Origin of the sequence: Mycolicibacterium flavescens, from assembly GCF_001722335.1 — a bacterium.
GTDB classification, from domain to species: domain Bacteria; phylum Actinomycetota; class Actinomycetes; order Mycobacteriales; family Mycobacteriaceae; genus Mycobacterium; species Mycobacterium flavescens.
This window is the reverse complement of record NZ_MIHA01000011.1, coordinates 109,592-198,538: the sequence shown is the minus strand read 5'-3', so window position 1 is coordinate 198,538 and position 88,947 is coordinate 109,592. Positions and strand designations below refer to the sequence as shown.

Below are 88,947 nucleotides of genomic sequence, written 5' to 3'. Positions count from 1 at the left end.
TGTCCAGCCGCCGCCGTCGCGATACGAAGATCCATCGCCGCCACCTTCTGAGCCATGGATCATCTTGCCCAGGCCCCTACTCAGGTGTCAGCGATGTCCCGAGACATACACCTGTCAGCGATGTCCCTAAACACGACATGGCGCCCAGCGCAACCAACTGCACCGAAATCGCGGGTTGTTAGATGTCGGTGGAGAAGCGGATGCCGCCGTCGGGGATCGTCACCCCGGGCCACACCCGCGCGCCGCGCAGCAACTCGCAGCGGGCGCCGATGTCGGCCCCGTCGCCGATCACCCCGTCGCGGATCAGCGCCCGCGGCCCGATCCGCGCGCCGAAGCCGATGATCGAGCGTTCGATCACCGCGCCCGCCCCGACCTTCGCGCCGTCGAAGATCACCGCGCCGTCGAGCCTTGCGCCACCGGCGATCTCAGCGCCACGGCCCACGACGGTGCCGCCGATCAACAGCGCGCCGGGGGCGACGCTGGCGCCGTCGTGCACCAGCTCCTCGCCGCGGTGCCCGCCGAGCGCCGGTGACGGCGCGATACCGCGGACCAGATCCGCTGAGCCCCGCACGAAATCCTCCGGGGTGCCCATGTCGCGCCAGTACGTCGAGTCGACGTAACCGCACACCCGCAGCCCGTCGGTCAGCAGGCCCGGGAACACCTCACGCTCCACCGACAGCGCCCGGTCCTTCGGGATGCGCTCGATGACCTCGCGTTTGAACACGTAACAGCCGGCGTTGATCTGGTCGGTCGGCGGGTCCTGCGTCTTCTCCAGGAACGCGGTCACCATGCCCTCGGAGTCGGTGGGCACACACCCGAACGCGCGCGGGTCACCGACGCGCACCAGGTGCAGCGTGACGTCGGCGTCGTTGTCCTCGTGGCAGTTCAGCAGCGCTCGCAGATCCGCGCCCGAGAGCACGTCGCCGTTGAACACCAGCGCGGTGTCGTGGCGCAGCTTCGGGGCCACGTTGGCGATGCCGCCGCCGGTGCCCAGCGGCTCGTTCTCGACGACGTACTCGATCTGCAGCCCGAGTTTGGAGCCGTCGCCGAACTCGGCCTCGAACACGCCGGCCTTGTACGACGTCCCCAGGATCACGTGCTCGATGCCGGCATCGGCGATCCGCGACAGCAGATGCGTCAGGAACGGCAGACCGGCCGTCGGCAGCATCGGCTTGGGCGCCGACAGGGTGAGCGGCCGCAACCGGCTGCCCAGACCGCCGACCAGAATGACGGCGTCGACCTCTGCGGGATTCACGCTAGCGCCGTCCTTTCGCTCGGTTGCGCTTCGAGTTCCGGACCACCAGACGCGCACGCGCGGCCAGCGAGGCCCGGATCGTCGCGCGCAGCGGCCCCTGCCACCACTTCGGATACCGATCCGCGAGGAAAGTGTAGGTGCTGCGGTGATGGGCGGCCAAGTTGCGCGCCGGGTCGCGGCCCGTGGCGTGTCCCTTGTCGTGCAAAATCTCCGCCGCGGGCACGTAAATGTTCTGCCAGCCCGCCCGCGACAGGCGATCACCCAGGTCGACGTCTTCCATGTACATGAAATACCGCTCGTCGAAACCCGAGATCTCCTCGAACGCCGAGCGCCGCAGCAACAGACACGATCCGGACAGCCAGCCGACGGGGCGTTCGCTGGGCTGCTGTCGCTCCTGGCGGTACTCGACGGTCCAGGGGTTGGATTTCCACACCGGCCCGACCACGGCGTGCATCCCGCCGCGGACCAGGCTGGGCTGGTGCCGCGCCGACGGGTAGACCGAGCCGTCGGGGTCGCGGATCAGCGGCCCCAGCGCACCCGCGCGGGGCCAGCGCGCCGCGGCCTCCAGCATCAGGTCGATGCTGTGCGGGCCCCACTGCACGTCGGGGTTGGCGACGATGAAGAAGTCCGAGTAGTCGGCCGTCGACAGGTATTCCGCGGCCGCGCGGTTCACCGCGCGGCCGTAGCCGAGGTTGGCGCCGGTGCGCAGCAGGCGGGCGAACGGGTAACGCTCGAGGGCCTCCTCGGGCGCTCCGTCGGTCGACCCGTTGTCGGCCATGATCACCGTCACCGACCGGTCGGTGGCGTGCGACAGCGACGCGAGGAACCGGTCCAGGTGTGGCCCCGGTGAATACGTCACCGTGATCACGACCAGTTCGTCACTCACGGCGTAGAGGGTAACGGGCCGCCCGGTCGGCCCGCCGCGAGCGCGGCATGCAGCGCCTCGCGCCACGGGCGCAGCGGGGTCAACCCGGCGTCGGCCGAGCAGCGCCCGGACAGCGCCGAGTACGCCGGTCGAGGGGCCGGCCGGGGGTGCCGGTCGCTGCCGACGGGCCGCACCCGCTCCGGGTCGGCGCCGACGGCCTCGAACACCGCGCACGCCTGGTCGAACCGGCTGGCCTGGCCGGCGTTGGCGGCGTGCAGCAGCGGCGCGCGAACCTCGCCGTCGGCGATCTGCAGCAGCGCGGCCACCAGATCGCCGACGTAGGTCGGTGAACCGACCTGGTCGGCCACCACGTCGACGGTCTCGTCGCCGGCGGCCTTGCGGCGCATCGCGGCGGCGAAGTCGGCGCCGTCGGCGCCCTCGTACACCCACGCGGTGCGCACCACGTGTGCGGTGGGCAGCGCCGCGTGTACGGCCTGCTCGCCGGCCAGCTTGGTGCGGCCATAGACGTTCACCGGCCCGGTCGGGTCGTCGATCTCGTAGGGCCGGGACTGCGTGCCGGGGAACACGTAGTCGGTGGAGATGTGGATCAGCCGGGCCCCGACCGCAGCGCAGGCCCGCGCCAGATGGCCGGGTCCGTCGACGTTGACCGCGCGCGCACGGTCCGGCTCGGTCTCGGCGGCGTCGACCTGGGTAAACGCCGCGCAGTTGATCACGACGTCACCGGCGGCGACGAAACGCGCGACCGCCGACGCATCGGTGATGTCGAGTTCCGCCGAGGTCAGCGCGAGCACCTCGCGCCCCTGCCGACGGGCCTGAGCTGCCAGGACGCGGCCGACCATGCCTCCCGCGCCGGGGATAACGATTCGGCGGGACTCGGAAAAAGACATGGTCACGAGTCTGGCACGCCGACTCCGGCTACCGGGCCTGCGCCGTCCTCGCCAGTAACCTGGGCTGATGCCCGGTCGAATGCTGCGTGTCATCGCCGTGTCGGCGGCCCTGGCGGTCGTCATCGGAACGGGCGTGGCCTGGGGCAAGATCCGCTCGTTCGAATCGGGCATCAACCACATCTCGCCGATCGCGCTGGGCGAGGGCGGCGAGGACGGCGCGATCGACGTGCTGCTGGTCGGCATGGACAGCCGCACCGACGCGCACGGCAACCCGTTGTCGGCCGAGGAGCTGGCCACGCTGCGGGCCGGCGACGACGAGGCCACCAACACCGACACCATCATCCTGATCCGCATCCCCAACAACGGGCAGTCCGCGACGGCCATCTCGATCCCGCGCGACTCCTACGTCGACGCGCCCGGGGTCGCCAAGATGAAGATCAACGGCGTGTACGGATCGGTGCACGCCGAGAAGATGATCGAACTGGTCGAAGAGGACGGCGAGGATCCGGCCCAGGCGCAGCCGCAGGCCACCGAGGCCGGCCGCGAGGCGCTGATCAAGACGGTCGCCAACCTCACCGGCGTCACCGTCGACCACTACGCCGAGATCGGCCTGCTGGGCTTCGCGCTGATCACCGATGCGCTCGGCGGGGTCAATGTGTGCCTCAAAGAGCCTGTCTACGAACCGCTTTCGGGTGCCGACTTCCCGGCGGGCTGGCAGAAGCTCAACGGCCCGCAGGCGCTGAGCTTCGTGCGTCAGCGCCACGACCTTCCGCGCGGCGACCTCGACCGCGTCACCCGGCAGCAGTCGGTGATGGCCTCGCTGGCCCACGACGTGATCTCGGGTGAGACGTTGTCGAGTCCGGCCACCCTGAACCGGCTCGAGGAGGCCGTGCAGCGCTCGGTGGTGCTCTCCGACGGCTGGAACGTCATGGAGTTCGCCGAACAGCTGCAGAAGCTGGCGGCGGGCAACGTCGCGTTCGCCACCATCCCGGTGCTGCAGGAGAACGGCTGGAGCGACGACGGAATGCAGTCGGTGGTGCGGGTGGATCCGGACGCGGTCAAGAGCTGGGTCGACGGGCTGCTGCACGACCAGGACGAGGGCAAGACCGAGGAGCTCGCCTACACACCGGACAAGACCACCGCCGAGGTGGTCAACGCGACCGACATCAACGGCCTCGCCGCCGCGGTGTCCGCGGTGCTGACCGGTAAGGGGTTCACCCCCGGCCCGACCGGCAACCACGAGGGCGACCCCGTCGCTTCCAGCCAGGTCCGGGCCGCCAAGGGCGACGACCTTGGCGCGCAGGCGGTTTCGCGTGACCTCGGCGGCCTGCCGGTGGTCGAGGACCCGACGGTGCCGTCGGGCGCGGTGCGGGTCGTGCTGGCCGGCGACTACACCGGGCCGGGGTCGGGCCTCGACGGTTCGGACCCGACGCCGGTGAGCACCGACGCGCTGGCCGTCGGAGCCACCGAGACCGCGCCGCCGCCGTCGCCGATCCTGACCGCCGGCTCCGACGACCCGGCATGCGTCAACTAGCCGTGCAGACAATCACTTCGGCGATCCTCGACCCGCTGATGGCCTCGGATCCGGCCGGCCCGCGCATCACCTACTACGACGACGCCACCGGCGAGCGCATCGAGTTGTCGACGGCGACGCTGGCCAACTGGGCGGCCAAAACCGCCAACCTGCTGCGCGACGAACTCGGCGCCGGACCGTCGAGCCGCGTCGCGGTGCTGCTGCCCGCCCACTGGCAGACCGCGGCCGTGCTGCTCGGAACGTGGTGGGTGGGCGCGGAAGTCGTGCTCGCCGACCCGCAGGCGCAGGCCGACATCGCGCTGTGCACGGCGGACCGGCTCGCCGAGGCGGACGACGCGGTCGGTATGGGTGAGGTCGCGGTGCTGTCGCTGGATCCGTTCGGCAAGCCCGCGCCCGACCTACCGGTCGGGGTGACCGACTACGCGACCGCGGTGCGGGTGCACGGCGACCAGATCTCACCGGAGCGTCAGCCCGGGCCCGCGTTGGCCGGCCGCAGCGCCGAGGAGGTGCTGGCGGCGGCGCGCGAATCCGCTGCCGCGCAGGGTCTCACGGCCGCCGACCGGGTGCTGTCGAGCGCATCCTGGGAGACCGCCGAAGAACTGATCCAGAACCTGGTCGCCGTGTACGCCGCCGGGGCATCGCTGGTGCAGGTCGCCAACCCGGATCCCGCCGCGCTCGACCGGCGCAGGCAGATGGAGAAGGTGACCCGAGGCTGACCCCTCTCGTGTCAGCGGCGCAGCGCGAACACCAGCCGGTCCAGGTAGCCGTCGACGTCGGCGAGTACCGAGCTGGTGGTGTGCACGCTGAACGCCACGGTGTCGCCGATCCGGTGCACGCCGTGCGTGAGCCCCATCATCGGCATCAACGACGGGTACGAGGCGGTCAGGACCACCGGGCACCCGCCGAAAGACAGGTCGGCGGGCCCGCGCTCGACGCTGGAGACGACGGTGTGGCCACGCACCGAAGACCAATCGGCGTCGGGGTTCAGACGCCAGACGCCCGCCCGGCGCAGGGGCGCCGGAACACCGTCGAACGCGACATGCATGTCCGCGGGCAACTGCTGGTCTCGTCGGCGGATCGCGATCAGGTCCTCGACGATGCGCGCGGACCGCTCGGCCGGAGTGGCGACGTCTGGATACAGTCCGACGGCGTGCACGCTGAAATGGTTGCGCGCGCGCGGTTTTCCGCTTCTGGCGATGGCAACCTCCGCGGTGAGTGCCGAAACGTCCTCGCCCTGTTCCCGCAGGTGCGCGGCCAGCGCATCGGACACCGCGACCAGCGCCCCGACCAACACTGTGGGGCCGGGCAGTTGATCACGGTGGCAGGCGATGGTCCGTAACACGCTCGGTCCCTCGGGCCGACGGTTCGTGCTGAGCGCGGGCACCGGCGGTTTCGCCGCGGGGATCGCGCCCGATTCGGTGCCTCGCGCGAGCCGTCGGCGCGCCCGGTGGGCGGCGGCGATGTCGCGAAGTCGGCGGTCCGGCTCGGCCGGCTCGACGGGCACCGGTGGCGTCGACCGCCCGAACAGCAGACCGGCGAGTGCCGCGGTGCGAGTGCCGTCGCCGAGCGCATGAGTCATCTGCAGCACAACGACCGTCGCTGCACCGGCATGCGAGGGCACGTCGCGCACGTCAGCGAAGACGTGCAGGCGCCACGTCTGTCGGCGAGGGTCGAGTTGTCGGCGCATGAGGGCGGAGAGCTGGTCGAGGACCTGCTGCCACCCCAGGCCTGCTGCCGGTCGCACTGCGACGTTGTGCGCGCCGATCGGTGTGCCCGAAATCCAGTCCGGGAAGTGCAGGTTCAGGGCGCGGGGTCGGACGCGCAGGCCAAAGTCGACGCACTCGCGCGCCCGGTCGAGTACGTCCTCGACCGCCCGCTCGATGGATTCGGGCGTGCCCGCGAACGCGTAGACCAGGAATTGGTCGGTGGCAAACTTGGTGGCCAGCCAGTACCACAGGGCGTCGACCGGCCGCATGGGCTCGGCCGCCGCAGTCGGCGGAGGACTCACCGTCGTCTCCATGTCGCTCAGTCAACCAGTTCGCGTCACTCTCGGCCGAACCACACGCCCGGACGCGAAGCGCCGGTGGGCAGGACTCCAGCTAACATGCGGTTGGCCGGGACAACGGCGGATCCGTGCGGTCACCCGTCCCCGCGACGGGCCGAGCCGGGAACGAGGAGAAGAGTTGACCCCTTCGACGGTCAGCCATGCGCATCCGGATACCCACCGGACCCTCGAACACTACGTGCGGGCGTATCAGGGCGGGGGATCGATCGCGGTCGCGTCCGCGGCCCGGTTCGACGCGTTGCGCAAACGGCTCGCGGGATGGTCGCTGACCGACTGCACCAGCCGGTTCGAAACCGTCGCGGGCCCAGACGCTGCCGGGCTGCTGGTCATGGAGACCTCCGGCACGACCGGCGACCCGAAGCTGGTCCGCTACCGCAAGGACACCGTCGGCCGCTGCGCGCGGGCGATCGCCGAGCATCTGCCGGTCACGCCGGACCGCGAGTACATCGCGCTGGTCAATCCGCGCTTCGCCTACGGGATGTCGATCATCCACAGCCACCTGGCCGCCGGTGTCCCGGTCCGGTTCTGCACGCCGCCGGTCTCGGCGGACGCGTGGACCGGCTTCCGCGACCACCTCACACCCGAGACGTCGGTGTATCTCCTGCCGCACCAGTCGTTTCTGCTCGCCCGCGACCACGATTGGTCGTTCGACGGCGCCGTCGAACTGATCTTCGCCGGCGGCATGCTGACCGAGTCGATGGCCGCCCGGCTGCGGCCGTCGTTTCCGGCGGCGACGGTGGTCAACATGTACGGGCAGGCCGAATTGGGGCCGCGCATCGCGATCGGCCGTTCACCGCTGGCGACCTTCGTCGAGGGCGATGTCGGTGCTCCGCTTCCCGGCGTCCGGGTCCGGATCACCGACGACGGGCACATCGAGGTGGACAGCGACTACCGGATGCTGTCCTACCTGGACGCCGGTGAGGTGCCGCGGTGGTGGCCCACCGGCGACACCGGCCGCATCGCAGCCGACGGTCACCTGCACGTCAGCGGCCGCACCGCCGGCGACATCAATTTCCTGGGCAGCCGGATCGAGCTGTCGGCGCTGCGGCGCCTGACCCGCGCGGTGCCCGGCGTGCTCGACTGCCGCGTCTGGGCGGTCGAGCATTCGGTGTACGGTCAACAGCCGTCGTTGCGGGTACTCGTCGAAGCACCCGATACGACCGCCGAGCGCCGGATCCGCAGGGCGCTGGCCGACGAGATCGGCAGCAGCGCATCCGCCATCGTCATCGACGTCGTCGACATGGCAGCGCTGCCCGACTCCGGCAAGCTCTGAGCAGGAAGGAACCACGTGCCCGCGGACTGGGACGAAGTCAGGCAACGGCTTTTCGACCGCGTCTTCTACGCGTTCGACGAACGCGACGTCGAGGCGTCACAGGATCTGCACGCCGACGGCTTCCTGGACTCGCTGGCGGTGCTGGTCACACTCGGGGTCCTCGACGAGGAACTCGGTGAGGGCGTCGCGGTGGAGCAGGCGCGGGTGTCGGACACCGCGTCGATGGCGACGCTGCGGGAGCTGTATCTGCGGTTGCGTGACCGCGGCGAATCAGCGCAGTAGCGCGCGCGACATCACCACACGCTGAATCTGGTTGGTGCCCTCGTAGATCTGGGTGATCTTGGCGTCGCGCATCATCCGCTCGACCGGGAAGTCGGTGGTGTAGCCGTAACCGCCGAACAACTGCACCGCGTCGGTGGTCACCTCCATCGCCACGTCGGAGGCAAAGCACTTCGACGCCGAGGAGATGAAGCCGAGGTTGGGTTCGCCGCGCTCGGCGCGCGCGGCGGCCGTGTAGACCATCAGCCGGGCCGCCTCGATCTTCATCGCCATGTCGGCGAGCATGAACTGCACGGCCTGGAAATCGGCGATCGCCTTGCCGAACTGCTTGCGCTCCTTGACATACGCCACCGACGCCTCCAGCGCGCCCTGGGCGATGCCCACCGCCTGCGCGCCGATCGTCGGGCGGGTGTGGTCAAGGGTCGCCAGCGCGGTCTTGAACCCGGTACCGGGCTCGCCGATGATGCGGTCGCCCGGGATGCGGCAGTCCTCGAAGTACAGCTCGGTGGTCGGCGACCCCTTGATGCCCATCTTCTTCTCCTTGGCCCCCACCGAGAAGCCGGGATCGTCCTTGTGCACCACGAACGCCGAGATGCCGTTGGCGCCCTTGTCCGGGTCGGTCACCGCCATCACCGTGTACCAGGTCGAGTGTCCGCCGTTGGAGATCCAGCACTTGGCGCCGTTGAGCACCCACTCGTCGCCCACCGACTGCGCACGCGTGCGCATCGAGGCGGCGTCGCTGCCGGCCTCGCGCTCGGACAGCGCGTACGACGCGACCGCCTCACCGGCGGCGATCGACGGCAGCACCTGCTTCTTGAGGTCCTCGGAACCGCGCATCAGCAGCCCCATCGTGCCCAGCTTGTTGCAGATCGGGATCAGTGACGACGACGCGCACACCCGCGCGACCTCTTCGATCACGATGCACGCCGCGACCGAGTCGCCGCCCTGGCCGCCGTACTCCTCGGGAATGTGGATGGCGGCCATCCCCGACGCGGTCAGCGCCGCCAGAGCTTCGTCGGTGTAGCGGGCCTTCTCGTCGACATCGGCCGCGTGCGGGGCGATCTCCTTGTCGCACAGGTCACGCATCACCGCGCGCAGTTCGGTGTGCTCGTCGGACAGCTGAAAAGCATCGAACGACGGGTTACTGATCGACATGCGTACTCCTCGTTACTCGCCAGTAACTTTACTCTGGCCGGCGACCGCCGGTCACGCTACCCGCCGAGCAGGCGCTCCCGTAACGCCGCGTCCTTGTCCAACACGGTGTCGTGCAGGTCGGCCTGGAACTGCGCCATGCGGGACCGCAGCGCGGTGTCGGCGGCACCGAGAATGCGCACCGCGAGCAGGCCGGCGTTGCGGGCACCGCCGATCGACACCGTGGCCACCGGCACGCCCGCGGGCATCTGCACGATCGACAGCAGCGAGTCCAGGCCGTCGAGCCGGGCCAGCGGGACCGGCACGCCGATGACCGGAAGCGGGGTCGCCGAGGCCACCATGCCGGGCAGGTGCGCCGCGCCGCCCGCGCCGGCGATGATCACCTCGATGCCCCGGTCGGCCGCGTTCTGGGCGTACTCGAGCATCCGGGCCGGGGTGCGGTGCGCGGAGACCACGCCGACCTCGAACGGCACGTCGAACTCGGCCAGCGCGTGGGCGGCGTCCTCCATCACCGGCCAGTCGCTGTCGCTGCCCATGATCAGGCCGACCCGCGGCGCAGGAGCACTACTCATGTGGGTTCCATCCGTCCGTCCATTCCGCGTGCGACAGCCAGTGCGCCGCCCTGGTGGCCCGCTCACGCACCTCGGCGAGGTAACCCTCGTCGTCCGCCGAGCCGTTCGCGGCGCCGGTTATGTTGACATGCCCGATCTTTCGGCCGGGTCGTTCGCCCTTGCCGTACAAGTGCACCTTGGCCTCCGGCATCCTGGCGAACAGGTGGTGCAGCCGTTCATCCATGGTTATCGTCGGAACCTGTTGTGCACCCAGAACATTCGCCATGACGGTGACCGGCGCGAGCGGCGCGGTGTCACCGAGCGGGTAGTCCAGCACCGCGCGCAGATGCTGTTCGAACTGGCTGGTGCGGGCGCCGTCCATGGTCCAGTGGCCGGAGTTGTGCGGCCGCATCGCCAGTTCGTTGACCAGCAGGCGCCCGTCGACGGTCTCGAACAGCTCGACGGCCAGCACCCCCACCACCCCCAGCTCGGCGGCCAGCTTCAGACCCAATTCCCCTGCGGCGAGCCGTAATTCGTCGTCGAGCCGGGGAGCCGGAGCGATCACCTCGACGCAGATCCCGTCGCGTTGCACGGTCTGCACGACCGGCCACGCCGCACCCTGACCGAAAGGCGAACGCGCCACCAGCGCGGCCAGCTCCCGGCGCATCGCGACCCTCTCCTCGATCAGCACCTCGGCCCCGCCCGCCAGGTAGCGCTGCGCGGCGTCGCGGGCATCGGCGACGTCGCGGGCCAACGTCACGCCGCGCCCGTCGTAACCGCCGCGGGCGGTCTTGACCACGACCGCTCCCCCGACCTCGGCGGCGAACGCGTCCACATCCGCGAGGTCGCGGACCTCGGCGAACCGCGGCACCGGCGCCCCCAGCTCCGACAGCCGGCGACGCATCACGATCTTGTCCTGGGCGTGCAGCAGCGCCGACGGCGGCGGCGCGACGGTGACGCCCGCGGCGACCAGCTCGTCGAGCAGCGCGGTCGGCACGTGCTCGTGGTCGAAGGTCAACACCGACGCACCGTCGGCGACGCGGCGCAGCGCGTCCAGATCGGTGTGCTCACCGAGCACGACGTCGGGGCTGACCTGCGCGGCCGGATCGGACTCGGTCACCGCGAGCACCCGCAGCGTCTGACCGAGCGCGATCGCGGCCTGATGGGTCATCCGGGCCAGCTGACCGCCGCCGACCATGGCCACCACCGGGGGCCCACCGGGCTTGTTCGACACGCCTCAATGTTGTCATGACCGGCCACCGCGGCACCCGCCCGCGTACCACTCGCGACCTGCGCAGGTACGCGTAGGCTGCCAGATTTCCGTACACTGCCCTGTTGTGTCCTTTACCGATGCGACGATCGCACGGCTGCCGAGCCCGGTCCGGCCGTACTTCGAACGGCATCACGAACTGATCAAGTTCGCGATCGTCGGCGCGACCACGTTCATCATCGACACGTCGGTCTTCTACACGCTCAAGCTCACGGTGCTGGAACCCAAGCCGGTGACCGCCAAGATCATCGCCGGCATCGTCGCGGTGATCGCGTCCTACATCCTCAACCGCGAATGGAGCTTCCGCGACCGCGGCGGCCGCGAACGCCACCACGAGGCGCTGCTGTTCTTCGGGTTCAGCGGTGTCGGCGTGCTGCTGAGCATGGCTCCGCTGTGGTTCTCCAGCTATGTGCTGATGCTGCGGGTGCCCGAGGTCAGCCTGACGGTCGAGAACATCGCGGACTTCATCGCGGCCTACATCATCGGCAACCTGATGCAGATGGCGTTCCGGTTCTGGGCGTTCCGGCGCTGGGTGTTCCCCGACGAGTTCGGCCGCAACCCGGACAAGGCGATCGAATCGCTGACCGCCGGCGGCCTGGCCGAGGCGATGGAGGATCACCACGTCGAGCACGAGGCCGCCCGCGACGGGAGCGCCGACAAGAGCGCCGTCACCGGGAACGTCACCCCGCTGCGCACCCGCCGCGCCCGGCGGCTGGCTCAGCTCGGCGACTCCTCCGACCCCAGGGTGTCGAAGACCTCGTGATACAGCAGCGAGTGGACCCGTTCCACCCGCGGGATGTCGTAGAACTCGAGCGGGTCCTGCGCGGCTGACTCGATGATCAGCGTGCCGGTGCGCAGCATCCGGTCGAGCAGGCCGTGCCGGAACTCGACGCTGTTGATCCGCGCCAGCGGGATGTCGATCCCCGACCGGGTCAGCACCCCGTGACGGAACATCACCCGCCGGTCGGTGATCACGAAATGCGTCGTCCACCAGCTCAGGAACGGCCAGAGCGTGAGCCAGCCGACGATCACCAGCCAGATGACGCCGATCACGATCAGCACGACGTTGCGGGCGGTGCGTTCCCAGTCGGTCTGGTTGACGTATCCGGCGCCGAACGCCGCCAGCGCGGTCACCACCAGCAGGATCAGGATCGGCCCGAGCAGCCGCTTCCAGTGCGGGTGGCGGTGCAGCACCACCTGCTCGTCGGCGGCCAGCACGTTGTCCGGATAGCCCATGGTCGCTCCTCCCGTCCTGCCGCCAGCAAAGCGTAGACGAGCGCACGTCGAGTGACGGCGCAACACCGATCTCGATGGGATCAGGTCGCGCAGGTGTTGCGCACCGGTTCGTCGGCGAACCGGTCGGCCAACCAGGTCAACGCGGCGGCGAAGTCGACGTTGTGGTGGTCGCTGTCCGGTTGGTGCTGGGACTCCACCGGGCCGCTGATCGAGCAGGCCCGTGCGACGGCGTCGCGGGTCCACTGTTCGTCGATCGAGGCATCACGGCCGCCGTAGGCCACGAACAGCGGGGCGCTCAGCGGTCCCTGCGGCACCGACCAGGCCTGGAGGTAGGCGCGCAGCCGGTCGGCGGCTTCCGGGTCGGCCGGGGCGAGGTCACCGGGCCGCACGGCGGATTCGGCCGCCGGGCGGCGGTCCTCGACGTCGCCGCGGCACGCGGTCAGCACGTCCCAGTACTGCGCGACGGCGCCGCGCCGGTAGTCGTCACGGTGCAGGTCGGGGTGGATACGGGCCAGCGCCTCGACGGTGGTGGCCAGCGAGCGGGTCTGGTCGACGGTCATCGTCCCGGCGGCCGCCTTGTCGACCAGACCCGACATGTCCGCGGCGGGCGCGATGGCGGCGGCGCCGACCAGGTCGAGTTCGGGGGCGTACCCGCCGGCCTGCTCGTCGGCCGCCCATACGGCCGCACCGCCCTGCGAGGCGCCGAACGCCGCCCACCGCGGCGATGCGCTCGGGTAGACGTGGCGCAGCGCCCGGACCGAGTCGATGACGTTGAACGCGGCCGTGCGGTGGTCGAAGTACCGGTGCGGCCCGGGTGTGCCGAGCCCGGCGTAGTCGGTCACCGCGACGGCCCAGCCGCGGTCGATGAGCCCGCCGACGAAGCCGAGCATGCCGCGCAGGGTCGGTGACCGCGACGGTGCGCACTCTTCGTCGATGCCGGTGGTCGGATGGCCGACGCCGACGACCGGCCATCCGCCCTCCGGTGGCGGTCCGGCGGGGATGAAGACCATCCCGGTGACATCGGTGGGGCCGCCGTCGCCCGAAGTGGACCGGTAGGTGACCGATGCGCGCTGCATCCGGCGTTTGCCCGAAGCGGTTGCGGCGGTGGGCAGTTCGGTCACCGCGACCAGCGAGCCGGGCCCGTTGTCAGCGGGCTGATCGTCGTCACCGCGCACCCCGACAACCACCACGACCACTGCGGCGACGGCGGCCACTGCAACCACCGCGGCAGCCGACCACAGGCTCCGTCGCACGCCCGGCCTACTCCCCCGGTCGCAGGTGCACGATATCGCCCGCCGAGACCGTCGCGGTCCGCTCGCCCGTTTCGATGACAAGCCGCCCCTCGTCGTCGACGTCGCGGGCCACTCCGACGATCTCGGTGTCGCCGGGCAGGATCGCCCGGACCCGGCGGCCGAAGGTGGCGCTGTGGGCGCGGTAGTCGCGGCGCAGCGCGGGGTCGGCGCCGCCGGCCGCGCGCCACGCGGTCAGGCGCGCGCCGAGCGCGTGCAGCAGGTCGACGACGATGCGGTGCCGGTCCGGGTTGGCGACGCCGAGCGCGGCCAGCGACGCGACTTCGTCGAGCGGCACCTCGTCGGCGCGCAGGGAGACGTTGAGCCCCACCCCGATCACCACCGCCTGCTGTCCGGGGGCGACCTCGGCCAGGATGCCCGCCAGTTTCGCGCCGCCGACCAGCACGTCGTTCGGCCATTTCAACCCGACCCCGACGCCCAGCGCGGCGACGGTGTCGGTCACCGCCACCCCGGTCGCCAGCGGCAGCCAGCCCCACGCGTGAGGCGGCACGCCGGACACGTCGACGCCGACCGACATGAGGATCTGCGCGTGCGGTACGGCCGACCAGTTGCGGCCCCGGCGGCCGCGGCCGGCGGTCTGGTGTTCGGCGATCAGCACGGCGCCGCCGATGCTGTCGTGTTCGGCGCGGGCGAGCAGGTCGGCGTTGGTGGAGCGGGTCTCGGCGAGCACGTCGAGGCGCCGCCAGACCGGCCCGAGCGCCTCGGCGCGCAGCGCGGCCTCGTCGAGTTCGACGCGCTCAGCAGTCATTGGGCGCGGGCTTGCCTGCGAAGCGGTCGGCCATCCAGTCCAGCATGGTGAGCGCGTTGGCGGGGTTGTGTCCGGCGGAGGGGTCGAAGCGCACGGTGATGACACCGCCGAGCGTGCAGGCCCGTTCGACCGCCTGGGCCGTCCATGCCGCGTCGATGTAGGGATCCTTACCGCCGTACCACACGTAAAGCGGTGCGCTGAGCGGTTTCTGGGGCAGCGCCCAGTCGCGCAGGTAGCCGCGCAGCCGGTCGGCGGCTTGCGCGTCGCGCGGCGTGAAGTCCCCGCCGCCGAGCTGTTTGACCGCGGTGCCGCGCCGGTACGCGCCGGCCTCCGTGCAGTCGTTGAGCACGTTCCAGTAGTGCGCCGCCGCGCCGCGCCGGTAGTCGTCGCGGTCGAGGTCGGGATGCAGGCGGGCCAGTGATTCGATCACCATCTGCATGACCGGCCGCTGCTCCTCGGTCAACGTGCCGCGCTCGGCCTTGTCCACCAGCCCGGTGATGTCGGCGGCCGGTGAGGAGGCCAGCGCGCCGACCAGCTGCAGATCCGGTGCGTAGGTCGCGGCGAGTTCGTCGGCCGCCCACGCGGCGCCGCCGCCCTGCGAATCGCCCATCGCCGCCCAGCGTGGGGAGACGTCGGGGAAGGTGCGGCGCAGCGCGCGCACCGCGTCGATCATGTTGCGCCCGGCGGTCGCCGAGTCCGAGTACGGGTGCACACCTTTGACGCCGAGGCCCTCGAAGTCGGGCAGCGCGACCGCGTACCCGCGCCCAGCCAGCACCCGCACCACGTTGACGAGGTTGAGCAGCGACGGCGACAGCGACGGCGCGCACGTCCCTTCGATGCCCAGCGTGCCGTGCCCGAACGCCACCACCGGCCACCCGCCGTCGGGCGCCTGCCCGCGCGGGGTGAACACCGAACCCGACACGACGGTCGGTGCGCCGTCGTCGCCGGACGTCGAGCGGTAGACGACGCGGGCCGCCTCGAAGCCGCGCCCCTCGATGGTGCGCGTCACTCCCGGCATGGTGGTCGCGGTGATCAGCGACCCCGGCCCGTCGTCGTTCAGATCCGCCGTCGACACCGGCACCGGCGGGCCGCCGGAGGACGGGAACTGGTTGAGAAAGCGGGACGCCACGATCGAGGCGATCGGCTGGAGGTTGGCCGCCGCGACGATCCCCAGCACCACGAGGACGGCGACTCCGGCCCACAACGCTGTCGCGCGCAGCCCGCGGCCGCGTGGGTTACTCATGACCTCCGTAGTATGGCCGACCGCGCGCGGTCAGTACGCGCCGGAGCCGACGGCCACCGTGCGGATGGTCTTGGCCGCGATCAGCAGGTCGTTGGTGATCGACCAGTTCTCGACGTACGAAAGGTCAAGGCGCACCGAATCTTCCCACGACAGGTCGGAGCGTCCGCTGACCTGCCACAGCCCGGTGATGCCGGGCAGCACCAGCAGCCGGCGCCGGACCTGGTCGGTGTAGGTGTCGACCTCGCGGCGCAGCGGGGGCCGCGGGCCGACCACGCTCATGTCGCGGCGCAGCACGTTGATGAACTGGGGCAGTTCGTCGATGCTGTAGCGGCGCAGCAGCCGGCCGACCGGCGTGACGCGGGGATCCTCGCGGATCTTGAACAGCACGCCGCCCGCGCTCTCGTTGATGTGGATCAGGCTGTCGATCTGCTTGTCCGCGCCGTCGACCATGGTGCGGAACTTGATCATCTGGAACGGCTCGCCGTCGAGGCCGATGCGTTCGGAACGGTAGAACACCGGGCCCTTGCTGGTCAGCTTGATCGCGATGGCCGCGAGCAGCATCACCGGCAGCGCACCGAGCAGGACCGTGATCGACACGCAGACGTCGAACGCGCGCTTCTGCAGCTTCTTGGTTCCGCTGTACTGCGGCTTCTCCACGTGGATGAGCGGCAGCCCGGCGACGGGGCGCAGCGTCAGCCGCGGCCCGGCCACGTCCACCACGCCCGGTGACACGACCAGGTCGACGCCCAGCTTGTCCAGGTCCCAGGACAGCTCGCGCATGCCCTCGGGGCCCAGGTGGTCGGTGGTGGTCAGCGCGACGGTGTCGGCGCCGATCGCCATGATCGCTTCATGTACCTGGTGCTCGTCGCCGAAGACCGGAATCGAGCCGACGCCCGGCACGTCGAAGGTGCCGCCGCTGGGCCGGCCGGTCAGGCACACCCCGACCACCGAGTAGCCGTACCACCAGCCGCGCGACAGGGACTGCACGAGGCTGCGCACCGCGCGGGCGTCGCCGACGGCCAGGACGTTCTGTACGCACTTGCCCTTGAGCCGTTGCCGGGCCAGCACGCGGCGGCACAGGCTGCGGCTGAGCAGCAGGCCGAGCAGCCCGAGCGGCAGTGCGACGGCGAGATAGCCACGCGCATACTCCGGGCGCAGGATCATCAGCCCGACCGCGATCACCCCGACCGTTGCCAATGTGGCGGAGAACACCCGCCGGTATTCCTCGACACCTGCGCCGATGATGCGCGGCGATCGTGTCCGGTAGGCGGCGAGCAGGCCGAGCCAGATCGCGGCGACGATCACCGAGAGCATCGAGTAATACGAGAACACCGCGTAATAGGCGGTCGGGGCGTTCAAAACGCTTTCGGGGCGGCCCAGTCGCACCACCTGGGCGACGATCATGGCCACGACCACGACGATGGCGTCGGTGGCGATGAGCGTTCGGCGGTATCGCTGTTGCCAGGCCTGCGCGGTCGCCGTACGCACCTCGGTCAAGCGGGTATTCGCGGGTGCGAAGACGTCTTCTGCCACCGACACGGCTTGACCTACCTCCTGTTTGCTGGCGGTTCTGCAGCGAATCGCGATGGCTGCGGCTCGTTCACTATGTCAAAGTTTGCCCGACTACGCTACTTATTTGGCAAAGTAGCTGGTCAAGAGCAATCCCCCTGTATTGCCGCCTTCGCGAACCCAGCAAATTGATATGCGTACGTCAGCTCCCACTCCGGCACCGAGAAGTCATAAGACCTGGGCACCGCTGTCATCACCGTATCGTCACCTCGCGCCGAATAGCACTGACGGAAAATGAACCGCGCGCGGGGCATGTGATAACGCCACGTCACGACGATGATTTTCCGCCAGGACCGCTCGTCGGCCAGTGCGCGCATCGCGATCGCCTCACCTCTGGTCGTCAGGAGATCCGGCCGCACGCAGATCACCTCGACGCCCGGTTCACCGTCACACACCCGGTCCATGACCTCGTCGTCGCTCGGGTACGGGTTCGACAAGACTACGGTCGGAGCCCAACCGGCGCGCGCCAACGCGACCCCGTGGTCCTCCCGGCCGTCGTGCTCACCTGCGAGAACCAGTATCGCGTCGGCCTTTTCGAGCTCGTCGGGCGCCGCGTTGGTGAACAGCACGAAACCGGCGGCGGTCAGGTCGACCAGCACCACCACGACCACCACCGCGACCGCCTCGAACACCGCGCGGGCGGGGTCAGTCGATCGCATACTCCGCGAGCCTGTCGCCGCACATCCGCTGGTAGGCGGCCCACATGTCGTGGCCCATCTGCCGCTGCCCGGCGGCGTTGTAGTGGCGGTCGGCGCCCCCGTTGACGCAATTGCGGCTGCCGGGAATAAACGCTGTCCGAGCAAGGCGATTCGGGGTGTCTGCGTGCACCGCATTGACCGCCGAATAATCCTTGTGACTCAGCTCCATCTCTTCGGGCACCATTTGCCCGAGCAATACAGGCAACTTGTCCCCGTAACGGGACCGCAGGTCGTTGATCATGAAATCGAGCTTTGCTTGGTAGACCGAGCCGGCCATCAGCGGTACGTCGGTCTCACCCTGGTGCCACAAGATCACCGGAACCTCGCTGCCCGGGTACCGCGCCAGCACCGCGTCGATCTCGGAGACCGCGCGCCGGTAGAGGTTCACCCGGGTGCGGGTGTCGGCGGGATCCCAGGTGTAGCCGTTTTTCGGGGTGAACGACGTGTCCCCGCGCGCGCCCGGGATCAACAGCACGCTGCGGCCGGTCGCGTCGGCCAGGTGTTTGGCGAACGTCGTCCCGAAACCGACCCCCTTGCTCGGGATCTCGTGCAGCAGCGGGTCGACCGCCAGCACCGCGGTGCCTTTCGATGGTCCGCACATGGCCCACTGGTGCACCCGCGGGTGCGGTTTGTCGGGGCCGTCGAGGTCGAGCCCGAGGCCCATCCCGAACGCGTTCGACTGCCCGAGCACCGGAACCACCAGATACGGCGAGGCCGGCGGGTCGACCGGCGTCCCGCGCGGGGCGATCAACCGCTTGACGACGCATTTGGCCTCCACCACCAGCTGGCGCCACAGCGCGCTGTCGCCGTCAGGGTTGCGCCGGGCACTCATCGGTCACCGGTTTGTTCGCGAACCGGTCGAGCAGCCAGCCGAAGTGATCCGACAGGTCCACGCCACCGTGCCCTTTGGTTGGGTCGAGCCGCCATGACACCTTCCCGCCCAGCGCGCATGCGCGGGCTAACGCCTCGGTGGTCCATTGTTCGTCGATGAACTCGTCCTGTCCGGCATAGACCACCGCCAGCGGCGCCGACAGCGGCCGGTGCGGCAGCGCCCACTGCGCGAGCAGCGAGCGCAACCGGTCCGCGGCGGCCGGGGAGGCCGGGGTCAGATCGGCGGGGGTGAGTTCGCCGGCGGCGGCGTCGCGGTCGGCGACCATCGGGCCCGAGCACGCGTTGAGGATGTCCCAGTACTTCGCGGCGGCGCCGCGGCGGTAGTCGTCGCGGTTGAGGTCCGGATGCAGGCGGGCCATCGACTCGACGATCGCGACGTACACCAACTGCTGATCGGGGGTCATGGTGCCGTCCTGCGCCTTGTCGACGAGGCCCGTCACGTCTGCCGACGGGACGTAGGCCACGGCGCCGACCAGATCGAGTTCGGGCGCGTAATCCGCGGCCTGTTCGTCGGCCGCCCACACCGCGCCGCCGCCCTGCGAGCCGCCGAGCGCGGCCCACCGGTCGGAGACGTCGGGGAACGTGTGGCGCAGCGCGCGCACCGCGTCGATGACGTTGAGCCCGGCCGTGCGCGGGTCGGGGTACGGGTGGACGCCTGGGTGGCCGAGGCCCTGGTAGTCGGCGAACGCCACGGCGTAGCCACCGGAGGTGAGGGCCGCGACCGCTTCGCCCGTACCGAGCAGTGTGCCCGACAGCGACGGCGCACACGGCTCGTTGATGCCGGTGGTGCCGTGCCCGAAGGCGATCACCGGCCACCCGCCGGGCGGGGGTGTGCCGAGCGGGGTGAAGACGCTGCCCGACACCTCGGTTTCGGCGCCGGTGTCCCCGGAGGTCGACCGGTACACCACGCGCGCCGAGTTCATCGTCTTGCCGAAATTCGTGCGGGAGAACGCCGGCATCGTCATCGCGCTGACCAGCGATCCCGGACCGGTGCCGGACAGGTCGGCGGTCGCGATCGGCGTCGGCTCGTCCGGCGCGGGCCGCAACCAGCCTCCGGCCAGATTCCAGGCCACCGGGACCAGCGCGACGACAAGCACCACCACCGCCGCCACGCTGCCCCAGATGACGACGTTGCGGCGCATCACGCCCACCGGGCTCGGTACCGTTTGGCCCAGTTCATCGCGGGTTGCTCGACGAGGTAGTAGGTCACCGTCGACACCGCCAGCGTCACCGCGAGAACGACGGCGACGTTCTGCAGCATGCCCGGCACCGAGTCGCCGGCCATCAGCCCCCACCGGCCGAGCACGATCATCAGCGGGAAGTGCAGCAGGTAGGCCGACAGCGACACCTTGCCGACGAACCGCAACGGCGCGGTGTCGAGGAAACGCGCGATGCCCGAGGCCTCACCGCGGGCCAGCGGCGCGACGATGATCAGGATCGCCAACCCGCACGCGACCGCGATGCCCGATGTCGCATACGGGTTCGCGGTGGCGATCAGGAACAGGAACACCGCCGTCGTCGGGAACAGCGCCAGCACGCTGATCATCCGCACCCGGCGGCTGAACTGCTCGCGCAGCGACTTCTCCTCCATCGCGACCACGACGACCGCCGCGATCATGCCGAACGCGAAGGTGTCGGCGTTGGTCAGGAAGCACTTGGTGAACACGGCGACCCAGTTGGGCCCCCACTGGATCACGGTCGGGTCGGTGAGCCCGGAGACCTTGATCGCCAGCGGGATGAAGGCCCGGCCGACGAAGCCGATGACGATCAGGATCAGCGGGGCCAGCAGGGCCAGCCGCAGCGGGCGGATGTTCGTGCGCTTGCGCAGCGCGAACAACAGCACCCCGAGGATCGGCAGCGAGGCGTAGAACGCGTACTCCAGGGTCAGCGACCACGACGGGTTCAGCCCGGTCTGGAAGTACTGCGGGAAGTAGGACTGCATCAGCGTCAGGTTGGCCAGCAGCTGCCACGGGTCGGTGATCATCCCGGTGCCGTCTTCGGTGCCCAGCGGCTGCATCGAGGCGTTGCCGATGTAAGAGGCCTGCAGCACGAAGTTCACCAGCAGGAAGATCGCCAGATAGCCGGGCAGGATGCGGGCGATGCGGTGCAGCGTGAAGTTGCGGGTGCTGGGCAGCTGCGCGGCGGACCGCTCCTTGCACAGGTTGCGGGCGTAGGGCAGGAACAGCAGGAATCCGCTGAGCGCGTAGAAGAAGATCAGCGACAGCCCGAGCAGGTTGGTCTTCCACGCTGCCGCGCTGTCCGGCGAATAGTGGACGGTGACGTGCATGATCGCGACGCCCAGACAGGACAGCCCGCGGGCGCCGTCGAGTCCGATGATCCGGCTGCGGGTGCCCGCGACGCCCAGTTGCGCCGGGGTGTTCGCGGTGCGCGGTTCGGTGGTCACTGTCCTTCTCCGGTGTTGTCGGCGTCCACGGTCGACTCCTGTCCGATCGCTTCGGTCGACTGGGCTTCGGTCCCATTCTCGACCACCGGCTCCGCGGGGGGCGGCGGAGTGATGAACGTCGCGCAGGTGTCGGTCGCGGGCACCCCGGCAAAACGGTCGGCCAGCCATGGGTACGCCATCGACACGTCGAGGTCGTGGTGACCTCTGTCGGGTTGGAACTGGATGTCGATGACGTCGCCCATCCCGCACGCGGCGGTCAGGGCGCCGCGGGTCCACGCTTCCGGGAGCACTTCGTCTCTACCGCCGAACACGACGAGCATCGGCGCGGACGCGGGCTGGCGCGGCAGGCTGCGCTCCCGCAGGTAGGCCTCGAGCACCGCCTGCGCCTCCGGGCCGGCCGGTCGCAGGTCGTCGGCGGTGATGGCGTCGATCGCGGCGACCCGCTCGGCGACGGCGCCGGCCTCGCATGAGGACAACACGTCCCACTTGTCGGCGACCACGCCGCGGCGGTAGTCGTCGAGGTTGAAGTGGGGGTGCTCGCGGTGCAGCGAGTAGAGCAGCAGTTGCAGCGCGCCCTGCTGCTGTTTGGTCAGCGCGCCGGCGCCGGCCTGGACCGCCAGCCCGGTCAGGTCGGTCGGCGGGGCCAGGCTGACGGTGCCCAGCAGGGCGAGCCCGGCGCCGTAGGGGCCGGCGAGTTCGTTGGCCGCCCACATCGCCTGCCCGCCCTGGGAGATTCCGACGCCGGCCCAGCGGTCGGAGACCTCCGGTACGAGTCGGCGGATGGCCCGGACCGCGTCGATGACGTTGTGACCGGCGGTGGTCGGTTCCAGGTAGGGGTGCCCGCCGTCGTCGATGCCGAGGCCCTGGTAGTCGGGGACGGCGACGACGTAGCCGCCGGCGACCAACGCCTCGACGGTGGCCGAGGCGCCCGACAGGTTCGGTGACCGCGACGGCGCGCAGTCGGTGTCGACGCCGGTGGTGGGGTGGCCGTAGACGATGACCGGCCAGCCGCCGGGTGGCGCCTGCCGACCGGAGGGGACGAACACCGTCGCGCTGACCCGGGTGAGGTCGCCGCGCAGGCCGGTCGACGTGTACTCGATGCGGGCGGCCAGCGAGCTGACCGATTTGAGCCGGCGGTCGATGTTGGGCAGCGTGCGCGCCGCGTACAGCGCGCCGGGTTGCGCGCCGGCGCCGCTCGTGTCGGGACGCAGATCCATACCGGCGGCGGCGTCGGGTGCGGAACGGACCGGCTCGCTGCTCTGGCAGCCGGTCATCAGCAGGCAGACCGTCAGCAGTCCGCACAGCGACGCGACCACTGGTCGGATCATTCGCGTTCCGCCGCAATGGTTTCGCGGATGACCGAGTCGACCTGGCGCCGGTCCAGCAGCCTGTCGCGGACCAAGCCGTACGCGATCACCAGCAGCGAACTCAACCCCAACCCCACCGCCGCGGCGCCGACGACCAGGGTCCGCATCGACTGTGTCCGTGACACGGTCGCGCCGTCGTTGACGGGCACGACTTCGGTGTCGGCGCTCTCCACGGTGGCGAGCTGCTTGGTCAGCGCGACCATGTTGTCGGCGACCGCTTCGGCGGTCTCCCCGGCGCGGTCGGGATCCGCGCCGAGCACCGAGACGTCGAGAAGCACCGGTGTTTCCGGGACGACGGTGATCCGGGCGGCCAGTTCATCCGGCGTCTCGGTCAGGCCCAGTTGTTCGATGGTGCGGGTGGTGATCTGGCCGCTGCGCGCCAGTTCCTGGTAGGTGGGGGCGCGCAGCGCCGCGTTGAGCTGGCCGTAGTAGGCGTCGATCGTCGTGGCGTTGCCGGGGGTGACGACGAACAGTTTGACCGTCGCCTGGTAGACCGCCGGACCCGCATACCAGTGCAGCCAGCCGGCGAACCCGGAAAGCACTGTGGCGGCCAGGATTATCCACCAACCCGCGGCGAGCATGCGCAGGTAGTCGCGGACGCTGGGGACGAACGCCGGCGGTTTCACGCGAGCCCCTGACAGGAGTCGGCGGGCTGCTGGCCGTCGAACCGCCCGGTCATCCAGCTCAACGCACTGTTGATCACCTGGTCGTTGACGGGTTTGGTGTCGCCGATGCGCCGCATCGCCTCGATCGTGTCGCCCTGCTCGCACGCCGCGAGCACCGCGTTGTCGATGCCGGTGCCCGGCACCACGGTGTCCCCGGTCCCCCAGATCACCAGCACCGGCGCCGAATTCGGCTCCGGGATCGGCGACGGCAACGCCGCCTCGCGCAGCCGCCCGCGCAGCTCGTCGGTGGCGGCGAGGTCGGCGGGGCGCAGATCGTCGGCGCTGACGCGCTCGAGCGCGCGCACCGCCTCGGTCGGGTTGGCCGGCGCGCAGTCGAGGATCTCGTTCCAGCGGTCACGCGCCAGCCCGCGCCGGTACGCGTCGAGTTCGAAGCCGGGCGCCGCGGCCAGGCTCTCCAGCACCATCATGTACAGCCGAGCCTGTTCACCTTCGGTCAAGGTGCCCGCCGTCGCCGCATCCGCGAGCGGGGACAGGTCGGCGTACGGGGACACCGCGACCGCGCCGACCATCTCCATCCCGGCGCCGTACCCGCCGGCCCGCTCGGCCGCCGCCCACGCCGCCAGCCCGCCTTCGCCGACGCCGAACGCGGCCCAGCGGGAGCTGACGTCCGGGGACACCCGGCGCACCGCGCGCGCCGCGTCGATCATGTTGTGGCCCAACGACGCCGCGTCGATCACCGAATGTTCGGGCCCCTCCACGCCGAGACCCTGGAAGTCCGGCAGCGCCACCGCGAAGCCGCGGGACAAAAACGTCACCATCTGCGTCGCGTAGCCCCAGAAGTCGGGGGCGCGCGAGGGCGCACACTTGTTCATCGTCCCGGTCATCTCGTGACCGAACGACACCACCGGCCAGCCGCCCGGCGGCGGCGTGCCCGGCGGAACGGCGATCACCCCGGACACCACGGTCGGCGTCCCGGCACCCGAGGTCGACCGGAACACCACCTTGACCGCCGCGGCGTCGGCGCTGTCGAAGGACGCGTCGCCGACGACCGGTTCCACCCGCACCAGCGATCCGGGTCCGTCGTCGGTCAGGTCGGGCGGGGGAAGCGTTGGCGCCCCGGCGAACTGGGGGGTCAGCTCACGCGTCGGCCGCTCATAGCCGGGCGGCTCGGGAGCGGTGCCCGCGCCGCAGCCCGACAGCAGCGTCACCGCCACCGCGGCGAGCGCTGCGCTGGCGCGCCACCGCACGTTCAGGAGGACCCGTGACGAGACCGCGACTGCTGCTGCGGTCCGGTGCTGCCGACGAGCCGCCCCTCCCCGATCACCTCGGTGTCCCCCTCACCCGACCCGGACGCCGGGCCGTCGCGGCGGGTCTCGGCGCTGCGGGTGGTGGCGGTGTCGCGGGCGGCGCGATCGCGCCCGGCGCGGCCGCGCAGGTGATCGAACGTCACCACGGTGCCCAGCACCGCGGCGCCGGCCCCGCGCAGCGCCAGCAGCGCGCGGCGCAGCGCGGTGCTCGTCGTGTGCTGCAGGCGAGCCAACATCAGCGCGCCGTCGGACAGCGCGGCCACCACCGCACCGTCGTTGCAGTCGTCGAGGGCGGGCGTGTCGACGACGACGTAGTCGTAGGCCTCGGCCAGTTCGGTGAGCAAATCCTCGCTGTGGTCGGTGGCCCACAGTTCGCCCGGTCGCGGTGCGGCCGGCCCGGCGGGCAGCAGCGCGATCGTGTGATTGCCGATCGGGATACCGCTAACGATGCCGTCGGCGACGGTGTGCTCACCGACCAGCACGGTGGACAGGCCCTTGCTCTGGGCGGCGTTGCGCATCGGAACCGTCAGCGGCAGCCGGGAGGCGAGTGTCGGGTTGCGAAGATCGCCGTCGACGAGCACGACCGACTTGCCGGTCTCGGCGAACGCGGCCGCCAGGTCGACGGCCACGGTGCTGCGGCCGTCGCCGCGCATCGGGCTGGTGATCGCGACGACCTTGGGTGCGCGCACCCCGTCGGCCGTCGTGCAGAACCGCAGATTGGTGCGCAGCTCGCGGACCGCTTCGGGATAGGCACCGTCGCTGCTCAGGTCGACCACCGCGGTCCTGGTCCGCACCCGGCTCGCCGGAAGCGCCGCGATCACCGACGAATCGGACTGGTGCTCAACGGATTCGCGGCCGCGCAGTCGCTTGTCGAGGACGCCGATCAAGATCGCGACGATGATGCCGAGCACGAGCCCGGCCAGTACCCCCAGCCCGATCCGCAACGGCAGGCCGATGCCGGCCGGTTCGGTCGGGTATCCGGCTTCGTCGACGACGATGGCGCCCGCTGCCGGGGTGCCGCCGCGCCGGGACGTCTCGAGTTCGCTCACGAGGTTCACCAGTTGGCCCGCGACGGCGTTGGCGTAGGACTGCGCCTGGGCGGGGTCGGGGTCGGTGACGCTGACCGACAGCAGCACCGTCTTCGGATCCGCCGCCGCGGAGATCTTCGACCGCAGTTCACCGGCGGAGATCGGCGCCTTGAGTTGATCGACCGCGCGCGCAGCGACCTGTTCGCTGGTTGCCAGCGAAGCATACGAATTGACCCGCTCAGTGGAGAACAGATTGTTTTGATAAGCCTCGGTTGCGGTGTTGCCATTCTGCGTCGCTACGAAAAGCGTCGCGGTCGACTGGTATTGAGGGGTAATGAATAGCGAGGTCGCGAACCCGACGAGACCGCCGAGAACGGTGAGGCCCACGATGACCCACCAGTACCTGGCGAATATCCGCAGGTATTCCCTGATCTCCAATGCCGTTCCCCTCATCACTCTCGTCGCGACGTTTGACAGGCTAGCGCTCGGGCACCCGAAATCTTCAGCGGACACGGACGGCGGGCGGTTTGAGCTTAGCTGGCGAAGCTGAGAACATAGCAACCGTGAACCCTCGCGGCGATCTGCCACGCACAATTCTGATCGGCCTGGCGATCGTTGCTGTGGTGCCCCCGATCGCCTGGGCGTCGATGACGATGGGCCGGTTCGCGTTGCTCGGTGTGGTCGGCCTGGCGGGCGTGGCGATCGCCATCTATGTGGGGCTGCGTCATCCGCTCTGGCTGTTCTGGGCGCTGGCGTTTCTCACCGGAGCGCTGCCGTTCGGCCAGTTCCCCGGCGTCAACCTGCCGTTCTTCCTGCCCCTGGCCTTCGGCGTCATCCTCGCCGTGTACGTGCATCCGCGCCTGGCCCGGTCGATGCATCCGCTCGAGGTCGCGACCTGGGCGCTGGTCGTGCTGTCCGTGATTTCGATGCTGGTCACCAGCGTGACCATCACCAGCATCATCATGGTCGTCCGCTGGGCGCTGGTCACGCTGGTGGCGGTGGCGCTGATGCGGTTGTCGAACGAACATCTCGCGAAGTTCGGCAGACTCTTCGTCTACGGTTCTTTGCTCAACGCGCTCTTCGGCCTCTACATCGTCGTTCTCGACCGCGACCAGAGCGCATTCCGGTATCTGCAGATCTTCGGTTACGCGCCCGAGTACACCGCCCCGCGGTTCGCCTACTCCGAGGGCGGCGCCGTCGCGCTCATCCGCCTGGGCGGCACGTCGGTGGACCCGAACGGTGAAGGCATCGCTCTGGTCGCGGCGCTGGCCGTGTCGTTCGTGGTGTTCCGCGGCTGGCAACGGGTTTGGCTGTCCGGGATCATCGGGCTGGCGCTGCTGCTGACATTGAGCCGCGCCAGCATCTTCAGCGTCGTGGTCGGGTTCGTGCTGGTGCTGGTGTTCCACAAGATGCGCAGCCGGGACCGCGCGCTGAGCCTGGCGGGTCTGGCCGCCGTGGTGATCGCCGCGGCGATGACACCGTCGATCCGGGAGCGGTTCCTGTCCGCATTCTCCAGCGATGACCGCGGCGCCACCGACCGCATCGACTCGCTGCGGGAGTTCCCGCACACGATGTCCGGGCACTGGTGGTTCGGACTCGGCTGGGACCGGCCCGAGTACACCGACGGGAACCTGGCCTTCCTGCTCAACCACGTGTCCAACGCACCGCTGATGACCATCTACCGCGGCGGCATCTTCACCGGAATCGCGTTCGTGGCCGTGGCGGTGATCGGCTGCGTCTACGGGTACCGCGCGATTCGCTCGAATTCCATGCCCGCGGCGATTTTCGGCGGCATCTTCATCGGGTTCTGTCTGGTGGCACTGCAACTCGACCACCCGGTCGCGGGTAGCCCACCGTCACAGCTGAAGTTCGCCATCATGCTCGCATTCCTGGTCTACCTGGACCGGGAACGCAACAAGCCGCCGCGACACGACGTTGATCTTGAACGGGATAGGACGCTGCTTCCGGCACACTGAGTGCGCATTCGCGTCATAGACAACGCGATCCGGTACCCGGAGGTCCCATGCGCGCCCACCGCATTCGTCGGCCGAGTCGCTTGTCCACCACGATCGTCGCTCTGCTCAGCGGCGTCGTCACCGTCACCGCGATCGCCGTTGGCCTGCCGTCGGATTCGCCGCGGCGGGTGGTGGTGGCGCCGAGCGCCAACATCGAGGCCCGGCCCACCACGATCGGGATCGCCGACGCCGACGTGTACGGCATGACCCAGGCCGACGTCGAGCGCACCCTGCGCGCGATGGGCAGCACCAACGTGCGCACCGTGCGGTTGATGATCCCGTGGGCCGGTGTGGAACCCCTACAGGGCCAACTGAACTGGTCGATGGTCGACAAGACCGTCAATGCCGCCGCCGCGCGCGGTATGTCGATCCTCGGCTTCATCAACTCCACACCGGCCTGGGCGGTGGCGCCCGGCGGCTTCCCGATCAGCGGACGTCCGGCCTCACCGGCCGCCTACGGCGAATTCGCCGCCAAGGTCGCCGCGCGATACAAGGGCAAGATCGCCGCCTACGAGATCTGGAACGAACCGAACTCCGCGCAGTTCTACTCGCCCACCCCGGATCCGGCCGGCTACACCGACCTGCTGCGCGCCGCGTACCCGCGGATCAAGGCCGTCGACCCGGCGGTCACCGTCATCGGCGGCGTGGTCGGGTCGGTGATCGACTGGGGCAACTTCACCTGGAATCCCGTACGTTTCGTGCAGGGCATGTACGACGCCGGGGCCGGCGACTACCTCGACGCGCTGTCGTTTCACCCCTACCACTACCAATTGAAGTTCTCCGACGGTGTGCCCGTTGCCAATTCGGCCGCCCAGCAGCTGATGGACATGCGCCAGATCATGGTCGCCAACGGCGATTCGGGCAAGAAGATCTGGAACACCGAGTACGGACAGCCCACCTCGGCGGTCGACGAGGCCGGCCAGGCCGCGTTCCTGACCGACATGTGGACCAAGTGGCAGGAACTGCCCTACACCGGCCCGCTGTACCTCTACACCACCCGCGACCGCCGCACCGGCAGCACCAGCGACCAGGACACCTTCGGGCTGCTGCGCACCGACTGGACCCCCAAGCAGGCGCAGCAGGCGCTGCAGTTCGCCATCCCGGCCGGGCCCGCGAAGTCCGCCGAGTACAAGCGGTTCGCCGCGGTGACCGCCGCCTCGCACGGCACCGTGCTCAGCCCGGTCTTCCGCGCGTCGCCGACGGTGTGGGCGCAGATCCGCACCGTCAACGCGCTGTTCGAGATGCCCTCGGGCATGGTGGCCTCGCCCCGCGACGTCGCGCGGGTGGCGCTGGCCCGCAAGGGCGTGCCGAAAACGCCGTTCGCCAACGGCTTTCAGGATTTCGACGCACCGAACGCGTTCCGGGTCTGGTGGTCGCCGGCCACCGGCGCCCACTGGGCCAGCGCCGCGTTCGCCCAGGCGTGGGTTCCGCAGCTCGGGCTGGCCACCAGCGACGAGACCTACCTCAACGGACTCAACCGGGTCGACTTCCAGAACGGCTACATGACGTGGCAGCCGTGGATCGGCATCAAGGTCTATCTGAACTAGAGGTCGGCGGGCATGACGTTGGTGACGCCTGCCTGGAGCCTAGAGACTGACCGCGGATGCACGGCGCGCGGTGTCGCGGCTGTCGATGACTTGGCGCACTTCGGTGATCGCCGCTCGGATCATGTCCCCGTAACCATCGTCGTTCAGCGATGCGGTGTGCTGCTCGGCGTTTTCGATGTGCTCGGTGGCCGCGTCGAACGCGCCGAGGCGGCGCAGGTTGTCGGCGATATTGACGTAGAGACTCGGGTAGAAGCCCGCGACGTGAAGGCTTGTGTGGTGCCTCTGGGCTCGATCATCGGTGAGGATGTCGGCGGCATCAAGGGCGCGGACGTCCCAGATCAACGCGACCGCAGGGTCTTCGTACAGATCAGCCAGGTAGTGAGCAAGAGTGCAGCGGTGGAACGGGTCGCCGGTTACGCCAATCTGCTTCCACAGCGCGAGCAAGTCGTCTCGAGCAGACTCCTTGTCGCCGTCGCGGCCGAGGACCACTGCTGTGGCGATGGCTTCCATTGTCGAGTCGGACCGGGTGGCGTTTGTGGTCATGAGAGTCGTTGCGTCCGTTCGGTCAGGAGGGTTACGGGTTTTCGGGCCGTCGCGCCGAGCGAGATTCGGTCATGACGTTTCAAGGCATGGCATGGCGAGCGTGGTGAAGTCGCCGTCGTCGGCTGATCGGATGGTGGCCGGTTGGTCGGCGCCACGGAGGTCGAGCATCAAGTCGTTGCCCAGGGTGTGGCCGATTGCCGGGTACAACGTGGTCAGCTCGAACCAGACGGTCAGATCAGGGCCGAATGCGTTTCCGTCCAGTTCCAGGACTCGGTCACCCAGTAGCACGCTCGGCTGGCCAGAGGTTATTCGAAGGCCGATCCTCTCCCAAGCCTGTTGCTCCAGCGCCTTGAGCAGGCCCTTCTTCTCGACGGTGACGCGCTGTGTCACAGCGGGAAGTGAACTGACCATGAGCTTGTAGTCAGGAAAGGCCTCGGTCAGCAGACGACAGTGTGCGACGGTCCTGTCGACCATGCGCAGGCCCAGGGTCTGTTCGTTTGCTTCCAACGTCACGATGGGGCTTCGTCTGAGCCGCGAGGCAGCGGCGCGGAGATCGTCTGCGGCCAGCGTCCCGGCCCATGATGCGGCAGAGGGTTGGTTGGGCACCAGCGTCCGCGTGGCCAGGCGGTAGCGATCGGTCGAGGTCAGCGAGATGGCGTCGGGGTTCGATTCCAGGTGAACACCATTGAGGACGGGGATGTCGACGTTGTGCATCGTGGTGGCCGCGATCTGGTCGATGGCCGCCGCGAGGACCGGGCCCGACAGCGTGCACAGATCGAGGTGAGCCGCCTCGCCGAGGGAGGCCTTCAGCGTTGCGGCTGCCCGTTGTATTCCGGCTGCCTCGGCGGCCACCTCGGCGACGTGATGGTCGATCATCTGCGCCGCCTCCTGAGGGCCGGCGGAGAAGAATCTGCCGATGGCGGCTAGCGGCATCCCGATCTCGCGCAGCTGACGCAACTGCGAGGCCCGGGCGAGCTGCGCTTCGCTGTAGAGCCGGTATCCCGTCACTGGGTCGACCTGTTCGGGATGAAGCAAGCAGGCGTCGTCGTAGAACCGCAATGCGCTCGCGGAGAGTCCGGCGAGCTTGGCGAACGCACCGATCGGCATCAACTCCGGGTTGGTCACCCGAACATCGTCAGGCCTCAACCAACCTGAATGTCAACCGCGAGGCGAGCCGTCAACAACGTCTCGGCCCCCATACCGTCCAGACCGTCGGTAGATCGCGATCGAGTAGCAGATCAGCAGCAGCGCATCGGTGATCGAGGTGGCGATCGCCGCGCCGATCGCGCCGCTGAACGCCAGCGCCGCCACGAGCGCGAGTTTGACCGGCACCAGCCCGACCGCCGACGCCAACCGCAGCAGGTCGCGGCGCTGCGTGGTGAGCACCACCTGGAACACCGACACCACCACGCGCAGGCCCGCGAACACCGCCATGATCATCATCGCGATCGCGAGTTCCCGTGGGGCGGGCCAGAACCACATCACCACGCCGACGGTGAACACCGCGGACGCGCCGACGGTGGCCAGCACCAGCGTGTTGCGCAGCGGCGGCCCCGCGGTGACGTCGCCGTCGGCGTCGCGCAGCTTCTCGTGATAGCTCATACCGAACGACTGACCCGCGGCCGCGACCGCCGCGCACACCACCCACGTCAGCGTGTAGTAGCCGACGGTGGTGCTGTTGGTCAGCGCGCCCAGCAGCAGCACGTCGCCCTGCAGATACGATGCGGTGCCGAGCATCTCACCGGTCAGCGCCGCAATCAGCCGCGGATTGCCGGGCAGGCCGGGGCGGTGTCCGCGCACCAGCCGGGCGCCGAGCACGATGATCACCAGATACGGTGCGCTCCACAGCAGGCTGGCAACCATCAGCGACGGCTCCGGCGCGACGAACAGGTAGGTCGCGCCCAGCCCGACGGCGACCAGTTGCCGCGCGGTGTCCATCCGCCAGAACTTGTCGGGGTGCCCGTCGCGCGCGAGCCGGCTCTTGACGACGTTGAACGTGATCTCGCCGCCGGCGACGAGGATGCCGAAGCCGGCCACGTAGCTGACCGGAAGCAGCAGAAGGCCCGTCGTGATCAGCGTGATGCCCAGCAGGAAGCGGGTGGTGCGCTCGGCGAGGAACCGCTCCTCGGACTCGCGGATCGCCCGCACGGAGAACGAGTTGTCCAGCGACGGCCCGACGATCGAGTTGAGCGCCACCGCCATTCCGTACATGCCGTAGTCGCTGATGCCCAGGTGCCCGACGAGCGCGGTCACCCACAGCAGCCCGAGCCCGCGGGTGCCGTAGATCCAGAACATCGACACCAGCGTCTTGGCGATGTTGCCGAGGCTGCGCGGAACCTTGGTCACCACCGCGTCAGCCGACCCGACGGGCGTGGGCCGCCAGCAGGTGTTCCCACGCCGCGGCGAATGACTCGGCGATCCGTTTCGGCGACCGGGCGTGCCGGGTGCGGTCCGCGGACGCGCCGATCGCGGCGAGCCGCGACTCGTCGTCGACTAGGGCGGTGATGGCCTCGGCCAGCGCGGTGGCGACCTCGGCGGGTGTCGCGCCGGTCTCGGTGCGCGTGACCACAGCCCCGGTCTCCTCGCTCAGTTCGGTCAGCGCGCCGTAAGCGGTGCACACCACCGGTGTGCGGTAGGACATCGCGTGCGCCACCGCGCCGGAGGCCGGGTACGTCTCGGCGTACCAGTGCCGCTTGTTGTACGGGATCACGATCGCCCGCACGGATTCGAAGAACGCGTCCTCGTCGGGGCCGTCGACCGGACCGACGATCTCCACCCCCGGCGCGGGGGTCAGGTTCTCGGTGCCCCGGCCCGCCACCCGCACCGCGATGTCGTCGGGCAGCAGCCGCCGGATCCGCTCGATCTGCTCGAACCCCTTGCCGCGGTACACATGCCCGAAGAACCCGACCGCCCGCGGCCGCTTCTCGGCGGGTGTGGCGTCGGGCCGGCTCTTGACCAGGTGGGGAATGTAGACGACGTTGGTCCGCGGATACGTGATGGTGATGGAGCGCGACCCGATCTCGCTGAGGGCGAACAACATTCGCCGTCCGTTGACGGCCCCCTCGAGCGCCCGCGACACCGGCCGCAGCGGGTAGTGCAGTCCGTGCATCAGCACCCGGTGCCCGGCGACGAAGCGGGTGCGCGCCGGCCACCAGGTGCCCTGCGGCGGGTCGTGCACGGTGGCGGTGACGGGCACACCGGCGAGCCCGACGATCGACCAGAACGGTCCCACCCCGCCGGCGGCGAGTTCGGCGTGCACCAGCACTTTGCCGCCGGGGCTGCTGCGCACCGCGTCTGCGACCGCCTTGCGGTAGCGCCTGATGTCGGCCACGCCGTCGCCGCCGGGACCGGCGGTGCGCACCTCGACGACATCGCGGAAGAACGGGCGCACCGCGCCGACGAAGTGCTCGGAGTAGTCACCGACGGCGGTCTGACCCTCGGCGGGGCCGACGAAGATCAACCGGCGGTCGTTGAGCAGAGGGGACATCGGCGGTGCTACATCCGGCGCGCGGCGGGCAGGGCCTCGGCGCTGCGCCTGCCGATCGGTTTGGCGGGATTGCCTGCGACCACGTCGAGTTCGGCCACATCCCTGATCACCAGCGAGTGCGCCGATACCACGGCGCCGCGGTGGATGAGGCTGGGCAGGATCATCGCGCGGTTGCCGATCCACGCGTACTCCTCGACGACGGTCGGGATGGGGACCGGCAGGAAATCCGGGTGGTTGATGTCGTGCCCGCCGCCGAGCAGGTGGACGTCTTCGGAGATCTCGACGTTGTCGCCGATCCACAGTCCGCCCCTGGCGTCGAGCAGGCACCGCGCCCCGGTCGAGGTGTTCGATCCGATGGTGAGGAACTCGATGTTGAGCACCTTGGTGTTCCGCCCGATCCGGGAGTTGGGGCCGATGTGGGCGCCCAGCAGCCGCAGATAGGCCTGCCGCAGCCGCTGCGACGGCAGGTGCCCGACGATCAGGTTGTATCCCAGCTCACCGAGATAGTTGCGCAGCTTGCGCCGGAACGTGAAGCCCTCCTGCAGGATGTCCACCACGCGGCCCTCGTCGTTGTACACCCACTCCGGTGGCGGCGGAATCTTCAACGTCGGTGCGGCCGCGAGCTTTCTGGCCACATCCTCCGGGTCTGCGGTATCCGGTTCCTTTGGCACCGACCTACTCCTGTTCTCCGGGACTGGTGACGATCGTTGGGGACGGCTCGAACCACTCAGCCGTCCCGACGTTTTCGCCTCCGGTCGAGCATGCGTGACCACTCGGCGGCGTAGGCCGCCGCGGTCCGTTCGGCCGAACGTTCGCCGCGCACCCGGTCGGCGTTCTCGGCGAGCCGCTGTAGCCGCGGTTCGTCGTTGAGCAGCGACTCGACGGCCGGCGAGAACCCGTCGGGCAGGCTCTGCGGGGACGTGGCGTCCATCGGCACCACGACCGCGCCGGTGTCCTCGCTGAACTCGGCCAGCGATCCGTACCCGGTACACACGATCGGGGTCTGGTAGGCCAGCGCGTGCGCGGCCACCGATGACGCCGGATAGGTCTCGGCGTAGAAGTGCCGCTTACCGTACGGGATCGCCACGGCGCGCACCGATTCGAAGAACGCGTCCTCGGCGGGCCCTTCGACCGCTCCCAGGATCTCCACCCCGTCCTGGCGCGGCAGCGACTCGGTGCCGCGGCCGGCGACCCGGATCATGATGTCGTCGGGGAGTTCACGACGGATCCGCGCGATCTGCTCGAATCCCTTGCCGCGGTAGACCAGCCCGAAGAACCCGACGGCCTTGGGCCGCTCGTGGGCCGGTGTGATCGTGGGGCGGTCACACACCAGGTACGGCACGTAGGCGGTGTTGGTCTTGGGATAGGTCATCTCGATCGACAACCGGCCGATCTGGCTGAGCCCGAAGATGGTCCGGTCTCCGTTGACCGCGCCCTCGATGACCCGCGACAGCGGCCGCAGCGGATAGTGCATACCGTGCATCAGGTACTTGTGCTGGGCGATGAACTTGGTTCTGGCCGGCCACCAGATGCCCTGCGGCGGGTCGTGCACGGTCGCGGTGACCGGCACGTCGCGCAGGCCCGCCGTCGACCAGAACGGTGCGATACCTCCGGCGGCCAGTTCGGCGTGGGCCACCACCCGACCCGGCGGTCCCTGGGCCACAGCGGTTTTGACGAACCTGCGGTGTTCGAGGATGTCGCGCAGGGTTTCCTTGCCCGGTGCCAGGGTGCGGCGTTCGACGATCTCACCGAAGTGGGGCCGCAGCGCGCGCAACAGGTTCTCCGCGTAGTCGCCCACCGCGGTCTCGCCGTCGGCGGGCCCGACGAAGACCAGCCGGTGGTCTTTGAGGTCGGCCATGCTCACCAGAACGGTGCGCGGAACCTGCCGCTGTACTGCAACCCTTCCGGGTCGCGTTTGGCGATCACCTTCGCGGGGTTGCCGCCGACCACCTCGAGTTCGCCGACGTCCTTGATCACCACCGCTTGGGCGGCCACCACCGCACCGCGGCCGATGTGGCACGGCAGCGTCATGGCCCGGCTGGCGATCCACACGTAGTCCTCGACCACCGTGGGGTTGGGCACCGGCAGGAAGTCGGGGTGGTTGATGTCGTGCCCTCCGCCGAGCATGTGCACGTCGCTGGCCAGAATCACGTTGTCGCCCAGGTAGAGCCCGGCGCGCGCGTCGAGCATGCAGCGGGCCCCGACGCAGCAGTCGTCACCGATGGTGAGGAACTCGATGTCCAGGATCGTGGTGCCGCGGTTCACCGAGGAACCCTTGCCGATCTTGGCCCCGAACGCCCGCAGGTAGGCCAGCCGCACGTGGTGCGACGGGATGTAGGTGACCACCATGTTGTAGAGCAGCTGCCCGACGCGGTTTCGCGCCTTGCGGAGCAGCCCCATGTCCTGCATGCGGTAGTTGTCGACCCGGCCGTCGGGCCGCAGGTCGTACTTCGGCGGCGGCGGCATCCGAAGGCCCGGCGCCGCAGCGACTTTGCGGGCGACGATCTGAGGATCGGTGACGGCCGGCGGTCGGCTCATCGGGTGCGCTCCTGTTCGGGATCCGAGTCGCGACGGTCAGGTGGCATCCGCTGCCAGCTTGTCGACGGCTGCATACAGTTTCTCGGCGAAGCGTTCCTCGGTGAACTGCTCGACGTGGCGGCGGATCTTGTCCGGGTCGAAGGTGGCGGCCTCGAACCGGTCGAGCGCCGCGGCGATCGCGCGCGGCTCGGGTTCGTCGAAGTACATGCCCGTCACACCTTCGTCGATGGTGTCCAGGAAGCCGCCGAATCGCAGTGCCACACTTGGCCGTCCCCACACCCCGGCCTCGATCGGGGTCAGGCCGAAGTCTTCGTAGCTGGCGGCCAGCAGTGCGCGGCAGTTCTTGTACAGCCACGCCATCTGGCCGTCGGTCAGGTCCGAGAGCATCGTGACGTTGGGTGTCTTCATCGCGGCCAGGCGTTCGGCGTCGGGCCCCTTCCCGACCACGACCAGACGCCGGTCGGCGCCGGCCGGGACGTCGCGGAAGGCGCGCACGATCACGTCGACGTTCTTGTAGGGCAGCAGCCGCGACACCACGAGGTAGAAGCCGTCGTCGTCGGCCCCCAGTTGTGGCACCGGTTCGGTGGTGAAGTTCTGCGACATGGCAACCGGGGCGAACAGCACGTCCGAGTCGATGCCGTAGGTCTGTTTGATCCGACCCTGGATCAGCGTCGAGATCGCCAGGTACCGGTCGGACCCGTGAGCCATCTTGCGGTCCCACGCCTTGAGGTAGGGCGCGGTCAGCGCCAGCCCGGCCCGCTTGATCAGGCCGCTGTCGGAGCCGAGGTACTTGTCCGACAGGTACAGCCAGCGCGCCGGCGAATAGCAGTAGATCAGCTTGCGCCCGCGGGTACGGAACCCGTGCGCCCAGCCGCTGGTGCTGGTGATCACGACGTCGGCGTCGACGAACATCGAGTTGGCGACCGCCGGCAGCACCGGCAGAAACGCCCGGTGGTGTTTGCGGGCAAGGCCGAACCGGTTCAGCCCCGACACCCGCACGTCGAGGTCAGCGAACTCGGGGTAGGTGGTCGAGGGCTCGTAGAGCATCGTGTAGATCGGCGCTTCGGGGAAGGCTTTGCTCATCGACAGCACGATCTTCTCCGCGCCGCCCAGCTGCGTCAGGTAGTCGTGCGCGATCGCCACCTTGGGGCCGTCGACCCCGTCATACCTGCGATTCGATTGCACGCTTATACGTCCCTTGAACGGCGAGTTGGTCGTTTGCCGACGAATAGCTACATGTCTGATCCGATCGGAACGGCACTAATAGAACCGCAAATCGGTCGTCGTCACAAGCTCATCTGCGCCAACACCATATATGTGCCGCCAGGCCTGCGAGCGCACGACGCACCTGGCGTGTCCGCGGCCCCTCGGAATCGTCGCAGCTAGAGCCGCCGCGCGCGGTGTGTTCAGCCACCCCGGCGGGCGTCGGGCCGCACCGTCGAGGCTCGTGGCGGAGGTGTTCGCCGGCCGCTTCCTCGTGGCGCGAGAGTTCGCGTTCACCGGGTATAGTGTGGCCTTCAGCAAATAACCACCGGAAGTGATGACATGGGAATTGACGACTTCGCCAGCACGGTGATGAGCCGTGACGGCCAAGTTGGATACACCGACCTCGACACCCTGTGGAAGGGCTACGACGACTTCGTCCACGACCTGGCGCAGCGCGAGGGCGTCAACCGGGTGGCCGAGCTGGGCGGCGGCGCCAACCCGGTCATCGGCGACGCGGAGCGGTGGGGCTTCGTCGAACACCGTGTGGTCATTGACATTTCGGCCAACGAGCTGTCCAAGGCCAACGGTGAGGTACAGACGCGGGTGGCCGACCTGTGCCAGCCGATCACCGAGGAGCACAACACCTACGACCTGGTGTTCTCGAAGATGTTGTGCGAGCACCTGCCCGACGCGCGCACGTTTCACCAGAACTGCTTCAACCTGCTGCGCCCGGGCGGCCTGTCGGTGCACTACTTCCCCACGCTGTTCACCTTTCCGTTCGTGGTGAACAAACTGATCCCGGAGAAGGCGGCGCTCGCGGTCGTCGACAAGCTGCAGCCCGGCCGCCTGCAGATGGGCAACATGGACAAGTTCCCGGCGTACTACCGGTGGACGACCGGTCCGACCAAGCGCGCGATCCGGCGGTTCGAGAGCGTCGGATTCCAGGTCGAGCAGTGGCACGGCGCGTTCGGGCATCACTACTACCACGTGATCAAGCCGCTGGACGCGATCGAGCGCGCCAAGACCCGCTTCCTGCTCAAGCACCCGGTGCCCGCGCTGACGAGCTTCGCCGCAGTGGTTCTGCGCAAGCCTGCTTAAGGAGACATTAAGGCCGTTCGTTAGCATCGACGACCATGACGAGCGTTAGCGAACAGTCGGTCGAACCCTCGGGCGAACACGAGATCGACATCCACACCACCGCGGGCAAGCTGGCGGATCTGCGTAGGCGGACCGAGGAGACGCTGCACCCGGTCGGTGAGGCCGCGGTCGAGAAGATTCACGCGAAGGGCAAGCTGACTGCGCGCGAACGCATTCTGGGTCTGCTCGACGAGGGGTCGTTCGTCGAACTCGACGCTCTGGCGCGGCACCGCAGCACCAATTTCGGGCTCGCCGACAAGCGCCCGTTCGGCGACGGTGTGGTCACCGGGTACGGCACCATCGACGGCCGCGAGGTGTGCATCTTCAGCCAGGACGTCTCGGTGTTCGGCGGCAGCCTCGGCGAGGTGTACGGCGAGAAGATCGTCAAGGTGCAGGAGCTGGCGATCAAGACCGGCCGGCCGCTGATCGGCATCAACGACGGCGCCGGCGCCCGCATCCAGGAGGGTGTGGTGTCGCTGGGCCTGTACAGCCAGATCTTCCACAACAACATCATGGCGTCCGGGGTGATCCCGCAGATCTCGCTGATCATGGGTGCGGCCGCCGGCGGCCACGTGTACTCCCCCGCGCTGACCGACTTCATCGTGATGGTCGACCAGACCAGCCAGATGTTCATCACCGGCCCCGACGTGATCAAGACCGTCACCGGTGAGGACGTCACGATGGAGGAGCTCGGCGGCGCGCACACGCACATGGCGAAGTCGGGCACCGCGCACTACGTCGCCTCCGGCGAGCAGGACGCGTTCGACTACGTGCGCGAGCTGCTGAGCTACCTGCCGAGCAACAACTACGCCGATCCGCCGCGCTTCTCCGAGCCGGTGCCCGAGGGCCCGATCGAGGACAACCTCACCGACGAGGACCTCGAGCTCGACACGCTGATCCCGGATTCGCCGAACCAGCCCTACGACATGCACGAGGTGATCACCCGCATCCTCGACGAGGACGAGTTCCTCGAGGTGCAGGCCGGTTACGCGCAGAACATCATCGTCGGGTTCGGCCGCATCGAGGGCCGGTCGGTGGGCATCGTGGCCAACCAGCCGACGCAGTTCGCCGGCTGCCTCGACATCAACGCCTCCGAGAAGGCCGCCCGCTTCATCCGGACCTGCGACTGCTTCAACGTGCCGATCGTGATGCTGGTCGACGTGCCCGGCTTCCTGCCCGGCACCGGCCAGGAGTACAACGGCATCATCCGCCGCGGCGCCAAGCTGCTCTACGCCTACGGGGAGGCCACGGTCGCCAAGATCACGGTGATCACCCGCAAGGCCTACGGCGGTGCGTACTGCGTGATGGGGTCCAAGGAGATGGGCGCCGACGTGAACGTGGCGTGGCCGACCGCGCAGATCGCGGTGATGGGTGCCGCGGGCGCGGTCGGGTTCGTCTACCGCCAGCAGCTCTCCGAGGCGGCCAAGAAGGGTGAGGACGTCGACGCCCTGCGGCTGCAGCTGCAGCAGGACTACGAGGACACGCTCGTCAACCCGTATGTCGCCGCCGAGCGCGGTTACGTCGACGCGGTGATCCCGCCGTCGCACACGCGCGGGTATGTCGCCAACGCGCTGCGGCTGCTGGAACGCAAGATCACGCAGACGCCGCCGAAGAAGCACGGGAACATTCCGCTGTGAGCGGAGCGAACGATCCAGCTCCTATGACAGCGAACGAGAAGGCGGCCGACGTGAGCGACGAAGCAGCCAAGCATGAGCCGCACATCCAGGTGCTCAGCGGTAAGCCTTCCGATGAGGAACTGGCCGCGGTGCTCGCGGTGCTCGCCGCCGCGGCGGGGGCGCCTGCCGAACCGCGCGAGCAGGAAGAGAACCTGTGGGGTCACCCGGTCGACCGGCTGCGGTACTCGCCGTTCAGCTGGCAACAGGTGACGCTCGTGGAACGGACACACATGCGCCGTCGATGACGCGCGTCGTCCTCGCATCCGCATCCTCCGGTCGCCGGAAAGTGTTGCGGCAGGCTGGAATCGAGCCGATCGTGGTTGTCTCCGGAGTGGACGAGGACGCGGTCGCGGCGAGCCTGTCCGCGGCCGCGACGCCCGCGGAGGTGACGGTCGCGCTGGCCACCGCCAAGGCCGACGCTGTCGGCGCTGAACTGAGCCCGGCGCTGGCCGCCGACTGCGTGGTGATCGGCTGCGACTCCATGTTGTTCCGTGACGGCGAACTGCACGGCAAGCCCGCCTCGGCCGACGCGGCACTGGCCGGGTGGCGGCAGATGGCCGGCAGCGCCGGCGTCCTGCACACCGGCCACTGCGTGCTGCGGTTCCAGCGCGGCGCGTTGACCCACCGGGTCGCGCAGGCCGCCGCGACGACCGTCCGGTTCGGCCGCCCCAGCGCCACCGACCTCGCCGCATATGTGGACAGCGGTGAGCCGACCGCGGTGGCGGGCGGGTTCACACTCGACGGGCTCGGCGGCTGGTTCATCGACGGCGTGGACGGCGACCCCTCGGCCGTCGTCGGCATCGGGTTGCCCCTGGTACGCGAACTGCTCGAGCGCTGCGGCGTGTCGCTGCCCCGGCTGTGGGCCGACAACCCGGTCGGGGGCCCGCCCGCCGGATGATCCTCGTCCAGCACATCCACCGGTTTGCCGCACGGCTGTCAATCGATGTTGCTGGGACGATGAAATCGACTTTGCACAGCGCCCAATTTCGACGGTAACGATCGCGACCGTTCGGATGCCGGGTAATCGGCACAATGGACAAATAACGAACTCACCCGCCCGCTGTCCCGCGCGACCTCTTATTTGCGATCACGTCAGAATCCGTGATCGGCAAACCCACCGGCGCATCGTCGCGGCCCGCCCCAACCAGTCGCGCAACCCACCCCGCACAACCGCACGGCGCACGTTGCGGCCCGCCGCGCGGCGGTTGCCGGGCGCTACGGGCGCGGCGGTGTTAAAGTTTCGCGAATTGCCTGATCATGAAAGTTTCCCGGGCCCGCGGGAAACGGTGGCGCAACGTTTATCGCACAGCCGCGATTATGGACAATTCGCTGACGGAACTGCCTACCGCGTCATCCTGCCGCAACGCGGTGACACGCCCATCTCAGCGAACTCCGGCCGGTTGGCAATCGCCATTTGTGACGTTGATTTCGTCGATCAGTACGCGCTTCGCAGTACGGCGTGGCGACATTTCCGACCGCCCACTCCAATCCGGAAATGGCTCCGTATTGCGGAATTGTCTGGGAGGATGACATTATCTTTGCCAATCGGTTCTGACGCGTAGCCGCGGCAACCTATCTCCGGATCACCGGGAAAGGAACTCTGCAATGGTGGGGAGACACAACGTGCACAGAGAGCGCAGCCATCGCGTCCGCGCCGTAGTGGCAATGGGCGCACTTGCCGCGGCGGGTGCCGCGTTCGGTACCGAGGGGCTGAGCAGCGCGCCGGAGTTACCGGCCAGGCCGCTCGGCGCCTACGCGACGCCGAACAGCCTGTACGCGGAGAGCATCCGGCTGGTGAACTCGTCTGAGCCGCTGCTGTTCGGCTCGGCGGCCGCGCCCACCCCGGCAGCTGAGCCCGGTGATTCGTCGGGCCCGCCAGCCCCCGCGGCCGCCGCGTTCAATCCGGGCGAGGCGCTGTTCGAGGGCATCCGCGACTACTTCACGTACCCGACCCACAACGACGACCCGCCGATCGCCGGCTGGCCGCACTCGGTGCGGATCTTCTACGAGCGCCCGTGGACGTTGGTGGCGACGCCGCTGGCGGCCGTCACGGCCGCGCAGGCGGGTGCCGGGTTGGCGATCAACTACGTCGAGGTCGGCAGCCTGATCGGCCCCCAGCTGGGCGCGACCTTCCAGCGGGCGATGACGGAGATGTCGGCGGTCTCGCTGCAGCAGGATCCGATGGCCGTCGCGAACGACGTGTTCCGCGTGTTCGTGCGCAACGGCGAGGCGCCCGGTGAGCACGGCGGCGTCCTGTTCGGTAACGGCGCGGCCGGAGCCGAAGGCCAGGACGGCGGCAACGGCGGTCTGTTCGTCGGCTCGGGCGGTAAGGGCGGCGACGGCGCGGCCGGCGAGGACGGCGGCAACGGCGGTCGCGGCGGGCTCGTGTTCGGTAACGGCGGCGAGGGCGGCAGGGGCGGCGACGCCACCGGCGAGGACGGCGTGGTCGCGGGCAACGGTGGCCGCGGCGGTGACGGCGGCCTCTTCGTCGGCACCGGTGGCGCAGGCGGCGCAGGCGGTGTCGCCACCGCCACGAACGGGTCGGCGACCGGCGGCGACGGCGGTGCAGGCGGCAACGTCGGACTGATCGGCACGGGTGGTGCCGGCGGGGCCGGCGGTGCGGCCACCGGCACCGGGGACACCCAGGGCGGCGACGGCGGCAACGGCGGCAACCATGACCTGTTGACCGGCGCCGGCGGCGTCGGCGGGGTGGGCGGCGACGCGACGACCACCGTCAACGGTGACGCGGTCGGCGGTGACGGCGGCGACGGCGGCCGGACCGGTTTCGACGGCCGCAGCGGCACCGGCGGCGACGGCGGCAATGCCAGCACCCCGGTCGGGAATGCCACCGGCGGTAACGGCGGCGCTTCGGGCGACTCCGCCTTCTTCGGCAACACCGCGGCCAACGGCGGCGCCGACCACGCGCACGGCGGACACGGCGGCGACGCCAGCACCGGTGTGGGCAACGCGGTCGGCGGCAACGGCGGCGACGGCGCCAGTTCGGCCTGGGACGGCTACGGCGGCCGGGGCGGTGAAGGCGGCGACGCCGACGCGGGCACCGGTGACGCCACCGGCGGCGACGGCGGCCAGGGCGGCCAGGGTGGCTGGCAGGCGCCCAGCGGTCGCGGCGGCCACGGCGGGGACGCCACGACCGACGACGGCACCGCGCAGGGCGGCAACGGCGGCGATGGTGGCGACGGCGTGCTGGGTGTGTTCGACGCGCCCGGCGGCGTCGGCGGCAAGGGCGGCAACGGCACCGCGACCAACGGAACCGGCATCGGCGGAACCGGCGGCGACGGCGGAACCGGGCAGGGCGGCGGCCCGCACGGCAGCGACGGCGCCGACGGCACCGGCAGCGGGACTTCCGGCGGCGGCGCCGAAGGTGGCGGCGACGGCGACTGACCGTCAGAGATCCGAAAAGCCGGGAACCTCAACGGGTTCCCGGCTTTTTGGTTGACGGACCGAACTACATCAGGTCGTTGGCCGGTTTGTCGTCGCGGTGCTCGCGGTACCACGCCACGGTGCGCTCGAGCCCGTCGTCGAGGCTCACCAGCGGTGACCACCCGAGCCCGCGCATCTTGGTGACGTCCGGGCAGCGTCGCCGAGTTCCGCCCTCGGGCAGTGCACCCGGACGGATGTCGAGGTCGATGCCGACGATCTTGCCGATCCGGCCGGCCAGCTCGCGGATCGTGATCTCGTCTTCGCTGCCGATGTGGTAGATCTCGCGGTGCCCGCCCTTTTCGTACATCGTCAGGATTCCGTCGACGCAGTCGTCGACGTACAGGAACGACCGCGTCTCGGTGCCGTCGCCCTGGATCGGGAACGTCCCGTCGCCGGCGTCCTTGGCCGCCAGCGCCCGCATGATGAACTGCGGCTCGACGTGCTTCCAGCCCATGTCGGGCCCGAAGATGTTGTGGGGCCGGAAGATCTGCACCTTGCGGTAGTGCTCGCGGCCGTAGTTGAACGCGATCAGCTCGCTGACGATCTTGCCGCCGCCGTAGGAGTACCGCGGGTTGAGGCTGTCGGGCAGCATCAGCGGGATGGTCTCCGGGGTCGGGATCACCGCGGGCGTCTGGTAGACCTCCGCGGTCGAGGCGAACACCAGGTCCGGCACGTCGGCCGCCCGGGCCGCGTTGGTGACCGCCAGCGCCCCGAGCATGCCGACCTCGAGCACCAGTTCGGGGTTGGTGTAGAAGTTCTCGGTGCCGTTGACCGCCGCCAGGTGCATGACGACGTCCGCGCCGGCGAACGCCTTCTCCAGCGCGGCCTGGTCACGCACGTCACAGGTGAACAACTCGACGTCGTCGGCGACGTCGGCGAACCGCCGGGCGTCGCCGCGGACCATGTTGTCGACCACCGCGACCGACCACCCGTCGGCCACCATCCGTTTGGTCAGGTACGCGCCGATGAAGCCGCCGCCGCCGGTGACCACCGCCCGCCTAGACATCGGCGGGCACCCATCCGCTGTTGCCGACCGCGAAGTACGAGTCGCCCAGTTCGGACGCCGGCAGGTGGCTGAAGTGGTTCCAGTAATCGAAGATGAACCCGTCGGGGCTGATGAACTCGCTGATGGTGCGCGGCGAGATCTGGCCCAGCGACGGATGGTTGTTGCCGATCACCACGACCGACGCCCCGCTCACCGCGTCCCCGAACCGGTTGAACACCCGGTCGTCGGGAAACTCCGACGCCAGCACCTCCGGCGACGTCACGGGGTCGTACAGACCGATCTCGGCTTCCGGGTGGGCCTTGCGCAACTGGTCGAGCACCTTGATCGACATCGACCCGCGCAGGTCGCTGGTCTCGGGCAGCCCCTTGAACGCCATGCCGACGAGGCTGATCTTCAGCGGGCCCTGCTCGGCCAGCTTGCGGCGGTTGATCTCGGTGCTGATGAAGCGCACGGTCTCCGCCGGCTGGCGCTCGTTGATCATCCGGCCCGCGCTGGTCATCTCCAGATGGACACCGCGTGCGCGGGCACTCTCCATCAGAATGTGCGGATCCTTTTCCAGGCACGGCCCGCCGACCAGACCCGGCATCGGGATATTCGTGCGGCTGTAACCGAGTTTGCCGGAGGCGATGACTTCGTGGGCGTTGACACCGAACGCATCACATAGCCGGGCCACCTCATTGGCGAATGCGAATTGCACATCGCGGAACGTATTGCTGACGAGTTTGATGATCTCGGCCGTTTCGACTCCGGACACCTGCACGATCGAATTCGTCAGCCGGCGGAACAGCGCCGCGGCCCGGTCGGCGACGGCCTGCTCGTCGGCGCCGACGATCTGCGGCAGTTCACGCAGCTCCTGCAGCGCTTTGCCCTCCAGCGTGCGCTCCGGGCACATCGCGATGTCGAACTGTTTGCCGGCCTCGGCCAGCGCCGGGGCCACCACGTCGCGGGTGGTGCCGACCTTCACGGTGGACCGCAGGATGACCAGCGCACCATCGCGCATGTTCGCCGCGATATCGCGGGCCGCGGCCTCGATCATGTCGACGCGCGCCACCCCGTCCGCGGACAGCGGGGTGCCGACCGTGATGATGTAGGTGTCGCAGGTGAACGAGTTGTCGAAGCGCTCGACGGCGCGCAGTTTCCCGGAGCGGGTGACACCCGAGAGCGCGTCGGGCAGGCCGGTCTCGGTGAAATGCGGAATGCCCTGATTGGTCATCTCGACGATGTCCGGGCGGGTCTCCACACCAATCACCGAACTGCCGGACTCGGCCAGCACCGTCGCCAGGGTCAATCCGACGTAACCAAGCCCGACAATTCCGACGTCGTATTTTGCTGGCTCAGACATAGCCTTACGATTCCCATCTGCTTCAGGAGTTTGCGGTACCGGGTCACGACGATACGTTGCCGACACCAATTTCGCGTAATCGAAAGCACCTTTTGAACGCTGGCGTCAATAGGGGCGGCGTTGCCAGCGGTCTCACTGTAGCCGCGCGCCGCCGATCAGGACCGGATTCCCGCGCGCACCAGATCCTCGAACGACCGGTGCGGTTTGCGGGTCTCCCAGTGCGCGCGGTTGGCCTCGTAGAGGGCGTCGCCGGCCTTGACCGCGACGTCGCGGTCGAGCAGGTGACGACGGCACTCGGCGATGAACTGCTCCTCGTCGTCGTAGGTGGGCAGGTCGAACAGCGCGGGCAGCGAGCCCACCGCGGGGCCGGTGCCGATCACCGGCAGCCCCTTGCTGATCGAGTCGAGGATCTTGACCCGCACCCCGCCGCCGGTCTTGATCGGCGCCATCAGCGCCCGGCAGGTCCGGAAGAAGCCCGGCAGGTCCTCGACGAAACCGAGGTCACGCACGCCCGGCGGGTAGACCGGGTCCTTGGCGCCGGGCTTCTTCGGTCCCGCGATGCACAGTTCGGCGCCGGGGATGCCCTCGGCGATCCTGGGCCACAGCTGCAACGCGTAGAGGAAGCCCTCCTGGTTCGGCGGCCAGTCGCGCACCCCGACGAAGCCCAGCCGCGGCCCGGTCGCCGAGACGTCGACCTTCTCTGAGGGCGGCAGGGTCACGTCGAGCCACCGCGCCTGCGGTTGCCCGTTGGCCCGGTACATCTCGGCTTCCTCGATGTCGTAGGTGCCGACGGCGTCGGCGGCGCGGGCCACCCGGATCTCGTCGCGCAGCAACCGCGGTTCCTCGATCTTGCCGAGCAGCCCCCGCGTCGACAGCCACACCTGCGATTCGGTGTTGATCGTGTTGATGATCAGGCCGGTGCGCCCGGCGTGAGAGCTGCGCAGGAACGACTCGGCCATGTAGCTGTGTTCGGCGACGAAGACATCGGACTCCAGAGCGTCGATCGCGGTGACCAGCTCGTCGAAGTCGAACCGCACATGCGCGAGGCTGCGGCGCTGCGTGACCGACCTGGCCAGGATGCGGACCTTGTCCACCGGCGGTTTGGCCACCCGCGTCAACGGCAGCCCGCCGGGAACCAGATCAACTGTCGCCGAACCGTTTTCGGCCGACAGGCACAGCGCGGCCACGTCGAACGAGTCGGCGGCCAGGCGCATCGCGACGCGTGAGAGCTCGATGTCGCCGCCGTGCTGAGTCGCGGGGTCTTTCGACAGCAGGAAGGTCACCTTGGTCATCGGTTCGCCAATCGGTCGGTTCGGGGGACGGGCACGCGGGCGCCGCTAGGAGAACAGCGGGCGGTAGCCCGCGGTGTAGGCCAGCGCCTCGGGGTCGCGCTGACCGATGACCTTGAGCGGATCACCGCCGACGACTTCGCACTCCTCGATGTCGCGCATCACCGTCGCCTGCCCGGCGACGACCGCGCCGCGCTTGATGTGTGCCGGAAGCACCATGGCGCGGCTGGCGATCCACGCGTAGTCGCCCACCACCGTCGGCACCGGCACGTGCCGCAGGCCGGGCCGGTCGATGTCGCGACGGGTGCCCAGGAAGTGCACGTCGCTGGCGACCGTGACGTTGTCGCCGATGCACAGCCCGCCGCGGGCGTCGAGCACGCAGCGCCACCCGATCGCGGTCTCGTCGCCGATCGTCAGGTATGCGATGCCGTACACCTCGGTGCCGCGCATGATCGCCGAGCGCTCCCCGATGGTGGCGCCGCAGGCGCGCAGGAAGCCCTGCCGCACGGTGTGCGACGGCACATGGGTCAACACCAGATTGAAGATTTGCTCGCTGAGCCGGTCACGCAGTCGGCGCAGGCCGGTCGGCGGCGCCGCGGGCGGCACCTTGAGCTTCGGCGCGGCGGCCCTCCTGCGGGCCACGTCGTCGGCGGTGACGTGCGGTGCGTGTGGTTCTGGGCTCACGTGCTCCTGCTCCCGCGGTCGGTGTGGGCGCCGGCTGCGACGGTGTCGGCGCCGCACCTGGCGGGGTTAGCCAAGGCCTGGAGGAAAACTCCCCGGACTTCATACCGTAGAAGGTTTGCCACAACAAGCAAGCGCTGAGCGGACCGCGCGTCGTCGGCGCGCTGGGTAGGCTCTGCTCTGTGCCATTGCCTGCCGATCCAGACCCCGCCCTGCAGTCGTACGCCCACCCGGAACGCCTGGTCACCGCCGACTGGTTGTCGGCGAACCTGGGCAGGCCCGGGCTCGCCATCGTCGAGTCCGACGAGGATGTGTTGCTCTACGACACCGGCCACATACCCGGCGCGGTGAAGATCGACTGGCACACCGACCTCAACGACCCCAATGTGCGCGACTACATCACCGGCGAGCAGTTCGCCGACCTGATGAACCGCAAGGGCATCTCCCGTGACGACACCGTGGTGATCTACGGCGACAAGAGCAACTGGTGGGCCGCCTACGCGCTGTGGGTGTTCACGCTGTTCGGCCACCCGGACGTGCGGCTGCTCAACGGCGGGCGCGACCTGTGGATCTCCGACGGCCGCGAGACCACGCTGGACGTGCCGACCAAGCAGACCACCGGCTACCCGGTCGTCGAGCGTGACGACGCACCGATCCGCGCTTTCAAGGACGACGTGCTCGACTCGCTGGGCAAGGCGCCGCTGATCGACGTGCGCTCCCCGCAGGAGTACACCGGCGAGCGCACCCACATGCCGGACTACCCCGAGGAGGGCGCGCTGCGGGGCGGCCACGTGCCGACCGCGCGCTCGATCCCGTGGGCCAAGGCCGCCGACGACAGCGGCCGGTTCCGCTCGCGTGCCGAGCTCGAGGAGCTGTACGGCTTCCTCACCCCCGAGGACGAGACGATCGTCTACTGCCGCATCGGCGAGCGCTCCAGCCACACCTGGTTCGTGCTGACCCACCTGCTGGGCCTGCCCGGCGTGCGCAACTACGACGGCTCGTGGACCGAGTGGGGCAACGCGGTGCGGGTCCCGGTCGCCGTTGGACCTGAACCGGGGAACGTGCCGGGCTCCGCATGAGTGCAATGCCGGCCGCGCTGGCGGAGGTGGTCTCGGACTTCCAGGAGGTTCAGGGGCAGGACAAGCTGCAGCTGCTGCTGGAGTTCGCCAACGAGTTGCCGCCGCTGCCCGCCGACCTCGAAGAGGCCGCGATGGAACCGGTGCCCGAATGCCAGTCGCCGCTGTTCCTGCACGTCGACGCCGGCGACCGCGCCCACGTGCGGCTGTACTTCAGCGCCCCCGCCGAGGCACCCACCACCCGCGGGTTCGCCGCGATCCTGGCCACCGGGCTCGACGACCTACCCGCCGAGGAGATCCTGGCGGTGCCCGACGACTTCTACTCCGAGCTGGGGCTGGCCGCGCTGATCAGCCCGCTGCGGTTGCGCGGCATGTCGGCGATGCTGGCCCGCATCAAGAAGCGGCTGCGCTAGACACTCCGACTCGGCACTGGTGGGGCTCGATCTGTAGCGGGGTGAGCGCTCGCCGATCGGGGGTCGGAGCCGCGGTTTATTACTCGCGGGTAAGGGACCGGCTCGTCGAGACCTCAGCAGGGACGCATAAACTCCCTCCGTTACATTCTTAAAGACGTTTCTTAGAGAACATCCCGTCAGGAGGGCCAGTGGCCAGTCACGCCAGCTCGAAGATCTCCAAGGTGCTGGTCGCCAATCGCGGAGAGATCGCCGTCCGGGTCATCAGGGCAGCCAAGGACGCGGGACTCGAGAGTGTGGCGGTCTACGCCGAACCCGACGCCGACGCGCCGCACGTGCGGCTGGCCGACGAGGCGTTCGCGCTCGGCGGGCAGACCTCGGCCGAGTCCTACCTGGTGTTCGAGAAGCTTCTTGACGCGGCGGCCAAGTCCGGCGCCAACGCCATTCACCCGGGTTACGGATTCCTTTCGGAGAACGCCGATTTCGCGCAAGCCGTGATCGACGCCGGGCTGATCTGGATCGGGCCCAGCCCGCAGTCCATCCGCGATCTCGGTGACAAGGTCACCGCGCGCCACATCGCCGCCCGCGCGCAGGCGCCGCTGGTGCCCGGCACGCCGGATCCGGTCAAGGACGCCGACGAAGTCGTCGCGTTCGCCAAGGAGTACGGCGTCCCGGTCGCGATCAAGGCCGCGTTCGGCGGTGGTGGCCGCGGTATGAAGGTGGCCCGCAGCATCGAGGAGATCCCCGAGCTGTTCGAGTCCGCCACGCGCGAGGCCGTCGCCGCCTTCGGCCGCGGTGAGTGCTTCGTCGAGCGCTACCTGGACAAGCCCCGCCACGTCGAGGCCCAGGTCATCGCCGACCAGCACGGCAACGTCGTTGTCGCGGGCACCCGCGACTGCTCGCTTCAGCGCCGCTTCCAGAAGCTCGTCGAGGAGGCCCCGGCGCCGTTTTTGACCGACGCGCAGCGCAAGGAGATCCACGAGTCGGCCAAGCGCATCTGCAAGGAGGCCGGCTACTACGGCGCGGGCACCGTCGAGTACCTGGTCGGCCAGGACGGGCTGATCAGCTTCCTCGAGGTCAACACCCGCCTGCAGGTCGAGCACCCGGTGACCGAGGAGACCTCGGGCATCGACCTGGTGCGCCAGCAGTTCCGCATCGCCAACGGTGAACCGCTCGACATCACCGAGGACCCGACCCCGCGCGGGCACTCGTTCGAGTTCCGGATCAACGGTGAGGACGCCGGCCGCGGCTTCCTGCCCGCGCCCGGGCCGGTCACCAAGTTCGAGCCGCCGACCGGCCCCGGGGTGCGGCTGGACTCCGGCGTGGAGACCGGTTCGGTCATCGGCGGCCAGTTCGACTCGATGCTGGCCAAGCTGATCGTCACCGGCGCCAACCGCGAGGAGGCCCTCGAGCGGTCCCGCCGCGCGCTGGCCGAGTTCACCGTCGAGGGCCTGGCCACGGTCATCCCGTTCCACCGCGCGGTGGTGTCCGATCCCGCGTTCATCGGCGACGACAACGGCTTCACCGTGCACACCCGCTGGATCGAGACCGAGTGGGACAACACGATCGAACCGTTCACCGGCGGCGATCCGATCGAAGAAGAGGACACCGTCCCGCGGCAGACCGTGGTCGTCGAGGTGGGTGGCCGGCGGGTCGAGGTGTCGCTGCCCGGCGACCTGGCGATCGGCGGCGGCGGTGCGCCCGCGGGCGGCGGCAATGTCGTGCGCAAGAAGCCCAAGGCGCGCAAGCGCGGCGGCGGCGGCGGTGCGGCCGCATCCGGTGACGCGGTGACCGCCCCGATGCAGGGCACCGTGGTCAAGGTCGCCGTCGAGGAGGGCCAGCAGGTCGCCGCCGGTGATCTGGTCGTGGTGCTGGAGGCGATGAAGATGGAGAACCCCGTCACCGCCCACAAGGACGGCACGATCACCGGCCTGGCTGTCGAGCCCGGCGCGGCGATCACCCAGGGCACCGTCCTCGCCGAGATCAAGTAACCCACTTTTCCGCCGAGCAGACGCAAAGTGCCCGTAAAAGCCGCAATTTCAGGGCACTTTGCGTCTGCTCGCGCTTGATTGGTGACGCTGATGGAGCCCGTCGAGATCAACGCCGGTGCGTGGTATCTGCGTGCGCCCCGCGACGACGAACTGATCGACGACCGCCCCGCGCTCGCGGAGATGGGCGAAACCGACCCCGACTACGTGACCCGGTGCCGCGCGCGCTGGGCGTCGGAAACCGGCTACTCCTGGGCGGTGTGTGAGCCGACGACCGGCGAGATGCTCGCCGAGATCACCGTCGACCCGCAGATCCCGGTGCTGCACAAGCGTTTCCGCGACGGTCACGGCGACGCGGCGACCATCGCCGAGACGTCGGTGCGCCGGTTCGCCGCGGCGATGCTCGGCGTGACGTTGCCCTGACCGTCAGCCGGGGGTATCGACGTCGCGGCCGGTGGCCAGGTCCGCGCACTCCACCGCGACCACGTCGTCGCGGCCGGCCAGATACGGCCGCGCCCCCTCGTCGCCGCCGGCCAGCTCAAGCAGCGGCGCCCAGTGCCGGCGTGCGATGAGCACCGGATGTCCCGGCCGCCCCGCGTAGCGGGCCCGCGCCAGCCCCGACGTCGAGGCGACGCCCGCGGCCACCACGCGCCGCACCACCTCGGCGCCGACGTCGGGGGTGTCGACGGTGTGCACCACCGCGTAGTCCGCGTCCAGCTCCGACAACCCCGCGCGCAGCGACGCCGACAGGCCGTCCGCCCACGCCTCGGCGTACACCGAACGCGCTGGTGGCGGCACATCGACCAGCGCCGCGCCGAGGACCACCACCACGTCGCCGCATCCCCCACCGCGCAGCGCGTCGACCGCCGTCGTCAACCACTCCCCTTCAGCGGCAAGCACTTTCGGCATCCCGAACCGGGTCCCCGCACCCGCGGCCAGCAACACCCCGGCGACAGACGTCGACATACCGTCAAGTGTGCTGGGCTGCGCGCGGTTCACCAAACCCGGCCGACAACCCGGCCAATTGACGCGGGCGAAAGTCCTGGATTCGCCGCTGACGTGCGGCGTCGACGACGATTGCGATACCGATTGTGCGGGCCCGACAAGCAGCGTAGGGTTCAATGCAGGTTGAGTTCACAGCCGCCGGATACGTCATCGACGTGCAGGGTAGAAACTCCCACCACTGCTGCGAAGGCTTTGAACACGCAGGGCCCCAAATTTTGACGTGAACCACAGTACGAATCCCGTATTCACTGATGGAGTCACAATGTCTGCTATTTCCCATTTCAAGCTCGTCGACTCGATAACCGAGGCCAACGAGTGCCACACCGCCCACTTCTCCAGCCGCGGGCTGGAGCCAGGCACCACGATCGTCGCGGCGTCCGGTGAGATCGACGCCGCCAACGCCCTGGAGTTCGTCGCCTACGCGCTGCGCGACGGCGACCACATCGAGCGCCTGGTGGTCGACCTGACCGGCGTTGAATTCTTCGGCACCGCAGGCTTTTCCGCGCTGCACACGCTCAACGTGCGCACCGCGGGAGCGGACATCTACTGGGCGATGACGCCGAGCGCGTCGGTCAAGCGACTGCTGCGCATCTGCGACCCCGACGGTGCGCTGCCGGTGTTCGACAGCGTCGAGCAGGCCGTCCAAGCGGTGCGGGCCCGGCCGGCGCCGTTACTCAAGCTGGTCCCGTAGCCGCGTCAGCGACTTCGCCAGCAACCGCGACACGTGCATCTGCGAGATGCCGACGCGCTCCGCGATCTGCGTCTGGGTCAGCGATTCGAAGAACCGCAGCAGCAGCACGGTGCGCTCGCGCTCCGGTAGCGCGGCCAGCAGCGGTCGCAGGGCCTCGCGGTTCTCGATCTGATCCAGCCCCAGGTCCACGTCACCGAGCGTGTCGGCGATCGCCGGCGCGTCCTCGGTGCCGCTGCCCCCGCTGTCGATCGACAGCGTGTTGTAGGAGCTGCCCGCCACCAGACCCTCGACCACCTCGTCGCGGTCCATGTCGAGTTCGGCGGCCAGTTCCGAGGCGGTCGGGGCGCGGCCCAGCCGCTGCGACAGTTCCGCGGTCGCGGCGCCCAGCCGCAGATGCAGTTCCTTGAGCCGCCGCGGCACCTTCACCGACCAGCTGTTGTCGCGGAAGTGCCTGCGGACCTCCCCCATGATCGTGGGCACTGCGAACGACACGAAATCCGAGCCGGCCTCGACGTCGAACCGGATCACCGCGTTCACCAGCCCGACGCGCGCGACCTGAACCAGATCCTCGCGCGGTTCGCCGCGGCCGTCGAAGCGGCGGGCGATGTGGTCGGCCAACGGTAGGCAGCGCTCGACGATGCGGTCGCGCTGGCGCTGGAACTTGGGCGAATCCGCCGGCAGTTCCTTCAACTCCCGGAACATGTCGGCGACATCCGCGTACTCAGAGTTCGATCGCGACGACGAACCCCTCGACGTCGACGGGCTCACTGCAGCGTGCTCGCTCGCCTCGTCGTCATGGAGATCCCGAATACCTGACTCTGGTCGGGGCCCTGGCCGTTCTCGAAGGTGGTGACCTCGTCGGTCAGCGAGCTCAGCACGTGCCAGCTGAAGCTGCCCGGGGCCAGCACGTCGGAAGTCTTGCAGGTCGTCGACGCGTCGATCACGACGGCGTCGTCGCGCGGGTCGATGACAAGAAGCAGCACCGATTCGGGCACCGCGGACCGGATCAGGCGGGTGCACGCCTCATCGACCGCGAGCCGCAGATCGGCTACGGCGTCGAAATCGAGGTCCTCGAACGTCGCCACCGCGGCGACCAGGGTCCGCAGCACCGCAAGGTTTTCCAGCTCCGCGGCGACCCGGAGCTCCACCGAGCGCGCGGCATGCCCGTGCCCGTTCTGTGTGTTGGCAACGTCGGCCATTTGACCTCCCGGCAATGTCGAGGCGAGATTACCCCAGGGCGAATCCTCGTTAACAACGAGGACACCGGTTGTCCGGTGCCGGCGACGTGTGCCGCCCGCCGGTCGGGGTATTAGCTCTGGCATGAAACAGGTGCGACCACGAAAATGCCGGACGCGGTGAAGCCGACAGTGACGTACGGCGTTTCACGGGCGCGACGAAGCCAGACTTCTCCATGGTGGGTGTGCTGTACCCAAGAACTGTCGGACACCAAACATGCGGCTCCGGCGTAGCGACGTCAGCGGTCCCGGGCTGCGCCGGGTCCGGCGCGGCCGCGGCTTCTCCTATCACCACCCCGACGGCAGCCCGGTGACCGATGAGGCGACGCTGGAGCGGATCAAGGCGCTGGTGATCCCGCCGGCGTGGCGCAAGGTGTGGATCTGCCCGCACCCCGACGGACACATCCAGGCGGTCGGCACCGACGCCGCGGGGCGCCGCCAGTACCTCTACCACCAGCAGTGGCAGGAGGAGCGCAACGAGGAGAAGTTCGACCGGGTGCTGCGGATGTCGGCGGGGCTGCCGGAGATGCGCAGGCAGATCGCCGCCGATCTGCGTGGCCGCGGCCTCAGCCGCGACCGGGTGCTCGCGCTGGCGCTGCACCTGCTCGACCTCGGCTACTTCCGCGCCGGCTCCGAGCAGTACGTCGAGGAGAACAACTCCTACGGGATCTCCACGCTGCTGTGTGAACACGTGCGCTTGCAGCGCACCGCGATCGAGTTCGACTTCCCGGCCAAGAGCGGGGTGCGGCGCACGTTGACCATCGACGACCCCGAGGCGGTCCGCTCGGTGCGCGCGCTGCTGCGCCGGCCGGACCGCACCGAGCGGCTACTGGTGTGCCGCAACGGTTCCGGCTGGGCCGATCTGCACTCCGACGACCTCAACGCCCGGTTCAAGCAGCTCGTCGGCGACGAGTACACGGTCAAGGACCTGCGCACGTGGCACGGCACGGTGCTGGCCGCGGTGGCCTTCGTCGACGCCGACCCGCCGGTCAACGAGACGGTGATCAAGCGGGTGGAGTCCGCGGTGATGAAGGAGGTGGCCGAGGAACTCGGCAACACCCCCGCGGTGGCCCGGTCCTCCTACGTCGACCCGCGGGTGGTGCAGGCCTACGAGTCCGAACTGACCATCGCCGCGGCGGTGCGACGCTCGGAGCGGATGCGAACGCCCGCCGACCGCCAGGAGGTGCTCGACCGCAGCACCGCGCGGTTGATCCGCAAGGTCGCCAAAGGCAGGTAGCCCGAGCGGGTTCCGTTGCAAGGTTGCGGGTGTGGCGACAACGAGGCGATCATCCCGACGACGCGCTCGTCGCCCGCGCCGCGGGCGCCCGGTGCGGCACCACCCGGTCGTAGATCCGCTCGGTGTCGGCGGCGACCCGGTCCCACGAGTACCTGGCCCGGGCCCGGTCGCGACCGGACGCGCCCATGCTCTGCCGCATGAAGTCGTCGCGCAGCAGGTCGTTGACCGCCTTGGCCAGCTCGTCGGGGTTCTTCGGCTTCACCAGCAGGCCGGTCACGTCGTGCACGACGGTGTCGAGCATGCCTCCCACCGCCGACGCCACCACCGGCACACCGCACGCCATCGCTTCGAGCGGGACGAGGCCGAACGGTTCGTACCACGGCGTGCAGGCCACGACGTCCGCCGACCGCAGCACCGCGGGCAAGTCCGCGCGGGCGACGGACCCGTACAGCTGGAGGCGGTCGGCGACGTCGAGCTGTTCGGCCAGCGCCAGCAGCCGGCGCGCCTCGGGGTCCGAATGCACCGCCGCACCGTCGGGTCCACCGGCGATCACCAGTTCGGTTGCGGGCAGATGCGCCAGCGCGCGCACGACGGTGTCGAATCCCATGCGCGGCACGAACCGTCCGGCACAGACGATGCGGCGACGGTCGGTGCGCGGTGCCACCGGACCGTCGGGGCTGAACAGGTCGAGAGCGACACCGCAGGGCACCACCGACGTGCGGTCGCGCTTGCAGCCCATCCGCATCAGCTCGAACATCTCGTCGGTGCACGTCGCCGCCACCCAGGTGGCCGTGCGCGCCACCGCAGCCTCCAGGTGTGACCGATCCGGCGGGCTGCTGTCCTGGGCGCCCTGATTCCGGCGCTTGACCACACCGAGCCCGTGAAACGTCTGCACGGCAGGAATGTCCAGGTGCCGGGCCACCAATTGTGTTGCGACACCGGACATCCAGAAGTGCGCGTGCGCGACGTCGGGCCGCTCGACAGCCCACTCGGTGTCGAGGAACCGCGCGAACGGGCCCATGTAGCCGAGCAGTTCATCCTTGGGCAGCTGTTCGGCCGGACCGGCCGGGACATGCACCACCGTGTAGCCGTGCGGCGTGTGCACCCGCTCGGGCAGCGCAGGGTCGTCGCGACGGGTGTAGACGTTGACCTGGTGACCTCTGCGCGTCAAGGCCGCCGAGAGCTCGGCAACGTGCACGTTCTGGCCGCCGGCGTCGACTCCGCCAAGCGCCGCCAGCGGGCTCGCGTGTTCGGACACCATCGCGATCTTCATCGGCATCCTCCTCTCGTTCGCGTCATCGGGCGGGCGGGCCGAGCGACGTCCGTCGCAGGGCCACCAGATGCCTGGCGGAACCCCCTGCGCCCGAGGCCAATTGCCGCCGAACGGGCCGCGTTCACAGCAACCTCACAGCGCGGTGCGGGCCGGCGGCGCACGACGCCGGCCAATACCTGCCGACACGGCAGTTCAGCAGCGTGCGGACAGGGGTCGAGACCGGCATACCGGTCGCCTACCCGAGCGCTTCTCCGGCAAAACGGCGCTCCCGACGACTCTTCGTTTAGTGAACCGCGCGCCCTTCGCTCGGCGGATTGACGCGGTGCGCGTCGTTTCGCATCCGGCAATCCCGGCTATCGTTTCGGTATGCAACCGACCCCGGAACTTCCCGATGAGGTCCCCGTCGCCGATGCGGTGGAGCAGCTGCGCGAGCGCAGCGAGGCGCCGATCGACGAGGAGGCCGCCGCGGGTCCGAGTGACAACCCGCCGCTTGAGGTCTCGCCCGCCGACTGGCAGGAACAGCTCGAGACCGTCGAGCTCGACCCGGACGACGACCTGCCCGACGACTGAGCCCGCTCCGGCCGACGTTTAGTCGCTCGGGGCCTCGGGAATCCGCTGTGCAGCGCGGGGAGATTCCCCGGGTGATACCGATCCAGCATCGCGGAAAGGTGAGCATGACCGAGAAGAACAGTGGGCCCGAAGAAGGCATCAAGGGCGTCGTCGAGGACGTCAAGGGCAAAGCCAAGGAGACGGTCGGCACAGTCACCGGACGTGACGACATGGTTCGCGAGGGCAAGGCCCAGCAGGACAAGGCCGACGCCCAGCAGGACGCCGCTCGCAAGGAAGCCGAGGCGGAGTCCGCTCGCGCCGGCGCCAAGGCCGCAGAGAAGCGGCAGGAATCCGAGCAGTAAGCTCTCGCCCAACGAGAAAGCCCAGCCGATCGGCTGGGCTTTTTCATTGTCTCCTTACCGGCTTCTCTGTCGGCTGGGCTGTTGCCGCTCGGCGTCGGGATGCTCGGCATACCAACGCTCTTCGATCTTGCGGACCCGCATGTGCTCGGCCAGCAGCCAGCCGCCGCCGATCAGGAGCAGGACCGCCGACCCGCTACCCAGGCCGATACCGACGCTGTGGTGGTTGGTCGCATGAGCCGCCAGCGCCGAGACGAACAGCACCAGCGACACCCCGATCACGATCAGACCGGGCATGTTCTTGGTGTCTTTCATCGACTCCCCCGCGTGCGGCCGCGTCGTCCTCGCGTGGTCTACGGGGTCATTCGGGGTTTTCATCGGTACTCCTCTCTCGGCATACCTCCACCCGTGTGGCGGGCATGTCACAACGGTAGATCTACCCCGCTGCGCCGTAACGGAAACGGACAGCGCGGGAACGTCACTGGTAGGACGGATATCGACCGGTGCGTAGCGCGGCGGCGAGGTAGGCGGCGTTGCGCGCCAGCGCCGCGGTCGTCGACGCGACCGGTTCGGGCACCTCGTCGAGGTCCTTGTAGTCCGTGCTCTGCATCGCCTCGCCGGTCCAGTAGGTGCCGCCCTGGGCCGGGATCGTGTAGCCGATGTCGTTGAGTCCCTGGAAGCAGTCGGCGATCACCTTGTGCGCGCCGTCCTCGTTGCCGACCACCCCGACGACGGCGACCTTGCCCACCATCACCGGCCGACCGTCGTCGTCGGTGTTCGACAGCTCCGCGTCGAGGCGCTCGAGCACACGCTGGGTGACGCTGCACGGGTGGCCCAGCCAGATCGGCGTCGTCAACACCAGGATGTCGGCGCCGAGCAGCTTTTCGCGGATCTGCGGCCACTCGTCGCCGTCGCCCATGTCGGCCTCCACGCCCGGCGCGATCGCGTAGTCCACGCACCGCACCGACTCCGTCTGGACTCCCGCGCTGCGCAGGTTCTCGCAGATGTGCTCGGCCATCAGCGCGCTGCTCGACTCCGCCGGGCTGGGTTTGAGGCTGCACACCAGCGCGACCGCGGTCAGCGGCGCGCTCACGGGAACACCGCCGATCCGGTGAGCGGCAGCATGCTGGTGGTCAGGACCAGCAGCGCCGACGTCAGCAGAAGCCAGCCGGCACCGTGGCACGCGTACGACGGCTGACCGCGCCGCCACGCCTGCAGGGCGCGGAACAGCGCGCGGCATCCGCCGAGCGCCAGCACCGTCGGCGCCGCGAGCGCGAGCAGGGTGCGCTGCGCCGGGCCGCAGGCGACCGTGTCGGCCGTCGCGCCCTGACAGGTGCTGACCCACAACATCGCGGTGATCAGCATCAGCGCGCCCAGGCCCGCGACTCCGAGCGCCATCCGGGCGGCGTCCCGCAGGCCGTCGCGGTCGCGGACTCCGCCGGGCAGCGAGGTGTCGACGGTGCGCAGTGGGCTGGGGGTCTGGTACACGAGTTCTCTTCCGGCTTTGCTGCCCAGGGGCGGCGGCGATGACGCGAAAAAGACTTCCCTGCCGACCCACCGGGTAAACGTGAACCTTGCACTCCACCGCCTGGTTTGCTCTGCGGGGTCCGTGCAACCGCGGTGTCGGAGTCGCGCCCTAGCATTCGGCGGGTGAGGATCAGGGTCCTGGTGGTGACGGCTGTCGCCGCCGGCGCGGTGGCCTGGTCGGCGGGTCTCGCGCCGCAGCACTGTCTGCTGATCGCGGCCCTGACCCCGGCGATGCTCGTCGCGGTGCCGCGATTTCTGGCCGGAGCGTTCGTCGGCGCCCTGACCCCGGGGCCGCGCGACGACGCCACCGCCGCGATGTCGGGCACCGAGTTCGAGGACTACGTGGCGCGGGTCGCGCGCTCCTGCGGGGTTCCGGTGATCATGACCGCGGTGACCGGCGACTGGGGCGTCGACATCATCGTCGGCAAGCGCCCGAACCGGCTCGCCATCCAGTGCAAACGCCAGGCCCGCCCGGTCGGCGCCGCCGCGGTGCAGGAAGTGGTCGCCGGCGCGCCGATGCAGGACTGCGCCCGCACCATGGTGGTGACCAACCACGAATTCACCCCGGCGGCAAGAAGACTCGCCGAACGGCACGGTTGCGAACTGGTCGGCGGCGCTGAACTTCCGCGACTGCGGTCGACGATCCGGCGCCTGGTGGAACCGGCACCCGAGGTCAGCTGAGCGCGTCGCGCACGGCGGCGATCGCCGCGTCGATCTCGCCGCGCGAGACCGTCAACGCCGGCCGGAACCGCACGCTGTCCGTCCCGCTGGGCAGCATGATGACCCGCCGCTCCCACAGCCGCCGGATCAACTCGTCGCGCTGCTGTCCGGTGGGCAGGCTGAACGCGCACATCAGGCCGCGGCCGCGGACGTCGCGGACCACGTCGGGGAACTCGGCGGCCAGCGCGTGCAGCCCGTCGAGCAGGTAGCGCCCGGCCGTGCCGGCGCGGGCGACCAGGCCGTCGGCCTCGATGACCTCCAGGATGCGGCGGGCCCGCACCATGTCGACGAGGTTGCCGCCCCAGGTCGAGTTGATCCGCGAACTCACCGCGAAGACGTTGTCGGCGACCTCGTCGACGCGCCGGCCGGCCATCACACCGCAGACCTGGGTCTTCTTGCCGAACGCGACGACATCAGGGGTGACACCGAGTTGCTGGTAGGCCCAGGGGGTTCCGGTGAACCCGCATCCGGTCTGCACCTCGTCGAAGATCAGCAGCGCGTCGAACTCGTCGCACAGCGCGCGCATCGCGGCGAAGAACTCCGGGCGGAAATGCCGGTCGCCGCCCTCGCCCTGGATCGGTTCGGCGATGAAGCAGGCGATGTCGTGCGGGTGCGCCTCGAACGCCGCCCTGGCCTGCCGCAGCGACTCGGCCTCCAGCGCAGCCATCGCCGCGTCGTCGGCGCCCGGGCGCAGGTACGGCGCGTCGATCCGCGGCCAGTCGAACTTCGGGAACCGGGCCACCTTGTTGGGGTCGGTGTTGGTCAGCGACAGCGTGTAGCCGCTGCGGCCGTGGAACGCGCCGCGCAGGTGCAGCACCCGGGTGCCGAGTTCGGGGTCCCGGCCGTGCGCCTCGTTGTGCCGGCTCTTCCAGTCGAACGCGACCTTGAGCGCGTTCTCGACGGCGAGGGCTCCGCCGTCGACGAAGAACAGATGCGGCAGGGCCGGGTCGCCCAGCACGCGCGCGAACGTCGCGACGAACCGCGCCATCGCGACGGTGTAGATGTCGGAGTTGCTCGGCTTGTTGACCGCCGCGTGCGCGAGGTCGGTCAGGAAGTCCTCGTCACCGGCCAGATCAGGATGGTTCATGCCCAGCGCGGAGGACGCGAAGAACGTGAACATGTCGAGGTAGGACTCACCGGTGCGCGCGTCGACGAGGTAGGAGCCGGCGGACCGGTCGATGTCGAGGACCAGGTCCATCCCGTCGGCCAGGATGCTGCGCGCCAGCACGTCATGCACATCACCGGGGTGCACGTCGGCGGGCGCGACGTCCGCGCCGGAGGAGTCCAGGCTATGGCGGGTCAGCAGATCGGTCATACCGCCATGCTAACAGAATCTTTACGGTCAGCTGGCTATCTGACCGTAGATTTTACGGTATGAAATCGCGACGCTCGTAAAAAGTCTGTAGGATGATCGTGCTTCGGGTGCGCACGTTGGCGGCGGTGCGAATCCGCTGCAACAGGTGCTCGAGCGCCCGCGCCGACTCGACGCGCACGAGCAGGACATAGCTTTCGTCGCCGGCCACCGAGTGACACGACTCGATGGCCTCGATGTGTTCGAGGCGCGCGGGCGCATCGTCGGGTTGAGAGGGGTCCAGAGGAGAGATGGCCACGAACGCCGACAGCATGTTGCCGACAGCTTCCGGGTCGATCCGCGCCGAGTACCCGGTGACGACGCCGCGCGCCTCGAGACGGCGCACCCGCGACTGCACCGCCGACACCGACAACCCGGCGGTCGCGGCGAGGTGGGCCAGCGTGGCACGGCCGTCGGCGATCAGCTCGCGCGCCAGGGTCCGGTCGATCTCGTCGAGGTCGACCGGTGCTCGACCGGCGCCGTCGGCTTCAGGCATGGCGGCACTGTATCGGAGGCGGTGGCCGCGATGAGCCGACAAGTCGAAGCCTGGCAGCTGCGCGCCGAGTTCGCCGCCGCGCTGTCACGGATGTACGGCGCCGAGGTGCCTGCCTACACCACCCTGGTCGAGGTGGCCGCCGCGGTGAACCGCGACCACGCCGCGCAGTCGTCCGACGCCGAACGGCTCGGTTCCCTCGACCGGGTGACCGCCGAACGGCACGGCGCGATCCGGGTGGGCAGTCCCCGCGAGCTCGCCGATGTCGCCGACCTGTTCGCGGCGTTCGGGATGTACCCGGTGGGCTTTTACGACCTGCGCGACGCGGCCTCTCCGGTGCCGGTGGTGTCGACGGCATTCCGCCCGGCCGACGCCGATGAGCTGGCCCGCAACCCGTTTCGGGTGTTCACATCGATGCTGGCGACCGCCGATGCCCGATTCTTCCCCGACGAGCTGCGGCGCCGGGTGGAGCGATTCGTCGACGCGCGGGAGCTGTTCGACCCCGCCCTGATCGCCGAGGCCCGACGCATCGCCGCCGACGGTGGCGCCGACCGTCAGCGCGCCGAGCGGTTCGTCGCGGCCGCGGTGTCGGCGTTCGCGTTGTCGCGCGCACCGATCGACCGTGGCTGGTACCGCGAATTGAGCGCGGTGTCCGCGGTGGCGGCCGACATCGCCGGCGTCACCTCCACCCACATCAACCACCTCACCCCGCGGGTCCTCGACATCGACGAGCTGTACCGCCGGATGACCGAGCGCGGCATCACGATGATCGACGCGATCCAGGGGCCGCCGCGCACCGCGGGCCCGGCGGTGCTGTTGCGGCAGACGTCGTTCCGCGCGCTGGCCGAACCGCGCCGGTTCCGCGACCCGGACGGCACCGTGCGCGAGGACACCCTGCGCGTGCGCTTCGGTGAGGTCGAGGCGCGCGGCGTCGCGCTGACCCGCGACGGGCGCGCCCGGTACGACGCCGTGATGGCCGAACCGGACCCGGCCGCGGTCTGGGACCGGTACTTCCCCGGCACCGACGCCGAGTTCGCCGCGCAGGGCCTGGCCTACTACCGCGGCGGAGATCCGGCCAAACCCGTTGTCTACGAGGACTTCCTGCCTGCCTCGGCGGCGGGCATCTTCCGCTCGAACCTCGACGCCGAGACGCAGGCCGCCGACGCCGACGACACGGCCGACTACTCGATGGGATGGATGGCGTCGCGCATCGGCCACCACATCAACGACCCTTACGAGCTCTACGAGAAAGCAGCACAATGACCACCATGACGACACCCGTACTTCCCTCTGTCGGCAGCCTGCGCGCCCAGGCCCGCGACGCGCTGACCACGATCGGGTGGCGCGGCGACCTCGGCGGACCGGGCGCCCCGGGCCTGCAGGCCAGCACTCCGATCACCGGTGACGTGTTGTTCAGCGTCGCCGAATCGACCGTCGACGACACCGATGCGGCGATCGGACAGGCGGCCCAGGCGTTCACGACCTGGCGCACCACCCCGGCGCCGGTGCGCGGGGCACTGGTCGCCCGGCTCGGCGAACTGCTGGTCGAACACAAGGCCGACCTGGCGACGCTGGTGACGCTCGAGGCGGGCAAGATCACCTCCGAGGCGCTCGGCGAGGTGCAGGAGATGATCGACGTCTGCCAGTTCGCGGTCGGGCTGTCGCGGCAGCTGTACGGCAGGACGATCGCCTCCGAGCGCCCGGGGCACCGGCTGATGGAGAACTGGCATCCGCTCGGTGTGGTCGGTGTGATCACCGCGTTCAACTTTCCGGTCGCGGTGTGGGCGTGGAACACCGCGGTGGCGCTGGTGTGCGGTGACACCGTGGTGTGGAAGCCGTCGGAGCTGACGCCGTTGACCGCGCTGGCGTGTCAGGCGCTGATCGAGCGCGCCGCAACCGATGTCGGCGCGCCGCGCGAGGTGAGCCGGCTGGTCCAGGGCGGTCGCGACGTGGGCGAGCGGCTCGTCGACGACCCGCGGGTCGCGCTGCTGAGCGCGACGGGTTCGGTGCGGATGGGCCAGCAGGTCGGACCCCGGGTGGCGCAGCGGTTCGGCAAGGTGCTGCTCGAACTCGGCGGCAACAACGCCGCGATCGTCACGCCGTCGGCCGATCTGGACCTGGCCGTGCGCGCGATCGTGTTCTCCGCCGCGGGCACCGCCGGGCAGCGGTGCACCACATTGCGCCGGCTGATCGTGCACTCGTCGATCGCCGACGAGGTGGTGCGCCGGGTCGCCGACGCCTACCGGCAACTGCCGGTGGGTGATCCGGCCGCCGACGGCACGCTGGTCGGCCCGCTGATCCACGAGGCGTCCTACCGGGAGATGGTGCGCTCGCTCGAACAGGCCCGCGCCGACGGCGGCGAGGTGCTCGGCGGTGAGCGCCACGACATCGGCGAGGCGTATTACGTGTCTCCGGCGGTGGTGCGGATGCCCGCGCAGACCGCGATCGTGCACACCGAGACGTTCGCCCCGATCCTCTACGTGATGACCTACGACGACCTCGACGAGGCTATCGCGATGAACAACGCTGTGCCGCAGGGGCTGTCGTCGTCGATCTTCACGCTCGACATGCGCGAGGCCGAGCGTTTCCTGGCCGCCGACGGTTCGGACTGCGGCATCGCGAACGTCAACATCGGCACCTCGGGCGCCGAGATCGGCGGTGCGTTCGGCGGGGAGAAGCAGACCGGCGGCGGCCGCGAGTCGGGCTCGGACTCGTGGAAGGCGTACATGCGTCGGGCCACCAACACGGTCAACTACTCGACCGACCTACCGCTGGCCCAGGGCGTGCGCTTCAGTTAGCAGGCATCCTGGGCCGAACGTGGGTTACCCGCACGCGCTCCGGCGCCAAAGCGTGTCACGAGCCCACACTCGGCGAGGCTTGGAACGCACCGCGTCAGAGGATCGGCCGCCCGCCGGTCACCGCGATCCGCGCCCCGGTCACATAGCTCGCCTCGTCGGACGCGAGCATCACGTAGACCGGCGCGAGCTCGACGGGTTGACCGGCGCGGCCCAGCGGGGTGTTCTCGCCGAACTGCTTGACCTTCTCCGGCGGCATGGTCGCGGGGATCAACGGCGTCCAGATCGGACCCGGCGCGACGCTGTTGGCGCGAATCCCCTTCTCGCCCAGCATCTGCGCGAGGCTCGCCGAGAAGTTCGCGATCGCGGCCTTGGTCGCGGCGTACGGCGCCAGCGTCGGGCTCGGCATGTCGGAGTTCACCGAGGAACTGCCGATGATCGACGCGCCGGAACCCATGTGCGGCAGCGCGGCCTTCACCAGATAGAAGTAGTGGCCGATGTTGAGGCGGAACGTGTAATCCCATTCCTCGTCGGAGATTTCGTCGAGGCTCTCGTGGGTCATCTGATAGGCCGCGTTGATGACGAGCACGTCAATGCCGCCGAACTCCTCGACCGCCTTGTCGACGACCGCACGGCACTGCGCCGGGTCGGCCAGATCGCCGGGCACCAGCACGCACTTGCGCCCGGCCTCCTCGACGTACTTCTGCACGTCCTTGGCGTCGTCGTGCTCGTTGAGGTATGCGATCAGCACGTCGGCGCCCTCGCGGGCATACGCGATCGCGACCGCCCGGCCGATGCCGCTGTCGCCGCCGGTGATCACGGCCCGCTTACCGGTCAGCCGCCCCGACCCGCGGTAGCTGGTCTCGCCGCAGTCGGGCACCGGTTCCATCTGGCTCTGCACGCCGGGCGGGGTCTGCTGCTGCTCGGGAAAGCTCATCGAGTACCTCATCTCTGTCTGGAGTGACACGGGTACCCGGCCCGACCCCGAATACTCGCGCACCCACGAGGACGTGGCGGCCCTTGACGACGGCCACCACCGCGTCCTACTGTGAGCCCGTTCACGAATTGAAACGTTTCAACAAACCAACGCACCGAAGGCAGGCATGGGCATCACCGCAGCGACGCACCGCGTCTGCTTCCTGCTGCAGTTGCGGCCCGACCGCGTCGAGGACTACCTCGACGCCCACGACGTGGTCTGGCCGGAGATGCTCGACGCGCTGCGGGCCGCGGGCTGGCGCAACTACTCCCTGTTCCTGCGGCCCGACGACGGGCTGGTCGTCGGCTATCTCGAGACCGACGACTTCGACGCGGCGCGGCAGCGTATGGCCGCCACCGACGTCAACGACCGCTGGCAGGCACACATGGCCCAGTACTTCCAGAGCGGCGCGAACCCCGATCAGGCCATGAAACCGCTTGCCGAGTACTTCCACCTCGACTAGAACCCCACTCATCGCCCGAAGGACTGTCATGAAAGTTGGAGCCCGCTCCACCACCGGTTGGCGCGCGACGATCGCGGTCGCCATGTCGAACTACATCGAGGCCGGCTCGATCATCGCGATCGCGACCAGCCTGGCGTTCTGGCAGGCCGAATTCGGCATCAGCAACTTCGCGGTCGGTTTGCTGGCCGCGTTGAGCGCCAACGCTTTCGGCGCAGCGATCGGCGCCATCCTGGGCGGGCCGCTGTGCGACCGGTTCGGCCGCAAGGCGATCTACACCTTCGACCTGCTCGTCTACATGGTCGGTGTGCTGCTGGCCGCCTTCGCTGCCAACTACGCGATGCTGCTGACGGCGTTCATCATCACCGGAATCGCGGTCGGTGCGGGGGTGCCCGCGTCGTGGACCTACATCGCCGAGCAGGCGCCGTCGGAGGGCCGCGCCAAGCACGTCGGCACCGCGCAGCTCGCGTGGTCGATCGGCCCGCTGATCGGCTTCGCGCTCGCCGCCGCGCTGGCGCCGCTGGGACTGCTGGGTTCGCGGCTGATCTTCCTGCACCTGTTCGTCGTCGCCGCGGTGGTCTGGTGGGTCCGGCAGGGGCTGCAGGAGTCGCAGATCTGGACGGATGAAGCGAAATCCGAACCCGCCGCGGTGACGTCGGCGGTCGGGCTGCGCGGCCTGCGGGGTCTGTTCTCCCGCAAGGTCAACATCACCGCGCTGCTGTTCCTCGGTGGCATCTACCTGTTCTGGAACACGGTCGCCGGTCAGGCCGGCATCTTCATGCCGCGCGTCTACGACACCGCCGGCCTGCACAGCCCCGTCGCGCAGAACCTGCTGCAGGTGCTGGTGTGGGGCTGCACAGTCGCGGCGACCTACTTCGGCTTCATGCGCTACGCCGACCGGGTCTCTCAGCGCTGGCTCTACGCCGGCGGCGCCGCGCTCGGCATCGCCGGGTGGGCGGTGCTGGTCGCGTTCACCGACGGTGGCGTGCCGACGATGTTGATCTTCGCGGTGCTCTGGGGTGTCTCCAGCGGCATCGGCGCGCAGGCCTTCTACAGCCTGTGGGCCAGCGAGATGTTCGCGACGCCGTACCGCGCGAGCGCCCAGGGCGTGATGTTCTGCGTCGTCCGCACCTTCACCGGCTTGCTGAGCTACTTCTTCCCCACCCTGCTCGTCGCGATCGGCCTGACCGGAGTCGGGCTGCTGCTGATCGGGTTGCTGACCGTCGCGCTCGTCATCGGGGCGGTGTGGGCGCCGTCGACGCAGGGAAAGACGTTGCGCGAGATCGAGATCGAGCGCTACGGGCGGCCCGTCGACCCGACCCCGGAACAGGCGGGTGCGCTCGCATGACCGTACTGGACAACCTGCAGATCGAACTTCCCTCGTGGGCGTTCGGCAACTCGGGCACCCGGTTCAAGGTGTTCAGCACCCCGGGCACCCCGCGTTCGATCGAGGAGAAGATCGCCGACGCCGCCACCGTGCACCGGTTCACCGGCCTGGCCCCCGTTGTCGCGCTGCACATCCCGTGGGACCGGGTCGACGACTTCGCCGCCCTGCGCCGCTACGCCACCGACCTCGGCGTCACGCTGGGCACCATCAACTCCAACACCTTCCAGGACGACGACTACAAGTTCGGCAGCCTCACCCACACCGACAAGGCGGTGCGCCAGAAGGCCATCGACCACCACCTCGAGTGCATCGAGATCATGGCTGCGACCGGTTCCCGCGACCTCAAGATCTGGCTGGCCGACGGCACCAACTACCCCGGCCAGGGCGACATCCGCGGCCGCCAGGACCGGCTGGCGGAGTCGCTGGCGGCGATCTACCAGCACATCGGCCCTGACCAGCGGCTCGTGTTGGAGTACAAGTTCTTCGAACCGGCCACGTACATGACCGACGTACCCGACTGGGGCACCGCCTACGCCCACGTCACCGCGCTGGGCGACCGCGCGAAGGTCTGCCTGGACACCGGCCACCACGCCCCCGGCACCAACATCGAGTTCATCGTCGCCCAACTGATGCGACTCGCCAAGCTCGGTTCGTTCGACTTCAACTCACGGTTCTACGCCGACGACGACCTGATCGTCGGGGCGGCCGACCCGTTCCAGCTGTTCCGCATCATGTTCGAGGTGATCCGCGGCGGTGGCCTCGACAAGAGCTCAGATCTCGCGCTGATGCTCGACCAGTGCCACAACGTCGAAGCCAAGATCCCCGGCCAGATCCGGTCGGTGCTCAACGTGCAGGAGATGACCGCCCGCGCGCTCGCGGTCGACACCGACGCGTTGACCGTCGCCCAGGAATCCGGAGACGTGCTGGGCGCCAACCAGATCATGATGGACGCCTTCTACACCGACATCCGCCCCGCCCTGGCGCAGTGGCGCGGAGAGCGCGGGCTGCCGACCGACCCGATGGCGGCCTTCGCCGAATCCGGCTATCAGGAGACCATCAACGCCGAGCGCATCGGCGGTACCCAATCATCGTGGGGAGCATGACCGACATGACCGACATGACCGGACCCAATCCGACCGTCGCCGACCTCATCGCGCGGTCCAACCGCCTGGGCGCCGACCCGAAGAACACCAACTATGCCGGCGGCAACACCTCCGCCAAGGCCACCGACATCGACCCGGTCACCGGCGCACCGGTAGAACTGCTGTGGGTCAAGGGATCCGGCGGAGACCTCGGCACCCTGACCGAGGACGGTCTGGCGGTGCTGCGGCTGGACCGGATGCGCTCGCTGGTCGACGTCTACCCCGGTGTCGAACGCGAGGACGAGATGGTCGCGGCGTTCGACTACTGCCTGCACGGCCGTGGCGGGGCCGCGCCGTCGATCGACACCGCGATGCACGGCCTGGTCGACGCCGCCCACGTCGACCACCTGCACCCGGATTCGGGTATCGCGCTGGCCACCGCGGCCGACGGCGAGGCGCTGACCAAGCAGATCTTCGGCGACCGTGTGGTGTGGATTCCGTGGCGGCGCCCCGGTTTTCAGCTCGGCCTCGACATCGCCGAGATCAAACGGCGCAACCCGCAGGCCATCGGCACCATCCTCGGCGGCCACGGCATCACCGCGTGGGGCGACACCTCCGCCGAGGCCGAGGCGCGCTCGCTGGAGATCATCGACACCGCCCAGCGCTACATCGACACCAACGGCAAGCCGCGACCGTTCGGCGCCCCGATCGCCGGGTACGCCGCGCTCCCCCAGCCCGCGCGCCGCAGCAAGGCCGCCGCGCTGGCGCCGTTCCTGCGCGGGCTGGCCTCCACCGACCGCCCTCAGGTCGGCCACTTCACCGACGACCCGCGGGTGCTCGAATTCCTCTCCGCCAGCGAACATCCCCGGCTCGCGGCGCTGGGCACCAGCTGCCCCGACCACTTCCTGCGCACCAAGGTCAAACCGCTGCTGCTCGACCTGCCCGCCGACGCATCGATCGACGACGCGAAAGCCCGGCTCACCGAACTGCACGCCGCCTACCGGGCCGACTACCGGGCCTACTACCACCGCCACGCCGACGCGACCTCGCCGCCGATGCGCGGTGCCGACCCGGCGATCGTGCTGATCCCCGGCGTCGGAATGTTCAGCTACGGCAAGGACAAACAGACCGCCCGCGTGGCAGGTGAGTTCTACCTCAACGCGATCAACGTGATGCGCGGCGCCGAAGCCGTCTCCACCTACGCGCCCATCGACGAATCCGAGAAGTTCCGCATCGAGTACTGGGCGCTGGAGGAGGCCAAGCTCACTCGCATGCCCAAGCCCAAACCGCTGGCCACCCGTATCGCGCTGATCACCGGGGCCGCCTCCGGCATCGGCCGGGCGATCGCGCACCGACTGGCCGCCGAAGGCGCCTGCGTGGTGATCGCCGACCTCGACGAGCGCAAGGCCCGCGAGGCGGCCGCCGAGATCGGCGACACCGACGTCGCGGTCGGCGTCGCCGCCGACGTCACCGACGAGCAGGCCGTGCAGTCCGCCGTCGACGCCACTGTGCTGGCGTTCGGCGGCATCGACATCGTCGTCAACAACGCCGGCCTGTCACTGTCGAAGTCGCTGCTGGAGACCACGGCCGCCGACTGGGACCTGCAGCACGACGTGATGGCCCGCGGGTCGTTTCTGGTGTCACGAGCTGCCGCACGCGCGCTGATCGATCAGAAGCTCGGCGGTGACATCATCTACATCTCGTCGAAGAACTCCGTGTTCGCCGGACCCAACAACATCGCCTACGCGGCGACCAAAGCCGATCAGGCGCACCAGGTTCGGCTGCTGGCCGCCGAACTCGGCGAGCACGGCATCAAGGTCAACGGGATCAACCCCGACGGCGTCGTGCGCGGCTCGGGCATCTTCGCCGGCGGTTGGGGCGCCCAGCGCGCCGCCGTCTACGGCGTCGACGAAAAAGACCTCGGCGCGTTCTACGCCCAACGCACGCTGCTCAAACGCGAGGTGCTGCCCGAGCACATCGCCAACGCCGCATTCGCGCTGTGCACCGCGGACTTCTCCCACACCACCGGACTGCACGTGCCGGTGGACGCGGGTGTGGCCGCCGCGTTCCTGCGATGAGCGCGCACCTCGCCGCGGTCGACCTCGGTGCGACCAGCGGCCGGGTCATGGTGGCCGGCGTCGCGCCGGGATCGATCGACATCGCGCCGGTCGCCCGGTTCGCCAACGATCCGGTGTACCTGTGGAACGGTCGGCGTGCCGCGATGCACTGGGATCTGCCCGGCCTGTTCCGCAACGTGTGCGACGGTCTCGCCGAGGCGACCCGCCGATACCCCGACCTGGCCGGCATCGGCGTCGACTCCTGGGCTGTGGACTACGGCCTGCTGCGCGGCGGCGCGCTCGCAGCTCTGCCCCACCACTACCGCGACGCCCGCTGCGAGGACGGCGCCGACACCGTCCACCAGCGCATCACCCACCCGGAACTCTACGCCCGCAACGGATTGCAGTATCTGCCGTTCAATACGCTGTACCAGCTGGCCACCGACGCGCTCGGCGACGTCGACCGGGCGCTGCTGATCCCCGACCTGGTGAACTACTGGCTCACCGGCCGCGAAGCCACCGAACGCACCAACGCCTCGACCACCGGGCTGCTCGGAATCGACGGCCACTGGGACGACGAGCTGATGACTCTGCTCGACATCCCGACCGACCTGTTCCCCGCGGTCGTCGACCCCGGCACCGAGTTGGGCCCGCCGCTGCCGCATCTCGCGACGCTCAGCGGGATCACCGGCCGCCCACACGTCAGCACCGTCGCATCGCACGACACCGCCTCGGCCGTCGTCGCCGTACCGATGGCGCCGGAAGCCTCCGTCTACATCTCCTGCGGGACATGGGGACTCGTCGGCGTCGAACTCGAACACCCCGTGCTCAGCGAGGCGGCACGGAGGGCGAACTTCACCAACGAGGTCGGCGCCGACGGCCGAATCCGGTTCCTGCGCAACACCATGGGCCTGTGGCTGCTCAGCGAATCGGTCCGGCACTGGGACCGCGACCGCGTCGACCTGGGCGCCCTGTTGGAGCAGGCGACCGCATGCCGCCCGCCGGCGCAGGTGTTCGACACCGACGACCCGGTGTTCGCGAGCCCGGGCGACATGCCGGACCGCATCGCCGCGTGGTACACCGCGCGCGGCCTGCCGCCGCCGACGACCCGCGCGGAGACGGTGCGGGCGATCATCGAAAGCCTGGCCGCGGCTTTCGCCGACCGCGTCGAGACGGCGTCGCTGCTGTCGGGCACCGCGGCGCGCACCGTGCACATCGTCGGCGGCGGCGCGCAGAACGCGCTGCTGTGCCAGCTCATCGCCGACCGCGTCGGCGCCCCGGTGGTCGCGGGGCCGGTGGAGGCGACCGCGCTGGGTAACGTACTGATCCAGGCACGCACCCACGGGCTGCTGGCCGGCGACCTCGAGGCGCTGCGCTCCCACGTCACCGACCGGTTGCTCGTCGGCCGGTTCACCCCGCGCGGCGTGCCGGGCAGGTCCCGAGCACTGTCAGGGAGGGCGCGATCATGAAACGTCAGATGCCGAAGGTCGCCGACCTCGCACCGCTGATGCAGTTCAAGAAGCCGCAGTTCAACGCCAAGACCCGCCGGTTGGAGAAGGCGCTGACCATCGAGGACCTGCGGCGCATCGCCAAACGCCGCACCCCGAAGGCGGCCTTCGACTACACCGACGGTTCGGCGGAGGCCGAACTGTCCATCGCGCGCGCCCGGCAGGCGTTCTCCGACATCGAGTTCCGGCCCGCGATCCTGCGCGACGTGTCCGCGGTGACCACCGGGTGGGACGTGCTCGGCGCCCCGGTGGCCCAGCCGTTCGGCATCGCGCCGACCGGGTTCACCCGGATGATGCAGACCGAAGGCGAGGTCGCCGGTGCGCGCGCGGCGGGCCGGGCAGGCATCCCGTTCTCCCTGTCCACCATGGGCACCGCCTCAATCGAAGACGTCGCAGCGGCGAATCCGCACGGCCGCAACTGGTTTCAGCTCTACATGTGGAAGGACCGCGACCGCTCCATGGCGCTGGTCGAGCGTGCGGCCGCGGCGGGTTTCGACACGCTGCTGGTCACCGTCGACGTCCCGGTGGCCGGTGCGCGCCTGCGCGACAAGCGCAACGGCATGTCGATCCCGCCGGCGCTGACGCTGCGCACGATCCTCGACGCGCTGCCCCGGCCGCACTGGTGGTTCGACTTCCTGACCACCGAGCCGCTTGCGTTCGCGTCGCTGGACCGCTGGTCCGGTACCGTCGCCGAACTGCTGGACACCATGTTCGACCCGACCGTCACGTTCTCCGACCTGCGCTGGATCACCGCGCAGTGGCCGGGCAAGGTCGTGGTCAAGGGCATCCAGACGCTGGCCGACGCCCGCCGCGCCGTCGGCGCCGGGGTCGACGGCATCGTGCTGTCCAACCACGGGGGGCGCCAACTCGACCGCGCGCCGGTGCCGTTCCACCTGCTGCCCGAGGTCGCCGCGGAACTCGGCGACGACACCGAGGTCATCCTGGACACCGGGATCATGTCCGGCGCCGACATCGTCGCCTCCATCGCGCTCGGCGCGCGCTTCACGCTGATCGGCCGCGCCTACCTGTACGGGCTGATGGCCGGTGGTGAGGCCGGCGTCGACCGGGCCGTCGCGATCCTGTCCGAGCAGGTCGCCCGGACCATGCGCCTGCTCGGTGTCACGTGCCTCGAAGAGCTGTCCCCGTCGCATGTCACACAGCTGATCCGGCTCGCACCGCGGTCGCAGCTGGTAAACCAACGGGTGACGTAGCAGTCGAGGAGCAGGAGCAGGGCCGATGGCAGCGGGGATCCGTGATGTGGCGGCCGCCGCGTCGGTGTCCGTCGGCACGGTGTCGAACGTGCTCAACGCCCCGCACAAGGTCGCCCCGGCGACCGTCGAACGCGTGCAGGCCGCGATCGACAAGCTGGGATTCGTCCGCAACGACGCGGCCCGTCAGCTCAAGGCGCAGCGGTCCCGGTGTGTGGCGCTGATCGTCCTCGACATCGGCAACCCGTTCTTCACCGACGTGGCCCGCGGCGCGGAACGCCGTGCCGCGCAATCGAATCTGACCGTGCTGTTCGGGACCTCCGACGACGACACCGCCCGGGAACGGTCCTACATCGACGCCTTCGACGAGCAGCGGGTGTACGGCCTGCTGGTCTCGCCGGTCGGCGACGACCTGACCCGGTTGCGCACGCTGCAGTCCCGCGGCACCCCCGTCGTGCTGGTCGACCGCGATGCCAGCAGCACCCCGTTCTCGTCGGTCGCCGTCGACGACGTCGCGGGTGGGCGGCTCGCCGCCGAGCACCTCTGCGCGATCGGCCGCCGCCGGCTCGCGTTCGTCGGCGGTCCGCGCAGCCTTCGCCAGGTCAGCGACCGGCTGCGCGGCGCGCAGAGAGCCGTGGCCAGACATGAAGGGGTCAGCCTCGAGGTGCTCGACACCCCGGAACTCAGCGTGCTCGCCGGCCGCGACGCCGGAGACCGGCTGCGGGCGCGCCGACCCAGAGACCGGCCGGACGCGGTGTTCTGCGCCAACGACCTGCTCGCGATCGGGGTCCTGCAGGCGCTGGTGCTCAGCGGCGACGTGCGCGTGCCCGACGACATCGCGCTGATCGGCTACGACGACATCGATTTCGCGCGCTCGGCGGTGGTGCCGCTGACCTCGATCCGCCAGCCGAGCACCCAGATCGGCACCGCCGCCGTCGAGCTGCTCGAGGCCGCCGCGAACAACGAGGAGCCGCAGCACATCGTGTACCAACCGGAGCTGGTGGTCCGGGCGTCGACGACCGGCACGTCCACCACGGCAGGCGATTAGGCTGCCCGTCGGCGGGGTACAGACTCGGACCACGGTTCTTTGCTCGGAGGAGATTTCATGCGTCGTCGGCTGACGAAACGGACGATGACGAGCGCGCTGACGATCGCCTCCGTCGCTCTGTTGCTCACCGGATGCGAGGCGCAGGTCTGGGGCGCGCCGCCCCCCGCCGTCGACACCGTGCAGGCGACGGCCCCCGCCCCGCAGGCCCCGCCCGAACCGCAGGCCGGGCTGGCGGGGGCGGACGGGCGGCTGCGGCAGGCCATCGCCGAGGCCGCCGACGCCGGCGCCGCCGTCGAGACCGTCGTGCTCGACCGCAACAACGGCCAGACCATCGCGGACGGCGCCGACACCCCGTTCCCCATCGCCTCGGTGGTCAAGCTGTTCATCGCCGACGACCTGCTGCTGCAGGAGTCCGAGGGCAAGACCACACTCTCGCCCGAGGACCGCGCGGCACTCGACGCGATGCTGCGCTCCTCCGACGACAGTGCAGCGCAGACGTTTTGGGACCGCAGCGGCGGCAACGCCGTCATCGCGCGGATCGTGGCGCGCTACGGGTTGACCGGTACGACGGCGCCACGCAACCAGAAATGGGACGTCACGCTGAGCACGGCCGGCGATCTGGTCCGCTACTACGACAAACTTCTCAGCGGCTCCGGCGGGCTGCCGCCCGAACAGGCGAACATCATCATCAACAACCTCGCGCGGTCCACCCCGACGGGAAACGACGGATATCCGCAGCGGTTCGGGATCCCCGACGGGCTCTACGCCGAACCGGTCGCGGTCAAGCAGGGCTGGTTCTGCTGCTGGAACGGCGGCAACCAATTGCACGTGTCGACCGGGGTGATCGGGCCGGACCGCCGCTACGTGATGGCGATCAGCTCACTGCAACCGGTCGGCGAGGCCGCCGCACGCGAAACCATCACCCAGGTGGTCAAGACGATGTTCCCCGGCGGGCGAATCTGACGCGTCACCGGTGCGACAGGGGTCGGGTAATAGTGTGAGGACCATGTCCAAGCCCGACGCCCGTCGCGCAGGCGACTCGTCGGGTCGCCGGCGCCTGTCCCCCGACGATCGCCGCAACGAACTGCTGGCGCTGGGGGCGGAGGTGTTCGGGCAGCGGCCCTACGACGAGGTCCGCATCGACGAGATCGCCGAACGCGCCGGGGTGTCGCGGGCACTGATGTACCACTACTTCCCCGACAAGCGGGCGTTCTTCGCCGCCGTCGTACGGGCCGAGGGCGAGCGGCTGTTCGAGGCCACCAACACCCCGCCCGATCCGGGGCAGAGCCTGTTCGACCAGCTGCGCACCGGCGTGCTGGCCTATCTGCGCTACGACGAGGAGTTCCCGCACGGCGCGTGGGCGGCGTACGTCGGGATGGGCCGCTCGGACCCGGTGCTGCGCGGCATCGAGGACACCGACAACGACCGCCAGGCCCAGCGGATCCTCGGGCGGATCAACGCCGCGGTCGGCGACGAGCTGGACTCGAAGGTCGAACGCGATCTGCGCATCACGGTGTACGCGTGGCTGGCGTACACGTTCGAGATGTGCCGCCAGCGGCTGCTGGACCCGTCGATCGACGCCGACCAGCTCGCCGGTTCGTGCGCTCACGCGCTGCTCGATGCGGTCGGCCGGGTGCCCGGCATCCCCGCCGCGCTGCGCGACGCCGTCGCCCCCTCGCGCCGCTGACCTGTGATTTCGGTGCGCTACCAGTCGCTCAGCGACGGGTAGCGCCCCCAAGCCGCAGAAAAGTTGTCGGTACCGGGGTGCACCATGGAAGACGATGAGCGGCTCTCCCCTCGCCCGGTTCAGCGATCTGACCCGGGAGTGGTTCACCGGCACCTTCGCCGAACCCACACCCGCCCAGGCCCGCGCCTGGGCGGCCATCGCCGACGGCGACAACACCCTGGTCATCGCGCCCACCGGCTCCGGTAAGACGCTGGCGGCGTTCCTGTGGGCGCTCGACCGGTTGGCCGCAGCCGAGCCGAACCCCGAACTGCCGGCCACCAGGGTGCTCTACGTCTCGCCGCTGAAGGCACTGGCCGTCGACGTCGAACGCAACCTACGCACCCCGCTGACCGGCATCGCCCGGGTCGCCGACCGCCACGGCGTCCCCGCGCCCGCCATCCGGGTCGGCGTGCGTTCGGGCGACACCACCCCGGCCCAGCGCCGGGAGCTGATCACGCGGCCACCCGACATCCTGATCACCACACCCGAGTCGCTGTTTCTGATGTTGACCTCCGCGGCCCGCGAAACGCTGGCCGGCGTGCAGACCGTGATCGTCGACGAGGTGCACGCGGTCGCAGGCACCAAGCGCGGCGCGCACCTCGCCCTGTCGCTGGAACGGCTCGACCAGCTGCTCGAAACGCCGGCGCAGCGTATCGGGCTGTCGGCGACCGTGCGCCCGCCCGAGGAGGTGGCCCGCTTCCTGTCCGGTCAGGCGCCCACCACCATCGTCGCCCCGCCCGCCGCCAAGACGTTCGACCTGTCGGTGCAGGTCCCGGTGCCCGATATGGCAAACCTGGAGAACAACACGATCTGGCCCGATGTCGAGGAACGCATCGTCGATCTGATCGAGGCGCACAACTCGTCGATCGTGTTCGCCAACTCGCGGCGCCTCGCCGAGCGACTCACGTCGCGGCTCAACGAGATTCACGCCGAACGCACTGGGGTCGACGTGGAAACCGGACCCAACACCGGCGTCGCGGGCGGCTCGCCCGCCCACATCATGGGCAGCGGACAGGCCTCGGGCGCGCCGACGCTGCTGGCCCGCGCGCACCATGGTTCGGTCAGCAAGGAGCAGCGCGCGATCGTCGAGGACGACCTCAAGAGCGGCCGGCTCAAGGCGGTCGTCGCAACGTCGAGCCTGGAGCTGGGCATCGACATGGGCGCAGTCGATCTGGTCATCCAGGTGGAGGCGCCGCCGTCGGTGGCCAGCGGGCTGCAGCGCATCGGTCGGGCCGGCCACCAGGTCGGCGAGATCTCCCAGGGCGTGCTGTTCCCCAAGCACCGCACTGACCTGATCGGTTGCGCGGTCACCGTCACCCGCATGCTCGCGGGTGAGATCGAAACCCTTCGGGTGCCGACCAATCCGCTCGACGTGCTGGCTCAGCACACGGTTGCGGCGTGTGCGCTGGAACCCCTGGACGCCGACCGCTGGTTCGACGCGGTGCGCCGCGCCGCCCCGTTCGCGACGCTGCCGCGCAGCGCGTTCGAGGCGACGCTGGACCTGCTGTCGGGCAAGTACCCGTCAACGGAGTTCGCCGAGCTGCGGCCCCGCCTGGTGTATGACCGCGACGCCGGCACCTTGACCGCGCGGCCCGGTGCGCAGCGGCTGGCGGTCACCAGCGGCGGCGCCATCCCGGACCGCGGCCTGTTCACCGTGTATCTAGCCACCGAGTCCGAAAAGCCCTCGCGGGTCGGCGAACTCGACGAGGAGATGGTCTACGAGTCGCGCCCGGGGGACGTGATCTCGCTGGGCGCGACGAGCTGGCGGATCACCGAGATCACCCACGACCGGGTGCTGGTGATCCCGGCGCCGGGCCAGCCGGCGCGTCTGCCGTTCTGGCGCGGCGACGGCGTCGGCCGCCCGGCCGAACTCGGCGCGGCGGTCGGCGCGTTCACCGGTGAGCTCGCCGGCCTCGGAAAGGACGAGTTCGACGCGCGTTGCCAGACCATGGGTTTCGACCAGTTCGCCACCGACAACCTGTGGCAGCTGATCGACGACCAGCGCCAGGCCACCGGGGTGGTCCCGTCGGACACCACGTTCGTCGTCGAACGGTTCCGCGACGAACTCGGCGACTGGCGCGTGATCCTGCACTCCCCCTACGGGTTACGGGTGCACGGGCCGCTGGCGCTGGCGGTGTCGCGACGCCTGCGGGAACGCTACGGCATCGAGGAGAAACCGACGGCGTCCGACGACGGGATCATCGTGCGGCTGCCCGACACCGAAGACACTGCCCCCGGCGCGGACCTGTTCGTGTTCGACGCCGACGAGATCGAACCCGTCGTCACCGCGGAAGTCGGTGGTTCGGCGCTGTTCGCGTCGCGGTTCCGCGAATGTGCCGCGCGCGCACTGCTGTTGCCACGCCGGCACCCCGGGAAACGCTCGCCGCTGTGGCACCAGCGCCAGCGCGCGGCGCAGCTGCTCGACGTGGCCCGCAAGTATCCCGACTTCCCGATCGTGCTGGAGGCGGTGCGGGAGTGCCTGCAGGACGTCTACGACGTGCCTGCGCTGACCGAGTTGATGCACCGTGTCGCGCAGCGCCGGCTGCGCATCGTCGAGGTCGAGACGTCCACCCCGTCGCCGTTCGCGGCGTCGCTGCTGTTCGGCTACGTGGGTGCGTTCATGTACGAGGGCGACAGCCCGCTGGCGGAGCGCCGGGCGGCGGCGCTGTCGCTGGACAGCGTGCTGCTGGCCGAGCTGCTGGGCCGCGTCGAACTACGCGAACTGCTCGACCCGCAGGTGATTTCGACAACGACGAACCAGCTTCAGCACCTCGCGGAGGACCGGCGGGCCCGCGACGCCGAGGGGGTGGCCGACCTGCTGAGGTTGCTCGGCCCGTTGACCGAGGACGAGATCGCCGAACGCGCGACGACGCCGGAGGTTGCGGGTTGGCTCGACGGATTGCGGGCCGCCAAGCGCGCGCTGACCGTGTCGTACGCGAACCGCACCTGGTGGGTGGCCATTGAGGACATCGGGCTGCTGCGCGACGGCGTCGGCGTCGCGGTCCCGGTCGGGGTGCCCACGGCGTTCACCGAATCGGTCGACGATCCGCTCGGCGAACTGCTGGGCCGCTACGCGCGCACCCGCGGACCGTTCAGCACCCACGACGCGGCGACGCGCTTCGGCCTCGGCCTGCGCGTGACCGGCGACGTGCTGGGCCGGATGGCCGTGGACGGCAAGCTGATCCGCGGCGAGTTCACCGACATCCCGGCCGCCGCGGAAGCGGGCGCCAACGAACAGTGGTGCGACTCCGACGTGCTCAAGATCCTGCGCCGGCGCTCGCTGGCCGCGCTGCGCGCGCAGGTCGAACCGGTGAGCACCGCCGCCTACGGCCGGTTCCTGCCCGCCTGGCAGCAGGTCGGGTCGGCGCACGGCATCGACGGACTGGCCACGGTGATCGACCAGTTGGCCGGTGTGGCGGTTCCCGCGTCGGCGGTCGAACCTCTGGTGTTCGGCCAGCGGGTGCGCGACTACCAGCCCGCGATGCTCGACGAACTGCTCGCCTCCGGGGAGGTGATGTGGTCGGGCGCCGGACCGATCGGCGGCGGCGACGGCTGGATCGCCTTTCACGCCGCCGAATCGGCGCCGCTGACGTTGGGCGCCCCGACGCAGATGGACCTCACCGACACCCACCGCACCCTTCTGGAGACGCTCAGCGGCGGCGGCGCCTACTTCTTCCGTCAACTCGCCGAGAACCCCAACGACCAACTCAAACAGGCGTTGTGGGAGCTGATCTGGGGCGGCTGGGTGACCGGTGACACGTTCGCACCCGTGCGGGCGATGCTGCTCGGAAGCCGCGGCGCCGGCAGACGCGGCGCGCCCGCGCACCGGCAGAGGCAGCGTGCGCCGCGGTTGAGCCGCTACAGCGTCGCGCACCCGCAGACGAGGAACGCCGATCCGACGGTGGCCGGGCGCTGGTCGGCATTGCCGACGCCCGAGCCGGAATCGACTGTGCGCGCGCACTTTCAGGCCGAGCTACTACTCAACCGCCACGGCGTGTTGACCAAGGGGGCGGCCGGCGCCGAGGGGGTGCCCGGGGGTTTCGCGATGCTCTACAAGGTGCTGACGGCGTTCGAGGACGTGGGCCGCTGCCAGCGCGGCTACTTCGTCGAGTCGCTGGGCGGCGCGCAGTTCGCGGTGGCCTCGACGGTGGACCGGTTGCGGACCTTCTCCGACGAGGTCGACGCCGACCGCCGCAACTACGACACCGTGGTGCTCGCGGCCGCCGATCCGGCCAACCCGTACGGCGCCGCGCTGCCGTGGCCGTCGCGCAAGAACGGAAATGACGACGTCACACACCGTCCCGGCCGCAAGGCGGGTGCGCTTGTCTCGCTGGTCGACGGCGAGCTGGTGTGGTTCCTCGAACGCGGCGGGCGGTCGCTGCTGAGCTTCGGCCAGGATCTCGACGCCCACATGGCGGCCGCGGCGGCGCTGGCCGAACTGGTCAGCGGTGGCCGGGTCGGCGCGCTGCTGGTGGAGAAGGTCAACGGGGTCTCGGTGCTCGAGCCCGGCGCCGAAGGCGAACGCGCCGCGGTGCACGACGCACTGCTGGGGGCTGGTTTCGCGCGGACCCCTCGCGGCCTGCGGTTACGCTGACCCATGCCCGAAGGTGACACCGTCTACCGCGCCGCGACCAAACTGCGCGAGGCGCTGGTCGGCAAGGAGTTGACCCGCTGCGACGTGCGGGTGCCGAAGTTCGCCACCGTCGACCTGACGGGGTGCGTCGTCGACGAGGTCCTCAGCCGCGGCAAACACCTGTTCATCCGCGTCGGCGACGCGAGCATCCACTCGCACCTGAAGATGGAAGGCGCCTGGCTGATCGGCGAACAGATCCGCCGGACGCCCGAGCACAAGATCCGAATACTGTTGGCGACCGCGGACTCTCGGGCCGCCGGCGTGGACCTCGGCGTGTTGGAGATCCTCAAGCGCGAGCACGACATGGAGGTCGTCGCCCATCTGGGCCCGGACCTTCTGGGCGACGACTGGGAGCCGCGCGTCGCGCGGGCCAACCTCGTCGCGGACCCGGATCGTCCGCTGGCCGAGGCGCTGTTGGACCAACGCGTGATGGCCGGTGTCGGCAACGTGTACGCCAACGAGTTGTGCTTCGTGACGGGTTATCTGCCGACCACCCCGGTCGCCAACGTCAAGGACCCGCTGCGGATGGTACAGCGGGCGCGGGACATGCTGTGGCTGAACAGGTCTCGGGTCAACCGCACCACGACCGGCGACACCCGCGGCGGCCGCGACCTGTGGGTGTACGGCCGTCGCGGGCGACCCTGCCGCCGCTGCGGCACACCGATCCTGTCGGACAGTTCCGGCGATCGGGTGTCCTACTGGTGTCCGGTCTGCCAGCGCTAGCTCGTGCGCTCCTGCGCACCGACGCTCGGCGCACCCGCCGCGGCCCGCGCACCCGAACCCTGCACACCTTCCGCGCACCCGAGCCCTGCACACCCGAGCCTCCGCGCACCCGAGCCCTCCGCGCCGAGAGTCCTCCGCGCCGAGAGTCGAGATCTTTGCGTCATTCGGCCGTTTTCGCACCAAAATCCCTACACTCGGCGCACCCGACGGCGCTCGGCGCACCCGCTCGACGGCTCGGCTCGGCGCTCGGCGCGCTCGCAGGCTCGGCCCACGCGCTGCGCCGCGTCATCCCCGTCAGCCCGGCAGCGCGAGCCTGACGATCTTGCGCACCACCGTCGCGAACTGCCGCGGCAGTGAGCCCTTGTTGTAGGGGATGCCGTAGCGGGTGCAGATCTCGCTGACCTGTTCAGAAATCTCGGCCAGCCGGTGGGCCGGGATGTCGGGGAACAGGTGGTGCTCGATCTGGAACGACAGGTTTCCGCTGAGAATGTGGAACAGCTTGCCGCCGGTGAGGTTCGCCGATCCGAGGACCTGGCGGAAGTACCACTGGCCGCGGGTCTCGGCCTTGGTCTCCTCGATCGAGAACTCCTGCACGTCATCGGGGAAGTGTCCGCAGAAGATGATCATGTACGACCACACGTTGCGGATCAGGTTCGCGGTCAGGTTGCCGGTGAACACCCACGGCGCAAACGGCCCGGCGAGCAACGGGAACGCGACGTAGTCCTTGAGCGTCTGCCGCTTGGTCTTGCGCCAGATGCCTTCGAGGATCTCGCGTTTGTCGGCGATGCTGATCTCGCCGGCGCGGATGCGCTCGGTCTCCAGCTCGTGCAGCGCGACGCCGTACTGGAACAGCACCATCAGCAGGAACGCGTAGACGGGGTTACCGAGGAAGTACGGCTGCCACGGCTGATCCTTGCTCATCCGCAGGATGCCGTAGCCGACGTCGCGGTCCATGCCGACGATGTTGGTGTAGGTGTGGTGCATGTAGTTGTGCGAGTGGCGCCACTGCTCGCTCGGGCAGGCGGTGTCCCACTCGAAGGCTCGACTCGAGATCGCCGGGTCACCCATCCAGTCGTACTGGCCGTGCATGACGTTGTGGCCGATCTCCATGTTGTCGAGGATCTTCGACAGACCCAGCATCGCGGTGCCGGCCAGCCAGAACGGCGGGAAGATCCCGCCGAACAGCAGTGCCCGTCCGGCCACCTCGAAGCCGCGCTGCGCCTTGATGATTCGGCGGATGTAAGTGGCGTCGCGCTCACCGAGGTCGGCGATGACCCGGTCTTTGAGCGCGTCGAGTTCGCGGCCGAAAGCCTCGGCCTGCTCGGCGGTCAGCGTGACCTTGCGGCCCGCGACGGTCTTTTCCAGTGTCTGTGGCGCTGAAGTGAGGACAGTCATGTCGAACTCCTTCGTGCTCAGAGCGCGAGGTCGACGTCGCCGACAGGGACAGACACGCAGATCTGCACGTCCTCCGCGTCGGGACCCGACACCGCGCCGGTGATCAGGTTCTTCACCACGCCGCGGGTCTTGCGGCGGGTGCAGCTGTGACAGATGCCCATGCGGCATCCGCTTTCGGGGGTGAGCCCGGCGGCTTCGGCCTGCTCGAGCAGGGGTCGGCCGTCGTCGGTAACTTGCAGGCCGGCGTCGGCGAAAGCGACGACGCCGCCGGACGCTTGCGAGGGCGCACTAAAGGTCGGGGGTACGAAGCTCTCCGACGTCGTGTTGGCGTGGTGCCGATGGACCGCATCGGCGAGTTGCGGTGGACCGCACACGAATACGGGCGTCGCGGCGTCCACACCGGGCATCGCCGCGGTGAGGTGCGCCGGGTCGAAGCGGCCGGACAGGTCGGAGCCCGCCGTCGACCGGGTGTAGCCGTGCAGTACCCGCACACCGGACATGGCGGCGAGTTCCTCGCGGTAGCAGGCCTCCTCCGCGGCGCGCGCGTAGTGGATGAACGCGATCTCGCCGTCGTAGTTCTCGGCGCGCAGGGTGCGCAGCATCGACATCAACGGGGTGATGCCGGATCCGCCGGAGACGAACACGATGCGATGCGGGCGGTCGGCGGGCAGCACGAAGTCGCCGCCGACATTGTCCAGGCCGACGGTCATCCCCGGGCGGGCGTAGTCGTAGAGGTAGTTCGACACGAGGCCGCCGTCATGACGTCCGATCGTCAACTCGAGGTGGCCGGCGCCTTCGGCGTTGGCCGGCGAGTACGGGCGGACGCGGCGACGGCCATCGACCTCGACGGCGACGTTGATGTGCTGGCCGGCCCGGAAGCCGGTGAAGGCGCGGTTCGGCGCGAGGGTGAGGGTGACGCTGCGAGCCGTCTGCCGCCGGACGGCGACGATCTCTGCGCGCGCCTCGGTCTGGGTCCAGGTCGGGTCGACGAGCTCGGTGTAGCGGTCCACGCCGTGCGGACCGGTGAGCAGGTCGACCAGAGGCGATCGAAGCACCCGTCGCGTGAGCGTTTGAGTGAACATATGTACACCGTGCGCGCTTTGAGAGCGATCGTCAATGCGTAAACAGGCTTTGTGGCGGGCTTCACATCAGTGAACGCTTGTACCTGCCCGATCACACGCGACAGTTGCGACATCGGGGCCGATTAGTTGTCTTTATCAACTGACTGAGTTTGCTGCCGAGGGGCGGAGTACCTGGATGAGGTGACTTTTGATGGTTGACATCGCGATCAACTGGCGCTCCGGGCGCTCAGGCCGGCGTGCCGCGCGGAGCGCCTCGCGACGCCCAATCAATCCGCAGGTTCAGGGATTGTTTTACATCCGTCCGACCGGCAAGAAGCGCACCCGGACCGGTCGCGCCGACTCGCGCACCCGTGACGTCGCCCAACGCCGCGCGCACCGCCTTGATTGCTTGCGCAATTATTTAACTTGCCCGTAAAATTTTGCTAGTCTCCGTTAGCGCGTCTTCCCATACGGGCGTACCGGGACAACGCGCCAAGCAAGACACATTCGCCCTAACCAGGCGTTCGAGGTGGGAGTAGCACGCGGTGGGAGCAGACAACATGACCCCAGGGGCACGCCGTCGCGTCGACCGGGCCAAGCCGCGTCACCTGAAGAGGGCCGGTACCCCGCAGGCGACGTACCCCACCTTCACGCTGGGCGTCGACCACCACTACCCCACTGCCGCCCGACCGATCACCGCGGCGAACTACTCGCGCTACATCGGCCGGGTCGGCGCGCTGGCGGTGGCACTCGGCGTCGGCGCGGCGATGAGCACCGGCCACGGGTTGGGAGTCGCGCACGCCGACACCGACACCACCTCCGGGGACTCACCGTCGCCCGAGTCCCCGAGCACCTCGACGCAGTCGACCGACACGACCACCCCGACTCCCTCGGACAACTCCTCCGACTCGAACACCAAGACATCCGAGCCCGATCCTGCCGACAAAGACGACGACGGGATGCAGGTCGGTAACTCCGGTGGCCTGAACAACTCGACCAACGACGCCGGGCAGGCGACGGATGAGAACGAGGATGAGGACGAGGACGAGACAACGTCCACGCCCGCTACCCCGACCACCGAGCCCGAGATCCTGCCGACAGAACCAGTCGTCATCGAGGAGACCCCGGAGGACGTCACCACCGAGGAGCCCGAAACCAGCTCGGCGCCAACGCAGTCGGTCGACAACGACTCGCCTTCCGGTACCACGCCGACGGCCGACCCCGAACCGGCCGATACCGATTCTTCGGCCACGGAGACGACGCCCTCGGAAACGACAGAAGCACCGGAGGCGTTGCTCAGCGCCGCCGCCCATGACGCTCACTCGAGCACGCCCGATGCCTTGTCATCGACGACGACCGTCCCCCCCACCGTCAACCCGCTGCACAGCGTGCTGGCGCCGCCCAGGACGGTCGTGGAGCTCGCCTCTGCCTTCGTGTCCGCACTTCTGGCGCCGATTCTGGCGCCGTGGCCGGCCCCGTGCGAGCCGCCGCTGCTGTGGGCGCTGCTCAGCTGGGTGCGCCGCGAGGTGCAGCGCACGTTCTTCAACCGGACGCCGATCGTGGTGCCCGAGGAGATCACGCTGGTCCTGGGTCCCGGCCAGGAGAGCAACCCGATTCCCTTCCATGTCCACGACTTCGACGGCGACGGCCTGAAGTACTACGTGCCGACGCAGGGCGTTCCCGGCGGCCCCAGGTACGGCTCGGTCACCGTCGACCAGGCGACGGGCACCTACACCTACACGCCAGACGAAGGCTTCACCGGGGTCGACGAATTCCGCGTCACCGCCAGCGACGCCCACACCCGCTTCCACATGCACGGGCTGCTCGGCTTCCTGCGGCCGCACTGGGGGCACACCGACACCGCCAGGATCAGGGTCACCGTCGTTGCGCCCGGAGTTCAGGCTCCAGTGGTGGCCAACGACTACTACCAGACCGAACAGGGCAACCCGCTCACCGGCAACGTCCTGGCCAACGACAGCGACCCGAACGGCGAAACGCTGACCGCGGCGCCGCTGACCGAACCCCAGTACGGCAAGCTGACGCTCGGGCCCGACGGCTCGTTCCACTACGAGCCGGACCCCGACTACCACGGCGAGGACGCGTTCTCCTACACCGCGTCCAACAGCGAACTCAGCAGCAACGCGCGGGTGGAGATTGTCATCACCCCGGTCAACCGCGCGCCGGTGGGCGTCGACGACTCCTACACCACCGACGAGGACACACCCGTCGGGGGCAACGTGCTCGACAACGACAGCGACCCCGACGGCGACGGCATGACCGCCATCCTCGACACACCGGCGAGCCACGGTTCCGTCCACCTCAACGGCGACGGGTCGTTCACCTACACCCCACACACGAATTTCGTTGGTGAAGACACGTTCTCGTACGTCACGCACGACGGCACCCAGGCGGGCGCCTCCACTCTTGTGCGGATCACGGTCACGGCCGTCAACGATGACCCGGTCGCGACGCCCGACTCCTACACCATCGGCGAGGATTCGACACTCCACGGCAACGTGCTGACCAACGACACCGACGCCGACGGCGACCCATTGACGGCGACGGTCGTATCCGGTCCCTCGCACGGCGGGCTGCAGTGGAACTCGAACGGCTCGTTCACCTACACCCCCAACGAAAACTACGCCGGGACAGACTCGTTCACCTACGCGGTCTCCGACGGTCAGGGCGGCACCGCCACCGGGGCCGTGTCGATCACCGTCGATGCGGTCAACGACGCCCCTGTCGCGGCCAACGACAGCTTCACGGTCGACGAAAACGGCACCCTGCAGGGCAACGTCCTCACCAACGACCACGATGTGGACAGCACTACGCTGACCCCGACGGTGTTCTCACCCCCGTCGCACGGCACGCTGACCATGAACGCCGACGGCAGCTTCACCTACACGCCTGCCGCGAACTTCCACGGCACCGACACCTTCAGCTACACCGTCTCCGATGGTGTAGCCACCAGCGCGCCGGCCCTCGTCGTCATCTCCGTCACGCCTGTCGACAGTGCGCCAGTCGCGGTGGGCGACAACTTCACCATCGTCGAGGACAGCGTTCTGAGCGGCAATGTGCTGTCCAACGACACTGACGCCGACCGTGATTCGTTGATCGCCGAGCTGGTGTCGGGACCGGCGAACGGCACGCTGACGTTCAACGCGGACGGCACCTTCACCTACAAGCCGGCGAAGAACTTCGCCGGAACCGACTCGTTCACCTACACCGCCTCCGACGGGACCTCCGACAGCGGTATCGGCACCGTCACCATCACGGTCACCGCGGTCAACGACGCACCGGTCGCCGAGGACGACTTCTACTCCACACAAGAGGACCAGTCTGTCTCGGGCAATGTCCTCGACAACGACAGCGACGTGGACGACGACACCCTGACCGTGTCGCTCGACGAGCCACCCGCGCACGGCACGGTGACGTTGAACCCGGACGGCACCTTCACCTACACCCCGCCGCCGGACTTCCACGGCGTCGACTTCTTCTCCTACACCACCACCGACGAAGTCGCCACCACCACACCCACACTCGTCATCATCACGGTGACGCCGGTCAACGATCCCCCCGTCGCCGTGGACGACGAGTACACCATCAACGAGGACACCGTCCTGACCGGCAACGTGCTGTCCAACGACTCGGATCTGGAACGCAACAACCTCACCGCGCATCTGGTCGACGGCCCGGCCAACGGCACCGTGACCCTGAATCCCGACGGCACGTTCACCTACACGCCGGAGACCGGCTACAACGGCCCAGACTCGTTCACCTACTACGCATTCGATGGCTCGGCTTCCAGCGAGGTCAGCACCGTCCACATCACGGTCCGAGACGTCAACTACGCGCCTGTGGCGAACAACGACGCGGTCAGCACCAACGAGGACACCACGCGGACCGGCAATGTGCTGACGAACGACACCGATGCCGACGGCGATCAGCTGACCGCACAGCTGGTCTCGGGGCCGGCACACGGGACGCTGACGCTCAACCCCGACGGCTCGTACTCGTACACACCGAACGCCAACTTCAACGGCACCGACACATTTACCTACACGGCCTCCGACAGCTTCGCGACCAGCAACACCGCCACGGTCACGATCACGGTGATCGCCGTGAACGACCCGCCGGTTCCGGGCAGCGACTCCTACACCATCGGCGAGGACACCACGCTGACGGGCAATGTGCTGGCCAACGACAGCGATCCGGAAGCCGATCTCCTTGCGGTGGAACTGCTTTCGGATGCGGCCAACGGCACGCTGACCCTCAATGCCGACGGCTCGTTCTCCTACACACCCACATTGAACTTCAACGGCACCGACACGTTCACCTACACCGTCAGCGACGGCAGAGGCGGCACGGCGGTCGGGACAGTGTCGATCACGGTCGAGGCGTCCAACGATCCGCCGGTGGCGAGCGACGATTCGGTGGCCACTGACGAGGACGACGCCTTCACCGGGTCGTTTCCGGTCTCGGACGTCGACAGCAGCACCATCACCAGCAGCGTGGTGGCCGGGCCGGCCAACGGTCAGCTCGTCCTGCACGACGACGGCACCTACACCTACACCCCGAACGCCGACTTCAACGGCACCGACAGCTTCACCTACCGCGCCACCGACGCCGAGGGCGCAATCAGCACGGTCGCCACGATCAGCATCACGGTCAGGCCGGTCAACGACGCCCCGGTCGCCAGCGACGACTCGATCGTCACCGACGAGGACGCTCCGTACAGCGGTTCGGTCTCCACGAGCGACATCGACGGCGACACTGTCACCACCGCCGTGGACCAGGACGTCGAGCACGGCACCCTGGTGCTCAACGCCGATGGCACCTTCACCTACACCCCGGACGAAAACTTCTACGGCACCGACTCGTTCACCTACCGCGCGTCCGACGGCAACGGCGGCCTCACCACCGGCACCGTCACGATCACCGTCGAGGCGGTCAACGACGCGGCGACCCCGGTCGATGACGCCTACAGCACCGATGAAGACACCCCGCTGACCATCCCGGCGGCCGGCGGCGTGCTGGGCAACGACACCGATGTCGAAGGCGACCCCCTCGAAGCCATCCTCGTCAGCGGCCCGGCCAACGGCACCCTGACACTGAACGACGACGGCTCGTTCACCTACACCCCGGACGAAAACTTCAACGGCACCGACACGTTCACCTACAAGGTCAACGACGGCACCGAGGACTCCGACACCGCGACCGTCACCATCACCGTCAACGCGGTCAACGACGCACCGACCACCAACGACACCGCGGTGGAGGTCGACGAAGACAACACCTACAACGGCGCAGTCCCGATCAGCGACATCGACGAAAACGACACCACCACCGTCACATTGGGTCAGAACGTCACCAACGGCACCCTCGTGCTCAACCCGAACGGCACCTACACCTACACCCCCACCACCGACTTCAACGGCACCGACAGCTTCACCTACACCGTCACCGACAGCCAAGGCGCCACCACCA

79 protein-coding genes are annotated in these 88,947 nt (G+C 69.4%); 35 read left to right on the top strand and 44 right to left on the bottom strand.

The window, feature by feature from the left end; genetic code table 11:
- Window positions 1-178 precede the first annotated feature (178 nt).
- The 3 genes from manB to rfbD are packed head-to-tail and all read right to left on the bottom strand — an operon-like array spanning window position 179 to window position 3,028.
- Window positions 179-1,255, bottom strand: a complete 1,077-nt coding sequence (gene manB, locus BHQ18_RS16600) for a mannose-1-phosphate guanylyltransferase ManB (RefSeq protein ID WP_069414718.1) — start codon at window positions 1,253-1,255, stop codon at window positions 179-181.
- A gap of 1 nt (window position 1,256) precedes the next feature.
- Entirely contained in the window at window positions 1,257-2,141 is an 885-nt protein-coding gene (locus BHQ18_RS16595; RefSeq protein WP_069414717.1) for a glycosyltransferase family 2 protein, read from the bottom strand.
- Window positions 2,138-3,028, bottom strand: coding sequence for a dTDP-4-dehydrorhamnose reductase (gene rfbD, locus BHQ18_RS16590; RefSeq protein ID WP_069414746.1), 891 nt, complete (start codon window positions 3,026-3,028; stop codon window positions 2,138-2,140). Before rfbD ends, BHQ18_RS16595 begins: the two co-directional genes overlap by 4 nt.
- A 67-nt stretch (window positions 3,029-3,095) precedes the next feature.
- Here rfbD and BHQ18_RS16585 point away from each other — a divergent pair, with 67 nt between their 5' ends.
- Both BHQ18_RS16585 and BHQ18_RS16580 read left to right on the top strand, forming a co-directional pair.
- The gene (locus BHQ18_RS16585) at window positions 3,096-4,562 is read left to right on the top strand and encodes an LCP family protein (protein WP_069414716.1); all 1,467 of its coding nucleotides are present in this window, start codon (window positions 3,096-3,098) and stop codon (window positions 4,560-4,562) included.
- Complete coding sequence (locus BHQ18_RS16580; RefSeq protein ID WP_069414715.1) at window positions 4,550-5,278, top strand: TIGR03089 family protein; 729 nt, start codon at window positions 4,550-4,552, stop codon at window positions 5,276-5,278. Before BHQ18_RS16585 ends, BHQ18_RS16580 begins: the two co-directional genes overlap by 13 nt.
- Window positions 5,279-5,289: 11 nt before the next feature.
- Here the strand turns inward: BHQ18_RS16580 and BHQ18_RS16575 are convergent, their stop codons facing one another.
- Window positions 5,290-6,582, bottom strand: coding sequence for a WS/DGAT domain-containing protein (locus BHQ18_RS16575; protein ID WP_234794207.1), 1,293 nt, complete (start codon window positions 6,580-6,582; stop codon window positions 5,290-5,292).
- Window positions 6,583-6,745: 163 nt separating this feature from the next.
- Between BHQ18_RS16575 and BHQ18_RS16570 the strand changes: the two genes are divergently transcribed.
- Together BHQ18_RS16570 and BHQ18_RS16565 are read left to right on the top strand one after the other, a co-directional pair.
- Window positions 6,746-7,900, top strand: coding sequence for an AMP-binding protein (locus BHQ18_RS16570; protein ID WP_165614567.1), 1,155 nt, complete (start codon window positions 6,746-6,748; stop codon window positions 7,898-7,900).
- A 15-nt stretch (window positions 7,901-7,915) separates the two neighbouring features.
- Window positions 7,916-8,182 (top strand): hypothetical protein, encoded by a 267-nt coding sequence (locus tag BHQ18_RS16565; protein WP_069414712.1) that lies wholly within the window; start codon window positions 7,916-7,918, stop codon window positions 8,180-8,182.
- Here the strand turns inward: BHQ18_RS16565 and BHQ18_RS16560 are convergent.
- From BHQ18_RS16560 to BHQ18_RS16550, 3 genes are read right to left on the bottom strand one after another with little or no spacing between them, the layout of a single operon-like run.
- Window positions 8,171-9,334: an acyl-CoA dehydrogenase gene (locus tag BHQ18_RS16560; RefSeq protein WP_069414711.1), complete on the bottom strand. Its 1,164-nt coding sequence runs from the start codon at window positions 9,332-9,334 to the stop codon at window positions 8,171-8,173. The genes BHQ18_RS16565 and BHQ18_RS16560 overlap by 12 nt on opposite strands.
- A 56-nt stretch (window positions 9,335-9,390) precedes the next feature.
- Window positions 9,391-9,903 (bottom strand): 5-(carboxyamino)imidazole ribonucleotide mutase, encoded by a 513-nt coding sequence (purE, locus tag BHQ18_RS16555; protein ID WP_069414710.1) that lies wholly within the window; start codon window positions 9,901-9,903, stop codon window positions 9,391-9,393.
- The gene (locus tag BHQ18_RS16550; protein WP_264010318.1) at window positions 9,896-11,116 is read right to left on the bottom strand and encodes a 5-(carboxyamino)imidazole ribonucleotide synthase; all 1,221 of its coding nucleotides are present in this window, start codon (window positions 11,114-11,116) and stop codon (window positions 9,896-9,898) included. Before BHQ18_RS16550 ends, purE begins: the two co-directional genes overlap by 8 nt.
- A gap of 103 nt (window positions 11,117-11,219) precedes the next feature.
- On the opposite strand from BHQ18_RS16550, the gene BHQ18_RS16545 reads away from it, so the two are divergent.
- The gene (locus BHQ18_RS16545; protein WP_069414709.1) at window positions 11,220-11,915 is read left to right on the top strand and encodes a GtrA family protein; all 696 of its coding nucleotides are present in this window, start codon (window positions 11,220-11,222) and stop codon (window positions 11,913-11,915) included.
- On the opposite strand, the gene BHQ18_RS16540 is transcribed toward BHQ18_RS16545, so the two are convergent.
- From BHQ18_RS16540 to BHQ18_RS16480, 13 genes are all read right to left on the bottom strand, one after another.
- A complete protein-coding gene (locus BHQ18_RS16540) occupies window positions 11,870-12,388 on the bottom strand; it encodes a PH domain-containing protein (protein WP_069414708.1) in 519 nt (172 codons plus the stop codon). The two genes, BHQ18_RS16545 and BHQ18_RS16540, sit on opposite strands and share 46 nt — an antisense overlap.
- A gap of 80 nt (window positions 12,389-12,468) precedes the next feature.
- The gene (locus BHQ18_RS16535) at window positions 12,469-13,641 is read right to left on the bottom strand and encodes a lipase family protein (RefSeq protein WP_109789317.1); all 1,173 of its coding nucleotides are present in this window, start codon (window positions 13,639-13,641) and stop codon (window positions 12,469-12,471) included.
- A gap of 7 nt (window positions 13,642-13,648) precedes the next feature.
- A complete protein-coding gene (locus BHQ18_RS16530; protein WP_069414707.1) occupies window positions 13,649-14,446 on the bottom strand; it encodes a biotin--[acetyl-CoA-carboxylase] ligase in 798 nt (265 codons plus the stop codon).
- The gene (locus tag BHQ18_RS16525; protein WP_069414706.1) at window positions 14,436-15,689 is read right to left on the bottom strand and encodes a lipase family protein; all 1,254 of its coding nucleotides are present in this window, start codon (window positions 15,687-15,689) and stop codon (window positions 14,436-14,438) included. The genes BHQ18_RS16530 and BHQ18_RS16525 overlap by 11 nt, the downstream gene beginning before the upstream one ends.
- Before the next feature lie 30 nt (window positions 15,690-15,719).
- Complete coding sequence (locus BHQ18_RS16520) at window positions 15,720-17,186, bottom strand: sugar transferase (protein ID WP_069414705.1); 1,467 nt, start codon at window positions 17,184-17,186, stop codon at window positions 15,720-15,722.
- A 155-nt stretch (window positions 17,187-17,341) separates the two neighbouring features.
- Window positions 17,342-17,917: a YdcF family protein gene (locus BHQ18_RS16515; protein WP_069414704.1), complete on the bottom strand. Its 576-nt coding sequence runs from the start codon at window positions 17,915-17,917 to the stop codon at window positions 17,342-17,344.
- Complete coding sequence (locus BHQ18_RS16510; protein WP_069414703.1) at window positions 17,904-18,788, bottom strand: sialate O-acetylesterase; 885 nt, start codon at window positions 18,786-18,788, stop codon at window positions 17,904-17,906. Before BHQ18_RS16510 ends, BHQ18_RS16515 begins: the two co-directional genes overlap by 14 nt.
- On the bottom strand, window positions 18,766-19,989 hold the full coding sequence (locus BHQ18_RS16505; protein WP_069414743.1) for a lipase family protein: 1,224 nt from the start codon (window positions 19,987-19,989) through the stop codon (window positions 18,766-18,768). The genes BHQ18_RS16510 and BHQ18_RS16505 overlap by 23 nt, the downstream gene beginning before the upstream one ends.
- On the bottom strand, window positions 19,989-21,251 hold the full coding sequence (locus tag BHQ18_RS16500; RefSeq protein ID WP_069414702.1) for an acyltransferase family protein: 1,263 nt from the start codon (window positions 21,249-21,251) through the stop codon (window positions 19,989-19,991). Before BHQ18_RS16500 ends, BHQ18_RS16505 begins: the two co-directional genes overlap by 1 nt.
- Window positions 21,248-22,579: a lipase family protein gene (locus BHQ18_RS16495; RefSeq protein WP_069414701.1), complete on the bottom strand. Its 1,332-nt coding sequence runs from the start codon at window positions 22,577-22,579 to the stop codon at window positions 21,248-21,250. The genes BHQ18_RS16500 and BHQ18_RS16495 overlap by 4 nt, the downstream gene beginning before the upstream one ends.
- Window positions 22,576-23,244, bottom strand: coding sequence for a YveK family protein (locus BHQ18_RS16490; protein ID WP_069414700.1), 669 nt, complete (start codon window positions 23,242-23,244; stop codon window positions 22,576-22,578). The genes BHQ18_RS16495 and BHQ18_RS16490 overlap by 4 nt, the downstream gene beginning before the upstream one ends.
- Window positions 23,241-24,491: a lipase family protein gene (locus BHQ18_RS16485; RefSeq protein ID WP_069414699.1), complete on the bottom strand. Its 1,251-nt coding sequence runs from the start codon at window positions 24,489-24,491 to the stop codon at window positions 23,241-23,243. Before BHQ18_RS16485 ends, BHQ18_RS16490 begins: the two co-directional genes overlap by 4 nt.
- A gap of 2 nt (window positions 24,492-24,493) precedes the next feature.
- Window positions 24,494-26,032, bottom strand: coding sequence for a tyrosine-protein kinase domain-containing protein (locus BHQ18_RS16480; RefSeq protein WP_234794206.1), 1,539 nt, complete (start codon window positions 26,030-26,032; stop codon window positions 24,494-24,496).
- Between the two features lie 110 nt (window positions 26,033-26,142).
- Here BHQ18_RS16480 and BHQ18_RS16475 point away from each other — a divergent pair, with 110 nt between their 5' ends.
- Window positions 26,143-27,555, top strand: a complete 1,413-nt coding sequence (locus tag BHQ18_RS16475) for an O-antigen ligase family protein (RefSeq protein ID WP_234794205.1) — start codon at window positions 26,143-26,145, stop codon at window positions 27,553-27,555.
- Window positions 27,556-27,635: 80 nt separating this feature from the next.
- On the top strand, window positions 27,636-29,141 hold the full coding sequence (locus BHQ18_RS16470; RefSeq protein WP_234794204.1) for a glycoside hydrolase family protein: 1,506 nt from the start codon (window positions 27,636-27,638) through the stop codon (window positions 29,139-29,141).
- A gap of 39 nt (window positions 29,142-29,180) precedes the next feature.
- On the opposite strand, the gene BHQ18_RS16465 is transcribed toward BHQ18_RS16470, so the two are convergent.
- From BHQ18_RS16465 to BHQ18_RS16430, 8 genes are all read right to left on the bottom strand, one after another.
- Window positions 29,181-29,684 carry a hypothetical protein gene (locus BHQ18_RS16465; RefSeq protein WP_069414696.1) on the bottom strand — a complete coding sequence of 168 codons (504 nt, stop codon included), beginning with the start codon at window positions 29,682-29,684 and terminating at the stop codon, window positions 29,181-29,183.
- Window positions 29,685-29,753: 69 nt separating this feature from the next.
- The gene (locus tag BHQ18_RS16460) at window positions 29,754-30,809 is read right to left on the bottom strand and encodes a DNA polymerase III subunit beta family protein (protein ID WP_069414695.1); all 1,056 of its coding nucleotides are present in this window, start codon (window positions 30,807-30,809) and stop codon (window positions 29,754-29,756) included.
- Between the two features lie 33 nt (window positions 30,810-30,842).
- On the bottom strand, window positions 30,843-32,033 hold the full coding sequence (locus BHQ18_RS16455) for a polysaccharide biosynthesis protein (RefSeq protein WP_234794203.1): 1,191 nt from the start codon (window positions 32,031-32,033) through the stop codon (window positions 30,843-30,845).
- A 4-nt stretch (window positions 32,034-32,037) separates the two neighbouring features.
- On the bottom strand, window positions 32,038-33,171 hold the full coding sequence (locus BHQ18_RS16450; protein ID WP_069414694.1) for a glycosyltransferase: 1,134 nt from the start codon (window positions 33,169-33,171) through the stop codon (window positions 32,038-32,040).
- A gap of 8 nt (window positions 33,172-33,179) precedes the next feature.
- A complete protein-coding gene (locus tag BHQ18_RS16445; protein ID WP_109789316.1) occupies window positions 33,180-33,842 on the bottom strand; it encodes an acyltransferase in 663 nt (220 codons plus the stop codon).
- A gap of 56 nt (window positions 33,843-33,898) precedes the next feature.
- Entirely contained in the window at window positions 33,899-35,029 is a 1,131-nt protein-coding gene (locus BHQ18_RS16440) for a glycosyltransferase family protein (RefSeq protein WP_069414692.1), read from the bottom strand.
- Between the two features lie 2 nt (window positions 35,030-35,031).
- A complete protein-coding gene (locus BHQ18_RS16435) occupies window positions 35,032-35,709 on the bottom strand; it encodes an acyltransferase (protein ID WP_069414691.1) in 678 nt (225 codons plus the stop codon).
- A gap of 36 nt (window positions 35,710-35,745) precedes the next feature.
- Window positions 35,746-36,894, bottom strand: coding sequence for a glycosyltransferase (locus tag BHQ18_RS16430; RefSeq protein WP_069414690.1), 1,149 nt, complete (start codon window positions 36,892-36,894; stop codon window positions 35,746-35,748).
- A gap of 360 nt (window positions 36,895-37,254) precedes the next feature.
- Here BHQ18_RS16430 and BHQ18_RS16425 point away from each other — a divergent pair, with 360 nt between their 5' ends.
- The 5 genes from BHQ18_RS16425 (at window position 37,255) to BHQ18_RS30775 (ending at window position 43,130) form a co-directional block, all read left to right on the top strand.
- A complete protein-coding gene (locus BHQ18_RS16425) occupies window positions 37,255-38,013 on the top strand; it encodes a class I SAM-dependent methyltransferase (RefSeq protein WP_069414689.1) in 759 nt (252 codons plus the stop codon).
- A gap of 35 nt (window positions 38,014-38,048) precedes the next feature.
- On the top strand, window positions 38,049-39,689 hold the full coding sequence (locus BHQ18_RS16420; protein WP_069414688.1) for an acyl-CoA carboxylase subunit beta: 1,641 nt from the start codon (window positions 38,049-38,051) through the stop codon (window positions 39,687-39,689).
- A gap of 23 nt (window positions 39,690-39,712) precedes the next feature.
- Entirely contained in the window at window positions 39,713-39,973 is a 261-nt protein-coding gene (locus BHQ18_RS16415) for an acyl-CoA carboxylase epsilon subunit (RefSeq protein WP_069414687.1), read from the top strand.
- A complete protein-coding gene (locus BHQ18_RS16410) occupies window positions 39,970-40,626 on the top strand; it encodes a Maf family protein (protein ID WP_069414686.1) in 657 nt (218 codons plus the stop codon). Before BHQ18_RS16415 ends, BHQ18_RS16410 begins: the two co-directional genes overlap by 4 nt.
- A gap of 767 nt (window positions 40,627-41,393) precedes the next feature.
- The gene (locus BHQ18_RS30775; protein WP_069414685.1) at window positions 41,394-43,130 is read left to right on the top strand and encodes a hypothetical protein; all 1,737 of its coding nucleotides are present in this window, start codon (window positions 41,394-41,396) and stop codon (window positions 43,128-43,130) included.
- A gap of 64 nt (window positions 43,131-43,194) precedes the next feature.
- Here BHQ18_RS30775 and BHQ18_RS16400 read toward each other — a convergent pair whose 3' ends face one another.
- The 4 genes from BHQ18_RS16400 to BHQ18_RS16385 all read right to left on the bottom strand — a co-directional run bounded on the left by BHQ18_RS16400 (window position 43,195) and on the right by BHQ18_RS16385 (window position 47,490).
- A complete protein-coding gene (locus BHQ18_RS16400) occupies window positions 43,195-44,175 on the bottom strand; it encodes an NAD-dependent epimerase/dehydratase family protein (protein WP_069414684.1) in 981 nt (326 codons plus the stop codon).
- Window positions 44,168-45,517 (bottom strand): nucleotide sugar dehydrogenase, encoded by a 1,350-nt coding sequence (locus BHQ18_RS16395; protein ID WP_069414683.1) that lies wholly within the window; start codon window positions 45,515-45,517, stop codon window positions 44,168-44,170. Before BHQ18_RS16395 ends, BHQ18_RS16400 begins: the two co-directional genes overlap by 8 nt.
- Window positions 45,518-45,672: 155 nt before the next feature.
- Window positions 45,673-46,809: a glycosyltransferase gene (locus BHQ18_RS16390; RefSeq protein ID WP_069414682.1), complete on the bottom strand. Its 1,137-nt coding sequence runs from the start codon at window positions 46,807-46,809 to the stop codon at window positions 45,673-45,675.
- 45 nt (window positions 46,810-46,854) lie between these two features.
- The gene (locus tag BHQ18_RS16385; RefSeq protein WP_234794202.1) at window positions 46,855-47,490 is read right to left on the bottom strand and encodes an acyltransferase; all 636 of its coding nucleotides are present in this window, start codon (window positions 47,488-47,490) and stop codon (window positions 46,855-46,857) included.
- A 179-nt stretch (window positions 47,491-47,669) separates the two neighbouring features.
- Here BHQ18_RS16385 and BHQ18_RS16380 point away from each other — a divergent pair, with 179 nt between their 5' ends.
- The 4 genes from BHQ18_RS16380 to BHQ18_RS16365 all read left to right on the top strand — a co-directional run bounded on the left by BHQ18_RS16380 (window position 47,670) and on the right by BHQ18_RS16365 (window position 51,384).
- Window positions 47,670-48,566 carry a sulfurtransferase gene (locus tag BHQ18_RS16380; protein WP_069414681.1) on the top strand — a complete coding sequence of 299 codons (897 nt, stop codon included), beginning with the start codon at window positions 47,670-47,672 and terminating at the stop codon, window positions 48,564-48,566.
- Entirely contained in the window at window positions 48,563-48,976 is a 414-nt protein-coding gene (locus BHQ18_RS16375) for a SufE family protein (RefSeq protein ID WP_069414680.1), read from the top strand. Before BHQ18_RS16380 ends, BHQ18_RS16375 begins: the two co-directional genes overlap by 4 nt.
- A gap of 188 nt (window positions 48,977-49,164) precedes the next feature.
- Window positions 49,165-50,964 carry an acetyl/propionyl/methylcrotonyl-CoA carboxylase subunit alpha gene (locus BHQ18_RS16370; protein WP_069414679.1) on the top strand — a complete coding sequence of 600 codons (1,800 nt, stop codon included), beginning with the start codon at window positions 49,165-49,167 and terminating at the stop codon, window positions 50,962-50,964.
- Between the two features lie 90 nt (window positions 50,965-51,054).
- Window positions 51,055-51,384 (top strand): hypothetical protein, encoded by a 330-nt coding sequence (locus BHQ18_RS16365; RefSeq protein ID WP_069414739.1) that lies wholly within the window; start codon window positions 51,055-51,057, stop codon window positions 51,382-51,384.
- Between the two features lie 3 nt (window positions 51,385-51,387).
- Here the strand turns inward: BHQ18_RS16365 and BHQ18_RS16360 are convergent, their stop codons facing one another.
- Window positions 51,388-51,927, bottom strand: coding sequence for a nucleotidyltransferase family protein (locus tag BHQ18_RS16360; protein ID WP_069414678.1), 540 nt, complete (start codon window positions 51,925-51,927; stop codon window positions 51,388-51,390).
- Window positions 51,928-52,228: 301 nt separating this feature from the next.
- Between BHQ18_RS16360 and BHQ18_RS16355 the strand changes: the two genes are divergently transcribed.
- Entirely contained in the window at window positions 52,229-52,657 is a 429-nt protein-coding gene (locus BHQ18_RS16355; protein WP_069414677.1) for an STAS domain-containing protein, read from the top strand.
- Here BHQ18_RS16355 and BHQ18_RS16350 read toward each other — a convergent pair.
- Window positions 52,637-53,359 carry an RNA polymerase sigma factor SigF gene (locus BHQ18_RS16350; RefSeq protein ID WP_276046220.1) on the bottom strand — a complete coding sequence of 241 codons (723 nt, stop codon included), beginning with the start codon at window positions 53,357-53,359 and terminating at the stop codon, window positions 52,637-52,639. The genes BHQ18_RS16355 and BHQ18_RS16350 overlap by 21 nt on opposite strands.
- 62 nt (window positions 53,360-53,421) lie before the next feature.
- A complete protein-coding gene (locus tag BHQ18_RS16345; RefSeq protein ID WP_069414675.1) occupies window positions 53,422-53,856 on the bottom strand; it encodes an ATP-binding protein in 435 nt (144 codons plus the stop codon).
- A gap of 253 nt (window positions 53,857-54,109) precedes the next feature.
- On the opposite strand from BHQ18_RS16345, the gene BHQ18_RS16340 reads away from it, so the two are divergent.
- Entirely contained in the window at window positions 54,110-55,129 is a 1,020-nt protein-coding gene (locus tag BHQ18_RS16340) for a DNA topoisomerase IB (protein WP_069414674.1), read from the top strand.
- Window positions 55,130-55,178: 49 nt separating this feature from the next.
- Here BHQ18_RS16340 and BHQ18_RS16335 read toward each other — a convergent pair whose 3' ends face one another.
- A complete protein-coding gene (locus tag BHQ18_RS16335) occupies window positions 55,179-56,402 on the bottom strand; it encodes a glycosyltransferase (RefSeq protein ID WP_069414738.1) in 1,224 nt (407 codons plus the stop codon).
- Between the two features lie 366 nt (window positions 56,403-56,768).
- Here BHQ18_RS16335 and BHQ18_RS16330 point away from each other — a divergent pair, with 366 nt between their 5' ends.
- Window positions 56,769-56,972, top strand: coding sequence for a hypothetical protein (locus BHQ18_RS16330; RefSeq protein ID WP_069414673.1), 204 nt, complete (start codon window positions 56,769-56,771; stop codon window positions 56,970-56,972).
- A 104-nt stretch (window positions 56,973-57,076) separates the two neighbouring features.
- Window positions 57,077-57,313: a microaggregate-binding protein 1 gene (gene mbp1, locus BHQ18_RS16325; protein WP_069414672.1), complete on the top strand. Its 237-nt coding sequence runs from the start codon at window positions 57,077-57,079 to the stop codon at window positions 57,311-57,313.
- Between the two features lie 54 nt (window positions 57,314-57,367).
- Here the strand turns inward: mbp1 and usfY are convergent, their stop codons facing one another.
- The 3 genes from usfY to BHQ18_RS16310 all read right to left on the bottom strand — a co-directional run bounded on the left by usfY (window position 57,368) and on the right by BHQ18_RS16310 (window position 58,798).
- On the bottom strand, window positions 57,368-57,688 hold the full coding sequence (gene usfY / locus BHQ18_RS16320; RefSeq protein WP_069414671.1) for a protein UsfY: 321 nt from the start codon (window positions 57,686-57,688) through the stop codon (window positions 57,368-57,370).
- Window positions 57,689-57,788: 100 nt separating this feature from the next.
- Window positions 57,789-58,403: a flavodoxin family protein gene (locus BHQ18_RS16315; RefSeq protein WP_069414670.1), complete on the bottom strand. Its 615-nt coding sequence runs from the start codon at window positions 58,401-58,403 to the stop codon at window positions 57,789-57,791.
- Complete coding sequence (locus BHQ18_RS16310) at window positions 58,400-58,798, bottom strand: hypothetical protein (RefSeq protein WP_234794201.1); 399 nt, start codon at window positions 58,796-58,798, stop codon at window positions 58,400-58,402. The genes BHQ18_RS16315 and BHQ18_RS16310 overlap by 4 nt, the downstream gene beginning before the upstream one ends.
- Window positions 58,799-58,951: 153 nt before the next feature.
- On the opposite strand from BHQ18_RS16310, the gene BHQ18_RS16305 reads away from it, so the two are divergent.
- Window positions 58,952-59,518 (top strand): restriction endonuclease, encoded by a 567-nt coding sequence (locus tag BHQ18_RS16305; protein ID WP_372516673.1) that lies wholly within the window; start codon window positions 58,952-58,954, stop codon window positions 59,516-59,518.
- Here the strand turns inward: BHQ18_RS16305 and lat are convergent.
- Together lat and BHQ18_RS16295 are read right to left on the bottom strand one after the other, a co-directional pair.
- Window positions 59,511-60,872 (bottom strand): L-lysine 6-transaminase, encoded by a 1,362-nt coding sequence (gene lat / locus BHQ18_RS16300; RefSeq protein ID WP_069414668.1) that lies wholly within the window; start codon window positions 60,870-60,872, stop codon window positions 59,511-59,513. The genes BHQ18_RS16305 and lat overlap by 8 nt on opposite strands.
- Window positions 60,873-60,924: 52 nt before the next feature.
- Complete coding sequence (locus BHQ18_RS16295; RefSeq protein WP_069414667.1) at window positions 60,925-61,404, bottom strand: Lrp/AsnC family transcriptional regulator; 480 nt, start codon at window positions 61,402-61,404, stop codon at window positions 60,925-60,927.
- A gap of 30 nt (window positions 61,405-61,434) precedes the next feature.
- On the opposite strand from BHQ18_RS16295, the gene hglS reads away from it, so the two are divergent.
- Window positions 61,435-62,664, top strand: a complete 1,230-nt coding sequence (gene hglS, locus BHQ18_RS16290; RefSeq protein WP_069414736.1) for a 2-oxoadipate dioxygenase/decarboxylase — start codon at window positions 61,435-61,437, stop codon at window positions 62,662-62,664.
- Window positions 62,661-64,199: an L-piperidine-6-carboxylate dehydrogenase gene (amaB, locus tag BHQ18_RS16285; protein WP_069414666.1), complete on the top strand. Its 1,539-nt coding sequence runs from the start codon at window positions 62,661-62,663 to the stop codon at window positions 64,197-64,199. Before hglS ends, amaB begins: the two co-directional genes overlap by 4 nt.
- A gap of 94 nt (window positions 64,200-64,293) precedes the next feature.
- On the opposite strand, the gene BHQ18_RS16280 is transcribed toward amaB, so the two are convergent.
- On the bottom strand, window positions 64,294-65,133 hold the full coding sequence (locus BHQ18_RS16280; RefSeq protein WP_069414735.1) for an SDR family oxidoreductase: 840 nt from the start codon (window positions 65,131-65,133) through the stop codon (window positions 64,294-64,296).
- A 166-nt stretch (window positions 65,134-65,299) separates the two neighbouring features.
- Here BHQ18_RS16280 and BHQ18_RS16275 point away from each other — a divergent pair, with 166 nt between their 5' ends.
- The 11 genes from BHQ18_RS16275 to nei2 all read left to right on the top strand — a co-directional run bounded on the left by BHQ18_RS16275 (window position 65,300) and on the right by nei2 (window position 81,004).
- Window positions 65,300-65,635, top strand: a complete 336-nt coding sequence (locus BHQ18_RS16275) for an L-rhamnose mutarotase (protein WP_069414665.1) — start codon at window positions 65,300-65,302, stop codon at window positions 65,633-65,635.
- A 28-nt stretch (window positions 65,636-65,663) separates the two neighbouring features.
- Window positions 65,664-66,980 carry an MFS transporter gene (locus BHQ18_RS16270; RefSeq protein ID WP_069414664.1) on the top strand — a complete coding sequence of 439 codons (1,317 nt, stop codon included), beginning with the start codon at window positions 65,664-65,666 and terminating at the stop codon, window positions 66,978-66,980.
- Window positions 66,977-68,122 carry an L-rhamnose isomerase gene (rhaI, locus tag BHQ18_RS16265; RefSeq protein ID WP_069414663.1) on the top strand — a complete coding sequence of 382 codons (1,146 nt, stop codon included), beginning with the start codon at window positions 66,977-66,979 and terminating at the stop codon, window positions 68,120-68,122. The genes BHQ18_RS16270 and rhaI overlap by 4 nt, the downstream gene beginning before the upstream one ends.
- Before the next feature lie 5 nt (window positions 68,123-68,127).
- Complete coding sequence (locus BHQ18_RS16260) at window positions 68,128-70,179, top strand: bifunctional aldolase/short-chain dehydrogenase (protein ID WP_372516672.1); 2,052 nt, start codon at window positions 68,128-68,130, stop codon at window positions 70,177-70,179.
- On the top strand, window positions 70,176-71,627 hold the full coding sequence (locus tag BHQ18_RS16255; RefSeq protein WP_069414662.1) for a rhamnulokinase: 1,452 nt from the start codon (window positions 70,176-70,178) through the stop codon (window positions 71,625-71,627). Before BHQ18_RS16260 ends, BHQ18_RS16255 begins: the two co-directional genes overlap by 4 nt.
- Window positions 71,624-72,877 (top strand): alpha-hydroxy acid oxidase, encoded by a 1,254-nt coding sequence (locus BHQ18_RS16250; protein ID WP_205866124.1) that lies wholly within the window; start codon window positions 71,624-71,626, stop codon window positions 72,875-72,877. The genes BHQ18_RS16255 and BHQ18_RS16250 overlap by 4 nt, the downstream gene beginning before the upstream one ends.
- A gap of 25 nt (window positions 72,878-72,902) precedes the next feature.
- A complete protein-coding gene (locus BHQ18_RS16245) occupies window positions 72,903-73,922 on the top strand; it encodes a LacI family DNA-binding transcriptional regulator (RefSeq protein ID WP_069414660.1) in 1,020 nt (339 codons plus the stop codon).
- 57 nt (window positions 73,923-73,979) lie between these two features.
- Entirely contained in the window at window positions 73,980-74,885 is a 906-nt protein-coding gene (locus BHQ18_RS16240) for a serine hydrolase (RefSeq protein WP_069414659.1), read from the top strand.
- A gap of 43 nt (window positions 74,886-74,928) precedes the next feature.
- Window positions 74,929-75,609, top strand: a complete 681-nt coding sequence (locus tag BHQ18_RS16235; RefSeq protein ID WP_069414658.1) for a TetR/AcrR family transcriptional regulator — start codon at window positions 74,929-74,931, stop codon at window positions 75,607-75,609.
- A 94-nt stretch (window positions 75,610-75,703) separates the two neighbouring features.
- Window positions 75,704-80,242: an ATP-dependent helicase gene (locus BHQ18_RS16230; protein WP_069414657.1), complete on the top strand. Its 4,539-nt coding sequence runs from the start codon at window positions 75,704-75,706 to the stop codon at window positions 80,240-80,242.
- 3 nt (window positions 80,243-80,245) lie between these two features.
- On the top strand, window positions 80,246-81,004 hold the full coding sequence (nei2, locus tag BHQ18_RS16225; protein ID WP_069414656.1) for an endonuclease VIII Nei2: 759 nt from the start codon (window positions 80,246-80,248) through the stop codon (window positions 81,002-81,004).
- 294 nt (window positions 81,005-81,298) lie between these two features.
- Here nei2 and BHQ18_RS16220 read toward each other — a convergent pair whose 3' ends face one another.
- Window positions 81,299-82,399 carry a fatty acid desaturase family protein gene (locus BHQ18_RS16220; protein WP_069414655.1) on the bottom strand — a complete coding sequence of 367 codons (1,101 nt, stop codon included), beginning with the start codon at window positions 82,397-82,399 and terminating at the stop codon, window positions 81,299-81,301.
- A gap of 17 nt (window positions 82,400-82,416) precedes the next feature.
- Window positions 82,417-83,481 carry a ferredoxin reductase gene (locus BHQ18_RS16215; RefSeq protein WP_069414654.1) on the bottom strand — a complete coding sequence of 355 codons (1,065 nt, stop codon included), beginning with the start codon at window positions 83,479-83,481 and terminating at the stop codon, window positions 82,417-82,419.
- Between the two features lie 539 nt (window positions 83,482-84,020).
- Here BHQ18_RS16215 and BHQ18_RS16210 point away from each other — a divergent pair.
- Window positions 84,021-88,947 (top strand): cadherin-like domain-containing protein (locus tag BHQ18_RS16210; RefSeq protein ID WP_131815699.1); only part of this gene is annotated, 4,927 nt, incomplete at its 3' end.

Coding starts and splice junctions, on each gene's coding strand:
- BHQ18_RS16220 (WP_069414655.1), bottom strand. CDS start 82,399: ATGACTGTCCTCACTTCAGCGCCACAGACACTGGAAAAGACCGTCGCG.
- BHQ18_RS16440 (WP_069414692.1), bottom strand. CDS start 35,029: ATGGCCGACCTCAAAGACCACCGGCTGGTCTTCGTCGGGCCCGCCGAC.
- BHQ18_RS16230 (WP_069414657.1), top strand. CDS start 75,704: ATGAGCGGCTCTCCCCTCGCCCGGTTCAGCGATCTGACCCGGGAGTGG.
- BHQ18_RS16280 (WP_069414735.1), bottom strand. CDS start 65,133: ATGAGCTTTCCCGAGCAGCAGCAGACCCCGCCCGGCGTGCAGAGCCAG.
- BHQ18_RS16465 (WP_069414696.1), bottom strand. CDS start 29,684: ATGACCACAAACGCCACCCGGTCCGACTCGACAATGGAAGCCATCGCC.
- BHQ18_RS16505 (WP_069414743.1), bottom strand. CDS start 19,989: ATGCGCCGCAACGTCGTCATCTGGGGCAGCGTGGCGGCGGTGGTGGTG.
- BHQ18_RS16525 (WP_069414706.1), bottom strand. CDS start 15,689: ATGAGTAACCCACGCGGCCGCGGGCTGCGCGCGACAGCGTTGTGGGCC.
- BHQ18_RS16270 (WP_069414664.1), top strand. CDS start 65,664: ATGAAAGTTGGAGCCCGCTCCACCACCGGTTGGCGCGCGACGATCGCG.
- usfY (WP_069414671.1), bottom strand. CDS start 57,688: ATGAAAACCCCGAATGACCCCGTAGACCACGCGAGGACGACGCGGCCG.
- BHQ18_RS16510 (WP_069414703.1), bottom strand. CDS start 18,788: ATGAGTGCCCGGCGCAACCCTGACGGCGACAGCGCGCTGTGGCGCCAG.
- BHQ18_RS16340 (WP_069414674.1), top strand. CDS start 54,110: ATGCGGCTCCGGCGTAGCGACGTCAGCGGTCCCGGGCTGCGCCGGGTC.
- BHQ18_RS16330 (WP_069414673.1), top strand. CDS start 56,769: ATGCAACCGACCCCGGAACTTCCCGATGAGGTCCCCGTCGCCGATGCG.
- BHQ18_RS16530 (WP_069414707.1), bottom strand. CDS start 14,446: ATGACTGCTGAGCGCGTCGAACTCGACGAGGCCGCGCTGCGCGCCGAG.
- BHQ18_RS16560 (WP_069414711.1), bottom strand. CDS start 9,334: ATGTCGATCAGTAACCCGTCGTTCGATGCTTTTCAGCTGTCCGACGAG.
- BHQ18_RS16480 (WP_234794206.1), bottom strand. CDS start 26,032: ATGAGGGGAACGGCATTGGAGATCAGGGAATACCTGCGGATATTCGCC.
- lat (WP_069414668.1), bottom strand. CDS start 60,872: ATGACCGATCTGCTGACCCGCCATAGCCTGGACTCCTCCGGCGCGGAC.
- BHQ18_RS16400 (WP_069414684.1), bottom strand. CDS start 44,175: ATGTCTAGGCGGGCGGTGGTCACCGGCGGCGGCGGCTTCATCGGCGCG.
- BHQ18_RS16420 (WP_069414688.1), top strand. CDS start 38,049: ATGACGAGCGTTAGCGAACAGTCGGTCGAACCCTCGGGCGAACACGAG.
- BHQ18_RS16350 (WP_276046220.1), bottom strand. CDS start 53,359: ATGTTCCGGGAGTTGAAGGAACTGCCGGCGGATTCGCCCAAGTTCCAG.
- BHQ18_RS16240 (WP_069414659.1), top strand. CDS start 73,980: ATGCGTCGTCGGCTGACGAAACGGACGATGACGAGCGCGCTGACGATC.
- BHQ18_RS16360 (WP_069414678.1), bottom strand. CDS start 51,927: ATGTCGACGTCTGTCGCCGGGGTGTTGCTGGCCGCGGGTGCGGGGACC.
- BHQ18_RS16435 (WP_069414691.1), bottom strand. CDS start 35,709: ATGAGCCGACCGCCGGCCGTCACCGATCCTCAGATCGTCGCCCGCAAA.
- BHQ18_RS16245 (WP_069414660.1), top strand. CDS start 72,903: ATGGCAGCGGGGATCCGTGATGTGGCGGCCGCCGCGTCGGTGTCCGTC.
- BHQ18_RS16365 (WP_069414739.1), top strand. CDS start 51,055: ATGGAGCCCGTCGAGATCAACGCCGGTGCGTGGTATCTGCGTGCGCCC.
- BHQ18_RS16395 (WP_069414683.1), bottom strand. CDS start 45,517: ATGTCTGAGCCAGCAAAATACGACGTCGGAATTGTCGGGCTTGGTTAC.
- BHQ18_RS16260 (WP_372516672.1), top strand. CDS start 68,128: ATGACCGACATGACCGGACCCAATCCGACCGTCGCCGACCTCATCGCG.
- nei2 (WP_069414656.1), top strand. CDS start 80,246: ATGCCCGAAGGTGACACCGTCTACCGCGCCGCGACCAAACTGCGCGAG.
- BHQ18_RS16375 (WP_069414680.1), top strand. CDS start 48,563: ATGAGTGCAATGCCGGCCGCGCTGGCGGAGGTGGTCTCGGACTTCCAG.
- BHQ18_RS16450 (WP_069414694.1), bottom strand. CDS start 33,171: ATGTCCCCTCTGCTCAACGACCGCCGGTTGATCTTCGTCGGCCCCGCC.
- BHQ18_RS16540 (WP_069414708.1), bottom strand. CDS start 12,388: ATGGGCTATCCGGACAACGTGCTGGCCGCCGACGAGCAGGTGGTGCTG.
- BHQ18_RS16425 (WP_069414689.1), top strand. CDS start 37,255: ATGGGAATTGACGACTTCGCCAGCACGGTGATGAGCCGTGACGGCCAA.
- BHQ18_RS16585 (WP_069414716.1), top strand. CDS start 3,096: ATGCCCGGTCGAATGCTGCGTGTCATCGCCGTGTCGGCGGCCCTGGCG.
- BHQ18_RS16250 (WP_205866124.1), top strand. CDS start 71,624: ATGAAACGTCAGATGCCGAAGGTCGCCGACCTCGCACCGCTGATGCAG.
- BHQ18_RS16580 (WP_069414715.1), top strand. CDS start 4,550: ATGCGTCAACTAGCCGTGCAGACAATCACTTCGGCGATCCTCGACCCG.
- BHQ18_RS16215 (WP_069414654.1), bottom strand. CDS start 83,481: ATGTTCACTCAAACGCTCACGCGACGGGTGCTTCGATCGCCTCTGGTC.
- BHQ18_RS16345 (WP_069414675.1), bottom strand. CDS start 53,856: ATGGCCGACGTTGCCAACACACAGAACGGGCACGGGCATGCCGCGCGC.
- rfbD (WP_069414746.1), bottom strand. CDS start 3,028: ATGTCTTTTTCCGAGTCCCGCCGAATCGTTATCCCCGGCGCGGGAGGC.
- BHQ18_RS16335 (WP_069414738.1), bottom strand. CDS start 56,402: ATGAAGATCGCGATGGTGTCCGAACACGCGAGCCCGCTGGCGGCGCTT.
- mbp1 (WP_069414672.1), top strand. CDS start 57,077: ATGACCGAGAAGAACAGTGGGCCCGAAGAAGGCATCAAGGGCGTCGTC.
- BHQ18_RS16355 (WP_069414677.1), top strand. CDS start 52,229: ATGTCTGCTATTTCCCATTTCAAGCTCGTCGACTCGATAACCGAGGCC.
- rhaI (WP_069414663.1), top strand. CDS start 66,977: ATGACCGTACTGGACAACCTGCAGATCGAACTTCCCTCGTGGGCGTTC.
- BHQ18_RS16235 (WP_069414658.1), top strand. CDS start 74,929: ATGTCCAAGCCCGACGCCCGTCGCGCAGGCGACTCGTCGGGTCGCCGG.
- purE (WP_069414710.1), bottom strand. CDS start 9,903: ATGAGTAGTGCTCCTGCGCCGCGGGTCGGCCTGATCATGGGCAGCGAC.
- BHQ18_RS16275 (WP_069414665.1), top strand. CDS start 65,300: ATGGGCATCACCGCAGCGACGCACCGCGTCTGCTTCCTGCTGCAGTTG.
- BHQ18_RS16415 (WP_069414687.1), top strand. CDS start 39,713: ATGACAGCGAACGAGAAGGCGGCCGACGTGAGCGACGAAGCAGCCAAG.
- amaB (WP_069414666.1), top strand. CDS start 62,661: ATGACCACCATGACGACACCCGTACTTCCCTCTGTCGGCAGCCTGCGC.
- BHQ18_RS30775 (WP_069414685.1), top strand. CDS start 41,394: ATGGGCGCACTTGCCGCGGCGGGTGCCGCGTTCGGTACCGAGGGGCTG.
- hglS (WP_069414736.1), top strand. CDS start 61,435: ATGAGCCGACAAGTCGAAGCCTGGCAGCTGCGCGCCGAGTTCGCCGCC.
- BHQ18_RS16410 (WP_069414686.1), top strand. CDS start 39,970: ATGACGCGCGTCGTCCTCGCATCCGCATCCTCCGGTCGCCGGAAAGTG.
- BHQ18_RS16295 (WP_069414667.1), bottom strand. CDS start 61,404: ATGCCTGAAGCCGACGGCGCCGGTCGAGCACCGGTCGACCTCGACGAG.
- BHQ18_RS16255 (WP_069414662.1), top strand. CDS start 70,176: ATGAGCGCGCACCTCGCCGCGGTCGACCTCGGTGCGACCAGCGGCCGG.
- BHQ18_RS16515 (WP_069414704.1), bottom strand. CDS start 17,917: ATGCGATCGACTGACCCCGCCCGCGCGGTGTTCGAGGCGGTCGCGGTG.
- BHQ18_RS16390 (WP_069414682.1), bottom strand. CDS start 46,809: ATGACCAAGGTGACCTTCCTGCTGTCGAAAGACCCCGCGACTCAGCAC.
- BHQ18_RS16495 (WP_069414701.1), bottom strand. CDS start 22,579: ATGATCCGACCAGTGGTCGCGTCGCTGTGCGGACTGCTGACGGTCTGC.
- BHQ18_RS16575 (WP_234794207.1), bottom strand. CDS start 6,582: ATGGAGACGACGGTGAGTCCTCCGCCGACTGCGGCGGCCGAGCCCATG.